This window comes from Tardiphaga sp. GW821-FHT12E02 (assembly GCF_058807155.1).
In genome coordinates, this window is the sequence record NZ_JBXAQK010000001.1 from 2412564 (window position 1) to 2526349 (window position 113786).

A 113786-nucleotide genomic window follows, 5' to 3' on the forward strand; every position below is an offset into this window, starting at 1 on the left:
TCATGGTTCGCGACGGCGCTGCGCGCCTCCTCACCATGAGGGGCGGAGTTGCTACTTCCCGATCTTCTCCCACATCCACCGCGCCACGCTCTCCGGCGAACTTGTCGCATCATTCCCCGCCGCGCGCAGATTGGCGGCGCGCATCAGCGGCAGGTCGATCTTCCCCAGCAGCGGCTGCAGTGCCGCGCGCAGCGTCTCGTCCCCCGCGCGCTTCGGCGCCAGCAACATGATCGCATCATAGGGCGGGATCGCGTGCCGCGGATCATCCAGCACCACCAGATCATATTTCGCGATCAGCCCATCGCTCGTATAGCCCGCGATCACATCGACCTCGCCGGACGCCACCGCCGCATACATGAAATCCGGTTGCATCACGCGCTGCGCCTTGAAGGAGAGGCCATAGGCCTTCTGCAGCCCCGCCCATTCCGGCCGTGAGAAGAATTCGTAATCGCCGGCAATCGTCATGTTACCGGCGCGCGCGGCGAGATCGGCCGCGGTCCTGATCCCGAGTGCCTCCGCCTTCGCCCGCGGCATCACCAGCGCATAGGCATTGGCGAAGCCGAGCTCGCCCAGCAGCGTGATATTCGCTTTCGCCAGCGTCGTCTTCAGCTCGGCAAGCAATTGCTCGCGTGGCAAGATCTCGCTGCGGTGGAACTGGTTGGCCCACAGCGTGCCGGAATAATCCACATAGACGTCGACATCGCCCGTGGCGAGCGCATCATAGATGACGCTGGAGCCGAGCCCCTGCCGCGTCGTGCTCGCCAGCCCGGCCGCCTGCAGGCGCTGCGACATCAGCGCCGCCAGCACATATTGCTCGGTGAAGGTTTTTGCACCGACGACAACGCGTGTGCCGGAGCGCGCAAAGGAGGGCACCAGCGTTGCGATCACCAGGATGGCGATGCCAAGCGTGCCTATCAGCATGCGCAGCCGGCTGCGCAGGCGAATGCCGCTTTCGATCAGGGACAGCAACTGATCGACAGCCAGCGCCAGCACGGCCGCGGCCACGCAACCGAAGATCACCAGCACCCAGTTCTGCGTCTGCAATCCCGCAAAAATGTAATTGCCGAGCGAGGTCTGCCCGATCGGCGTCGACAGCGTCGCCGTGCCGATCACCCATACCGCCGAGGTGCGGATGCCCGCCATGATCACCGGCAGCGCCAGCGGCAGCTCGACCGTGGTCAGTGTCTGTCGCGGCGTCATGCCGACGCCTTCGGCGGCCTCCGTCAGCGCGGGATCGACGCCGTTCAATCCGGTGATGGTGTTGCGCAGTACCGGCAGCATCGAATACAGCGCCAGCGCCAGCACCGCGGGCAGAAATCCGAAGGCCGAGAAACTCGCACCGAACCAGTTCAGCGACAGCGCCGCCAGCGCCAGCAGCAGCGGATAGAACAGCGCCAGCAGGGCCAGGCCCGGTACGGTCTGCACGATGCTGGCGACGCCGAGCAAAGCGCTGCGCAGAAACGGCCGATGGCGCGCAAGGATCGCGAGCGGCAGGCTGACGATCAGTCCGAGCGCGAGTGCCGCGATGCTGACGCGGACATGGCTGCCGAGATAATCGGGCAGGTGGCCGAGCGCCTCGCTCCAGCGGGGATCGCTGAGCATGCTCATGCGCCATCCCCCGCGATCAGATGCTTGAGCCGCTCGGCCTGACGACGCGGGGTGCCGAGCAGTTCGTTGACATAGGCATCCTTGCTGGCCGACAGCTCGGCCGGGGTGCCTTCGGCGATGAGGCGGCCGGATTTCATCACCGCGATGCGATCGGCGAGCAGGATGGCCTCGGTCATGTCATGGGTGATCATGATCGTGGTGAGTTTCAGCTTGCGATGCAGCGCCTGATATTCGTCGCCCAGCGCATCGCGCGTCAGCGGATCGAGCGCGCCGAAGGGCTCGTCCATCAGCACGATGGCGGGCCTTGCCGCCAGGGCGCGGGCGACGCCGACGCGCTGGCGCTGGCCGCCGGACAGTTCATGCGGATAGCGATCGCGATGCGCCTTGCGATCGAGCCGGACCAGATCGAGCAGCTCATCGACGCGTGCCGCAATCTCGCTGGCCGGCGTGCCGATCAGCTTCGGCGTGATGCCGATATTATCGGCGATGGTCATATGCGGGAACAGGCCGCCATTCTGCACGACATAGCCGATGCTCCGGCGCAGCGCGATCGGGTCCACATGGGAGATATTCTTGCCCGAGACGAGGACGTCGCCGCCATCCGGCACGATCAGGCGATTGGCGAGGCGGAGCAGCGTGGTCTTGCCGGAGCCGGAGCCGCCCACGATTGCGAGAAATTCGCCGGCGGGGATGTCGAGGGAGACGCCGTCGATGGCCGTGACGCGGCCGTGATCGAAGCGTTTGGTGACATGGGTGAAGCGGATAAGGGGAGAGATCATGCCCCGTTATCGTCCCCGCGAAGGCGGGGATCCATAGCCTCCGACGTCAAGAGTGAAGCTCGATCGTTCCCACAGCTCAAATCACATCTCCAGAGGCTATGGATCCCCGCTTTCGCGGGGATGACATGTGAGTGTTACGCTACCACGCTGCCTCACACCCTCGCCAGCCGTTGAATTCCACGCCCCGCAACGCTAAGCCAGATCGGCAATAACAAGTTCCGGGGAAATGCGCGTGCAGGCAATGGAAGCCGCGGCATCGATGGCGGTGGCGCTCGATGGTGCGACGGTGGCATTCGATGTCGCTGGCGGCAAAGTCTATACGGCAGTGGAGCAGGCGACGTTGCGCGTGGCGGATGGCGAATTCGTCGCCATTGTCGGCCCCACCGGTTGCGGCAAATCCACCTTGCTGAATGTCGCCGCCGGGCTGCTGCAGCCAGCCTCGGGCAGCGTGAACATTTTTGGCCAGCCACTCCGCGGCCTGAACAGGCAGGCCGGCTATCTCTTCCAGGCCGATGCCGTGTTCCCGTGGAAAACCGCGCGGGACAATGTCGCCATCGGCCTCGAAGTCGCCGGCACTCCGCGCGAAGAAGCCGCTGAGCGCGCGCAAGGCTGGCTCAACGCCGTCGGCCTCGGTGCTTTCGCCGGCCGCTATCCGCATATGCTGTCTGGCGGCCAGCGCAAGCGTGTGGCCCTGGCGCAGGTGCTGATCCGCAACCCGAAGATCCTGCTGATGGACGAGCCGTTCGGCCCGCTCGATGCCCAGACGCGGCAGGTGATGGGCAATCTGCTGCTCGATCTCTGGACGCGGGACCGCAAGGCGGTGCTGTTCGTCACCCACGATCTCGAGGAGGCCATCGCGCTTGCCGATCGCGTCGTCATCATGTCGGCAGGTCCCAGCGCGCGCATCATCGGCGACTGGCGCGTATCGCTGCCGCGGCCCCGCGACATCTTTGAAGTCCGCCTCGACAAGGAGTTTCACGCCTTGCATCGCGAGATCTGGAGCGTACTGAAGGCCGAGGTGATGAAGACCTATGCCCAGGCTTCAGGAGGCGTCGCATGAACCGGGCTGTCCTGCTTACCTGCCAGATACTTGTCGCCGTCGTCACCATCACGCTGTGGCATGTGCTCACCAGCGTGCCGATCCTCGGCCGCATCCTGCTGCCGCCCTTCTTCTTCTCCACGCCGGTGGATGTGTTCAACCAGGTCGTGGCCTGGTTCGCGTCGGGCATGATCTGGAAACATCTCGGCATCACGCTGCTGGAGTCGCTGCTCGCCTTCGTCATCGGTTCGACCCTCGGCGTCCTGATCGGCTTCTGGTTCGCGCGCCAGCCGCTGCTGGCGGCGATCTTCGATCCCTATGTGAAAATGGCCAATGCATTGCCGCGCGTCGTGCTGGCGCCGATCTTCGCGCTGTGGCTCGGGCTCGGCATCTGGTCGAAGGTCGCGCTCGGCGTCACGCTGGTGTTCTTCATCGTCTTCTTCAATGTCTATCAGGGCGTCAAGGAAGTCTCGCCGACGGTGCTGGCCAATGGCCGCATGCTCGGCATGAGCGAGCGGCAATTGATGCGCCATGTGTTCTGGCCGTCGGCGCTGTCCTGGATGTTCTCGTCGCTGCACACCTCGGTGGGGTTTGCGGTGGTGGGCGCGGTGGTCGGTGAATATCTCGGCTCGGCCGCTGGGCTCGGCTATGTGATCCAGCAGGCCGAGGGTACGTTCGACGTGGCCGGCGTGTTCGCCGGCATGTTCGTGCTGGCGGTGTTCGTCATCGCCATCGACATGCTGGTGACGGTGGTGGAAAAGCGGCTGCTGGTATGGAAGCCGGATGCGAATGATGGGCGGGGTTAGATAGCCTCACGCTGTCGTTCCGGGTTCGCGCAAGCGCGCCCCGGAACGACGAGTGTAGTCTGCTTACGGCAACTGCTTGGTATCGTCCGGCGCCTGCGGCGGCGTCTTGATGGCAATCGCGCGGAACGGCTTGCCGTCGGGCTTGGTGCCGCCATGCGGCGTGCCCTTCGGGATCACGATCATGTCGCCCGCCTTCACCTTCACTTCCTTGTCGCCGAGCCAGACCGTGCCGGTGCCTTCCAGGATGTACTGGATCTCATTGGTGTTGGGATGCAGATGCTTCGGCACATTGCCGTCCTGAACCGAGATGGTCACGCCATCGGCGGCGACGAACATTTTCGAGCGGAAGCCGGTGGGCGAGGCGGGGCCAAGCGCGTCGCCGGTCAGCTCTGGCACGCTGATGACCTGTGCGGTGATGTTCTCTGCGGCAAAGGCTTTTGGCACGACATGGCTGGCGATGCCGCCGGCCACGAACGTGGAGGCGAGCAGGAGGGCGGTTGTGATGCGAGACATGGATGTTTCCCCGAAATGAATCTTGTTAGTGCGTTGGATGCTAGGCGTGTCCGATAGTGTTGACCAGCGCCGCTTTCCAACCGGCCGGGCCTCATCTATCCTCCGCCGCAATGCAGCGGAGGAAACAATGACAACAAACATCAAAACCGGATCGCGCCGTTTATTCCTTGGCCGTTTTCTCGTGGCCGGTCTTTTATCGCTGTTCGCCATCGCTCCCGCTGCAGCGCAAAGCAAGGTCACCATCGCCATCGGTGGCGGCGCCTGCCTCTGCTATCTGCCCACCGTCCTCGCCAAGCAGCTCGGCGAATATGAGAAGGCCGGGCTCGCTGTCGAACTGGTCGATCTGAAAGGCGGGTCCGATGCGCTAAAAGCCGTGCTCGGCGGCAGCGCCGATGTGGTGTCCGGTTATTTCGATCACTGCGTCAATCTCGCCGCCAAGAAGCAGGAGCTGCAAAGCTTTGTGGTCTATGACCGCTATCCCGGCCTGGTGCTGGTGGTGTCGCCGAAACAGACCGGCCAGATCAATTCCATCAAGGATCTCGCCGGCAAGAAGGTCGGCGTCAGCGCGCCCGGCTCATCGACGGACTTCTTCCTCAAATATCAGCTGAAGAAGAACGGTCTTGATCCCACAGGCACAGCGGTGATCGGCATCGGCCTCGGCGCCACCGCGGTGGCCGCCATGCAGCAGGGCCAGATCGATGCGGCGGTGATGCTCGATCCTGCCGTCACCGTGCTGCAGGGCAGTCACAAAGACCTCAAGATTCTCAGCGATACCCGCACCCAGAAGGACACGCTGGATGTGTTCGGCGGCGAATATCCCGGCGGCGCGCTTTACACCACCACCGCATGGATCAAGGGCCACGACAAGGAAGTGCAGGCGCTGACCACGGCGATGATGAACACGCTGAAATGGATTCACACCCATTCGCCGGAAGAGATCATGGCGAAGATGCCGGAGAATATGGTCGGCAAGGACAAGGAGCTCTATCTCGCGGCACTCAAGAACACGATCCCGATGTATTCCGAAACCGGCCTGATGGACCCCAAGGGCGCGGCTGCCGTGCTTGCGGTGTTCAGCGAAAGCTCGCCCGAAGTTGCCAAAGCCAATATCGATGTCAGCAAGACCTATACGAACAGATATGTCGAGCAGTTCAACAAGACCACGGGGACGAATGCGAAATAGGAATCGTCGATGACGGCTACACCGGTTCTGCAGGCCGTCTCCCGTCTGGATCTTCATGTGCATGAGTGGCACTGGCCGTTCGCCCATGAGCGCCGCGATGCGATCGCCGCGCATTTTGCCGATGCGCGGCGTGCGAAGCCAGCGATGTTCAATGGCCGCATGCTGCTCGCCCGCAATCCGCGCTTTGTGGGCGACAGTTTTTGTGCCGACTATTTCCAGACCGATTTTGCCTGCTTCCTCGCCTTGCGGGACTGGGGCTTTCCCGATCGCAGCGTCTTCAACGGTTTTGGCATGGGCGCATTGCGCACCAGCGACGGCGCCTTCGTGCTGGGCGAGATGGGGGCGCACACCGCCAATGCCGGCAAGATCTATTTCCCCGCGGGCACGCCGGATCTGAACGACCTGCGCGGCGATGTCGTCGATATTCCCGGCAGCGTGGCCCGTGAGACGGCGGAGGAGGTGGGGCTGACGCCAGCGGATTATCGCGCCGCCGATGGCTGGGACGTCGTCACGGACGGGGCGCTGACGGCGATGATCCGCATCCTTGATGTCGATATGCCAGGCAGTGCGCTGCAGGCGCGGATCGAGGCCAATCTCGTTACCCAGGAAGATCAGGAACTGAGCGCGATCCATCTCGTGCGCAGCACCGCGGATTTCACCGAGACGATGCCGCGCTATATCCGCGCGTTTCTCGCCGCGAAACTGTGACTGCTGGCGCGGGCATTGCGCCCGCGCTACGGTTGCGCGTGTCGCTCCGGAGTGCCCAGATGTCTGCCAAATCCGCCAAGGCCACCCTCAAATCCTATATTGATCCCTATCGTATCGATGGATCGAAGCGTTTCCGGCTCAAGGATCATGCGACCGATGCCAGCGGCGGCCTGCACAAGGACACCGGCAAGCGCATGATCGAAGTCAATGCCCGCCGGTTGCAGGAGTTGCAGGAAAAACTCTATGCGCAGGACCGCTGGTCGCTGCTGCTGATCTTCCAGGGCATGGACGCCGCCGGCAAGGACAGCGCCATCGAGGCTGTGTTCGATGGCATCAATCCGCAGGGCTGCGAGGTGCATTCCTTCAAGCAGCCGTCGTCAAACGAACTCGATCACGATTTCATGTGGCGCCACACCATCGCGCTGCCGCAGCGCGGGCGCATCGGCATCTTCAATCGCTCCTATTACGAGGAATGCCTCGTGGTGCGCGTGCATCCCGAGATCCTGGCGAAGCAGAAGATCCCGCAGGAGCTGGTCGGCAAGCATATCTGGAAAGAGCGCTTCGAGGACATCACCGCGTTTGAAAAATATCTCGCGCGCAATGGCACCATCGTCCTCAAATTCTTCCTCAATGTCTCCAAGGAGGAGCAGCGCGAGCGCTTCCTCTCGCGCCTCGACGAGCCCGCCAAGAACTGGAAGTTCTCCATGGCGGATATTTCCGAGCGCGCGCTGTGGGATCAGTATCAGGACGCCTATCAGGATCTGATCGACAGCACGGCAACGGAGCACGCGCCGTGGCATGTGGTGCCGGCGGATCGCAAATGGTTTGCGCGCGTGGTGATCGGCTCGGCCATCGTGCACGCGCTGGAGCAGCTCGACCTGACATTCCCGGTGGTCGATGGCGATGACCTGAAGGAATTCAAGATGGTCCGCGAAGCGCTCGAGAAAGAGGGCGGTCCGGTGGTGAAGAAAGCCACGTCGCGGGTGCGGGCGAAGAAGGCGGGAAAGACGTAGGGTTGCGCTCGCCGCTGTCGTTGCCCGGCTTGACCGGGCAACCCCGTACACACAGACGTCTCAGATCGCGCCGCTTGGCCGGTGTGTACTGGATCCCCGCTTTCGCGGGGATGACAATTAGCGAATATTATGTTCCTATTTCGTTCTTGACAAAATTCCTATCATTGCCATTATCCCTCCCGTCTCGTTCGTGAGGGGCGCTTTCATGAGGCGTCTTTAAGCGGAACGTGGATGCGGCGCCTGCGGGCAGGGGAGGACGTACCTCCTGCACTCGGGTGGTCGAGGGTCACCGTCCGACCCCACTACGGGGGTCTGCCGCTAGCGCGGCTGGACGTGGTGCGGGCGAGGGCGGAGAAATCCGTCGGATGACTCCCAATGGGAGTGCCCAGTACCCGGAAGAACGGTCCTTCGGCCAATAGAACGTCGCGGTGGCGCGCCGTAAGGCGTTGCGCGGCTTGGACTTGCTGGCGATCCAGCTTGCACCAGGCAGCGTCAAGTCCACTCAAGTGCGCCTTGCGGCGTGCCACCTCCCCTCATGTTTGCGAGGGGAGAACTGCTCACACCTCGGACGCGCAAGCGCCGCGAGATTGCGAGAGCGTGGCTGTTTGACAGGTTGATCCGGAAGTAGCGCGCAGGAGCGCATGGTTTCCCTCCCTCAAGCCGCGGAGCGGCGCAGCGGGGAGGGTGGCGCGTAGCGCCGGGTGGGGTCTATCCCCACGATGAACCGAGCGTGGGGATAGACCCCACCCGTCTCAAAGCTCGCTGAACGCTCGCTTTGATCCACCCTCCCCGCGGCGCGTGGCTGCGCCACGCTTGGGGGAGGGAGAAGATCAGCTCAACTGCAATTCCTTCAGCACCTTCGCCACTCTGTCCTGCACGGCATCCGGCAACGGCAGCACCGGCTTCGGCGGCTTCGCATCGGTGATCCCCAGAATATCCGCCGCGGCATAGACCACGCGCAGGCTCGAATACTGCTTGAACAGATCCCACAGCGGCTGCAGCGCGCTATTCAGCCGCCGCGCCTCGGCCGCATCACCCGCCAAAGCCGCGCGGGTGAGAGCCAAACAACTGTTCGGAAACAACCCAGCCGCGACCGAGTACCAGGCTTCGCCGCCGGCCAGCAGCGCTTCGGTCACATTCCAGTCGCCGGCATAGCCGATGGGGAAACCGGCGGGGACCGCGGCGCGCCTCTGCTTCAGGTGATCGGCGATCGCGCTGGCATCCGGCGCCGTGCCCTTCAGCGTTGCGACGCCGGGAATGCGCGCGATGCGGCCCACCAGCTCCGGCGTGAAGGTGAAATGCGTGGTGGCAAAATTGTCGTAGATCACCAGCGGCAAGCCGCTCTCTCCGGCCACGGTCTTGAACAGCTCGAACACTTCATCAGCCGTCAGCGGCGTATAGGACACCGGCGCCAGCAGGCCGGCAGCCGCTCCCGCAGCCTTGGCATCGCGGGCGAGATGCAGCACCTCGTCGGTCCGCAGCGCGCCGATGCCGACCAGCACCGGGACGCGGCCATTCACTTCGGCGATGGCCGCATCGGTGGCGCGCCGGCGTTCGTCGCGGGTGAGGAACGGGTAGGAGCCGGTGGAGCCGAGCAGGCCGATCGAGTCCACCTTGGCGGCCGCCAGCGGCGCCACCAGGCGCTGCAAGGCCGGCGTATCCACCCGCCCATTGGCGTTCATGGGCGTGATCGGGAAGGCGGACAGGCCTTTGGTGAAGCTCATGGTCGAGTCCTCGCAGTTGCAGCAAATCGTAGGATGGGTTCAGCGTAGCGATACCCATCACCGCAAGCGCCTGTGGTGATGGGTATCGCTGCGCTCAACCCATCCTACATGATCACGATAGGTCAGTCTTCCTGACCCTCTTAGCCGTTGCGACGCGGCGGCTTTTGCGTTTAGAACAAGGCCGTCGCGTCCGGCAAGGAACCGTCAACGGTTTCCGCCGACACTCACAGACGTGACCTCGAAGGATGGCAATGCTGATTCGGAACGACAGTGCTGATAGGGACACGGGAGCGATCATCGCTGCCCCGCGCGTCCTTGCGCCTGCGCTCCCGAACCTCCTTCTCGGCGGTCTGCTTCTCCTTATCGGCCCCTGAGCGCCGGCTGGGCAGTCATGCCTGGGCACTTAGGGGATGCGAACCGAACCAGCAAACCTCCCGGCGCCTTCATGCAAACCGCGCCCCGATTTTTAAGGAAGATCCCATGACCACGACCCAGAAGTCCGAGAAGGACCGCGTTTTCATTTTTGATACCACCCTGCGCGACGGCGAGCAGTGCCCCGGCGCCACCATGACCTTCGAAGAGAAGCTGGAAATCGCCGAGATGCTCGACGATATGGGCGTCGACATCATCGAGGCCGGCTTCCCGATCTCGTCGGAAGGCGATTTCGAAGCCGTGCACGAGATCGCCAAGCGCTCGAAGAAGTCGGTGATCGCCGGCCTCGGTCGCGTCAATCCGAAGGACATCGATCGCTGCGCCGAAGCGGTGAAGCCCGCCGGTGATCGCGCCCGCGTCCACATGGTGATCGCGACGTCGCCGCTGCATATGCGCGTCAAGCTGAACATGACCCCGGAGCAGGTGATCGACGCCTCGGTCGCCGGCGTCACCCGCGCCCGCAACATGGTGAGCAATGTCGAATGGTCGGCGGAAGACGCCACCCGCAGCGACATCGATTTCCTGTGCCGCATCACCGAAGCCGTCATCAAAGCCGGCGCCACCACGGTGAACCTGCCGGACACCGTCGGCTACACCACGCCTGAAGAATACACCCGCATGTTCCGCACCATCCGCGAGCGCGTGCCGAATTCCGATCAGGCGATCTTCTCGGTGCATTGCCACAACGATCTCGGCATGGCGGTTGCCAACACTCTGGCCGGCCTCGATGGCGGTGCGCGCCAGATCGAATGCACCATCAACGGCATCGGCGAGCGCGCGGGCAATGCGGCGCTGGAAGAAGTCGTGATGGCCATCAATGTGCGCAACGACAAATTTCCGTACTGGAACAATATCGATCCGACCACGCTGACCCGCGCGTCGAAAGTGGTGTCGGCTGCGACCTCGTTCCCGGTGCAGTACAACAAGGCGATCGTCGGCCGTAACGCCTTCGCCCATGAGAGCGGCATCCATCAGGATGGCGTGCTGAAGGACGCCTCGACCTATGAGATCATGACGCCGGCCTCGGTGGGCCTGAAGCATTCGTCCATCGTGCTGGGCAAGCATTCCGGTCGCCATGCTTTCATCCATCGCCTGGAAGAGCTCGGCTACAAGCTGGGCAAGAACCAGATCGAGGATGCCTTCATCCGTATGAAGGCCCTGGCCGATCGCAAGAAGGATATCTATGACGAGGATATCGAGGCGCTGGTCGATCAGGAAATCATCCAGGCCCATGACCGCATCAAGCTGACCTCGCTGACGGTGATCGCCGGCACCCACGGTCCGCAGCGCGCCACCATGAAGCTGAACATTGAAGGCGTCACCAAGATCGAGGAAGCCGAAGGCAATGGCCCGGTGGATGCGGTGTTCAACTGCATCAAGGCGCTGGTCCCGCATGAGGCGACGCTGGAACTGTATCAGGTCCACGCCGTCACCGAAGGCACCGATGCGCAGGCCGAAGTGTCGGTCCGGCTGGGTCACGATGGCCGCTCGATGACCTCGCGCGCCGCTGATCCGGACACGCTGGTGGCGTCGGCCAAGGCCTATCTCGGCGCACTGAACAAGATCGTGATGAAGCGCGAGCGCGACAAGCCGGTGCCGGTGGCTGCGGCGAGCTAGTTGCCTTCTCCCCGCTTGCGGGGAGAAGGTGGCGTCGCGAAGCGACGACGGATGAGGGGGCTCTCCGCAAGCTCGGAGCATTTTGATAGTCCCCCTCACCCGACTTCCACGCGCTACGCGCGTTACAGTCGACCTCTCCCCGCAAGCGGGGAGAGGTTAGAAGGAATCGAAACGCGGCGTCGCAAGGCGCCGCGTTTTTGCATTGCAGGAAAGCTTTTCCAGCAACCCCTGACGAAGGGAGCAGTGGTCTTCGCCTTGTATTGGCGATACATCTGCTGTGGCATCCAAGCGCAGCGGCGATTTGAAACAGCCCGCGCGCCACCAGGGAGAAGACCATGCGCCACCTCACCACGCGCCAGTTCATCGCTGCCGCAGCATCGATCGCAGCGCTCGCTTTTGTCGGGCCGGCTCAGGCCCAGTCGCCGATCGTCATCAAGTTCAGTCACGTCGTCGCGCCCAATACGCCGAAGGGGCAGGGCGCCGAGAAGTTCAAGGAACTCGCCGAGAAATACACCAATGGCAAGGTGAAGGTCGAAGTCTATCCGAACTCGCAGCTCTACAAGGACAAGGAAGAGGTCGAGGCGCTGCAGCTCGGCGCCGTGCAGATGCTGGCGCCATCGCTCGCCAAATTCGGTCCGCTCGGTGTCAAGGAATTTGAGGTGTTCGACCTGCCTTACATCCTGCCCGACAAAGCCGCGCTGACCCGCATTACGACGGGACCGATCGGCAAGGGGCTGCTGGCCAAGCTCGAGCCCAAGGGCATCAAGGGCCTCGCTTACTGGGACAACGGCTTCAAGATCATGACCTCGAACAGGCCGATGCATAAGGTCGCCGACTTCCAGGGCCTGAAGCTGCGCATCCAGTCATCCAAGGTGCTGGAAGCCCAGATGCGCGCGCTGGGCGCGATCCCGCAGGTGCTGGCCTTCTCGGAAGTGTATCAGGCGATGCAGACCGGCGTGGTCGATGGCAATGAGAACACGCCGAGCAATGTCTATACGCAGAAGATGCATGAAGTGCAGAAGCACATGACGCTCTCGAACCACGGTTACATCGGCTATGCCGTGATCGTGAACAAGAAGTTCTGGGATGGCCTGCCGGCGGATGTGAAGCCGCAGGTGGAAAAGGCCATGGATGAAGCCACCGCTTATGCCAATGGCCTGTCGCAGAAGGAAAACGATGACGCCATCGTCGCCATGAAGAAGGCCGGCACCACGACCTTCTACGAGCTGACGCCAGAAGAGCGTGCCGAATGGATGAAGGCGCTGGAGCCGGTGACGGCCGACATGGCGTCGCGCGTCGGCAAGCAGCTGATTTCGGATTTCCAGAAAGAAGCGAACGCCAAGACCAATTGAGGTCGGGCCACAAACTGAGACCCTCACCCTGAGGAGCGGCCCGCTTGGGCCGCGTCTCGCAGGGGGAGTGTGTGGCGCTCATGGTTCGAGACGCGCCGAGTGGTGCGCTCCTCACCATGAGGGTGAGAGTGTGGGGAAGGGGAACGACCTTGAAATTCCTGTTACGCATCCTCGATCGTCTCGAGGAAACCCTGATCGCGACGCTGATCGGCGCTGCGACGGTGGTGATCTTCATCGCGGTGGCGCATCGCTACACCACGGATTTCGTGGTGTCGAACCGCACATTGCCGGGCGCGATGGCGGTCTACAAATTCCTCGCCGGTATCCATCTCTCCTGGGCGCAGGAATTGTGCATCTACATGTTCGTCTGGATGGCGAAGTTCGGCGCGGCCTATGGCGTGCGCACCGGCATCCATGTGGGCGTGGACGTGCTGGTGCTGAAACTGCCGCCGAACTGGCGCAAGGGCACCATCCTGTTCGGCCTGCTCTGCGGCGCGCTGTTCACCGGCATCATCGGCACCATGGGCGCGAATTTCGTGATCGGTCTGTCGCAGACCGACCAGACCTCGCCCGATCTCGAATTGCCCAGCTGGATCGTCTATCTCTGCATCCCGCTCGGCTCCTATCTGATGTGCTTCCGCTTCCTGCAGGTCGCCTACAGCTATTTCCGTTTCGATGACCTGCCGCACCACGATCACACCCATGTGGAAGGTATCGACGTCGATACGGCCGTTGGTCCGACGCCGGAGGGCGTGCGATGACCACGCTGTTCATTTTCGCGCTCCTCATTGCGCTGATGCTCACCGGCATGCCGATCTCGATCGCGCTCGGCCTGACGGTGCTCACCTTCCTGTTCTTCCTCACGCAAGTGCCAATCGAGGCGGTGGCGCTGAAGCTGTTCACCGGCATCGAGAATTTCGAGATCATGGCGATCCCGTTCTTCATCCTTGCCGGCAATTTCCTGACCCATGGCGGCGTCGCCAAGCGCATGATCAATTTCGCGACCTCCATGGTCGGGCATTGGTATGGCGGTCTCGGCCTCGCCGGCGTGATGGCTTGCGCATTGTTCGCGGCAATCTCCGGTTCATCGCCGGCGACGGTGATCGCGATCGGTTCGATCCTGTTGCCCGCCATGGTCGCGCAAGGCTTTCCAAAACGCTTCGGCGCAGGCGTCATCACCACATCGGGCGCGCTGGGCATCCTGATCCCGCCCTCGATCGTCATGGTGATCTATGCGGTGGCGACCGGCGGCAGCGTGGCCCTCGGTCCTGATGGCGCCCGCGTCACTTCGGCGTCCGTGGGGCAGTTGTTCATCGCCGGCGTCATTCCCGGCCTGATGCTGGCAACGCTGCTCGGCCTCACCACGGTCTATCGTGCGTGGAAATATGATTACCCGCGGCTGCCGCGTGCATCGTGGGGCGAGCGCTTCAAGGCGTTCCGTGAATGCATCTGGGGCCTGCTGCTGATCTTCCTGGTGCTGGGCGGCATCTATCGCGGCTGGTTCACGCCGACGGAAGCCGCAGCCGTCAGCGCCGTCTATGCCTTCATCATCGCGGTGTTCGTCTACAAGGACATGGGCCTCAAGGACGTGCCGCGCGTGCTGCTCGGCTCCGCCAGCATGAGCGCGATGATCCTCTACATCATCACCAATGCGGTGCTGTTCTCGTTCCTGATGACATCGGAGCAGATCCCGCAGCAGCTGACCGCCTGGATCGTCGATATGGGCGTCAACTGGTGGACATTCCTGATCTTCGTCAACATCCTGCTGCTGGTCGCGGGCAATGTGATGGAGGCATCATCCATCGTCCTCATCACCGCGCCGATCCTGTTCCCCATCGCGGTGAAACTCGGCGTGCATCCGGTGCATCTCGGCATCCTGATGGTGGTGAATATGGAAGTCGGCATGTGCCATCCGCCGGTCGGCCTCAATCTCTATGTGGCCTCGGGCATCGCCAAAATGGGCATTACGGAACTCACCATTGCCGTGTGGCCATGGTTGCTCACGATGCTGATGTTCCTGGTGGCGGTGACGTTCATTCCGGAGATATCGCTATGGCTGCCGCGCGTGCTCGGCATGCTTTAGGAGGATTTATGTGTCGCGACGCAACACGTCGCGGCGCCAGCAATATCGCGACATCAAATGGCCAAAGCGTAAGTTGAAGCTGGGCCCATCGGCGCGCATCTTCACGGCAAGCTCTTTCAAAGGAGGTTGCCATGAAGAAGCTGTTGCTCGCCGGTGCCGCTGTTGCGGTGATTGCAGGATCCAGTGCGGTCTATGCCCAGCACCGTCCATGGATGCATCACCAGATGCGCATCAATCCGGAGGACCGCGCCGCATTCGCCGATGCGCGCATCGCCGCGGTGAAAGCCGGGCTGAAGCTCACGCCCGATCAGGACAAGCTGTGGCCGGCTGTCGAGACGTCGGTGCGCGACTTCGCCAAGCTCCGCATCGACCGCGCCAATGCGCGCATGGAAGATCGCAAATCGCGCGACGACGATGCGACGAAGGCCGCGCCGCCCAATCCCGTCGAGCGCCTGCAGAAGCGCGCTGACGATATGGCGGCAACGGCCGCAGCCATGAAGAAGATCGCCGAGGCTGCCGACCCGCTCTACAAGACCCTCGACGACGGCCAGAAGCGTCGTCTGGCCGTGCTGACCCATATGGGTCCACGCGGCGGCGAGGGCGGCTGGCGCCATCGCGGCCCGCGTCCGCCAGGCTTCGGCCCGGGCGGCTTCGAGCGCGGCAGTTTTGAGGGACCGGGCTTTTCACCACCGGGCTTCGATCGTCCCGGCTTCGATGACGGCGATCACGGTCCGGGTGGTCCCGGATTCGGCCAGGACGATCCGCCGGACGCGGAACGGCTCTGAGCCGATCCAGTTTTCCACTGCCGCAACAACGAAAAAGCCGCTGAATCCCAGCGGCTTTTTAGCTTTTTCGCAAAAGCGAAATTCGATGCATTTTTTATGACGCCCGCGCTGGACATCCTGGGGGGGCTTTGGTACACGCAGCCGTCCCCGCGGGGATATCCGGATTGGATCCGGGCGCATAGCTCAGTTGGTAGAGCAGATGACTCTTAATCATCGGGTCCTAGGTTCGAGCCCTAGTGCGCCCACCATACCAAACCCTCTGTCTTTCAAGTCTGACATGAGCGTTTGGTCATAGGTGGTTCCGTTCCCCGCCTTCTGCGTTCCCCAGCGTCGCATCTCGTGCTTCACGCCGTTTCCGCGCTCCCTCACGCCGCTGTTGGAGTGATGCTTTGGCGTATACCAGGACCATGCTGGCCGTTCGATGCCCGCTCAAAGCGCGAAGCTGCGCGTCGGTCAGATCGGCATTCGCGCCTTCAGTATATCCGCCGTGCCGCAGCCCCATGAATTTGACCTGCGGGTCGATCCCCGCAGCCGCGCGAATCTCCGCGACCCGGTGCCGGAAATAGTCGGGCTGCCACGGCAAATGTGTCTTTCTCAACCGATCGGGATGATCGCGCGTCGCGATGAGCGCGCCATGGCGAAGGCTGTTGTCGAGGCGAGTGCTAAGCTCCGGCCAGAGATGAGATCCGTCATTGTCGAACAACGGGATATCCACGAGCTCGTGCGTCTTATGATGGAAGATCCGCGCAACCTCCGGCGCATCATGCGGCCGATAGTGATGCCAGCTCAGTCTTGCCAAAATATCTGTTTGGCGCTGCAGCCAGAAGAACGCGATCATCGCGGCAGTGCCGATCGAGCGGTCCCCCGCACGATCAGCTTCTGCGACAAATTGCAGAAGTTCTTGATAGGTGACCGGGCGCGTCGGTGCCGGTCGATAGACAATACCCATCTTCGCGAAGGGGTTATGAGGTGGCATGTCGGCCATGTGGCGCCGCTGGGTGATCGACCATGCGCGCTGTGCGACCCGCATCGACAGCATGGCCGATCGGGCTCGTTTGCTGCCGTCGCTGCGCGACTTGAGACGTGCATGCATCTGATCGGCGACAGCCGGTGTGATGGAGCTTAGGCAGATAGTGCCAAATCGTCTGCCGTCTTTGAGCGGATAATTTGCAACTCTCGCGAGTGCTTGGCGGTAGCTTCGCTGCGTCAGGTCTGGCAAGTCATCGAACTGCGGCGAGGCAACATAGACGGCGATCATCCAGTCGAAGCTGCCTTTGATAGTTGCAGTGTTCAAGGTCGAGGCGCTGAAAGGGGTCTTTGATTTCTGCATGCGGGCGTCTCCTTAGAGCAAATCGATCAAATCGGTGGCGATCGCCGGCGCGACCATTGCGTGATGCCGGTCGATCGCCGCATCCAATGCGGCGCGATGCCACTTGGCGGAGCCGCCGAATGAAGAGCCTGGTGCCGGATAGTGGCCGGCTGCAACAGCTCGTAAGAACGCGTCACTGTCAGCCTCGTCGCAATAGGCCGCTGCTGTCTCTGCCCGCATCTGCGGCGGCCACGCCGGCATCTGCCTCGCAATCATGGTTTGAACCTCCACTTCAATGAGCGCCATCCGGTCTGCCGTGGGCTTGGCTTCGTTCCGCCAACCGTGCGGCGCCTTAGTTCCGGATGTCACTTGCCGATTGGGTTCGTTCCGCCAAACGCGAAAACGCCCCCAACTGAGAGATTCAATTGAGGGCGCGAGATATTGCGGCTTTTTGAGAAGATTTTTGATCTGTTGCGTTGGGGCAACAGGCTCGAGGTCTCTATGCCGTGTCGAGTTCTAGGCGCAATGTTGCTGCCCAAGGCGACGCAGAGCCTTCTTCCGTGCTGAAAAAGCACGACGCTCATAGCGTGCCAACCGCTCGAGTTCGCGTGCAAACTCGGTGACGCTCAACGGCTTGGCGCCGTCAGGAAAGGCAATCTGAGCCTTGAAGACCTCGAAAATGGCTAACAGTCCAAGCGGATCATCAGCCCGCGATGGCATTGCGACCGGCTCGATCGCCGGCCTCATCATAAGCGGCACCGCGATGCCGTGGCACAACGCGAAATATGCCTCCTTGATGCGCTCATAGGCGACGATTGCCTGCGCCGCTTCGATCACGTCGCGATCGGATTGTGGGCGTCCGAAATGATCGGATAGCTCCTTTACGAACGCGGCCACCGCTGGCATTTCTGCCGAGATGGCCACGTTCAGTCCGTGCTGGAGCGCGTTGGCGGCGGCCGCACGCTTACCAGCCGGCGTGCGTGGCCCCGTGCTCTTGCGCGCGTTCCGCCGGTTGGCGGTGATGCGTGACGACGTCATCTTCAGACATCTGACTGATGATCGATGGCCGGCATATCGTCTACATCGGCATCGATGGTGCGGTCGTTAACATCTTGCTGCGCGCGGCGATCTTCGAACGCGGTCAGAGCCTGATTGCGGCGCACTTCCAGAGTGGCTGCGCGCTTGTCGAGCGAGTCAAATGCAGGTGCGAACGTAAGAGCGCTATAAGCGTCGATATCCTTTAGGGGGTATCCTTTGTTGGCGAGATCTCGGATGCCTGCCTCATAGTGCCCGGTCGGCAGTGCTGAGTCGATGAAGCGGTCGTCGGGGTGGCCGTTAAGCCTGCTGACGCTCCACGGACGAGCTGCCGAGAGTGCGGCCGCGGAAATGGCGCGGAGGCGACGCAACTCCAGTTCATTATGGATGAAATCGGAGGCAAAGATCTTCTCGATCACATTGCGCGGCTTCAGATGCGCGATCACCGCGTCACGCAATTGTTCGGCTTCCTCAACGCTCTCGCTGTCGAGCAAGCGCAAAGTTGCGTAACCCGGGTCAATCGGCGTGTGGTTCGATGTGCGGCAAGCACGCGCCTTTGCAGTCTCGGCCGCAGTGTTGTCCGGCATCGTCGCCGAACCGATAGTATCAGTCATCTCGTTACTCGCTAGATATTGTTGCACCGCATTCCCGTTTGACCTTCCAAAAGTCGAAAAGGGGAATGCAACAGAATCTATGAGCTTGTGTGGATTCGCCAAGCTGATTTTTGCACGCGGTGCTTTGCGCGAGCAGATCTGGGTCGTCGGCAGCGACAGCTGTTAAACACGTTATATTTGATCGCTCGCCTTATGGCTTAACTAAACACTTGCGCAACGCAACTTAGCCGGACACTTTTCTCAAGATTTAGCTCGCTAGTAAAAGTCAGTTTTCATAAATTGAAGCGGCTCGCCCTTCCGACACAAAAATGTGTCGATGCTGGATCGCCAATTATTTTCGCGAAACTTCAAAAAATAATTTGAAACCGGATGAAAATGCGGTCGCGAAACATATTGATATCGTGAGTGCGCGATCGCACTTGGCGCGATCATAAGATCGTTCGCCACACCCCCGATGAAGATCTCCAGGCGAAATCGCAAACCATAGCGGTATCTTCTCGGAGATTTACGTTGCCAATAGAGGTTACCCAACCGCAATGTCGCTTCGATTTGCTGTCTTTGAAGTCAAGGTATCGTACCTTATCTTCGACTACGTATCGCCGTTCGCAAAGGACGATAAGGAGTTCCAAGACGCTCTGCTTGAGATTAAGAAGAGCGGTCAACGTCGCAGAATTCCAATCTCTATCTTCGGCGAAATCGTCGGGGAACATCGCTACTTCTATGCGCTGGTGAAGGCGGGCATTAAAGTTGTCCACGTCATTCGCTTGAATGACGCGCCTCGCAGAGCGGAGATCAAAAAGGCGATTAAGGTGTCTGCAGAAGTCCCAATTCAGCCGCAGCCTGATTTCGGCGAGGTGAAGGACGCTCTGAAAATGCTAAAGCTTGGAATTGAGCCGCCTGCAGCGTCCTATGTCTATCTGAAGCCTTTACTCGAATATCTGCGTTACGCGACGTAGACCGCTACGGTCCTTTCGGAGATCCAACAAAAGTGGCGGCATAAGTGCCGCCATTTGCTTTTAATTTGTCAGTTCTCGCGCCCTGCGAGCTACATGTTCTGTGATCGAGCAGATGATGTTCATCGCTCACTTTTTACTATGCGATTATGCGCGATCGAAGCTGGTTTGGCTGGCATCGGACTTATCAATCGACAATAGACTAACTAGGTAGTGCTGCGACCGCGTCACGAATGACTTTCTCTTCATTCAATGTTGCCTAAGTTCAGCGCGACTTTTGACGTCATCGAGGTGACAGGAGCTGTCATCGCGCCAGTCATTCAAAGCAAGCCGAGAAATTGTGCGCTTACCCACTGATAGATATTTCGGGTGTAGCCGCTTATACCGTTGCGAGACTCTGGAGCAACATTGTAATCCGACCGACTGTTTTAGTTAAACAGAAGGTCAACTGAACCTTCGTCGTTGGCTTCATTTTCAGCTTTGTCCAAATCAGCATAATGAAGAAAGTTGGTCTCGCGTCGTTACATCGGGCGTGGTCGCGCCTCTCAACTGAAACGTAGCTTATGTGGGTAAATTCTGAGTGAGCGATTGCGAGACGTTTCTTCGCGTACGTCGCCGATGCTTGCGGCCATCTCATTATAACGACGTTGTGTCTATCAACAGCGTGCTGCAGCATGTCCGCGAGAACAAAATGATCTCGGCTGATGCCGATGCTGTTAACGTTGCTTTAAGTTGCATTGCACGATCTTTCCACCCAGCTTAAAATCCGCATAGCCTTGGGTCGCGATGCAGATTTCAAATAGAGCGCCGTCTTTCAGCTCGCCATCCAAACTTAGCGCAATTCTCCGTCTCCGTGATGCGATAGACGACGTCTCGCCATTCAAGGAAGTTCTTCGCGTCATCAACCTTCAGAGTCAAAAGCCGTCCTTGGTCCTTGCAGACATAATTGAAGATTTCTGCTTGAGCCGATGTAATGTTCATCACGAGCGCGAGGATGGCTGAGGCGTGTCGAAAGAGATTAAGGGGCTGTGTGCAAGCCATATCAATTCCTACTTTTCATTCGGGAGGATCTGGAATCCGCTGATGCGAGCGCAATCGGCGATGTCGGTTGGACGTTGATCTTTCACGGCGATCGGGCAGCGATCGTCTTCGGTCACGATATAGGACAGCCCCTTGAGCGCTGTGGACGCGCAGGTCGTAGTTTCGCCTGCATCGCAGCTCGCCGTGTTGGCGCCCAGAGCATTTGTGAGCGATTTACCGACCTCGTTGCCGAGGTTGTCGCGGACGCGATTGTCGGTCGATCGAAGTTGGGTGACGGTCTGGCCATCCTGTTCGAAATCGACGTCGAACTGTCCATCAGGTCCGGTGATCACGACGCAGACGAGGCACCCTTCGCCTGTGGCGTAGAGCAAAATGTAACCCGCAAAGCGTCGCTGCAGCCCCCGCTTAGAGATCTTCTCACCCATGCGGATAAAAAGCCCAGGTCGCGCTGAATGCCTGATTGAATTTGCATCGAAAACGAAGCCGGCCGGACCCTCGTCTCTAATCGGTCGCTTTTTAGAGGCGCCGATGGGCCATGGTTGATTGGCTGCGGCGAGATGCGTCGGCACAAGGTCGGAACTCAGCTTGAGATCTTGATGATGCGTGCTGCGCATCGCGTCATCTGCTTCCGCCAAACGCCAATCGTAGCTCGATACTCGATAAACCGATGAGCAATTGCCCCGACTAGGGTCCCGGCAAAACCCGGTGCTCAGTTTGCTCGCAGTATCGGCCGATGCAGCCAGGGTGGGATAGACGTGGCACATTGCGAGCAGAAGGCCAGCATTGAGTAGTTTGCGCAGCATGATAATTGAGCTCATTTCAGCAGGGTGACGTAATGCTCGCCAGATGCGAGCGGCTGCACGGCGTAATTGGTCAGATAGTCCTTGGTGAGCGGAAAGTTCCGTTTCGCTGCCTCCTGCTTGATGCGGACGATCTCGTCTTCGGTGGCTTGCTCGGTGAAGCGCATCATCTCAATAACGTCTGAGGTGATCACGACGGAGCAGCGATTGCTGTCGTTATCCTGCCCGGTTTTAACCGACGTTGCTGTCCTGTCCTGGACCTTGAAGACCTTTGGAGGGATCGGCATGAACTGACCAAACTCCTGCCGGTCGAATAGCTCTTTGACCTTTGCAAGTACGTTTGGATCGGCACAGGACGAGCTGTTGCCGCACGCTGAGAGGATGATGGATCCCAGTACCAAGATCGTCACGGACCAAGTTTTCTTCATGCAGATATGGCGGATGGACCGCCCTCCTGAGTTAGGTGAAGTGAAGGAAAAGCGCTGACTATGTTCGCGTGCGTCGCGCCACAACGATCGAGATGTTGTCGTGACCACCGCGGCGGAACGCGAGCGCAGCGAGATGGCGAGTTGCTAGAACAGGATCTTCCGATTGTGTGAGAACGCGGCTGATGACGTCGTCAGAGACCATATCGGTAACCCCGTCACTACACAGCAGAAGGGTCTCGCCGCGAGCGGGTAGTGGATCTGTGGCGACATGTGGGTCGACGGCGATGAACCTAAACGCTCCGCCGAGTGCCTGCGTGATCTCGTGAATCGCTCGTCTGCCTTGGCGGTCGATGTTCCTCTCGCGCACATCGTCCTGACTGAGCCGCACGAAATGAAGCGGCGTCTGAAGATAGAGGCGAGAGTCCCCGACGTTGAAGCTTACCATCTCCGACCGTTGTAGAACCGCGCCGACTATCGTGCTGCCCATTCCGGCCAGTTCCGGTTGCTGACGGCTGAGATCCGCGAGGTTCCGATTTGCTTCAGCGATGGCTTTGGCGCAGTCGTATTTTGTGGCGGTGCTACTGATCAGTTTGATCAACTGTTTCATGACAAACCGGCTAGCAAAGGCGCCGGCTTTGTGTCCGCCCAGTCCATCGGCGACCATCAGAGTGCAGCCGTGTTCGTTGATGTGGAATCCCAACGGGGACGTAAGGTCGCCCGCCAGTATTTGGTCGTTGATAACGACGGCATCTTCGTTGTGGCTGCGAACGCGCCCACGGTGTGTGAATGCACTTACATGCCAGATCGGCCCGTTACACATGCCGCCCGTCCAACCTGTTTGCGTTTGCTCAAATGCGACCGGATAAGCCGCCTCCTAGATTCAAATCAGGCGTCGAGAAATTGCGGGCTTTTTGGAAGAAAAACTGAGTGTTGCAATTGTGCAACGTTTGCCATCGTGCGGTGGCCCGGAGGGCTCCAGTCACTAAGGTCGGGGCGCCGACGGCGTAAATCGTTAGCGCAGGTTCGGAGGCGTGAGGTCCGGCGAGCATGACGCTCGAGCGCCGCTTCTGATCTGCGTCAGAGCCGAAGATGAGAAGCCGAGGATTTGTAGCGATCGTGAGCTTCGCACTTCCATTTGCGATCTCATGAATTGGAGATCGTATCTCGCGTGCAGTCGGTGCCGGATCAGCGTGGAGACGCGTGGGCATCTCATCGATTTGGAGATCGTCGGCCCAGCGAACGACAAGATGTGGACTAATGCGAAATGGGCCGAATTCATTCAATTTGCTGCCAGTCACCGCGATTGATCGTGTCGGGACATGGGTCCAACGCGCGAAGGTGGTTACGGTCTGCAAGATACCTAGAGTGACGGCACCTACTGCGACCGGCCGATCTGGCTCCGCCGAAGATGCGAAGCCCCAATGATCAATATGTTCGTGTGAAAGAACTGGACCGACAAGGCAGCTGGTACCCGCAAGGTCGTCAATAGGCGGATAGAATGAGCCATCGCGGGCATCGCCATCCAGCGGCAGACCCGGATCAAGCAAAAGTGGCCTTCGGCTCGTTTCAAGCTCGATACATCTGGCCCCGATTTTCTGCGCCCCTCGATGCATCCGCACGCGCGTGAAAGCGGAGGTGTAATGGCCGAGCGCGCCAAACGCGCAGGGATTTTTAATGCCTTTATGCATGCGATGAAGCGCCGTTGGTCCCAACATTGTGTGACCAGTAATTGATTCATGTGGCTATAGCCAGTGGTTTGATAGCCGTTGGAATGTTGTCCTCAAACGATGAGGGGTCGAGCGCTAATTGCATGGAATATACGCAGAGTGAGGGTCCTAAGAGGGGTCTCTCAGGAAAAGCTCGCGGCAGACGCCGAAGTGGATCGAGCGTATTTGGGCGGTTTAGAACGCCAAGAAGAGAATCCAACTGTCGATCTGCTGGACAGGATCGCGATGGCGTTATCAGTTTCTCTGGGGGAGTTTTTTGAGCGACCCAAGCCGGGCGAAAAACCTCCCGGTCCTTTGAAAAGTGGTCGCCGCGCCAGCAAATGAGCGAACTCTGCTCATCGGCCAACTAAGATCAACTGTTGCGTGCGATTGAGTCGTTCTCAGCACGTCGGACGCTCGCAACGTTCCTCACAATATGGCTTGACATAACGTTAGGTAGTCTTCGGAAGGCGACCTTTGATCAATCGCTCTTGCGCACCATCGATATCGGCTGCATCGGTTCCTGCGCCATCGTTCCGCAGCGGCTCCGCTGTTCAAGGCGATCAGCCTGCTGCCGATAGTCTTCCGATGCTTCCAGCAATCTTTCGACCGTCACCGCATCCAGCACATTGCGGGCCAGTCGTTCGGCGCGCTGCGCCTGTTCGCGAAGATGTTCGATCTGGGTCATCACCGTCCCCTCACAATCATCGAAACAAGTTGAGTCGAATGCGATCGTTCCCAGCGTCGCGCAGGGTGCTTAACGGATCGTAACTGGTCGCCAAGTTTAGCCTCTCGTCTCAACTTTGCCGTGAGCTCCGATCCGCTCACGTAACGCCGTATTCACGCTAAGGACGGACTTTTTTCGCGAGGTGGTAGACATGTAAATGCCCTTTACCCCTCGCGTCTCCGCGCTGGCTATCCCCGAATCCAAACGGGGATTTGGTAATGTCGGAGAATGCGACCGCAGGCAAAAAGCTGGAGAAATTCCCGGCTTTCGACGGGTTTCGCGGGATCGGCGTGGTGGTGGTGATTTTCAGTCACTGCCCGCAGGTGCTGGAGAGCAGCATCTACAACGCGATTTGGCATATAAACCAGCTATCGCGTGTCGGCTATATCGCGCTCGACATCTTCTTCGTGATGTCCGGCTTCTTCATCACCCGCCTGCTGCTGCGCGAGCGTGCCAAGACCGGGCGCATCTCGTTCAAGGATTTCTACATCCGCCGCGCGCTGCGCATCTTTCCGGTCTATTATCTAACCGTGATTGCTTGCCTGTTTCTGTTCAAGATCAGCACGGCCGATACGATCAGCCTGTTCAGCTACACCTTCAATTTCTATCACCCGCTGCATCCCGTTCCGAATCCGCTCGAGCACACATGGTCGCTGTCGGTGGAGGAGCAGTTTTATTTCTTCTGGCCGCTGCTGATCCTGCTGGTGCCGGCACGCTGGCTCGATCGTGTGACCGGCGTGATCGTGCCGCTGCTCGCTATCGCCAGCGGTCTCGTAATGGCGGTGATCTTCATCAATCATGATCCGCGTGAAGCCGGCGACGTCGTTTATATGTCGCTGTTCACTCGCATGCTTTCGCTGTCGCTTGGCGGTTGGCTGGCGCTGCGAGAGTTCGAGAACAAGCCGCTGCGCGGCTGGCGTTGCCTCGCGCTGTTTCTCGGCGCGATCGTCGTGCTCACACTGGATCGGATGGGGCGCAATCTCGGCATCATCACGTCGCAGCCAGTCTATTGGACCATTGCGCTCATCGCCTATGCCATGGTCAGCGTCTCCTTCGTTGCCACCATGGTGTTCGATCGCGGCATCCTGAAGCGCATCATGACGGCGATCCTGTCGATCCCATTGCTGCGCTGGCTCGGGCAGATGTCTTATGCGATGTATGTCTTCCACCTGCCGGTGCTGTTCTATCTCGGCATCAACGATGCCGCGCTGGATGGCGCCAAGGTGCCGATCATGATGGTGGCATTCGCTTTTGCTGTGACCATTGGCATGTCGATCCTGTCGCTCTATCTGCTGGAAACGCCGATGGCCAAGCTGAAAGAAAGCTTTGGCAAGGTCCGGCTGTCCGAAGCGACCGGCACCAATGCGGCGCCGCGGGGCGGAATACTGGCCAGTTTTGCGCAGGCCGCCTTCACGTCGCCGGAAGACAAGCGGGATGGGCCGCCTCCATCGTCTCGCCCAAAGGCCTGGACCGATCGGCCGCGCGATCAGGTCAAATAGTCGCGATGAGTCCCGCTTCGGCGGGACGTACGGTCATGCCGAGAGTCCGCCGCAACGCCTTCGGATGCGGTCTTGACGAAGCCGCATCGCTGCGTCTCAGTGCGCAGGCAATGGCAGCCAATGCCGCATGACGCTGGGAGGCCTAACCGCGATGATTACGCTCTATCACTGCGCCCGCGCGCGCTCGTTTCGCCCGCTGTGGACGCTGGAAGAGCTGGGGCTATCCTATGAGCTGAAGATGCTGCCATTCCCGCCACGCGTCCACGCTAAGGAATATGTCGGCATCAATCCGCTCGGCACCATTCCGCTGATGCTGGATGGCGAGACGCGGATGACCGAGTCGGCCGGGATCGCCCAATATCTCGTGACGAAATATGGTCCGACGCCGCTGGCTGTCGGGGTCGATGAGCCGGATTACGGCGCCTTTCTGAACTGGTTGCATTTCGGCGAGGCGACGCTGACATTCCCGCAAGCCATCGTGCTGCGCTATTCGCGGTTCGAGCCCGAGGAGCGCCGCAGCGCGCAGGTGGCCGAGGATTATTCGAAATGGTTCATCGCCCGCCTCCGTGTCCTCGAGGCGATGATGGGCACCCAGGACTATGTCTGCGGCGGCCGCTTCACGGCAGCCGATATTTCGGTCGGCTATGCGCTTTTGCTGGCGGAGCGCGTCGGTCTCGCTCCGCAGATCGGGCCGAATGTGACGGCCTATTGGCATCGGTTGCGTGTTCGTGATGGATACAAGCGCGCCGTGGAGTCGGAGAATAGCGCAGGCGATGCGCTGGGTTTGGAACGGCGCATCTGAGCCGCTATACGAGTCTCTTCCGATTCAACTGAGTGAGCATGTCCGATGGCCAATGACAGCGTGATCCTGGAGAAGAAGGGCGCCGCATTCTGGATCACCATCAATCGTCCGGAGAAGCGCAATGCGATGAATGCCGATGTCATCGCGGGTATCGCGCATGGCTATCGCCGGGCGCATGACGATGCGGATATACGTGCGATCGTGCTGACCGGCGCAGGCGAAAAGGCATTCTGCGCGGGCGCGGATCTGGCCAATTCAGGCTCGGCTTTCGCGCAGGATTTTGCCAAGCCGAATGGCGATCTCGCCGATCTGATGCGGCTGTCGCAGAACGCCACCAAGCCGGCGATCGCCCGCATCAACGGTGTCTGCATGGCCGGCGGCATGGGCCTGCTGTGCATGACCGACATGGCCGTGGCCGCCGACACTGCAATCTTCGGTCTGCCGGAGGTGAAGGTCGGCGTATTCCCGATGCAGGTGCTGGCGCTGCTGCAGTCGATCGCGCCGCACCGTCTGGTCAATGAATGGTGCATCACCGGCGAGCCGTTCGATGCACGCACAGCGCAGGATGCCGGGCTGCTCAATCATATCGTGCCGGCGGCCGAACTCGATGCGAAGGTCGATTGGCTGATCGCACGCATCAGCGACAAGTCGCCGACCGCGATCCGCCGCGGCAAATATGCCATGCGCGCCATCGCATCGATGTCGTTCGACGAGAGCATCGCCTATCTGGAAAGCCAGATTGCCATTCTCTCGATGACGGAAGATGCGAAGGAAGGCCTCAAGGCTTTTGCCGAAAAGCGCAAGCCGGTCTGGCCGGGCAAGTGAAGCCCGGCATCGTGGCCGTTATCGAAATGCCATGCCGGTGGAGAGTTGAACGGCTAGCAGGAAGACGCAGCCGGCGATCGGCAGGCTGATCAGACGTAAAAGCTGATTGAATGAAGCCATTTCAGCCATCCAATAAGTTTGCCACGAGGCTGACTATACTTGGTTATGCTTAACCGCTGGTAAATAAATGTGCATTTATGCCGACCGGCACGTCAAGATTGTGCGCGCGGGAGATTTTATGGTGTCGTGGGCTGGCCGAAGAGGTGTCGGCGCGCAGCGCGCTTTTCGCGGTCGTTACAGGGATGAGATCAGGTCCGTATGATCAACTAAAGCAGCGATGCAAATCCAATGTTGGACCTTCCTTTGCATCATGCGATTGACCGCGGCACCGGCAGAAAGAGCGCGACCGATCAACCACGCGAGGCTCTCGCACAGCGCTATCAACAAGCCAACCAATGCAATAACCAATGCGTTGTGACTGGGTCCGGAGAACGTCCGGCGCGGGGTTTTTTGAGTGCCCCAAACGGGCAGCGCTTCCCAACGCTGGCGTGAGATCAACTGCTCAGTACCGTCGATATCAACAACGACAAAGCCTCCGGGGGCGATCTTGGAGAATTCGACGGCAACCCCGTCGAGGTCGCAAGTCTTGAATCAAATTCACGGTTGGTTTCGCTCGCACGAAGCCCAGCCATCGGGCGGCAATACCCCAAATCGGTAGCTATCTGCGCGGATGCACGCAATCGGAAGACGATATGGAGGTTAATCAACGCTCCTGGCGAAGCGATGGAGGGTCACTTCCGGCGGACAATTCAACCGGACGGGCAGCAAGCTGGTACCGACGCCGACCGATGTGTAGCCCGCAAGTGTCCCGTAACGCCATGCGCCGTTGCCCATATGGCGCGGCAGCACGGCCTCCAGCTTGATGGCATAGCCACCGGGCAGGCAGAGCTGGCCACCATGGGTATGGCCGCTCAGCATCAGATCGAAATCGTGCTCCGCCGCTTCCTTGTAGGTTTCTGGCGTGTGCGACAACAGGATCGAGAAGGCGTCCTTCGGAATCTGCGCCGCGACTTTCGGGATGTCATCGGCGAGGTAGAAATGCGGATCATCGACGCCGGCTAGGTAGATGCTCGCATCGCCGCGCGTGATCGTCTCGACCTCGTTGAACATCATGCGGATGCCCATCGCTTCGAGCGCAGGTGTGAGGCGAATGGTGTCGTGATTGCCGAGCACCGCAAATACTGGATCGTGTAGTCGAGCGCGGAGTTCGCCGACACCATCGATGGCGCGTTGGAATGGACCGAAAGTCTTGCCGCGATAGTCCCCGGTCAGCACGCAGATGTCGTAATGGAGATCGCCGACGAAGGAGACGAGATGTTTCAGCGCTTTTTCGCTCAGATCGACATGGAGATCGCTGATATGCAGGATCGTAAAGCCGTCGAAGGCTGCGGGCAGGCGAGAAGACGTCACCACATTCTCGCGCACGGTCACGTGGTCGGCCTCGCGGCGCGCGCGCGCATAAAGGCCGGTGAGCTTCAATCCGGCGCGGACGATCGGCGGTGCCGTCAGCCAGTTCTCCAGATTGAAGAACAATCGGCCCTGGCCGAACAACTGATGATCGCGATGGGTCTCGATCTCCAGCCGCTTTTGTACGTGCGCCGCGCCGATGCGATCCATCAGCGGGCGCAATGCGCTGTCGTCTGGCGGGATATGCGGTGGCCGGGCCAACGCGCTCGCGTCCTAGCCCGTGCTCGCCTTGAGGCCGGCGGCCTCGATGCCTGCGACGGCCGCGATCTCGTCATTGTCCGACGTGTCGCCGGAGATGCCGACCGCGCCGAGCAGGCCGCCGGTTTGATCGTGGATCAGCACGCCGCCGGGCACGGGGATGAGTGCACCGCGCGCCATGGTGTTCACGGCATCGATGAAGAACGGCTGCTCTTCGGCACGCTTGAACAGTGCGCGCGAGCCGAGGCCCATCGCCAGCGCGCCATAGGCTTTGCCATGGGCGACTTCACCGCGCATCAGGCTAGTGCCGTCCTGTGCCAATGCGGCCTTCACGCAACCGCGCGCATCGAGCACCGTGATGACCATCGGCTTCAGCTTCATCTCGATGACCTTGGCGAGGGAGGCGTCGAGGATTCTTCGGGCGATGTCGAGCGAGAGATCGGGCATGTGGGTATGTCCTTAATGTGATGTGGAAGAGTGCGTGGTTGGTGTGGCATTGTCGAGGCTCATCGCCAGCACGCGCGCGACGTGCAGGGCCTCGCGTGGGGTGCCGTCGGCGATCTGATGGCGACACGAGGTGCCGTCGGCGACAATCAGTGTCGCGGCATCGGCCTTGCGCACGACAGGGAGCAATGATGCTTCGGCCATCTGGATCGAGGTCTGGTAGGTATCTGCCCCATAGCCGAATGCGCCGGCCATGCCGCAGCAACTGGACTCGATGGTCTCCACCGCGAGATCTGGGATCAGGCGCAGTGCCTTCTCGACCGGCTTGAAGGCACCGAATGATTTCTGGTGGCAATGGCCATGCACCATCGCCTTCGGTGCGATCGGCTTGAGCGGCAGTTGCAAATGGCCGGCCTCGGCTTCGCGGACCAGGAATTCCTCGAACAGCATCGCATGCGCGCTGATGCTTTTCGCGATGTCGTCCGAACGTAGCGACAAGAGCTCGTCGCGGAGCGTGAGAAGGCAGCTCGGCTCCAGGCCGACAATGGGCACGCCGCGCGTGGCGAAGGGCGCATAGGTTGCCACCAGGCGATCGAGTTCGGCGCGGGCCTGATCGACAAGACCGGCCGAGAAGAAGGTGCGGCCACAGCACAGCGCGCGCGAGCTGCCATCCACCGGCTTCGGCAGATGCACGCGATAGCCGCCGGCCACGAGCACGCGCAAGGCGTCGTCGAGATTTTCGCGCTCATAGGCGCGATTGAACGTGTCGGCGAACAGCACGACCTCGTGGCCATCGATGGGTCCGACAACATCGGTGTCGTGCTGGAACACATCACTGCGCCATGCGGGCAGGCTGCGTTTGGCGCTGATGCCCGTGACGCGTTCGACCAGATGGCGCAGCACCGGGTGGTCGTTGCGCAGATTCATCAGCGGCGCGAGCCTGGCGGCAAAGGGCGCATAGCGCGGCAGATAGCCGACAAGGCGATCGCGGAGCGACAGGCCGTGCTTCGCAGCACGGGCCGCCAGCACCTCGATCTTCATCTTCGCCATGTCGACGCCCGTCGGGCATTCATGGCGGCAGGCCTTGCAGGAGACGCAAAGCTTCATCGTGTCGGCCATTTCGTCGGATGTCAGCGCATCCGGGCCGAGCTGCCCGGAGATCGCGAGCCGCAGCGTGTTGGCGCGGCCGCGCGTCACGTCCTTCTCATTGCGCGTCGCGCGATAGGAGGGGCACATCACGCCGCCTTCAAGCTTCCGGCATGTGCCGTTGTTGTTGCACATCTCGATGGCGCCCTGAAAACCGCCGCCGGCGCCGGGATAAGCGGACCAGTCGAGCTCGGTCTTCAGGTCGCCGATGCGATAATCCGGCGTGTAGCGAAACAGCGAGCGGTCATCCATCTTCGGTGGATCGACGATCTTGCCGGGATTGAGGATGCGGCCGGGGTCGAAACGATCCTTCACTTCGGTGAAATCGGCGATGATGCGCTCGCCGAACATTTGTTTATGAAACTCGGAGCGCACCAGGCCATCGCCATGCTCGCCGGAATGCGAGCCCTTGTATTCGCGCACCATGTCGAACGCTTCTTCGGCGATCGCGCGCATCGCCTTGACGTCCTTGTCGAGTTTCAGGTTCAGCACCGGTCGCACATGCAGGCAGCCTTCGGAGGCATGCGCATACATGGTGCCGGAGGTGCCGTGTTTTGCGAACACGCCGAGCAGGCGCTCGGTGTAATCGGCGAGATGCGGCAGCGGCACGGCGCAATCCTCGATGAAGGAGACCGGCTTGCCCTCCTGCTTCATCGACATCATCACGTTGAGGCCGGCCGCGCGAAACTCCGCGATGCCCGCTTGCAGCGATGGCTCGGTGACATCGACCACGCCGCCCCATTTGCGCTGCGGGTTGTCCCAGCCGAAGCCGAGATCGCCCAACAGCGCGCCGAGTTCCTTCAGCTTGGCGGCATTGGCGGCCTGGTCCGCTTCGGCGAATTCCACGATCAGCAGCGCATCGGGATCGCCGCGGACGGCGCTCTTGATGATCGGCTGGAACATGGCGATTTCGCGACCAAGCGCGATCATGGTGCGATCGACCAGTTCGACGGCGATCGGCTTCAGCTTCACCAGATGCTGGGTGGCATCCATCGCCTCATAGAAGCTGCCGAAATGGCAGACGCCAAGCGCCTTGTTGCCGATCAGCGGCCACAGCTTGAGTTCGACCTGCGTGGTGAAAGCGAGGGTGCCCTCGGAGCCGACGAGCAGATGCGCGAGATTGTTCGGCGTGTTGCGCGGCACCAGCGCATCGAGATTGTAGCCGCCGACGCGGCGCTGCACTTGCGGGAAGCGGGCTGCAATCTCCTGCGCCTCGCGTTCGCCAAGCGCCAGCATCTCGCGAAAGAGCGCGGGCGCGTCGTCGTTCGGATCGATCTCGCCGAAATGAAGCTGCGTGCCATCGACTAATGCCGCATCCATCGCAATCGTGTTGTCGCGCATGGTGCCATAGCGCAGCGAGCGGCCGCCGCAGCTGTTGTTGCCGGCCATGCCGCCGATGGTGGCGCGCGAGGCGGTGGAGACATCGACGGGAAACCACAGCCCGTGCTTCTTGAGCTGCCGGTTGAGATCGTCGAGCACGATGCCGGGCTCGACGATGCAGGTGCGGTTTTCGACATCGACCGAGATCAGTTTGTTGAGATGCTTCGACAGGTCGATGACGATGCCTTCATTCACCGTCTGCCCGCATTGCGAGGTGCCGCCGCCGCGCGGCGTAACCACGCGGCCGTCGTCGCGGCAGATCGCCATGGCGCGAAGCGCTTCGTCGATCGTGCGGGGCACGACCACGCCGAACGGGACGATCTGATAGAACGAGGCATCGGTGGCGTAACGGCCGCGATTGAAGGCGTCGAAGAACACGTCGCCGGTGGTTGCAGCAGCAAGCCGCGCGGCCAAAGCACTGTCGGCCGCCGAACTACGAGTCATCGCGGCCTGCTTTGTCGCCATCGTCTGAGTCTCATGTTACGAAAGTTTGTCTTTGCATCGAGGTCCAGCCTTGGCAAGGGAGGGACGGTCCGGCAAGTCGGAGCGACGCAGCCTTCAACGCGACCATGTTTGGTGCGCTGCGGAATCGGAATCCGGCATTCGCCGCTGAAACGGACTCGAACAAACGTCTGGCATAATGTATACCAATCCCCGGGACGAAGTCCTTCACAGGTGAATTCACGGGCATTGCATCAGGAAAAATCTCGGGGAGAGCGTCACTATGACCGTACATACCGGAAGGCATTTTCTGCAGATTCCAGGCCCCACCAATGTGCCCGACCGGGTGCTGCGGGCCATGGACATGCCGACGCTGGACCATCGCGGTCCGGAATTCGCTGAGCTCGGTTTGCATGTCCTCGCTGCAATGCAGCGAGTGTTTCGTACCAAGCAGCCGGTGATGATCTATCCGTCGTCGGGGACGGGTGCCTGGGAGGCGGCGATCGTCAACACGCTGTCGCCGGGCGACAAGGTGCTGATGGCCGAGACCGGCCAGTTCGCCACCCTGTGGCGCAATCTGGCCGAGCGCTTCAAGCTCGACATCGACTTCGTACCGGGCGACTGGCGCCATGGCGCTGACCTGACGGAGATCGAGAAGCGACTCGTGGCCGACAAGAGCCACGCCATCAAGGCGGTCATGATCGTCCATAACGAGACTTCGACCGGCTGCGTCACCTATCCGCTCGACGTGCGAAAGATCCTCGACCGCGTCAGCCATCCGGCGCTGCTGATGGTGGATACGGTCTCCGGCCTTGGTTCGCTGGAATATGAACATGACGCCTGGGGCATCGACGTGTCCGTGGCGGGCTCGCAGAAGGGCCTGATGCTGCCGCCGGGGCTCGGCTTCAATGCGGTCTCCGAAAAGGCCCTGGCGGCCTCCCAGGCCGCCCAGTCGTTCCGCTCCTATTGGGACTGGCAGGAGATCATCACCGCCAACAAGCTCGGCTCCTGGCCTTACACGCCGGCCACCAATCTGCTCTACGCGCTGAAGGAAGCCGTGGCGATGCTGGAGGAGGAGGGACTCGACAACGTGTTCGCCCGCCACAAGCGCCACGGCGCTGCCGCCCGCGCCGCCGCGAAGGCCTGGGGCCTCGAGACGGTCCCCGTCCGCCAGCAGGACCACTCGCCGGCGCTCACCGCTGTCCTGATGCCCGAAGGCCATGACGCCGATGCATTCCGCAAGGTGGTGCTCGAGAATTTCGACATGTCGCTCGGCACCGGCCTCAACAAGTGGAAGGGCAAGATCTTCCGCATCGGCCATATCGGTCATTTCAACGACCTGATGCTGATGGGCACGCTGGCCGGTGTCGAAATGGGCCTGGAACTCGCCAAGGTGCCACATCGCGCCGGCGGCGTGATGGCGGCCATGGATGTGCTTACCGGCAAGGGCGTTGTGCCCATGACGAAAGCTGCGAGCGCCTGACCCTCTCTTGTTCACCTCTCCCCACCAGCGAGAGGTCGCCGCGTAGCGGCGGGTGAGGGGGCTTCCACAAGCGACGTCGCCTGCGGCGCCCCCCTCTCCCTGCCCACCGGTGGGGGAGGGGACATGACGGCCTGTGCCAATCTCATCGCATGCCGCCCACCCGATGGCGGCCTAACAATCTGACCGGGGCTGGAGCATAGTCGCTTCAGCCCTTTTCCATTCCGCCTTGCGAAAGATGTCTCATGACCGCGCCTGCCAGCGAAGACCTGCTCTATTCCGTCGAGAACGGCATCGCCAAGATCACCTTCAACCGCCCGCAGGCGCGCAACGCCATGCTGTTCTCCATGTACGAACGCATGGCGGAGATCTGCACGGCCGCCAATGACGACCGCTCCATCAAGGCGATCATTCTCACGGGCACCGGCGACAAGGCATTTGCGTCCGGTACCGACATCTCCCAGTTCCGCGAATTCAAGACGGCGCAGGATGCGCTGGACTATGAAGCGCGGATCGACCGGGTGCTCACCGCGCTGGAAACCTGCCGCGTCCCGACCATCGCCGCCATTGCTGGCGCCTGCACCGGCGGCGGTGCCGGCATCGCCGCCTGCTGCGACCTGCGCATTGGCACAGCGGTGACACGGATGGGTTTTCCGATCGCCCGCACCCTCGGCAATTGCCTCTCGATGTCCAATATCAGCCGGGTGATGTCGCTGGTGGGCCCTGCGCGCACCAAGGACATGATTTTCACGGCACGCCTGATCGAGGCCGATGAGGCGCTGGCACTCGGCCTGATCAACGAGATCGTGCCCGATGTGGAGACGCTGCAGCGCCGCGCGCTGGAACTGGCGCAGCTGGTGGCAAGCCATGCGCCGATCACCCTCGAAGTCACCAAGGAGGCCGTCCGTCGCCTTCGCAAGACGCTGACGCGGGACGAGGGGCAGGATCTCGTCCTCAAGGCCTATATGAGCGAGGATTTTCGCGAGGGCATGGATGCCTTCCTCAACAAGCGCAAGCCAAACTGGCAGGGGAAGTAAGCGAGCTTCTGTTTTAACCTCTCCCCGCTTGCGGAGAGAGGTCGACTGGAGCGCGCATAGCGCGCGGAAGTCGGGTGAGGGGGCTCTCCATTTGCTCGGAGCTTGCGGATAGCCCCTCATCCGTCGTCGCTTCGCGACGCCACCTTCTCCCCGCAAGCGGGGAGAAGGAAGTAACCCCTGACCAAAGTCGCCCCGACCATGCGTCCGGCGCGCTTGATGTCACCGAAAATACCCCTCAGAATAGAACCAACCAAAAGTGGCGGGCGCCAAAAGCCCGCTTGGGGTCATAGGGAAGAAACAATGTCCAAGTTGATCGGCGCCACAGCCGCGCTTGCCGCCGTGCTGGCTGCTACCCCCATTCTCTCGCCCGCGCATGCGTGGGAGCCCACAAAACCCATCGAGATCGTGGTCGCGGCCGGCGCCGGTGGTGCCTCCGACCAGATGGCGCGCATGATGCAAGCTGCGATCCAGAAGAACAACCTGGCCAAGGTCCCCGTAGTGGTGTCGCTGAAAGGCGCTGCCTCTGGCGGCGAGGCGCTGATCTACATGAAGTCGAGCGATGGCGATGCCAGCAAGGTGCTGATCGCCTACTCGCTGATCTACATGCTGCCGCTCTCCGCAAAAATCCCGTTCAACTGGCGCGATCTCACGCCGGTGTCTGTGGTGGCGATGGACCAATTCGTGTTGTGGGACAATGCCAAGGGTCCGAAGACGGTGAAGGACTTCGTCGAGGCCGCGAAGGCCGCGTCATCGCCCTTCAAGATGGGCGGCACCGGCTCGAAGCGTGAAGACCATGTGCTCACGGTGTTCATGGAAAAGAAGACCAGCGCCAAGTTCTCCTATCTACCCTACAAGTCCGGCGGCGAGGCCGCGACGCAGCTGGTCGGCGAGCACACCGAAGCCAACGTCAACAACCCATCCGAAAATCTCGAAGTCTGGCGCGCCGGCCAGGTGCGGGCGCTCTGCGTGTTCGACAAGGAGCGCATCTCGTACAAGACCAAGGTCACCGAGACGCAGTCGTGGAACGACATTCCGACCTGCAAGGAAGAAGGCCTCGACGTGCAGTATCTGATGCTGCGTGCGCTCTTCCTGCCGGGCAAGGTGACCAAGGAGCAGCAGGCCTATTATGTTGATCTGGCGGAAAAGGTGACCAAGACGCCGGAATACAAGGACTACATGGAGAAGCAGGCACTGAAGCCGGTGTTTCTCAAGGGCGAGGACATGACCAGGTTCCTCGAAGAGGACGACGCGCTGAACAAGTCGCTGATGACCGAAGCGGGATTCGTCGCGAAGTAACGCTGCCTGTCGTCCCCCGCGAAAGCGGGGGACCCAGTAGACACAGGCGCTGATGGACTCCACTGGCAGCTGCGTTTACTGGATCACCCGCTTTCGCGGGTGATGACATGCTCATGATGCGCAGCGCGCGCTGCTTCCTCTATCTACAGAAGCTTGTCCATGTCCAACACCGATCTCGAAATCGTCGTCGAAGACCCTACCGCGCCCGACGACGCGTCGCCGTCCGTCGTCAGCCGCCGCACCATCGAGATTGTCGTCTCACTGCTGCTGCTCGCGCTCGCCGCCGTCCTCGCTTACGATAACTGGCAAACCGGCATCGAATGGGATTCCACCGGTCCGCAGCCCGGCTATTTCCCGTTCTATCTCTCGGTGATCCTCGGTGGCGCCAGCCTTTACGGTCTGATTGCGGCGCTGTTCGCGAAAGATGCCAAGACCGAAACCTTCGTGACCCGCGCGCAATTGCGTCGCGTCATGCTCGTCTTCGTGCCGACGGCCCTGTTCTGCCTCGCGACCCAGTTGCTCGGCATCTATGTGGCGAGCTTCGTGCTGATTTCCGGCTTCATGCGCCTGGTCGGCAAGATCGCCTGGTGGAAATCACTGGTCACCGCCGTCGTCTTCACCGCCATCATGTTCGTGACCTTCGATGTCGCCTTCGACGTGATCATGCCGAAAGGTCCGCTCGAGCGGGCCCTCGGGCGATAGGAGGCTGACATGGAAGCTCTTGGTCTCCTGATGCACGGCTTTGCCGTGCTGCTCACCTGGAAAATCCTGGCGCTGATGATGTTCGGCCTCGTGCTCGGCATCTTTGTCGGCGTGCTGCCGGGCCTCGGCGGGCCCAATGGTGTCGCCATCCTGTTGCCGCTGACCTTCTCGATGGATCCGACCTCGGCCATCGTGATGCTGTCCTGCATCTATTGGGGCGCGCTGTTCGGCGGCGCCATCACCTCGATCCTGTTCAATATCCCGGGCGAAGCGTGGTCGGTGGCCACCACCTTCGACGGCTATCCCATGGCCCAGCAGGGCAGGGCCGCGGAAGCGCTGACGGCGGCCTTCACGTCGTCCTTCATCGGCTCGCTGGTCGCCGTGATGCTGATCACGTTCCTGGCGCCGATGATCTCGACCTTCGCGCTGAAATTCGGGCCGCCGGAATTCTTCGCCGTTTATCTCCTGACCTTCTGCTCCTTTGTCGGTCTCGGCCGCGAAGCCAAGCACAAGACGGTCATCTCCATGGCGCTCGGGCTTTTGATCGCCGGCATCGGCATGGACACGGTCTCCGGCAATCTGCGCATGACCTTCGGCTCGCCGGACCTTTTGCGTGGCATCAATTTCCTCGTCGCCGTGATCGGCCTGTTCGGCATCAGCGAAATCCTGCTGACCATGGAAGAGCGCCTGGCGCTGCGCGGCCATGCGGCCAAGATCAGCCTGCGCGTGATCTGGCAGGTCTGGACTGATCTTCCGCGCTACTGGGCGACCTTGCTGCGCTCCTCGGTGATCGGTTGCTGGCTCGGCATCACCCCCGGCGGCGCGATTGCGGCGTCTTTCATGGGCTACAATCTCGCCAAGCGCTTCTCGAAGGATTCCGAGAGTTTTGGCAAAGGCCGCATCGAAGGCGTGTTCGCGCCGGAAACGGCCGCGCATGCGTCGGGCACCGCAGCCCTGCTGCCAATGCTGGCACTCGGCATCCCAGGTTCCGGCACCGCCGCGATCCTGCTCGGCGGCCTAATGGTGTGGGGCCTCAATCCCGGCCCGCTGCTGTTCGTCGAGCACAAGGATTTCGTCTGGGGCCTCATCGCCTCGATGTATCTCGGCAATGTCGTCGGTCTGGTGCTCGTGCTCTCCACCGTACCGATCTTCGCGTCGATCCTGCGCGTGCCGTTTGCCGCCGTGGCGCCGATGATCGTGGTGTCCTGCGCCATCGGCGCCTATGCGATCCAGAACGCCATGTTCGACATCTGGCTGATGCTGGGCTTTGGCGTGGTCGGCTATGTCTTCAAGAAGATCGGCATCCCGCTGGCGCCCTTCACGCTGGCGCTGGTCCTCGGCAGCAGGGCAGAGGACGCGTTTCGGCTGGCGATGATCGGCTCCGGCGGAAGCCTCGGCGTGTTCTGGTCCAACGGGCTGGTGGGGACGATCACCACCTTGGCCATCACGCTGCTGTTCTGGCCGGTGATCGATCGGGTGTTCAGCAGCGTCGGTCGCCGGCTGCGACCGGCGAACGCGACGGGGTAGACGGCATCAGACCACCTTGGCTTCTCGCAATGTGGCGATTTCATCCGCGCTGAAACCGAATTCGGCGAGCACTTCCTCGGTGTTCTCGCCGAATTCCGGCGGCCGCGCGGCCATTGTGCTCGGGGTGCGCGACAGGGTGAAGGGCTGGCTGACCAGTGTAATCTTGCGATTCTGGTCGTTGGGCACGTCCTGCGCCAGGCCGAGATGCTTGACCTGCGCATCGTCGAACATCTGGTCGATGCTGTAGATCGGCCCGCAGGGCACGCCGGCTTCGTTTAGCGTCTCGACCCAGTAAGTGGTCGTGTTCTGCGCGGTGTGACGCTCGATCTCGGCATTCAGTGCGTCCCGGTTTTTGGAACGGGCAGGGCCTGTCGCATAGTCGGGATTCGTGATCAGTTCCGGTGCGCCGACCGCCTGTGCACAGCGCTCCCAGATCTTGCCGCCGGTGGTGGCGATGTTGATATGGCCGTCCGAGGTTTTGAACACGCCGGTGGGAATGCTGGTGGGATGGTTATTGCCGGCCTGCTGCGGTACCTCGCCCTCCATCAGCCAGCGTGAAGCCTGGAAATCCAGCATGAACACCTGGGCCTGCAGGAGCGAAGTCTGCACCCACTGGCCTTGGCCGGACACATCGCGCTCCAGCAGTGCAGTGAGGATGCCGGTGGCGCAAAAGAGGCCGGCAGTGAGATCGGCAACAGGAATCCCGACCCGCATCGGCCCTTTGCCGGGCGCACCGGTGATCGACATCAGCCCGCCCATGCCCTGGGCGATCTGATCGAAGCCTGGGCGCTTGTGATACGGTCCGTCCTGCCCGAAGCCGGAAATGCTGCCATAGACGATGCCGGGATTGATCGCCTTGAGGCTGTCATAGTCGATGCCAAGGCGGGCTTTTACGTCCGGGCGAAAATTCTCGACCACAACGTCTGCCTTCTCGACGAGGCGCTTGAACACAGCGAGGCCGCGAGGGTCCTTCAGGTTCAGCGTCATCGCCCGCTTGTTGCGATGCAGGTTCTGGAAATCCGAGCCCTGTCGCGGGCCGCCGGGCTGCTCGGAACCGGCGTCATCGCTCAGCGCATCGATCTTGACGACATTGGCGCCCCAATCGGACAGCTGGCGGACGCAGGTCGGGCCGGAGCGGATGCGGGTGAGATCGAGGACAGTGAAGCGGGAGAGGGCTTGCGAGGCGCGCAGGAATGGCATTCAGAACGCTCCGGGATGACGCTAAGTCGGGCTAGCACAAATAACCTTTCGCGCAATACAGTCGCGCTGTCATGCCCCGAGGACCGCTGACCTTGTGCAAGTTCTGGGCAAAAATGCATGTAACCGGTGGGGGGCAATCGGTTGCATCAGGCGCCGAACTGACGTTACCACTCGATCACTGACCTAACCGCTGAAAAATAGAGAACTATTTCAGATTTTTGTGTATCCGCTACGGGTTTTGTGTTTTCGTTTTCGGGTACACGCCGGCGATGCGGCTGATGGCCGGCACGGCCGCTCTTCTGCATAATGTTCATTGGATCGGATGATCGCGCTGCGATGGCCATCGCTGATCGTCGTTGTAAGCCACCTGCCGAAGACGGCTGTCCGTTAAGTGCCGGTTGGCAACAACTTTAACCGTTCCGCATCATCGAAAAAAGGCGACGTTATAACTTGAAAAGATCAGGCCGCCTGATCTGCAGCGCTTGCACAAGCGCCAGCAATTTCATATCGATAGCCGGCGCTATCCGGATGTGATCGGCCAGTTCCGTGAGCGGAATTTCGTGGATGTCGATTTCCTCGTTCTCGTCAGCGAGGCCGCCACCGGACCCAACCCGATCGGCTACGCGATACGGCGCGAGATATAGAACGAGCTGCTCGGTTGAAACGGCGAGCATCGACCAGCAATTTGCCACCATCTCCAGTGTTTCGAGGCGGACGCCGGCCTCTTCCATTGCTTCGCGGCGGGCACACGCTTCGGCGTCGTCGTCGTCGTTTACACCGGCGATCGGCTCGATGATGTCTTTGGTTCCTGGCGATACGTGTTCGACGGGCGTCCGGAACTGGCTGATGACGAGAGCGACCCGACGTTCTTCATCATAGGGCAAGACGGCGACTGCATTGCCGTGATGTTCGACGTGCCGTGTGAACAACTGGCCCTTTGCGGATTTCACGTTCGCCAGGAACACCTGCATCCATCCATCTACGACGATCCGGACATCCACTATGCTGTTCTTCACCGTTTAATCCTTCAGGGATTTATCCAAGCCGTTGGCGTCCAGCCCAGTGGCCTCCGGGCATCTGCGCTGCCTCATTGCTTCAGACGATGCAACGCCAGCTCCATGTGGAGCATTTTCCGATTTGGTGCTAGTCACATATGGCAGCGGGCACGCATTCATAGAGCCATGGCTTGCCTTTGCTTCGCTCAAAGGCAGTCGGCACCTGTTTCTGCTTTGTGAGGCACATCACGCAGGTTGGACCGGATTTCTGGAATGCAAAGTATTGTATTGGGCGGTTCCGGTATCGTCGGCAGCCACATCGTCTCGAAGCTGGTGGCGGCCGGCGAACACCCCATCGCTCTCTCGCGATCACCGCGTGACGACCAGCGGGGCGTTCGGTGGATGCAGGGCGACTTGGCACATCCCGAGAGCCTTCAACTGCCGCGCATCACAACGGTTTACTGTACGGCCCATTCTCTCCTGCTGGCCAAGGCGCTGCCCAACCTGTTCAGCGATGAATTGCGGCGTGTTGTGTTGTTCACGTCGACCAGCATCGTTACCAAGCTCAATTCCGACATCCCGGCCGAACGCGAGGGTTTGCAGAAGCTCGCCGAAGGTGAGCAACAGGTCATCGATATTTGTACGCGAATGGGTGTCGGCTGGACGGTGTTGCGGCCGACGATGATCTATGACGAGGGACGGGACGCCAATGTTTCCCGATTGGCGAAGTTGATAGAGAAAGTCGGTGTGATGCCGCTCGCAGGGCGAGGTGCGGGACTGCGTCAGCCCGTGCACGCTGAAGATCTGGCGCTCGGCGCGCTGAACGCTGCATCCAGCGATGCCGCCAGGAACAATATCTACGCGTTGCCGGGCCCGGAGGCCATCTCCTATCGAGAGATGGTCGGGCGGATATTCGATGGACTGGGCAAGTCCCGGCGCATCGTGCCGGTGCCGCCGGTACTGTGGAAGATTGCGTTCACGCTGGCCGCGCCACTCTTGCCAAATGCCAATGTGGCGATGGGCAGTCGCATGGCGAAAGACATGGTGTTCGATCCGGCCCCCGCCGTCAGGGATTTCGGCTGGGCGCCGCGCAACTTTCACCCGCAGTTCAAGACCATGTTCGAGCCGCGATAGCGGCCGCCCAGCTCAGTTTATGGGGATCGTTGAATCGGCCAGGATGGATGTCTTCGTCACTCGAACCGTATCCAGGCGAGCCTTGAGATTGGACATCAGCCGAATGCGGGCGTCCGCCAGTGCCGGAATATCGACCAGTCTTCTCTGGACAAGCACGCCGTCCTGATCCCGGAATGACAATACATAATTCGCGAGCACGGATGGATCGAAGAGCTCGGTGGTCACGGATATGCTGTCGATATATCGGCTGCCCGCTTCGCCGGTGATATGGGCGATGGAGAAAATGAAACTCCGTTCGCTATCAAGCAGTTGATAGTCGAGCGCGTCGACGTCTTCGCTCGCACCAACAAGCTGGGATGGCTTGGTATAGAGTCGAACGGAGCGCTTGTGTTTCGCTGAGAGATACGCGGTCCAGTAATCGGGGGCGACGACCGTGAACCACGATCCGCTGCCGAATCTCGGTGCGAAAATGATTGGCGCTGTCTGCTTTGCGGCGTCGATGGTCTTAAGCGCCAGTGCAAGCACGTGCCATCGGCCCGCTTCCGGACGCATGTCAGCCGCGATTGCATCGTTCATTCTGCTGCCAACGGCGGAGAAGGCGCCCAGCACGATTGCCAGCGCAAGGGCTATGACGGGCCCAACAACGCGGATCGAAGCAAATGGCATCAAAATTCCGGCGATCATCAGGCTGACGCCGAAATGGGATACGATCGTCATGACGTATGAATTGATGCCGTATTCAAGACACCAGGTCTGATACTTGGCAGTCATGGCAACGGGCAGTATCGGCAAGAAGGTGATGATGCCGCCAATCAGGATCAGCGGGATGAAGCGCCAGACGGTGACGCCTTGTCCGGGCATTCGCCGCAACGTGACAAAGGCCGCATATGCAGTCATCGCGCCAATCAGGATATTGCCTGGATAGGAGGGCAGTTCGCGCACATAGCTATAGATCGTATAGTAGATGGCGCTGCCGGTGTTCGTCAGAACGTCCGCATATGAAACCTTGTAAGGAATCATCATGTCGTAGAGGACCGAGCCGCTGAGCGAAAAATTCAGCAGCGTGGACGTGATGTTGGCTGTATTGAAAGGCGCTAGCGAATGGCCTGTATATTTGGACGGATGTGCGATCATCCATCCGATCGCCAGCAAAGCATATAAAGTCGGAACAGCGAGGCTGACGAGGACAAGGTTGCGCGTGCGGCCGCGGGTGAAGTCGCTGACCCGAAACGTCAGAACCGGTTTTTCGAGGGCGACGTTGCCCAGAACGCTGCAGACAAACAGCGCGCAAAAGACGAGGACCACGCCCTCATTGTTAAACAGTGACGCAAACAGGAACAGAATGCTTGAGACGAGAGCGACTTTTGCGCCTGAAAGAAAATAGTGGCGCGCCGCCAAAATCGCGAATGCGCAGAGAGTTGCCGATGGCCAGACCAGCAGTGGGTAGGCCGTGAATATGGAGCCTTCCCAGCGCAGGGCGAACAGGCCCAGAAACAGGCATGCCGTGAAGCCGGCCGTTCGACGGCCCCAATAGCACGACACGACCGCGTAAAAACTGACAAAGAAGACGGCAAAGCTGCCCAGTTTGACCAGACTATCGAACCAGCTACCTTCCCAGGACTCGGCGCGCAGCATCAGGTTTCCAATCGGGAAGGCCCATATGCGCCCCTGAGTTCGAGCCCAGTCCCCGACCGGGTCGACGTTCGGCAGATGTGACAGCAACGCCCAGACGGCGTCGTCCGTATGCATGGGACCCATGTCCCATACCCGCAAGCACAAGCACGCCAGCAAAAGTGCGATGATCAGGCCATCGATCGCGATGAAGTCCGAGACCTGAGACAGACGCGCGCGAGCAGCCAGGATCTTTTTAATACTGATCTGCATCGATGCTGGGATCAATTTCTTGTCGCGGGGTGAGGCATCGGAACCGACGTCCTGTAAGACCATGGGCAGTTGCTGCGCAAATCTCGGACTATTCAAAATTGACGCGTTCGCGTTCGATCACCATCGGGCGGCGCCTGACCTGATTGAATATCGCAACGATATATTCGCCGAGCAGCCCCAAGAACAACATCTGAACGCCGCCGAAGAAGAAGATGGCGATTACGATCGTCGGCGTGCCCTGAGGACCGAGGTCGAAACCGAGCAGCTTCAGGACAAGCAATGTGAACGCGTACATGAAGCTCAGGAGCGCGATTCCGAAGCCGGCAAAAAATGCAATGCGCAGCGGCGCGCTGCTGAAGCTGATGATCCCGTTCAGGCCCTGGTCGACAAGCTGCCAGAGGCGATTCCGTGAAATGCCGTGTTTGCGCGGTTGCCACTTGTAGGGCACGCCGACCGACCGGAAGCCGGCATCGAACGGCATCATGCGCATGAAAGGCTGGACGTCCTCGAAGCGCTTCATCGCATCCAGGACCTTGCGATCCACGAGCTGATAGTCGCCGACATCCGCCGGGTAAGTCACATAGGACATGCGGCTGATGAACTGGTAATAGAAGTGTCTTGCGGTGCGCAGCAAGATGGGCTCGTCGCGCTCGGCCCTGATGCCGAACACGACTTCGTTGCCGGCTTCCCAGTGCTTGACGAACGTCGTGATCAATTCTGGAGGGTCCTGCAGGTCGGCCGGTACGAACAGGACGATGGCGTCGCCAGTGGTGCTGAGAACTCCATTATAGGTATTGCGCAGAATGCCGAAGTTCCGTGAGTTGACGATAATCTTGACCGACGGATCTTCTGCCGCAATGGCTTTCAGGATCTCGACCGTGCGGTCAGTTGATGCGTTATCGCAGAAGATGTGCTCGCGGTCGTAGCCAGGCAGCTCCCGCGCGAACAGGTCTTTGATTGCCTGATAGCACTCGGTGATCCCGTCTTCTTCGTTGAAGCATGGTGTCACGAGGCTGATAGTTTTACGCACTTGGCGAACTCCGGAACACGAATAGTTTCAGGACCAAAAATGTACCAATCACGACAGGGGGCAGAACGAGGGCCTGAGCGACGAGCGGATGGATACCCCAGGCGAGCACAGTGCGCAGCAGGAGAACGTTAAATCCATAGATGACGAGGTAGGCGAGCGCAAATCGGAGGAAGTTTCTTGCGCCCCTGTTGCCGCGAAAGACGAGGCGGCCCGTCGTCATATAATTGAACCCCACCGCAATGACGACGGTAACAAATAACGCCAGTTCCGGCGCCAGACCTGCGAATATGCCAACGGCATAGACCGCATAGCCAAAGGCAGTGTTCAGGAGGCCAACAATCAGGAAGCGGGCAAATTGACCTGCCGTACGCCTACGGTCGGCAGGAATCATGGGATATCGCCAGTAGTCAACACGTGGTTGTTTCGCCGTCATTCGACGGGAAGCATACCTTCCCACCTGAGCCGCCATATCTAAACTCGGTTTCACTCTGTATTGGAGGGACTGGCCAAATTCAAGCGGCATTCAGTGGCCTCGTCGGCGAGGCTAAGGTTGACAAAAACGCTTGGAAACGTGCAGTTACCCGTACCTAAAAGCCCGATTTATTTAACATTTTCGAAAGTGGTCTGATGAAAGTTGTCATCCTTGCAGGGGGCCTTGGCACGCGTCTGGCTGAGGAAACGAGCGTCCGGCCAAAGCCGATGGTGGATGTCGGGGCACGGCCGATTCTCTGGCACATCATGAAGATCTACAGCCACTACGGGTTCAACGACTTCATCATCTGCCTTGGCTACAAGGGCTATGTCATCAAGGAGTATTTTGCCAACTACTTCCTGCATATGACGGATGTGACGTTTCACCTGGCGGAGAACCGGATGGAGGTTCATCGCGAGACTGCCGAGCCCTGGCGGGTGACGCTGGTTGATACTGGCGACGAAACAATGACCGGTGGGCGTCTCAAGCGAGTGTTGCCCTACGTCGCGGACGAAGAAGTATTTGCCATGACATATGGCGATGGTGTCGCGAATATTGATCTGGCGGCCGAGTTGGCTTTTCACAAATCTCACGGCAAGCAGGCGACGGTGGCTGCTGTGCGCCCAGCCAAGCGGTTTGGCGCGATTTCGATCGAGGGCGATCACGTCAAGAGTTTCCAGGAAAAGCCGGCTGACGACGGCGGCTGGATCAATGGCGGCTTCTTCCTGCTTTCACCGAGCGTCGGCAAGCTGATCGCGGATGATAGCACGGTGTGGGAGGGCGAGCCGATGGAGACGTTGGCGCGGACCGACGAATTGCGCGCCTATGTTCATCACGGTTTCTGGCATCCAATGGACACCATTCGCGATCGGACTTTCCTTGAAACGCAGTGGACCAGCGGGAAAGCCGAGTGGAGAGTTTGGTGATCGATCCGGATTTCTGGCGCAACCGCCGCGTTTTTCTGACAGGGCATACAGGCTTCAAGGGCGCCTGGATGTCTCTGTTGCTGCGTTCGCTCGGCGCTGAGGTTTCCGGTTTCGCATTGCCGCCGGAGAGCGAAAAAGACCTGTTCAATATCGCTGGCGTCGAAAACGATGTGAAACATCAGATTGGCGATGTCCGTGACCTTTCGTCCCTGAGTGATTCGCTTCGGGAGGCGCAGCCGGATGTCGTGATCCACATGGCTGCGCAGTCGCTGGTACGCCTGTCCTACGATCAACCAGTGGAAACCTACGCGACCAATGTGATGGGCACGGTGCATCTTCTGGAGGCCGCGCGTTCGGTGCCAGTGATCCGTGCGATCGTGGTTGTGACCAGTGATAAATGTTACGAAAACACCGGTGTGCTGCGTGGATACAACGAGACGGACCCCATGGGTGGATACGATCCCTACAGCAGCAGCAAAGGGTGCGCTGAGATCGTAACGGCGGCCTATCAGCGCAGCTTTTTCCATGACGGATCGTCGGCCCTAGTGGCCAGTGCGCGTGCCGGTAACGTCATCGGTGGCGGGGACTGGGCTCGCGATCGGCTGGTTCCGGACATGATGCGGTCATTCATTGCCGGAGATGTGGTTCGAATTCGCAACCCGGACGCCGTCCGCCCCTGGCAGCATGTCATGGATCCGGTTATTGGTTACCTGACGTTAGCTCAACGTCTGGTTCAAGGCGGGCGTCAGTTTGCCGAGGGGTGGAACTTCGGGCCGCACGAAGACAGCGAAGTTCCGGTCTCCACACTTGTACGGCAACTTGCCTCGCATTGGGGTGCTGATGCCCGATGGGAACTGGACAAGGGTGACAATCCGCATGAAGCCGCGTATCTGAAGCTGGATTGCAGCAAGGCGCGTACGCGCCTCGAATGGCGCCCGGTGATCGAATTCGATCGCGCCCTGCAGTTGTCGTCGGAATGGTATCGTGCGTGTCATGAACGCGCAGATATGCGCGCTGTAACCCTTCGCCAAATTAACGAGATCATCGGCGGCTGACCGATTTGAAGGCTGCTTGAAACCAAAATGCAGGAGACTAAGGGTGCTCGGTTCCATCGTAGAGATTAAGTCATGTGAAGTGTGCGGTGGTTCGGATCTGAGCCCTGCCATCGATCTCGGTCTTCACCCGATGTGCGACGATCTTGTTCCCTTGGGAAATGACTACGTCTGCAAGGAATATCCGATCGATATTCTCTATTGCAGCTCATGCCGAACGGCACATCAGCGCTTCCAGATTCCCAAGCGGGAGCTGTTTCCGACCACCTATCACTATCGCTCGCGCCATACGATGGACGTGCTGAATGGGATGAAGGATCTGGTTTCGGCTTGTGAAGCGACGCTGGGAAATCTGTCGGGCAAGAAAGTACTCGATATTGGCTGCAACGACGGAAGTCTGCTGTCTTTCTTCGCGGAAAAAGGTGCCAAGACATTCGGCATCGAGCCGACCGGCGCCGCCGCCGATGCCGCGGAGCGGGGACATACCGTTATCAATGACTTTTTCTCCGAAGAAGTCGCAGATCAATTCGTGCGCAAGAATGGCAAGCCGGACGTGATCACGTTCACCAACGTCTTTGCCCATATCGAAGACCTGAAGGGTGTCGTCCGCGCGCTGAAGATCACTGCTCATGAAGGGACATTGATCGTTATCGAGAACCACTATCTCGGTGCAATCCTCGAACGAAACCAGTTCGACACTTTTTATCACGAGCACCCTCGCACCTATAGCCTGACGTCCTTCGTTCACATCGCGAAGTCGCTCGGTATGGAAATCGTGCTGGCCGAATTCCCGAAGCGCTACGGTGGCAATGTTCGCGTGTTTCTCCGAGCAGCGTCGAGTGATGCGGCCGTGCGTGAAAAGCTCGCGGAAATCGACAGCCTGGAAGGCGGCTTCGGCGACGGCTTGATCAAACTCGCCGCTCAGGTTGCCATCTGGAAGGATAACAAGCTCGCGCAGATCGAGGCCGAAGTTGCCAAGCATGGGCCGCTTGCGGTCAAGGCCTTTCCGGGACGTGCTGCAATTCCCGTGAAGATGCTCAATCTCTCGACGGCCCATATTTCGGCAGCCTATGAAAAGCCATCGTCGGCGAAGATCGGCAACTACATTCCAGGTACGCGCATTCCCATTCGCTCCGATGATGAGTTCACGCCGGCGCTCGTCGGTGATGCTCCGGTGCTAAACCTGGCTTGGCACATCGCCGACGAGATCAATGGATATCTGCGCCAGCGCGGCTTTAATGGCCCAATTATCGATATCATCGCACCGGAAGATTTTTTGGAGCGGCGGTGACGTTCGCGATCTTCGGATCGGGCTTCGGGCTCTACGGTTACATGCCGGCGCTGATCGGTCGCGGTCAGCGGGTCGTTTTTCCGGCGCGATATCGCGAGCGCTTTCAGTCGCGCAAAGAACTGGCGCGCTTTGCCGGCGATATCGTGTGGGCGGATGACGAGGAGGCGGCTCTGGCAGGCGCGAGCGGTGTCGTCGTCGCGTTGCGCCCCGGCGATCAGGCCGCCTGGATTACGCGTTGCTTGGTTCAGCCTCAGCTCACCAACCTGATGCTTGAAAAACCCCTGGCTCCGACGCCCGACGAGGCGCTGCGCTTGCATCGCCTGCTGAGTGCCAGCGGAAAATCGTTTCGCATCGGTTACACGTTTTGCGCAACGCCCTGGGCGGCGGCCGTTCGTGAGTTCGCTGCCCAAAGCCCGGATGGCGTGTTGTCGATCGACTGGCAGTTCATAGCGCATCACTATCGGCACGATCTGCCGAACTGGAAGCGGTCCCATGCGGAAGGCGGCGGCGCGATCCGCTTCTACGGCATTCAGCTGATCGCCGTGCTCGCCGAGCTCGGCTATCGGGATGTCGTTGAAAGCCGCTCGTTCGGGCCCAGGGAGCAGGAAATAGCACGATGGACCGCCACGGCCGTCGGTGAAGGCCTGCCGGATTGTCGGATCGTCGTTGATTGCAGATCGGACGTCACCGGGTTCGTGATTCAGGCACAGCCGCCGCGCGGTCAGCAGAAGCGCTTGTTCGACAATCGCGATCCATTCGGGGACGATGCGCGCATGGCAACGCCGGACGCGCTCGATAGCCGCGTCAGCCTGCTACAAGAGCTGGTCGATCCGCTGCTTCAGCCCGGCAGCGTTCCACCGATCTGGTACGACGAAGTCCTGCTGCTCTGGCAGAAGATTGAGGCTCGCTCGGTATTCTCGCCGTCCTGAACTATTGGCTCGTATGGGCCTCGTATTGATCAAGGATGTCGTCGATCGGGCCGATCGCGCGCACCTGTCCGGCTTCCATCCAGATGCCGCGATTACAAAAGCGACGACAGATCGCCTGACTGTGCGAGGCAAGCACCATGATGCTCGCTTTTTCAACGAAGCGCTGGATGCGTTGCTCTGCCTTGGAGATGAAGCCGGCATCACCCGCCATGATCCACTCATCCATCAGCAGGATTTCCGGCGCGAAGCAGGTTGCGACGGCGAAGGTGAGGCGGGTCATCATGCCTGATGAATAGGTGCGCACGGGGATATCGAGGTAGTCACCAAGTTCGGTGAAATCGATAATGTCCTGCATCCGCTCCTCGATTTCGTCCGGACGCAACCCGAGGATAAGCCCACGCAGCCGGATATTTTCGTAGCCGCTGATTTCCTGGTCGATGCCGAGGCCGATGTCGAACATCGGCGAGATACGACCGCGGCACGTGACGCTACCGGAGACTGGCTCATAGATGCCCGCCATCACCCGCAACAGGGTGGTCTTGCCGGCGCCATTGGAGCCGATCAACGCGACCCGGTCGCCGGCCTGAATGTTCATCGAGACGTTGCGCAGCGCTTCAACGGTGATGCGCTGGTTGGCATCGGTCGCGAGATGGCCTCCGGAACCGCGAAACATCAGGCTCTTTTTCAGGGAGCGCGAGCCGCCGTGATAGATCGGGAATGAGACACTGACGTCCTGCAGGACGAGTTCGGTGACGGTCGATTGATCGGTCATGAATCAGACCCAGTACGAAATACGGGAACGGAAGCGGGCGAAGAACAAGCCGGCAACGACAAGGTTCAGCAGGGTGATGAGGAGAGCGGCCAGATAATGTTTCGGATCGGGTACGCTGCCAAGCAGCGGTCCGCGGATGATTTCAACCAGATGAAAGAACGGATTGGCATCCGCGATGTATGTCCGGTTTCGAAGCAGCTCCGGCTTCCACATGATCGGCGTGACAAAGAAGACGATCTGCACGACGGAGTTGACGAGTTGCGGTATGTCCCGGAAGCGCGCCGAAATCATGCCGAGGGTGAGACTCACCATGGCGCCATTGAGAAGCAGAACGGCAAGGCCGGGAATGGCGAGCAGCGCGGTCGCGCCGGGCCAGATGTCGAAATACCAGATGACGCCAAAATAGATCAGGAAGTTATGGAGAAAGATGATCAGCTTGCTCCAGCATGATCTGAAAACATAGACGGTGTAAGGCAGCCGAACTTGCTTGATGTAGGATTCCGAGCCCGTGAACAGCGTGCCGCCTTCCATCAGGAAGTTGGACATCAGATTCCAGATCAGAAGTCCGACGCACAGGAACGGCAGGAAGTCGTTGATCGGCGTCTTGAATAGTTCCGCATAGAGAACGCCGAGTGACACCACCATGATGGCCATACTGGCGGTCAGCCATAGTGGGCCGAGCATCGAGCGGCGATAGCGCTGCAGGATATCATTCCAGCCGAGGCGGCCCCATAGCGGCCAGAGCGAAAGGCCAGTCCTGACATCAAGCCAGGCGCGGTCCCAAGATTTGTTGTGCCCACGACCGACAGACTGTTTCTGCATCGTGGCCAACTCGGCGTTATCTGTCACTGGCATCCGGTCGCATCCTGCATGCTGTTGCGCGGCTTCTGGCGAAGGACGTCCTGATAGACGTCTTCCATCCGCGCAACATATCTTTCTTGGCTGTATTCCGACTGCGCGCGCACCTTGCCGGCATCGCCGAGCCTCTTGGCGAGAGCTGGATCATCCAGAATACGGCTGATGGCCTCTGCAAGCCCTCGTGAATCGTGCGGCTTCACCGTCAGCGCTTCCTGATCGTGCCGTGCGATATGCGGAACGGCGGTGGTGAGCGATGTATTCACGATCGGCAAGCCAGCGGCCATCGCTTCGAGCTGAACGATGCCGAAGGCTTCGGCGCGGGTCACCGACGGAAAGGCAAAGACCTTTGCCGCGTGAAGATAGGATTTGATATCGCTTGCACTCACGCGCCCGGCGAATGTCACACGGTCGGGGACGCCGGCTTCATTGGCGATCCCTTGCAGATCCTCGCGCAGCGGCCCTTCACCGATGAACACGACGTGCCCGTCGATATCGCGCATTGCTTCCAAAAGGACGTCGAAACCCTTGTAAGGCACCAGACGGCCGGTCGCGATGATCATGCGTGGGTGTTTCTGCCGGAGGCGCTCCGCTTCGGCCTCTTCCTCCGCCGTGCAGGTCGCCCAGTAGCCGATGTCGATTCCATAGGGAACGATCGCGCATTTCTCCGCAAACGGCGGCAGGAAGGGAGAACCGTCGATTGTGGATTGGTCGGCGACGACGATCTTGTCGGCGCGGGCGAGAGTCCGCACGATCGAAGGCGACAACAGCTTCTTCAAAAGCGCACGGCCCAAGATATCCGCATGCCAGAAAACGATCAGCGGCTTTTCACGTGAGAGATATGGAACCGTGACGTCGACGATTGGGAAGGGCGCATGATGGACCAGAATGTCATTCGATCTGATGCGGTCCATCAAGGCGAAGGGAAAGCCAGGGGCCATCGGTGTCGAGAACAGATTGCCCAGCGACGATACGGCGCGGACTGGAACGCCATCAAGGTTGAATTCCCGCGCCATGCCGCGCAGTCTCGCGACGAGAATTTCATTCAGCGTGCCCGCTGGCGACGGTCGGCTCAGGGTCGCCATCGCGAACGGTATCCCGCCGTCCACGTCGGGCCGGTAGACCTTGTAGCTGTGCAGGACTTTCAGTGCGGCGCTCATGGCGCGGAGTAACCTCGGAAAATCGAATGACAAGACCGGTGGCCATCGAATACCGACATCCGTGCGCGATCTACCTGTCCCTGAACCGGGGGTATTGGGCCGACGTCGGTATTAAGTAAAGTCATTTATTGTCGCTGGATATGACCGTTTCGGACCAAAGGAAAGCGTCCCGACGATACGCCTAAGATGCGGATTCTATGGAATATTTATACGCGTCTGCAATGATCCGGGCGCTGCTGTCCCAGCTGAAAGCCTCCGCCAGTGCGACCCGTTGTTGCGAATGCTGGCTATCCTCGACCGACTCCTCGATCAGCCGCCGCATCGGGGCAAGCCAGGCATCGACATCGGTGGCCGCGACGGTGATGGCGTGTCCACGGGTAATCTCATCCATGCAAGTGTTTTCGCCGTGGACCACCTGGGTGCCGCAGGCCAGGGCCTCGACGACCGGCATGCCGAATCCCTCATAAATCGAGGGAAACAACAGGGCGACGGCGCCTTCATAGAGCGCACGCAGATCGGCGTCGGATACCGATCCGAGGAAACGCAGACTGCCTTCGCCCACCAGGTTGGCGGTTTCCCGTGGCAATTCGAGCTGTCCCCAGCCGCTGTTCCCAACGATTGCCAGCGGCATCTGGCGGCGCTCAGCGGGGGATAGCTGGGCGTAGGCGGTGATCAGGGTCCTGAGGTTTTTGCGGGGCTCCAGGGTGCCGACGGCCAGGAAGTAGCCCTTGTAGACTATGTCGAACTTGACGATGGCCTGCTCGGTCGCTGGCCGTCCCAGCGGTCGGAAGATGTCGCTGGCGGCGGGTGGAGCCACAACGATCTTGTCTGGCGCGCATCCGTAGACATCGACGATCTCGGCTTTGCTGAATTCGGAAATGGTGTGCACGACCGAGGCGCGTTCGACCACCCTGGGGAGTTTTTCCAGCTGGCGAAGGCGATCCTTGGGGTGCGCCTCCGGATAGCGAACGAAAGAGAGGTCGTAAACGACAGGCAGCACGGGGACGTTCAGGTCGGCGAACGGCACGTAGCGAAATGCATGGAAAACATCCAGGGACACGTTCTGGGGAATTCTCTGAAACCGGATCGCCTGGAACTCGCGATAGAGGCGGCGCGCGGTCGGCGCCTGCGCAAGCCTTGCACGCAAGGCGAGCGATGCTTTACGGGTCAGCGATGCACGCAGCGACAGCTTTTGGCTGTCCGCATGTTTGCCCTGCATCTGCTCGATACGGGCCAGGTCTTCCGCGCCGAACGGGCGGCATGCCATGTGCGAGAATTCATAGAATTCCAGAGCGGCCTTCTGCTCCAGCAATGCTTTCATCAGATGAAAACAGTAATTGCCGATGCCGGTCATCGAGCCGCGCAGAATGTCTGTTTCGAAGCCGACGGATATCGAGGTCACTTTTTCCAGTACCAGTTGTTCTTCACCACGACGCTGATCAGAGCCTCCGTGCTTTGCTCCCAGGTCAGGCGCTTCATGCCGCTTGAACAAGGCGACGTCTTGGCAGCGGATGCTGCGAGCCACTGTTCGATATCTCGTGCAAGCTCGTTCGGATCTTCGGTCTTGACGAATGTGGCATGCCCATCCGCGATCTCGCGAAATACCGCAATGTCGGAACAGATGATAGGCGTGCCGTAGCTGGCGCTCTCAACGAGCGGCAGGCCGAACCCTTCGCCCTTGCTCAAAAACAAAACGGTCGATGCTCCGCGATAGAGCTCGGCGATCTGGACGTCATCGAAGTCCTCGAAAAGAAACAGCGTCTTGCCGAGGGCCGAATGCTGACGCAGTCGCTCCATGAAGCCTTCAAGCAACCACCCCTTGCGCCCGGCAATAGCGAGCGAAAGGTTTGAGCCTTGCTGCCAGAGACGTTCAAACGCGTCGAGGGCAAATTCATGGTTCTTGCGCGGTTCGATCGTCCCGACCATCAGGGCGTAAGGAAGCGCGACGTCCAGCGTTGCCCCGGATTTCGCCCGATCGGGAGAGACCGGCGGCAATGAACCAAGATGCCAATAGCCAACCTGCAGACCCGGAGCTCCGAGATCGTGCTGCGCCATGTAGGCAATCAGTTCATCCGCAACCGTGCGTGATATACAAATGAGGTTGTCGCTCGAAGCGATCGCACTACGCACCCAGCCCTCGAACCAGACTTTTCCGCCACTGACCACGTCCGTTGGTGGCAGCGTAATTGGCAGCAGGTCGTAGATCGCCGTTGTAATGGGAACGTGCGCGTTTCGGGCACGCTGGAAGATGTTCTTGAACTGATCATATTCGGCCCAGGACGAATCCAGCATCAGCAGGCGGTCTCCGGACCTGAATGTGATGGGGGTTCGTATGGCCGGCGAACTTTCGAAGGGCAGCGTCAATCCCTGCTGTTCGAGCCATCCCGTTGCCGGAAGGATGTCGTCGCCTTCGCGTTGAAAAGCAACCACATCGAAGTCGACACGTCCGCGCAGATAGGCAGCGCGAATTGTCTCCCTGACAACGCGTGGAATACCGGTGCCATGATCGCCTCTGGCGATGTGACTGACGTCGATCAGCAGGCGCGGGCGAAGGAAAGCCGGTGCCCTGAATCCGCTGACGAATTTTGCGATTGAGTCTGTCGCCTGCGCCGATTGATGGGTTGCCGCGAGATGCGGACCGATTTCGGTGGCCAGTGTTTCGATCCTGGTCGCAGCGTGACGGCTGGCAAATTCTTGGATTGCCGCTGCGTATTCCCGCGCGCATTGGCGCGGATTGTGATGAGTGCGGACGTAGTCCAGAGCTCTATTTGCGAGATCCCTGCGTCGCTCTGGCAACTGACTCAATGCCAGAAGACTCTGTGCGATCTCGGTCGCGTCTGGATCTGCAGTTAGTTTGACAACGACATCGTCCGGATAATCCCGGTAACTCGCTTCTTCATTGACGATCACAGGCACGCCATAGGCGACGCAGTCGAGCACGCCTTTCGGAGTGCCGCCACGGCTCTTGGTCCGGAGCTGTACTGCGATATCGACGATGCGCATATAGGCTGCGTAGTCGTCGTCGGAGAGGAAACCGGTGACCTTGATCCGCTCGCCAAGTCCGGACTTCTTGATCCGCTCGCCGAGATCGAAGCCGAAATGATCCTTGGCCAATTCTCCCACGAACACCAGGTGGCATCTGGAATCCGCAGCGAGTTCCGAATCCAGAATGGCATCCAGAAGACGGTCGCCGCATTTTGTCCAGGCGACGTGACCGAATGTGGCGATAACGACGTCGGTCGGACCATAGCCGAGCTTGGTGCGTTCTTCGTCGCGGCGCGCGGAGCTCCAGGCCTCCGGAATGATCACCATCTGCGGAATGGTGCGATAGGGTGCCCGATAGCCCTCCGGATAGAACTGGCGCGCAATTTCCAGATTGAAGGGGGAATGCGAGATGACCCCGATTGCCTGGTTCAAGACACTCTTCGTGCAGGGCAGATCGACCACGGTCTCGCCGACGGGATCGGGGTTCTTCATGATCGGCGCAAACGACTTCCGCGCGACGCCACCATGGGCTTCGAGCATCTCGTATGCGTAGCGGTTCGTTTCACCCATATGGAAGTCGAGATAGGCAAACAGGCCGCTGAGATAGGCATCATGCAAGCCGACGATGCCTGGAAATTCTTTCAGCAGCGGCAGCATATGCGCATGGAATTCCGAATTCCCGAACTCGTAGAGAATTGCATCATAGGCCTTGGCATTGGCCGTGAAGCCGGCAGCGTCGAAGATCCGAAATGCAGCGTTGAGTTCCGATCCGGTCACGCCATCGCCGATGATGTAGACGTCGATCTCAAAGTGCTCGGCCAGGAATGGAAGGAACTGCGCATTGTAGTCAGCAATGCCGGAGCGGGCCGGGGGCAGCGGCGTCAGGACGGCAAGACGACCACGCTTCATCCAGCCGGCAGCAGCGGATGAAACGCCGGCGTGTCGCTTGCGGCGAACGGCCTCGTCGAAGGCCTCGATAGCCTGCCCGGCAGCGGCCGGCCAATTGAACCGGGCTGCACGCTCGACGCCATATTGGCGCAAATCCGCAGCGAGGCCAGGCGTGTTGAGGACGCGATGCATTGCTTCGGCTGTGGCCGCCGGTTTGCGGGAATCGAACAGCGCATCGGAACGATCGATGAGTTCCTTGATGCTGGAATTGTTGCCGCCGATAACCGGAGCACCACATGCCATGGCTTCCAGAACAGGTAAGCCTAGGCCTTCGTAAAGCGACGGGAAGACGAAGAGGTCGCAGGTTGAATAGAGACCGAGCAGATCGTCCTCGGGAAGATATCCCAAGAACAGGATGTCGTTGTCGGCAAGGCCTGCCTGTTTTGCGGCGGCCTGGAGGGCCAGCTTGCGGTCCGGCTCCAGCGCGCAGACGATCACGAGTTGCGTGTCACCTCGCGTTTCGGGCGGCAATTCGGCATAGCCGTTGATCGCGCCCTGCAGATTCTTACGATGATCGTCACCGCCGGTGTAGAGAATGAAACGCGGTCGGACGATCTGGTATCGCGCCATGAGTTGCGCGCGGATGGTCGTTGCATCGGCAACCGGACGGAAATGGTCGGAGATGCCGCCGTAGATGGTGACAATCCGGGACGGATCGAGGCCCAGCAATTCGATCGCGTCCTGGCGGCTCGATTCCGAGATCGACAGAAGCAGGTCCGCATTCCGCAGCAACTGCACGCGCTGCATGTACCAGGCTTTGAACCGCTTATCGCGAAAGTAGTAATCGCTGAATCGCATCGGTATGAGATCGTAAAGTGTCGCCGAGAACACCTGACCGGTCGGACGATTCTTGAGAAAAGGGATCGCGACCCTATCGCTATATCCTTCGAACAGATGAGAAACGTGGACGACGTCCGGAAGGGTCGAAGCGACGACGCTTGCATACAAGGCAGCGTCCAGCGCGTCCTGTTCTCCGCCTTCAAAACTCCGCCGCCCCGGCAGTTCGGGCAGGACCGGCGGGCGGATCATGCGTTCTTCGGGGAATTCCGGCCAAGAGATCCCGAACGGGAGGCGCGGAGCGGCAAGTCCCAGGAACTCCCGATGCCCGGCCTGACGGACCATTTCGAGGAACAGGGAGCGGGAATACCGACCGACACCTCGGTGGGCGGAACCGGCCGTCTGGCAAGCCTGCAAGTCCAACGCAATGCGGATTGATCGAATATCGATTTCACGCATCGATCCGCTTTCCCGGGTTCCAGACAGCCGCTTCTCGCTTCAGGCAAATCATGATGGCTTTGTATTCTTCGGTCGTCTCATCGATGACGGGGGCAGGCGGAGGATTGGTTTTCCCGGCATAGGTACTTGAATAGTACAGGCTGGGATGTGCCAGACGACGATAAATCCCGCGAAGAATTCGGTTCGACGCGATGCGTCCGAATAATCCGGGTGCACGCGATCTGGCCGCTTGCGCGCACCGACGCAGAACACCTCCTAAATTCAGTCGCTGGGTCAAAGGCGTAGTGCTCCAATTCAACCAAGGGCGTTGATGATTGCCAGTGACGGCGACAGTTTGAGAACGCAAGCTCGATGTCGTTTCTGGATCATCATCGAACTGTTCTTATTATGCTGGTTTCGGATCGCGCGTGGCAACCGCTATGTACTTACGGCTTGCTGTCGGAAGTCCCGGCGACAGCCTCGCGCGCGTAAGCCAGAATTTGCCTCAGAGTTTCATCAAACTCATAGCGTGGTCGCCAGTCCAGAACATCGCGGGCACGGGTCGCGTCACCGACAAAGCGTGGTGTATCGACGGCCCGTAGCCGTGTGGCGTCCTGTTCGATAGCGATTCTTGTCCCGCTGATCTGAATGAGGCGGTCAAGGATATCGCCGACCCGGCGCGGAACGCCCGATGCGACGTTCAGGATCGTTCCCCGGGACAAGGAAGCCGAGCGTGCGACGACGCAGGCATAGGCCGCGGTAACGTCACGCACATCGAGAAAATCACGTTCGGCGTCCAGATTTCCGACGTGGATCACGGGGGGCTGTTGCTTGGCTTCGATCCGCGCGATCTGCATGGCAAAGCTCGGAATGACAAATTCTTCGCTTTGGCCGGGGCCGGTATGATTGAATGGCCGCATCCGGATACATCGCAAGCCGCCCTCGGCCATGGCACCGAGTGCCAGATCCGCAGCAGCCTTGGTGACCGCATATTCATTGGTAGGGGCGAGTTGGGCCTGCTCGGTCAGCGGCAGCCCAAGCCTTGCCGTGGAACCGTAGACCTGGCCGGAGCCGATGAACACGAGCGTGCATTCGGGCGCGTGACGCAGGATCGCGTTGGCGAGATTCAGCGTTCCGAACACATGAACCTGCCAGGCAACATTCGCTTGCGCGCTCGCCGCGGGGACCGCGGCAAGGCCTGCCAGATGAATGATGTGATCAGGCCGGACATCGGCGATCGCCGACATCACAGCCGACTCGTCGGTGACATCAAGTGGCACGACGGTCATGCCCGAGGATGACGTTTCGCCGGACTTTGAGGTCAGGCAGATTTCAACATCGGCCCCAAATTCCTGCTTGAGCGAGCCAATCAGATGCCCGCCGACAAACCCGGTTCCACCCGTAACGAGAACTTTCATGTCAAATCTTCACGAGTCGGAGCGAGGTGTTCGTCGGTCGGATAATCAGAGATGTTCCCGCTTCTTCAGGCGAACGATATCCGCATCCACCATCTCGGCGACCAGCTGTTCGAGTTGGGTCTCGCACGACCAGCCGAGCTTGGTTTTCGCCTTGTCTGCATTGCCGTGGAGAATGTCGACTTCGGCGGGGCGCATGAAGCGCGGGTCGACGACAATATGATCCTGCGCCACAAGACCGACGTGGTTGAAAGCCAGGTCGCAGAATTCCTTCACGGAGGCCGTGCGCCCGGTCGCGATTACGTAGTCGTCGGCGACGTCCTGCTGCAGCATCATCCACATCGCCCTGACATAGTCACGGGCATGGCCCCAGTCACGCATCGCGCTGAGATTGCCGAGCGAAATGGAGCTTTGCATGCCGAGCTTGATGCGCGCCACGCCGTCAGTGATCTTGCGGGTCACGAATTCGATGCCGCGCAGTGGTGACTCATGGTTGAACAGAATGCCGCTCGAAGCGTGCATTCCGAAGCTCTCGCGATAATTGACCGTCATCCAGTGGGCGTAAAGTTTAGCCGCTGCGTAGGGCGAGCGAGGATAGAACGGTGTCGTCTCGGACTGGATACGCTCCTGGATCAGGCCGTACATTTCGGACGACGATGCCTGATAGAAGCGGGCCTCAGGGCAGACGATCCGGGCGGCTTCCAGCATATTCGTGGCGCCGAGCCCGGTGACCAGACCAGTGAGATACGGCTGCTGCCACGACGATTTGACGAAGGACTGAGCGCCTAGATTGTAGATTTCGTCCGGCTTCACTTCCTGGGCAATTCGAATCAGGCTTGCAAGGTCCGTCAGGTTGCCGTCGTGGATATGGACCTTGTCCGCTACGCCCACCCAGACGAGCCGCGAATTGATGACGTCCGCCGACGCGCTGCGCCGAACGATACCATGGACCTCGTAGCCCTTCGACAGCAGGAATTGAGACAGATACGCACCGTCCTGCCCAGTGATACCAGTGATAAGTGCGCGCTTCATGTTTGTACTCAATTCGAGAGTGCTGGTGGTTTCTGTGAATGAGGGAGGCAGCCGGGAGTGGCTGCCTAGATGATCTCAATCTCAGGCAGGGGAATAATCAGCTTGCCACCCTTGTCGAGGTAGTCCTTCTCGCGCTGAAGAATCCCTTCCTTGAAGTGCCACGGAAGCACCAGCATGTAATCGGGATTCATGGCCTTGGCGTCGGCTTCCGACACGATCGGAATCTTTGTTCCGGGCGTGAATGATCCATACTTGTCCGGGTTGACCTCCGCGATCGCCATCAGATGCTTCTCTGTAATTCCGCAGAATTGCAGGATGACATTTCCTTTGGTCGAAGCGCCGTAGCCGACGATCTTCTTGCCGTCTGCAACGAGTCCTTCGAGGAGGCGCATGAGGTCATCGCGATGGCGATAGACCCTCTCTTCAAAATCGCGGAACGGCTTCGGCGTCTTGAGGCCCATACGGTCCTCTTGCTGAAGCATCCAGTCGATCACCGCACGATTGACGGCAACCTTGCTGTCCTGCTTGGCAGCGGTGACTGCGAAACTGCCGCCATTGACGGCATTCATCTGAACGTCGACGACCTTCATGCCTGCGGCCTTGACGATGGTTTCGACGGCCGTCAGCGAGTAGTATTCAATGTGTTCATGGCAGATCGTGTCGTACGAGCACATCCGCAGCATCGACGGCATGTAGCTCTGTTCGAAATGCCATAGACCGTCTGGCGCCAGGATCTGCTCGATTTGCCGCGCGAACGAGACGGGATCTTCGAGATCGTAGAACATCGCGATGGATGTCACGATCTGAGCCGGCTTGTCGGTCGACTTGCGGTAATTCTCGGCAGTAAAGAAATCCGGCACCAGGGTCACGTCGTCCGGATAGTATTGCTTGAATTTGGCACCCGTCGGGTCGATGCCGATGCGGGTCAAATTCGCGGTTTCATAGGCGCGCAGCGACGTGCTGTCGTTTGAGCCGATGTCGAGGACGGCCATGCCTGGCTTCAGATCGGCGCGCCGTTCCAGCGCACGAATCTTGCGCGTCAGATGCGCAACCATCGATTGATTGAGACCGGACCTGTAGCCGTAATTGTCGCCATACATTTCGTTGGCGTCGTAGGAGTGAGCGAGCTGCAGCAGCCCGCTGTCCGGGCACCACAAAAGCTCGAGCGGGCCATTGGTGATCTCGGTGTCACGATTCTTCGGGAATACGCCGGTCAGCTGTTGCGATCCGAGGTTCAGGACCGAAACGAGATTCGTGCTGCCACTCAAGCGGCAGCGATCGATTCGTCGATATCCAACGTTATTCATTTGAATCCTTGTCGAGATAACAGGGGCATCTAACCCGGAGTTACTACGGTTTTATGTGTCCTTGTTTCCAAGGTCTACTCCGCTGGAAGGCTTTTAAGCAATGCCTGCGTGCCGGGGAAGGGGGGCGTTCTCGGCTGACTTTGGGGCGACCGGCCACAGTAGTTGGTTGTCCACTGACCGCAGAACTATTGTTTCAGCAGAGCAAACGGGGGCGGTTCCGCGTCATTGCGAAACGGGCTTGTATCCTGCGGCATATGACAATCTGAAGACTGCCTGGTTTGCACCATGCTATTGCCATATTATTGCCGCGACCGGTATATGGTCGCGCGCTTCAGGCGTTTTTGGATGGATTTCACCTGAGGGGGTTCATTCCAGGGTTGTTCTACTCCCCTCAGACGTTAGCCGAATAGGTAAAAATGCTTAGAGTAAGTGTTGTTGTTCCCGCGTACAACGAATCCGCGACCATCACCACGTTGCTCGGTGAAGTCCGGAAGCAGAAAGTCGATGGTGTTTCGTTCGAGGTGATCGTTGTCGACGACGGCTCAAAGGATAATACCGTCGAACTTCTCAGGCAGCAGCCCGACCTTTACGACCAGCTGATCGTGCAGCCCCGGAACGGTGGCAAGGGCGCCGCGGTTCTTGCGGGATTAAAAGCCGCCACGGGCGACTATATCCTGTTCCAGGACGCAGACCTCGAATACTCGCCTTCCGAATACGCGGCCCTGATTTTCCCGATTACCGCATTCGGGGCGGAAATCGTCATGGGCAGCCGCTTCGCGGCGCCGAGATACACGCGTGTTCAGTATTTCTCGCATAAGGTTGGCAACAGACTCATCACCTTGGTGTTTAACCTGCTGTTCAACGCGACATTTACGGACATCTACAGTTGCTACTTGCTCTATAAGAAGGATCTCGTGCCGCCGGACGAATTGATTTCGTTCGGTTGGGAACAGCAGGCTGAAATCTTGTGCCGCGCGATTCGGCGGGCAAAAATCATGTATGAGATTCCGATCAGCTATCATGGGCGTAGCTACGAAGAGGGCAAGAAGATCCGGGCGCGTCACGTCATTCCGGTTTTCGGCATGTTGTTTCGGCGCTGGATTTCCAGATAAGGAGAAAAGAGATGGTCTTTATTAAACCGGTGACGGACGAAGAGCGCGCGAGCTGGCCGAAGACTGTGAAGGTCGAACTGGCGAAGGCTTTCGAGGATGAGCGAGGCGCTATCCAGCCGCTCGTCGACGTGACGATGGAAAGTTGCGTTCTGATCACATCGAAGCCGGGCTCGGTTCGCGCCAACCATTTTCACAAGACTGACTGGCACTACTGTTACGTGCTGTCTGGTGAGATCGAGTACTATCATCGCCCGACCGGCACCGAGGACAAGCCCGAGAAGGTCATCATCCGGGCCGGCGAATTGTTCTGGACCCCCCCGATGGTGGATCATGCCATGGTGTTCCCGGTGGAGACGTCATTCCTGACATTTGGCCGGAACTCGCGGGAGCAGGCCGTCTACGAGGCCGATGTCGTTCGCATCCCGCCGATCAATCCGTAACGGGTGCGATGATGTCGAGCGTGAGGCGCAGGAGTGACTGTCGACTGTGTGGAAGCAAGCATGTCGAGCTTGCTTTCTCCCTCGTGCCGACACCGCCGGCCAATTCTTTCGTGTCTGTCGAGCAACTGACGGAGGCACAGGAGTGCTTTCCGTTGGATGTGTTTTTCTGCGCCGACTGTACGCATGTGCAGCTGCTCGATGTCGTCGATCCCAAGGTGCTGTTTGAGCACTATGTCTACGTGTCGGGCACATCTCCCAGCTTCGTTCGGCATTTCGAAGACTATTCCGATGTTGTTGCGAAGCTCACCGGGCCTTTGACGCAGAAGCTGGTGGTCGATATCGGGTCGAATGACGGCACGCTGTTGCGTGCGTTCCGCGATCGGCATTCTGCGACTGTGTTGGGTATCGATCCGGCACGGAATCTGGCGCAAGCGGCGAGCGAGGCCGGAATCGAAACCATCGCTGACTTCTTCTCGCCGGCGCTCGCTGAGAAGATCGCATCGGAGCGGGGGCAGGCGGCGGTCGTCACGGCAAACAATGTGTTCGCCCATATCGACGATCTCTCCGGTATCGCCGACGGCGTATCGACCATGCTGGCGCCCGACGGCGTTTTTGTCTTCGAAGTGTCCTATCTGCTGGATGTCGTCGAGAAGACGCTGTTCGACACGATCTATCACGAGCACCTGGCCTATCATGCGGTTCGGCCGTTGCTTCCTTTCCTGCAGCGCCACGGTCTCGAGTTGATCGAAGCGCTGCGGATACCGAGCCATGGCGGCAGCCTTCGCGGCGTCGCGCAGCGCATCGGCGGACCGCGTCCGCGGGGTGCTTCTGTGGACGAGGCCCTGGCTCTGGAAACGCGGGCCGGACTTGAAAACCTGTCGACCTATGTCGGGATGGCCGGGCGGATCCGCGAGCTTGGAGATGAACTGCGCGCGCTGCTCGTGAAGTTGAAATCGCAAGGCAAGACGATTGCGGGTTTCGGCGCGCCGGCCAAGGCCACGACACTGATGTATCACTTCGGTATCGACGCCGACCTGATCGACTTCATTGTCGATGACAATCCCCTGAAGCAGGGGACGTTCACGCCTGGGATGCATGTCCCGGTCTTGGCGTCGGAAGCTATTGAGGAGCGGCGCCCGGATTACATGCTGCTTCTGGCTTGGAATTTTGCCGAGCCCATCATGACCAAGACGTCAGCCTTTCGCGAGAAGGGCGGACGTTACATCTTACCACTTCCTACGGTGAAAGTTCTCTGATCATGCAGTACCGCCTCGATTCCGATATCGCCGAAATCGCTCAGCATCTCGGAGAAGCTGCCCAGGATTTTTCGGGCAAGACGATTATCATGACAGGAGCGCGCGGATTTCTCGGGCGTTACTTCACCGATGTCTTTGCCTATCTCAACGAACACGTGCTGGAGAAGCCGTGCACATTCGTGGGCTATGACAATCTACTGACGGCTGGTGAAGCCGGCGGCCAGATCACCGAACGTCCGAACATGAAGTTCATCAAGCACGACGTGACCCAGCCGATCGATTGGGACGGCGACGTCGATTACATCATTCATGCTGCGGGCATTGCCAGCCCGTTCTACTATCGTGCCTATCCGCTGCAGACTCTCGAAGTCGCAATCACCGGCACCCGCAATATGCTCGAGCTGGCGACGAAGCACCGCGCGCGCATGGCATTCTTCAGCTCGTCGGAAATCTATGGCGATCCCGACCAGCGCCACGTGCCTACGCCGGAGAGCTATCGCGGCAGCGTCTCCTGTCGCGGCCCTCGCGCCTGCTATGATGAGAGCAAGCGCGTCGGCGAAACGCTCTGCCACATCTATCACGAGACCTTCGGCACGCACTCGACCACGATCCGTCCGTTCAATGTATACGGACCCGGCATGCAGGAAGCTGACTATCGCGTGCTTCCGAACTTTGCGAGCCGGATCAAGGCGGGGCAGCCGCTGAACGTCTACGGAATCGGAACCCAGACGCGAACTTTCTGCTACATCACCGATGCGGTGGTCGGCTTCCTGCTGACCTTGACGCGCGGCGTGTCGGGCGAGGCCTATAATATCGGAAATCCGACACCGGAAATCGGCATGATCGATCTCGTCAAGAAGATCGAGAGTGTCATCGGACGTCCTGTCGCTCACAATGTCATCGAGTATCCGGATAGCTATCCTGCAGACGAGCCGCTGCGCCGTTGCCCGGATATCCGTAAGGCGCGCCTGCAGCTGAAGTACGAGCCTCGCGTCAGCCTCGATGACGGGCTGCAGCGCTTCTTTGCCTGGACCGACAAAACCTATGTCGGCGTAAACTAGCGAATGCCCGGGCCGGTCCGTCTTGGTCTCGTTGGGGTCGGGCGGTGGGGGCGCAATTATGTGCGCACCATTGCAGAACTCGACGATGCGAGGCTGACCGCCGTCGCGAGTTCGAATCCGGATACGCGCGAGATCGTGCCACCGGATTGCGACATTGTCCCGGATTGGCGTGATCTGTTGAGTGACGACGTCGATGCGGTGATCATCGCGTCGCCGCCCTCGACGCATGCCGAAATACTTCTCGCGTCGGTCGCGGCCGGAAAGCCTGTTCTGGTCGAAAAGCCGCTGGTGACGACGGCGGCGGATCTCGCGGCGATCGCCCAGGCCGTCACGACTTCGCTGGTGATGGTCGAGCACACGCACCTGTTTCATCCTGCTTTCCGCGCCCTCAAGACGATGGTGGCCGACAGGGGGCGGCCGGTGGCGATTCGTGCCTCTGCAGGCAATACCGGGCCCTATCGGACAGACACATCGGTGCTTTGGGACTGGGCGCCACATGACATGGCGATGGCGCTCGATCTGGTGCCGGGTCCGGTCGACGTGCGCCGCGCCGAAATCGTCGAACGCAGCTATGTCGGGGCTGTCGCCGCCGAGCGGATAGCGCTTGATCTGCAACTGGACGGTGAGGTTCCTTGCAGTTTGATGCTGAGCACGCTCGATGCGCGGCACCGCTGGTTCGCAGTCGACTACGCTGAATGCACGCTGATTTATTCGGACCGGGCTGAAGAGCCGCTACGTATGGTCGATCATTCGGCAGCGGCGCCGGATGCCGATGGACGCGTGCTGCCGGTCGCTGGTGACCGACCGCTTACCGTTGCAGTGCAGGAGTTCGTCGCGGCCGTGCGTGGGGATCAAAAGGTCGCGGCAAACGCCACGGTCGCGCTGCAGGTCGTCGATGTCCTGCTGCGATGTGAAGCCGCTTTGTCGGAATGATAAGCTGCGACCGAATGAACGTCCTGCTCACAAAGCAAGCTTTATGCATGGCGACTCCGTTGACCTCTCCGTGCATTCTGAAATTTTTCGATTTTAGGCATTGTTCAATATGAAAAATGATGTGTCCGGATTGTCGACAGAGAGCGTTGCTTCTTCCGCATGCGAATTACCGATGGGTCAGCAGGGTGGGGGACTGCGTTCCCTGGTGATCTTCTGCGTTCTTTTCGTTCTCATTGCAGCGCCAGCATTCTTCGGTGGTTACGCGATGAACTCCGAGGAAAACCCCTCGATCTTCAGTGCGGCCTATGATCTTCGGCTGTTTTATCCCGGACAGAATCGCATCATGGCGGTGCTGCCATTTCTGACGTCGTGGCTGGAGACGCCGTCGCGCATTGCGATGGGACATTTCTTCCTGGCTTGCGGCATCGTCAGTGCCGGCCTGGCCTTCTTTGCGTCGTCGCTGCCGCGCGCAATGTTCTATCCGTTCTGCGCTCTTCTCTTCGCTCTGATTATTATCGTGTTCGGCGGCGGCAGATACCCGTTCCATCTGAGCTCTGCCAATCCGTATGTCGTGCCATTCTCGCTTTGCCTTATCAGCTACGTCTTGCTGTTTAAAATTCCGGCGGCACGAGTCTGGTTCCGTCTGTTACCCGCCGTTGCGGTATTTCTCATTGCGTTTGCTGCGGGAGGCATGAATCCGTCCGCGACGCTGCTATTGGCAATCTTCCTCTCGTTCTGTATCGGGGCGCTGTTTCTCGATCAGGTCGATCTGCGGCGCACGAATATCAAAGACGTGTTCGGGGTCACCATGCGGTTTGTCCTCAGACATTGGATACTGTCGCTGGGAATAGTCCTCAACCTGGCGGCAACCGCTGGCGGTTTCTTGCTGAGCGAGCAGTACAAGCTCAATTTTCCGCAATATGTAAGGTCCAATTACTCTGTCACGAGCTACACGAATTCGGGGCTCTCTTCCGCGTCAATGCGGGACGCGTTTGTCTATCTGAACGAGTTTCATGCACCCGGGAGTCTATTCGGCGTTACCGGACTTCCATACCTGATGACCGTGCTTTGTCTCTCGGGGCTCCTGAGTGGATGGCTTTGGATCTCCCGCAGGAAAGCTGGCTCTGCCGTTTCCCGATACTATCTTGGCGCCTTCCTCTTGTGGGCCAGCGCGATCGTGATGATCCTGGTGCTGTCCCAGAATTCGCATATTCAGCTTGTGAGAAATCTGGTTCAGGGGAGATATTATTCCATTCCCTTGTACGGGCTTGTTCTGTCGCTTTGCGTCACGGGCGCAGCCGCGGTCGTTGATTTCGCGCCAAAACTCAGCCCGGGATCGTCGAGATATGCCGGAGTGCCCTGGGTCGCAGCATGCCTGCTGTTGACGATGGCGACACTGTGGGGGCCACTGAAGGACAGGTCGTTCAGCATGGATATCCTCCAGCGCAATCCGACCAACGAACCTGCTGCGGAGAGGCTTGCGGCGCTGGATATCCAGGCGCTTGTCGGAAATTACTATCTGGTCTGGGACATTCAATATGAGGTCAATCGCTACAGCCCCGGTGTCCCGCTAATTACGCCCGTGACAACGAGATCCGAGGCGTTTGGGCTGAATGGCTTCAGGCCGTTGCTTGCGAAACTGGGACACGCAAAGAGCTTCCGTTTCGCGTGTGTTGAATTGCTTGAGCCGGTACCCGGCCTGGACGAGCCTTGCGCACCGCAGATCGCCATGTATCGGAGCCAGGGCGGTTTTCCCCTGGGCGATATTCGCGAGGTCGAGAAGATCAATGTCAGTCGATACAGGCTTACTGTGTCCGAGGTGACCCTCGCAGGGCCTTCCGATCCGGCCGATTGTGCGCCTTCACAGATCACCTTCCGGGCGACCCCAGTTAGCTCTGCCGCGCAAGGGCACGATGTCTACACGCTGGATGAGGACAGCTTTGTCGACGTGCAGCGCCCGGCGGATCGCACCGACTGGGTCATCAAATTTGCCAATGATGTTGGAGAGCAGACCGTGACTGTTCCTTCGCAAAGTCGCACGGAGCTTCACTTGCTCAAAAATCGCGTGCTGATCGTCGGTCAAGGCTGCCGTCTGCTCGTTGCACGGTTGGGCGGTGACCGGTTGCTTCCGAAGGTGATGCAGTTGGACGTCAAATAGGGCCGTATCTGTCGGCGTCCGGCGTTTTCGCCGAGCGACCATACGGCGTGGCAAGGCCAATCAGGCCTCTTTCGGCAATTCGTGCATCTCGCTCGGTCGAGCGATTTTCTCCGCGCTGAACAGCCAAACGAGACCTCCGAATGCGCCTAGCACGAAATAGACGGCACCATAGAGCAGTGAAACATTGACGCCGTCGCCGGCCGCCATGCCCGCATATCCGAACGCCAGCCCCATCGTCGTTTCCCGCAGGCCCCAGCCGGCAATCGAAACGGGGACCATTGTGATCAGAATGACGGGCGGAAGCAGCAGGAAGATCTCGCCGAACGATACGGAGGCAAGGATTGATTGCACGACACACCAGGCGCTGAGCACCGAGAGCAGGTGCGTGAGAAGGGAGAGTGCAACGACCTGAGGTCCGTCCGTCCGATCGAACAGTGCCCGGGTCGCAATATCGGAGCAGGACCGGATATGGTGGAGGATACGCCAGTCGCGTATCCATGGGATGAATCCCAAAATAAGGAACCCGCCGCAGCTCGCGAGGGCGATCAGGTCAACGAGCAGCAGGGCAGAGCGACCGATCGGGCTCGTGATGAGGCGAAGGCTCCATGGCAGGCTGGCTACGATGATGATCGCAAGCGCTATGAGGCCGACAGCCCGGTCGACAAAAATGGAATATGCAGAATTGCGCCACCCGGTGCCGGTACGGCCGACCAGCCACAATCGCACCGCATCGCCGCCAATCGACGAGGGCAATGTCTGATTGAAGAAAGATGCAATCATGTTGAAACGAAATGCCTGCATCGGAGCAAGTGGTGCGCCGCAATAGGCGCTGATCCGGCGCCAGCGCCACGCCCCGATCACCACCTGAAAAAAAGCGGTGAAGATCGCGGCACCCAGCCAGCACAGGCTTCTGGCATCAATCTTCGATGCCAGAACCGAAAAATCCGTCTTGCGCATCGCCGCGTAAAGTAATGCCAGTGTTATGGCAATTTTGGCTGTAGAAAGCGCAATTCGGCGCATCGTTCGCGCTTCGCATGTTCGAGTGCATCACCAGCGATGCAGGACATATTGTATCCAGCAGTGCTTCGTATTGCTTTATGGCCTGCGATGCAACCGCTGCAACCTGTCCGGTCGGGCGCGGGAGACTGACAGCGTCAGCCCCGGACCGGTAAAAGCTCCTCGAACCATCGATTCTGCTGCGAGGCGATGAATGCGTCCGAAGACAGGATGATGTCCTGGCTGATCTGGTCGAGGGCCGTGCGATTTTCGACAGTCTGCGAGACGATGGCTGCGGCGCGTTGCGCATCGCCAAAGGCGAAGGTCGGAACGCCCTTGATGTAAGGAAGGCATTGGAGAGCTTCCTCGCTCGAGATCATCGGCGTGCCATAAGCGACGGCTTCCGCCATCTTGAACTTCAGGCCGTAGGTGTTCTTGATCGGCGATATCATCGCGTCACAGGTCTTGAAGAGATCTTCGACGGTCTGCATGTCCGAGAAGCCAAGATATTCGATTTGCGGATGATGCCATTCCGCGGGAACGTCAGCCGGAGAGGCGCCGACAATTCGAATTCTGATCGAAGGCGATGTCTCGGCAAGCAGCGGAGCCAATTTCGTGGCAATGAATTCGATGGCTTCGTGATTTGGATAATGTGCAATATTGCCCACAAAGAACAGCGTATTGCTTGCGGAGTAGGACCAGCGCGGCCGGGGATCCAAGTAGGGCGTGATGACGCCCTTACGGTCGCCGGGAATGTGATTGGGCAGGTCGTTTTTGTTGAGCGCAATGACCTTGTCGGCTAGCCGATAGGCTTCGCGTTCAAACTTCCCGAGCCGCGAGGCGCTTATCCGCGCGGAGAAGCGATCGTGTTTGATCAGGCCGAGTTCGATCATGTCGCGATAGAATTCTTCTTCGCGATTGAACGTAACGATCGCCGTCTTGATCGGTCCGCGCAGCGTCTGCGGACAGAACAATGCGGTGAAAACATAATCTATGACGATCATGTCCGCGCCCCAATGGCGCATCGCCCAATCCAGGGCTTCGTCATACTGTGGCTGATAGCGAGCTTCGAGCTCCCAGGGAAAATATACGGCGACGAGCGCGGCGAAACGCAGGGTGCTGGCCAAGGTATTTTCGCTCTGGTGAAAAGTTCCTTCGCGGCGCGGAATGATGATGTGCTCGACACCCTCCGTTTCCAAGAATTCCTTCGTTGCGGCCAGATCCAGCAGCGTGGGCGCTGCAAGCACACGCAGGTTGATATTGGGGTCGCGGTTCAATCGGATTACATGGTTCCGGCTGGCAATATTGCCGCCATTGGTCGCCGACGAAAGAGGAGTGACGGTGAAGTAGATGACCGTGAGTTTAGTATCGCTCATTGCAAATATGCTTCTCGTTGTTCGTCAGTACGCCGTATTCGTCCTGTCGAGGCGACATTCAGCGAAATGCGATCCTGGTCTATGGATCCAATGGTCGTCAAAAATGTCCGGGAGCCGGTCTCGGCAGACGCGCGATGACTGCAGTCGAGTTAGCGTCCGCGCGATATAACACGTTCGAAGAAGGTCGATGGTTTTTTGGCGACGCCGCTTTCGAGCTCGGCAATTTTGCGGCGCAGGTCGCGGATCGTTGTCTGGGCGAGCTCAAGTTCTTTGACGCCACCGGTTCGTTCCACGATACGCCGCAGCTCTCCAAACGAGGCCCCGTCACGAGGGACCAGCAGAACGTCATCGACGCATTGCTTATGCACCATTGTGCTGCCGATGAAGGACAATGCATCTTCGGCTGGAGCCAGGTTACCGCCGTGTTCGATGTTGAACGGCTCGAAATTGTCCCAAAGGAAATGAGTGAAATCAAGCGGGTCAAACCGCTGCAGTAACGCGAGAGCGTAGGCGTTTATCTCAAGATAGATGGCTGGCCGAAATTTGGCGATCAGAGCCTCTGCGCCTAGCAACGCAGACGGCTCGTAACCCTCGACATCCAATTTGATGAAGTCGACGTTCGGGTGTTTGAAATCCTGTGCGACGAAATCGTCCAGGGCAATTGTGTCAAGTTCGATGACTTCGCCTTTCTGGGGGCGATCGCCTGTTACAATGTGGCTTCCCGCGCCGAAGACTGATTCATGAAAACGCACCTCCTCGGCGCAATGGCTGATCGGCCGCGCGATAACGGTAACGTTCTTGACGTCATTCAATTCAAGGTTGCGGCGAAGATATTCGGCGTTCACGGGCGAGGCTTCAAACGCATAGATATGCCCACCGGGGCATCGCGTGGCCATCATCAGGGCCGTCGCGCCGATATTTGCCCCACAGTCGAACGACACCGAATGCTCGGTCAGGTGATTGCCGACATAGTGCCAAAGGCTCGGGCTGCCGTTGAGAAAATTCTCAAGATTGGCAAAATAGTGATCATTGGGATTTCCGGTTATCCAAACCTGCGCCCAGCCGAAATTTATCTGTTTTGCGTCTCGATTACTCTTCATTTCGGCTTACCAGTCAGTGCTCCGGTTGTAATCGTCAGTTGTGACGATGAAAACTTAGTGCGAATAGAAGTCAATGATAGTCTTGGCCGATTGTCCAAGATCAAAAGACTTTTATAGCCGCGTGTTTTCGCTGTAGAACACAATCGGGAAACTTTGCTTTGCAGAGTTGCGTAATATTTCATTTTATGACGAGGGATAGAGGGGGTACCGGTCCCCGATCTCTTGACAGCCACCTTATAACCACATCACGATGAATGATCACAACGAGTTGTTCAGTCGATGGGGACAACGGGTCGATGGCTGGGACGCCTGCGTCCGTTGGGTTTGTTCGGGCAGGGGGCCTCGGCTATGGATTGCCGGGAATACTGATCCGGCGGCTGTGCGGGCTTGCTTCTGAACCTTCCGGATCGCAAACCGCCGATGACAATTGACCAAGTCGATAGACCGAGAAAGTGACATGCAGCGCCTGCACGGGGCGAGCATTGAAGTATTGATAAAGGCATCTTGCATGGCAGAAGCGGGACACCACCGTGCCTATATCGACGCCCTTCGAGGCTATGCAATCCTGATCGTTCTTGTGGTCCACACGCTCGTGTTGAACAGCGATGTCTGGCCGGTACTGACGAAGCAGCTCCTGCGCGGCGGCTTTGGCGTGCAGCTGTTTTTCGTTGTCAGCGCTCTGACGTTGACGCAGTCCTGGCGGGAGCGCGGCGATGGTACGTTGGCGTTTTACATTCGGCGGCTGTTTCGCATCGCCCCGATGTTCTGGGCGGCGATTATCGTTTTCTACTATCTCCCATGGCCATGGGGGCCTTTCTGGAACCACGAGAATATCACGCTGGCCGACATGCTGCTGACTGCGGCGCTCGCCCATGGCATCCACCCCATCACCTTCAATGCCGTGGTGCCGGGAGGATGGAGTATTGCGGTCGAAGCGGGCTTTTACCTCATTTTTCCCTTGCTCATGATGCTGGCGACGTCGTTACGCAACGCGCTGATCATCCTTGCCCTCGCATTGTCATCCACCTGGGCATGGACGCGCCTGGCCTTGTTTCTGTTTGCTGACTCCGGGGCTACCGGCCCTGCGCAGGAATACTACGCCACGCGCTGGCTCCCATCTCAGCTGCCGGTCTTCATGTGTGGTGTTGTGACCTATTACCTTATCGGTGCCAGTCAGTTGCGCCGGGAAGGCTTGCGCGCAAAAGCTATTTTACTGTCGGGCCTGGCCGTTTTCCTCGTTCTTCCGTATCTGCCAATTCCGGCCACGGCGATCTGTTCGGTTTACGCGATCGTATTCTCGGTCATCGCCTACGGCCTCGCGGTTGGTGGCGGCGGCCAATGGATGGTCAATCCGGCCATCTGCTGGCTCGGCAAGATAAGCTTCAGCGCCTATTTCTGGCATTTCGCCGTCCTCAGTATTCAGTCGCCGACGATCTTCTCGTTTCACGGAACGTTTTCATTCTTCGCCTGCGTCCTGGCGGTGCTGCTACTCACCATCGCCGGCTCATCGGTGACATATCTTTTGATCGAGGAACCCATGATCCGGCTGGGGTCGCGATTGGCGCGCAAACTGAAGAACTCCCAGGTTGTGGCAGCCCCGGCTGCGCCCGCTGAGACGTTCGCCATTGCCGGCGCGAATGTCGCCAAGAAGAATTAGTGGCAGGGGCGCTTTGCGGATGTTGAGAATGGGTCATTTGATCACCAGCGACGTCGCGCGCCGGTGTTTTGCGGTGCTGTTGTTCGCTCTGGTTCTTGGGCTGCTCGTTTTCCGTATCACGAACAGCCTGGAGCTGGGGGACGAGGTCTATAACGCCGCTTTTGTGGACGACTGGTTGAAGGGCGGAATCGCCACCAGTACATTCCTGGTGCTGCACCAGACCGCCGCGCTGATCAGTTACCCATTCGTCATCGCCTTCTATCACGCGACCGGCTCGACGGACGGATTGCTGCTCTTTTTGCGCGTGCTGTTCCTTGGGGGGAATCTCATAGCGGCGGTTGCGCTTTATGTTTTCCTGCGCCGGAGCGTCGGCACCGCCTGCGCTTTTGTGGCGATGCTGGCGATGCTGTCATTCATTCCGTCGGGCGCGCCTACAGCCTGTTATGCAGCGTGGGGAAGCCAGTTTCTTGCAGCCGCGCTGGGCATGCTGGGGCGGGCGCTCAGCGCGCCGTCTCCGCGTCAGGCGACGGTCTGGTACTGGATGTCGGCGCTCGCCTGGTCGTTGATGGCGGTCGCTTACCCGCCGATGTTGGCGGCCGCGTTCGCGTGCCTGGTCATCTTTGGCTATTCGGCAGGCTATCGCGCGGCGTGGCGTTACGGCCTGATGATCGTGACGTGTCTTGTGGTTGCGGCGCTCGTCGTGGGTTGGGTTCTCACCTGGGATCGGTTGATCGAGAGTTTTAAATTTCTCGCAGCGTTCAACGGGTCGGAGGATCTCGGCAAGAAGATCAAGTTCACGACCGATGTCTTCTCGGCCAATCCATATTTTTGCGTCATGCTGTTGCTGGCCATCGGCATCGGCATTCTGCGTCGCTACATCGATGATCGTCTGTCCGCCATATTGGCCGCCATTCTGCTTGGCAGCTTGCTGTATTGGCCGGTATTTCCCGCGGCGATGCTCACGCAATCGGGCGACGTAGTGATGCTGGCCGCCGCCACCGGCCTCGGACTGCTCCCTGATCTCAGGCCGGGAGTCGAGGTTGAGCCGCGCCGCAGGATCCTGGCCGTGCTCTATGCGACGAGCTTGTGCGCCGCGCTTGTGACATCGGTGACCGCAACGGTCAGCATCTGGTGCTTCATGATCGGCGGACTTCCGGGGGCGATTCTGGCGGTGGCGAGTTTCGGAATCGCTGCGGAGGCACGGCGATATGCGGTCGTGGCGCTGGCCGCGCTCACGGGCGTCATTCTCATGACGAGTTTGACGCTGTATTCGGGCGAGTGGCCGCCGGTGCGCGAGCGCGTTCGCATCAGCTGGGGGCCGGCCAAGGGGCTGGCCGTGCCGCACTGGGAAGCGGCGCTCATCGACATGATGCGGGATGACATCAACCCACTGATCAAGGACGGCGGCACGATTTTGGTCGAAGGGCGCTATAGCGGTCTGGGGGTGCTTTCACCCGCACGCACCAAGGCGTTGTCGATCTACATGTTGCATGTCGAGAACACGACCGATCGTGCGATGAAACGGGTCGCCGAATTCTACAGCCAGAACGCCAATCGCCCCGACGTCGTCGTTATCTACAAGGACGGCTTGGTGCCTTATCTCGATCCATTCGGTGACAAATTCACAGAGTGGTACGAGCAGCTTTCGACAAAGCAGTTTGGAGTGGGAGTCGTGACTGTCTTTCGAAAGAAAGCGGGGCAGGGCTAGAACGGGGCAGGTCGGAGCTCTCCTTCCGGGAGAGCAGCCAGGTGCGTTGATCAGCCCTCGCCGGCGCGCTCTCCAATCCCTATCTGATCGGTTGTTTGACAATGGAATATCGACGTTTTTCCTCACTGGTACTGATCGCCAGCGTCTGGTTCTGCATCCTGTTTTTAAGTGCGCGGGCGACGCCGTCCGCTTTTGTGTTCGGCGACGAGGCCGGCTACTTCCTGCCCATCGTTTTTGGTGCTGCGCCCGCGAATTACCAGAAGTGGGGCGCGGTGATGGAGTACCCGGCCTATCTTTACTTCTGGCTCTACGCATTTCTGCCGCGCGACAATCTCCATCTCTGGATCAAGGCGCTGAACGCCATATTTATCGCGGGGGCCGGGCTGCCGGCCTATCTGATCGCAAGGCGGTTCGTCTCCGGGATGCCGGCAATCTTGTTCGCCTGTTTCGTCATCGCGACGCCGATTGCGTCGTTCGTGCGCTATGTGATGCCGGAACCAATGTATTTCTTCGGTTTCTGGTGCGCGCTGTGGATCATCTGGCGCGCGCTTGACCAGTCCGAATTCGCCGCCGCGGTTGCCGGTGGCTTGGTGCTTGGGCTGCTGGCGCTGGTCAAGCCGCATGCGGTTGCGCTGGCGATCGCGCTGTCATTGTTTCTCGTGGCGAGACAATTGAAGGTTCGCAGCCTGTTGGCAGCTATCATTCAGTTCGGTCTATTTATCCTGGTGCATGCGGGCGTTGGCTATCTGCTGACGGGACATCCTGTCTGGTCGCTTTCGAGCGGATCCTACGCAGGGACGATGCAAACGCGCATCGACATTTCTGCGGTGCTCATCACTGTGACAGGCCACGGAGCGGCGCTCGTGACGCTGCTCGGACCGCTGTTGATCGTTCCCGTCGTCATCTGGTGGCGCGATCGATCAAGCGCGGCGGGGCAGTTCAGCCTGCTCGCCGCATGCCTTCTTTTGGCGATGCTCGCGATGACCGTCTATTTCTCGCAGGGCGTCTATCAGATTGCGCCGGCGACCGAGCGGATTACACGTCTGCACGGGCGCTACTATCTCTATGCATTCCCGCTTTTGCTTCTGCTCGGAATGGTGGCTTTGGATCGCGCTCCGTCGGTGCCGATATCATCGAAGCTGTGGCCATTGACAGCCCTGGTCGCTGCTCCGCTGTGCGGCGCGGCGATCCTGTTGTTCTACGAGGTTGGCCCGGTGGATTTCCCCGATCTTGCATTATGGGGCGGACGTTATCTGTTGCCGGTGTCCATCGCGCTCGTCGTATTGCATGCAGGCGTCGGAATCTATGGCCGGTATCGCGCAAGCGCGCGGCAGATTTTCGCGATCGCGTGCGGTGTATTCGTTCTGTGCGAGTTGGCGACCACCGGCGCTTTCCTCCTTGCTGCGCCGCTGACGCTGAGCACGAAACCGTTTAACGCGGCTTTCTTGAATGGCTCTTCGAACAGTCAAGTGATGCAGTTGATCGGTCGATCCGATGGCCTGGTGATCGGCCGGGCGGCGAAAGCGGATGACCTCGCCCGCGCCTTGTTCTATCTGAAGTCGCTCAGCCTCGGCCGATTTGCGCCTTCGAACGATCAGGTTGATGACACCAATATGCCGGACGGTATCAAGTGGGCGCTGGTGTTGCCGGGCGTTACATATCTCGGCGCGCAAAGGGTGGTGATGGACGGCGAGTTTGCCGTGGTGTGGCGGGACGCCAAATAGCTTCCCGCGTCCGCGATATCTTCTCGGGGTGTGGTTCCCGGGTATTCGGTCTCAGCCGGACACGCGCGAGACGCTTATGGGCAGATCGCATTCCACCTCGATACGTCCGCGGGAGATGCAGCGCGCCTGAATGCCGAATTCGAGGTCTTTGAGAGAGAAGGCGAGGCTGACCTGGCCTCCTGCGGCCTGAACATCCCGGCCTGAATAGTCTTGGGCCACGACGACGCGTCCCTGGTCTCCCAGGATGTCGCATCGAACAACGCTACCCGGTTCGGCCGGATCGGATACCCGGAGTCGGAACGATGCCGTATAGTCGCCGCTCTCCAGAGGCATGTAGGGGCCATAAACCATTATGCCGTTGGTGCCGGCGGGGCACCGTATGGCCTCATGGTCGCCAACTTTGATACGGTCTCCCGCGAGCGACAGATATCTGCGTTGACGCTCCGGCCATGCAGCAGCAAAAATTCGGTCCATCTCGGTCTTGAGTTCTGCCGGGCGCGGCTCCGAAGCCTTGCGTGCTTCAAGCCACCAGATGAACGAATTGTCCGGATCATGTTCGGCCGTCAGCAGACGCTCGGCATAGGTGAAATCCGGATCCACGATCGTGGGATCAAGCGGCAGCATCCGGCCAGTTCGAGGATCCCGACAAAGCCATATGCCCTTGACCGTGATCACTTCGAAACCGGATAACTCGGCAAGTTTGCGGGCTTCCGCCGGTGTCACTTCGACAGTGTGCTCCGGATGACTCCAGATCAGCGGCTCGGTGATGAGGCGGTTGGGACTGTCGACAATCAACAGTCCTCCCTGTTTCAGGACGCGATGACTCTCAAGAAAGAATCCGATCACGTCCTGTGGCCAGAGATGTTCCAGATTTTGTCCCGAGAACACAGCGTCGCAGGTTGCATCCGCAACGGCATTCATATCGCCGGCGGTGTTCGCAATCCACTCGACATTGTCCGGCAGATCCGCCGGCTTCGGGCTGTAGAATTCGATGCCGATATGCCGGCCCTGATGCCCGGTTCGCGCTGCAATCCAGTCGAAATACCATCGCCCGGCGCAGCCGGCACTGAGCAGTGTCCCTGAGAATCGCGGTAACTGCCGAAGTCGCGCGGAGCGTGAGTCGTGTAGCGTGTGATTGATGTCGGGCAGTTTGGTGTTGACCGGCGCCCGTCCCGAACCACTGCTTCTTGCCAGCACAAAGGCGTCGATATGATCGCGGAGCGCGATGAGCTTGGCCTTCGCCAGGCGTAATATTTTGAGACGGATGGTTCCTGCGACGGCCTGGAGACGAAAGATCAAACTCATGAGGTCATCTCCACGAGGAGCTAAGTGAGAGGATCGGTTTCTTAAAGGTGTCTTTTATCCCGGGAACGGAGCTGATAGTTTGCGCGAAGCCATCACGTTGACACGAAATGGATGCATGAGGTCAATGGCCCGTTCGCTCTGAACGCGTTTATTGGATTTCATCTGGAAAGGCCTGGGATCGATATGGCTGATGCTGGCAGCACCGTGGGAGAAACGAACGCGCCCTTGCACGGTATCGTTGAAACGTTGAAGTCCCAGATAGTTACTCATGCTCTGCCGCTATGGTCGTCCGAGGGATGGGATTCCCGGGCCAGTGGGTTCATCGAAAAATTCGACGCCCATGGCAAGGCCGATGCCTCGGCCCCCCGCCGGGTCCGCGTGCAGGCGCGCCAGATCTATTGCTTCGCCAAGGCTGCACAACTCGGCTGGTATCCGCAGGGTGCCGAGATTGCGCGGAAGGGTCTGGACTACATGCTGGCCAAGGCGAAAGCGCCGGATGGCAAGCCGGGCTTCGTGCATATTCTTGCGCCCGACGGCTCGGTGCTGAATTCGCTGCGCGACACCTATGACCACGCTTTCGTGCTGCTGGCGTTGGCGGAGGTCTACAAGCTCGACAAGGACGCGCAGGTGCGCGCCGAGATCGATTCACTGATGCACTTCTTCGATACCGCGTTGAAGTCGCCCGACGGCGGCTATCTGGAGGGGGTGCCAGCGTCGCTGCCGCGGCGGCAGAATCCGCAGATGCATGCGTTCGAGGCGCTGATCGCGACATTCGATGCGACGCATGACCAGAGTTTCCAGGCGCGGGCAGGCGATCTGTTCGGATTGTTTGTCGGCAATCTCTTCGACGGGCAGACGAACGCGCTCGGCGAATATTTCGAGCAGGACTGGTCCCGGATCGCGCCTGTCAGTGTCGAGCCCGGCCATCAGGCCGAGTGGGTCTGGCTGCTCAAGCAGTTCGAGCGCATTACCGGGTGCCCAACTGGGAAATATCGCGCGGTGCTGCTCGAATCGGCACTGCGCTATCGCGATGCCACTGGTTGCTTGACCGACGAGGGGGACGTCCAGGGCAATATCGTAAAATCGACGCGGCGGCTTTGGCCACAGACCGAGATCATCAAGGCCTGGCTGGCACAAGCCGAGTCGGGTGTCGACGGCGCGGCCGATGAGGCGCGTGCGGCGCTGGCCAGGTTGGACAAGCACTATCTGCAGCACCCGGTCAAAGGTGGGTGGTATGATCAGTTCGATGCCGAAGGGCGGTCACTGGTAGACACGATCCCGGCGTCGTCGTTCTATCATATCCTGTGTGCTGTCGCCGAAGCCGAGCGCGTGTTGGGATCCGGCGCTCAATAGCTCTTGCCGAATAGTGCAAAGGGCTGCGCATCGCGGACACGCTGACTGACGAAATCCATGTCCCGCACGAACATCTCGTCGTGCTCGCCGCCAGGTTTCAGCGATCGCGTCGCCGGATCATAGGCCACCGGCGCGAAGCCGTGGCTGCGCAGATGCGCGCGAATGCCGTCCACGGTTTCGCCGTAGCGTTCGATCAGGCCATTGATCTCCACCATGACCACCTTGAAGGCGGGATTGGCGAGGATGCGTGTGGCGCCGCGCAGCACATGCATCTCATACCCCTCGACATCGAGCTTGAGCGCACGAGCCTCGCGGTCGCCCACGATGTCATCGAGGCGGCGTTGCGGCACCACCGTGCCGCCGCCATCCACCACATGATTAAGCCCGTGCTGGCCGACCGAGATGGTCAGCGAGCCGTCGGCATCGCCGACGGCTGCGTTATGCAGTTCGATGCGATCGTCGAGCCGGTTGAGGCGCGTATTGTCAGACAGCGTGCGAAACGTATCCGGCGCCGGTTCGCAGGCGATCACGTTGCATCCCGTGCTCTTGCCGGCGAGCAGGCCATAGACGCCGACATTGGCGCCAACATCGAGCAAAAGATCTTCCGCGCGCAGGAAGTGGCAAAAGAAACCCATATTGCTGAAATCATAGAGCTGATGGAGATACAGGCCGGTGGCGAAATTGCTCTGGTTGGGCACCATGATCTGCAGGTCGTTCGGCAGCGGCAGCACCACTTTGTGGTTCATCGCCTTGCGCGCCAGATTCCAGCTTACATAGTCGAACAGCGTTTTGGCTTTGCGATCAGCGCTCAGCGGATGCGCGAGGATTTCGCGCACGACGCCGTAACGCTCCATGCCAAGTTTGAGATAACGGGAAAGTCCTGAGGTCATTGCGCGGAATCCAGACGGAGTGGCGTAACTCGGTGAGTGATGGCCGCCCCCGATCGTCGCGAGACCGACTTCCGTAATGTTCAGACACATTGCGCAGGTATCGGCGTGCCTGTCAGCTTAAACCGGGCGATAGCGTTAAGAGCAGTGATCGCGTCATCGAATGGACCAGATGCAGCGCCTGTGGCCGCCGGATGATGCAATGCTGTGATGAAGATGTACCGACTGCGTTGCTTTTGAAGCAAATGCGACTTGTCTGGATCGCGCGGATCAGTTGCGCGGCTTCGCTCGAAACACAACGAAATGCGACATGGCAAAGTTCACGACAAAAGCCGTGAAGATGGCGCAAATTTTGGCGGCATAGACCGGCATGACATTGGAGAGCACCAGCAACGTCGCCGTATTGGCGACCATGCCCAGCAATCCCGACGCTGCAAAGACGAGATAGTCCTTCCAGCGCAGCACGCGGCCGGATTCCGCCCGGAACGTGATCATGGTGTTCATGACATAGGAACACGACACCGCGACCATCCAGGCCATCACATTGGCCGGCACGATCGGGATATTCAGCACGAGATAGGTGATGCTGAAGACCCCGAAATCGATGACCGCATTGGCAATGCCGATGACGCCAAAGCTGATCATCTTGGTCACGGTCGGGTGACGCAGCCAGGTTTCGGCCGTTTGAAGCAGTTTCAGCATCCAGTTTGGTCGCAATCTTCGGAAATCGGTCGCTGCATAGCAGGATCGGATTGCGAAGTCCGGGCTTTTTGCGGATGCGGAGCAGCTCCGCGCTAGTTGCCGCGGTCGTCGGCGATCACCTTGCCGTCATTGGGGAGGGAGCCGGGTGGCACCAGTTCCACGGTCCCGCCAAGCTTGCTCACCGCCCGCAAAGTGGCGGTAACGGCTTCCAACAGGCTGGCATCGCTATTTGCTTCGGCTTTCAGCACCATCACGTCGCTCTCGCCGGCCCGCGAGACCACCAGCCGGAGGCGGCCGAGCTCCGGATGCCGCTTGCCGATCTCCGCGATCTGTTCGGGGCGGACGAACATGCCTTTGACTTTTGTCGCCTGGTCGGCGCGGCCCATCCAGCCCTTGATCCGCATATTCGTCCGTCCGCAGCCGCTGGGGCCGGGCAGGGCAGCAGTCAGGTCTCCCAGAGCAAGTCGGATCCAGGGATGATGCGGGTCTAGCGAGGTCACGACGATCTCGCCGACATCGCCGGCGGCCACGGGATCGCCGGTGCCGGGGGCGACGATTTCCAGGATCAGGTCTTCGTTGACGATCAGTCCGTCCCGGGCCGAACTCTCATAGGCGATGACGCCGAGATCGGCGGTGGCATAGGCCTGATAGGCGTCGATGCCCCTGGCCTTGATGTCGGCCTGCAGGGAGGGCGGGAAGGCGGCGCCGGACACCAGTGCCCGCTTGATGGAGGAAACGTCGCGCTGGGCCTTCCCTGCGGCGTCCAGGAGGATCTTGAGGAAGTCCGGGGTGCCGGTATAGGCGGCCGGGCGATAGGTCTCGATCAGCTCCAGCTGCTGGTCGGTATTGCCGGGCCCGGCGGGAATGACGGCGCAGCCGAGTGCACGGGCGGCGCCGTCGAAGACGAAGCCGCCGGGGACGAGATGGTAGCTGAACGTGTTCAGCACGATGTCGCCCGGCTGGAACCCGGCAGCATGCAGCGCGCGGGCACCATGCCAGGGGTCGGCCTGTTTCGATTCCGGCTCGAAGATCGGGCCAGGGGAGGTGAACAGCCGACCAAACGAGCCCGGTTGAGCCGCGACGAAGCCACCGAAAGGCGGTTTGGCCTTGTGCAGGGCCGGCAGGTCCGATTTCCGCAGCACCGGCAGCTGCGCCAATGTCGCGGCGCTGACGATGGCCGCCGGATTGATGCCCTTCAGATGTTGCGCATAGGCCGGCGCCTGCATGGCATGGCGCAGCACATCCGGCAGCCGCGAGAACAGATTGGCATCGCGGTGCGACGGATCGCAGTTCTCTAGGCTGTCGAAATGGCGCATCTGCTTGTTCCTGGTGGTTGCGACGTTGCGGTCGTTCCTAACGCCTGGTCTGTCGTGCTACGGGACAATTATGTCGTCAGAACGTATCGTCCATTGGCTCGAAAGCTGGGGCCATCTTGATCTTCCAGCAGCGTGCGTCCTGGCGGCTTTGGTCGTTGCGTCCTCGTTCCTGCCATTTCCCCGGACCTTCGTTTTCATCGGCGCGGGTGCCGCATTTGGCATGCGCTCCCTGCTGGTCATCCTTCCGGTTGCTGCCGTCGCATCGGTTCTGGCTGCGTTGCTGGCGCGCTACGTGCTGCGCGACTGGGTCGAGCGTCAGATCGAGAAGCGCGCGACCTGGCGTCTGATCGCGCAGGCTGTGAATGACGAGGGGTGGCGCATCATGGCCTTGATGCGCTTCTTCGGCCCGATGCCGAATTCCGCGCAAAACTACCTGTTTGGCCTCACCAAGATCGGTTTGCTGCCCTATTTCCTGATCACCTCGATCTGCACGATGCCACAGCTTGTTTTCTTTAATTATCTTGGCGCGTCCGGCCGCGCTTTGCTGCTGGAAGATGGGTCGTCCCTCAAGCGCGGATTGATCGCCGCCGCTGCGCTCAGCATGGCGGCCATCGTTTTCATCGTCTCCCGCCGCGTGCGTGCGATCCTGGCGCGAAAGACCGGTGTGATCTGCGCTGGCTCCGTCTGCGGCGAGCAGGTCGTGCAAAACTAGAGCCACCGTTTCCGCCGCTTGAAGCTCTTGAGGTTCTTGAAACTCTTGCGCTGGTCGCCGGCGCCGCCGAGATAGAACTCCTTCACGTCCTCATTGTCGCGCAGCTCGTCGGCGGTGCCGTCGAGCACCACCTTGCCCTGTTCCATGATGTAGCCATGGCTTGCGACGGATAGCGCAGCGCGGGCGTTCTGCTCGACCAGCAGAATGGTCACGCCGAGATCGCGATTGATCTTCTTGATGATGGCGAAGACTTCCTTCACTAGCAGCGGTGACAGGCCCATGGATGGCTCATCCATCAGGATGATCTTGGGCCGTGCCATCAGCGCGCGGCCGATCGCGAGCATCTGCTGCTCGCCGCCGGAAAGATAGCCGGCGAAGCCGGTGCGCTCCTTCAGCCGCGGGAAGTACTCATAGACCATGTCGATATCGCTGGAGACCTCGTTGTCGCGCCGCGTGAAGGCACCGAGGCGGAGATTTTCCAGCGACGTCATGTCGGAGACGATGCGGCGGCCTTCCATCACCTGAAAAATACCGCGGCGGACGATCTTGTCGGGATCGGTGCCGTCGATGCGCTCGCCGTCGAACACGATCTCGCCGCGCGTAACCTCGCCGTCCTCGGTCTTGAGCAGGCCGGAGATCGCCTTCAGCGTGGTCGACTTGCCGGCGCCATTGGCGCCGAGCAGCGCGACGATGGCGCCCTTCGGCACCTCCATGCTGAGGCCGCGCAGCACCAGGATGACGTCGTCATAGACGACCTCGATGTTGCGGACATCGAGGAGGGGGGCGGGGGCTGCTGGTGAAGATGTTCGGCTCAGCTCAGCGGTTTCAGTCATGTGGCTTTATCCAACAGATCGAACGCGGCACATTGCTTCTCCCTTTGTCATCACCCGCGAAAGCGGGTGATCCAGTAACCGGCGGCGGCAGGGTTCAACCGCGATGCCGGTGTCTACTGGGTCCCCCGCTTTCGCGGGGGACGACAGTCAGGCGTTCAAACTACCACCCATGCCATTCCGGCTTGCGCGGCAGATCCACTGTCTTCACCTTCTCGAGCTTGATCGTGCCCTTCGCCATCAGGTCGTTGAGATCGCCATCGGTCGATCCCGAAACCTTAGAGCGGTAGAGATCGACCTTGGTCGTTGGGCGATGATCTTTGTCAGTCCAGGTCGAGGGATTGCAGACGCCTTCCATGCCGCCGGGCACCCAATCCTTCTTCTGATAGAAGCCCTTGGCGACGTTCTCGCCACCGGTGCCGCCATTTTTCGCGGCCCATTCGATCGCTTCCTTCATGTAGAGCGAGGTGCAGATGCCGGCGATGTAATGCGCCGGACGATAGATCTTGCCCGAGGGGTCGGAGATCTTTGAGATCTCCTGCACCGTCTTCATGCCCGGCGCATTGCCGCCCCAGCCGACCGCCGTGCGCAGCGGGAAGATTACGCCATCGGCTGCATCCCCGGCAGCTTTCGCGGCATTCTCGTCCATGCCCCACACATTGCTCATGAACTGGACATCGACGCCGGCCGCCTTGCAGGCCTTCATCACCGAGATGTTCGAAGCAGCCGTATTGCCGAGATACGCGTAGTTCGCGCCGGCGCTCTTCAGGCTGAGGCACTGCGCGCTGTAGTCACCCGGCGAGAGTGCAAAGACGAGTGGCGGCAATACTTCAAAGCCGAGTTCGGCGGCGAGCGCTTCACCCGCAGCCTTCGGCGCGTTCGGATAGGGATGATTGGCGCCCATATGGACATATTTGGGCTTGCCGGTCTTGCCCTTGGCCTTCCAGTCTTCCGCCGCCCAGGTGAGTTCGGCGCGCAGCGCGTCCGAATAGCTCGGGCCATAGAAGAAATTATACGGCGCAGGCTTTGCCTTGCCGCCGGCGCCGGTCGGGTCGGTCAGCGCCGCGGAGTAGGAGCCGGAGATGTCCGGGATCTTGTCCTGCGCGAGGAAACCCGTCAGCGCTTCGGTGTCGGCCGTGCCCCAGCCCATGATGGCCGAGACCTTCTCGCCGCCCGACCACTTCTTGTACAGCGCGATCGCGCGCGGCACCTGATAGCCGTAGTCGTTGCTGTCGAGATTGACCTGCTTGCCGCCGATGCCGCCATTCTTGTTGATCCAGGCGAAGGTATCGACCACGCCCTGGCCATAGGGCGTGCCGACGTCCGACGTGCCGCCGGAATAGTCGGCGAGATGACCGACGGCGATCTGCGCCTGCGCCGATGCGGAGGCGCCTGCAACGAGAAGAGCGAGTGATGCAGAAGTCAGAAATGATTTCATCGTCATGAGCATTCTCCCGGTGTTTTATGGTCTTGAGCAGTCCGCCGTCCTCAATGCGAGAACGGGTAGAGTTTCCAGTAGGCCTTGATCTGTCGCCAGCGATGCGCGAGCCCGTCCGGCTCGAACACGAGGAAGGCGATGATGATGACGCCGATGGCGATCTCGCGCAGAAATGTGAGGTTGTTGTTGAGGGCCAGCGCCTTGTCGATGACGCCGCCCTTCAGCTCCATGCTGATCCATTCCATCGCTTCCGGCACCAGCACCACGAAAGCGGTGCCCATCAGCGTGCCCATGATCGAGCCGGTGCCGCCGATGATAACCATGGCCAGGAACAGGATCGATCGTTCGATGCCAAAGCCCTCGTTGGAGACGACGAGCTGGTAATGCGCATAGAGCGCGCCGGCGATTCCAGCGAAGAAGGCGGCGAGGCCGAAGGACAGCGTGCGATATTTGGTGAGATTGATGCCCATGATCTCGGCAGAGAGATAATGGTCGCGCACCGCCACCAGCGCGCGGCCATCGCGCGAGCGCATCAGATTGGTGACCAGCAGATAGCTGACGACGACGTAGGCCAGCACTACGTAAAAATACTGCCGGTCGCCGCGGAGCACATAGCCGAAGATCGAGAACGGTTCGGCCATCGCCGGTACCGAGCCGCCGGAGAACCATTCTGCACGGGAGAAGAAGTCGATCAGGATATATTGGGCGGCCAGCGTGGCGATGACGAGATACAGCCCCTTCAGCCGCGCCGCCGGCAGGCCGAAGATCAGGCCGACAATGGCGGTGACGATGCCGGCCAGCGGGATCGCGAAGAACACCGGGATCGACGTCTTGTTGGAAATATAGGCCGAGGTGAAGGCGCCGAGCAGGAAGAAGGCAGCATGGCCGATGGAGATCTGGCCGGTGAAGCCGACCAGAATGTTCAGTCCGAGCGCGGCGATGCCATAGATGCCGATCTGGATCAGGATGCTCAGCCAGTAATCGCTGAACACCAGAGGCGCGAGGCAGGTGAGCGCGATGCCGAGGATCGCAAAATTGCGGCTCGTTTTGGTCGGAAAGATCGTGGTGTCGACCGCGTAGGAAGAGCGGAAGTCACCGGCGGGGAGGAGTGTGGAATTGGCCATGGCTTACACCCGCTCGATGTCTTTGGTGCCGAACAGGCCGTAAGGCTTGATCATGAGAATGATGATGAGCACGTAGAACGGCGCGATCTCGTAGAGATTGCCCCAGTGCAGATATTCGCTGTCGATGAACTGCGCGAAGTTTTCCAAGAGCCCGATGATGATGCCGCCGACCACGGCGCCCGCGATGGAATCGAGGCCACCGAGAATGACAGCCGGGAACACCTTGATGCCGTAAATCGACAAGCCCGACGAGACGCCGTTCACGACAGCGACGACGACACCGGCGACGGCAGAGACCATGGCCGAGATCGCCCAGGCCATGGCGAACACGGTCTTGACGGAAATGCCGAGCGATTGCGCGACCTGCTGGTTGAACGCCGTTGCGCGCATCGCGAGGCCCCATTTCGAGACCTTGAAGAACCATGCCATGCCGAACATCATCAGCACGGAGACCACGAGGCTCATCACATAGACGGTCTGGATCTGCAGGCTGCCGATCGACACCGCCTGGCTGGTGAAGACGCGCGGGAACGGCTGCGGGCTGACGCCATAGATCCATTTCAGCGCCGCCTGGAACACCGCCGAGAGCGCGATGGTCACCATGATCACCGAGATGATGGGCTCGCCGATCAGTGGCCGCAGGATCACGACCTGGATGAGGATGCCGAAGGCGAACATGAAGACCAGCGTCATCGGCATGCCGAGCCAGAACGGCACCTGATATTTGGTCAGCAGCGTCCAGCACACCCAGGCGCCGATCAGCAGCAATTCGCCTTGGGCGAAATTGACGACCTGCGTCGCCTTGTAGATCAGCACGAACGACATCGCGACCACGCCATACAGCGTGCCGACCACGAGGCCGTTGACGAGGAGCTGGAGGAGGAATTGCGTATTCATGGCTGAGGCCGCAGTGCTAACCTTTCCCCGCTTGCGGGGAGAGGTCGACCGGCGAAGCCGGGCGGGTGAGGGGGAGCTTCCACATGCGCGGGGCTGATGAAGTTCGCACGGCGCGGTCGCGACGCCTGCGGCACGCATCCACTGATGCGGAAACCAAGCTCTGGAACAAGCTGCGCTCGCGCCAGATCGATGGCTATAAATTCGTCCGACAGCAGCCTATCGGGCCCTACACGGTGGACTTTGTCTGCCGTGAGCAACGGTTGATCATCGAGGTTGATGGCGGCCAGCACGCCGACAGCGCTTCGGATGTCGTGCGAGATCGATGGCTCGTCGATCATCGCTACCGTGTGCTGCGCTTCTGGAACAACGATGTCCTTAGCAATATCGACGGGGTGCTCGAAGTCATTGCGATGGCGCTTGGGGAGGCTCCCCCTCACCCGGATCGCAAGGGCGATCCGACCTCTCCCCGCAAGCGGGGAGAGGTTAGCTAGAGCCGGGGCGGCGGCGCGCGTTAACCCCTCCCCGCTTGCGGGGAGAGGTCGACCGGCGAAGCCGGGCGGGTGAGGGGGGCTCTCAATGACGCTCCATCCCATCATTCCGCTGCCTCCATCCGTGCAGCGGTCCCCATATCCACCACTTTCAGCTTCGTCCGGATCCGCTGTGACGTCCCGTCCTGAAACCGGATCGTCGTATCCACGGGAATCTCGCTCTTGCCGCCATAGATGCCGTCGATGATGTCGGCATATTTTTCGTTGATGACGTTCCGCCTGACTTTTCGCGTCCGCGTCAGCTCGCCGTCGTCGGCATCCAGCTCCTTGTACAACAGCAGGAAGCGCGAGATGCGCTGCGCCGGTGGCAGCGTCGCATTGACGGTCTCGACCTCCTTCTGCAGCAGCGCATAGACCTCGGGCCGCGAGGAGAGATCCGTATAGGTCGTGAACGACAGCCGGTTCTTTTCCGCCCATTTCGAGATGATCGAGTAGCGGATGCAGATCATCGCGGCCAGGGCGTCGCGCCCTGCGCCGAGCACGACGGTCTCAGCCACATAGGGCGAGAATTTCAGCTTGTTCTCGATATATTGCGGCGAGAAGCGTTCACCGCGCGCGGTTTCGGCGAGGTCCTTGATGCGGTCGATGACGACAAGCTGCTTGGCGTCGTTGAAATAGCCGGCATCGCCCGAATACATCCAGCCGTCGCGCATGTCGGCCGCCGAGGCTTCCTCGTTCTTGTAATAGCCAAGGAACATGTTCGGGTGCTTCACCACGATCTCGCCGACGCCCTGCACGTCGGGATCGCGGACCTCGATGGCAATCTCGTTGCCCATGGCGATCCCTGTGGTGTCGGGATCGACGGCATCCGGCGCATGCAGCGTGAAGGCGCCGAGCGTTTCGGTCTGGCCGTAGAGCGTGCGCAGCGGCACGCCCATGGCGCGGAAGAACTTGAACGTATCCGGACCCAGCGCTGCGCCGCCCGTGGCGGCCGAACGCAGGCGGGTGAAGCCGAGCCGATCGCGCAAGGCGCGGAACAGCAGGGCATCGGCGACGACCGAGCGCCTGTTATCGGCCAGCGCATTCAGCCCGGTCTTCATGCCCAGCTCATAGAGGCTTTGCTTCAGCGGCGAGGCGTCCATCACCCGCGCGCGGACATCCGCCGCAATGCCTTCCCAGACGCGGGGCGCGAACAGCACGAAGGTCGGCGCGATCTCGCGAAAATCATTCATCAAGGTGTCGGCCTGTTCGACGAAGTTGACCTTCATTCGCGACAGCAGGCCTTTGCCCAGTGCATAGACCTGTTCCATGATCCAGGGCAGCGGCAGCACCGAGACATATTCGTCACCCGGTCCCTTGGGATCGAATGAGAGATAGACCGCGCAATGGCCGAGCACGCGGCCGGCGGCCAGCATCGCGAGCTTCGGGTTCGACGTCGTCCCCGATGTCGTGCAGAGGATCGCGACATCCTCGCCACGGGTGGCATCCACCATCTGGTCGTACAGGCTCGGTTCTTTTGTTGCGCGATCACGGCCCATCTGGGCGAGCTTGTCGGCCTCCAGCAGACGCGGATCGTCATATTTCCGCATGCCGCGCGGATCGCTGTAGACGATATGCTTCAGCGCAGGCACGCGGTCTGCGAGGGTGAGCAGCTTGTCGACCTGCTCCTCGTCCTCCGCGAAGACAATCTTCGCCTCGCCGTAGTTCAGGAGATAGGCGGCTTCCTCATCCAGCACGTCGCGATAGAGGCCGAGGCTCATGCCGCCGATGGCGTGAGCTGCGATTTCCGCCGACACCCAGTCCGGCCGATTGTCGCCGATGATGCCGACAACGTCGCCCTTGCCGATACCTAGCGCGACCATGCCGAGTGAAAAGTTCTTCACCCGGTTGTGGTAGTCATCCCAGGTGAACTCGCGCCACAACCCAAAATCCTTTTCGCGGAGCGCGACGTCCTGGCCGTGCTCTTTGGCATTGAGACGCAGCAATTTTGGATAGGTGTCGGCCTGTTTGACGCGGCCTGCATAGTCCATCATGCGGCGCTCTCCGCGGTCACCGGCGCGTCGTCGGGATCGACCAGCAGTTCGTCTTCCTCGCCGAGATAGGCGCGCTTCACATGCGGATCGTCGAGCACGGCGGCGGGATCGCCCTCGGCGATCTTGCGGCCGAAATCTAGCACCATCACGCGATGGGAGATGTCCATCACGACGCCCATGTCGTGCTCGATCATCATCACGGTCATGCCGAACTCTTCATTGAGGTCGACGATGTAGCGGGCCATGTCCTCCTTCTCCTCGAAATTCATGCCGGCCATCGGCTCGTCGAGGAGAATGAGGTTCGGTTCCAGCGCCATGGCGCGCGCCAGCTCGACGCGCTTGCGCAGGCCATAGGGCAGGGTGCCGGCGGTGGCCTTGCGCACGCTCTGCAGGTCGAGGAAATCGATGATCTCCTCAACCTTGCGGCGGTGCTCGAGTTCTTCCTTGCGGGCGCCGGTGAGCCAGTACAGCGAGCCGGTGAAAAAGTTGTTCTTCAGGAGGTGATGGCGGCCGACCATGATGTTGTCGAGCACGCTCATGTGGTGGAACAGCGCGAGGTTCTGGAAGGTACGGCCGATGCCGATGCGCGGCCGCGCATTGGTGTTGAGATTGGTGATCTCCTTGCCGCCGTAGAACAGCTGGCCTTCGGTCGGCTTGTAGCGGCCGGAGATGCAATTGACGATGGAGGTCTTGCCGGCGCCGTTGGGGCCGATGATGGAGAACAGCTCGCCCTGATTGACGGCGAAGCTCACATCGGTGAGCGCGCGCACGCCGCCAAAGCGCAATGATACGCCGCGTACTTCCAAAGCAACCGTCACGCATGCCCTCCCAGATACGGCGCTTGGCGCGCTCTTTATCCCGTCCACGGTAACCACCGGAGCTTATCGCGCCCGGTCGATCTCGGCCATTCGACTAATGAACCTTCCGTGATCATTCTCCCTACGTTAAACCGGCTCCGGGAAATGTCTCGCGCCCGACAATCTGTCAGGCATTTTGTCGCGTGGCATGGTTTGTTGCGTCGCAACAAGTGGATAAGCGGCGGTGGCATGATTGCTGCGGATCATCTGAAGACCATCGCGGCGTGGGCGCGCGATCTTACCGAGCGCGAGATCGAGGTCGCGCGTGCCGGCGTCAATGAGCGATCCTTCAATGCGAACGAGTTCGTCTCCATGCGCGGCGACGTGTTCGATTACTGGACCGGCGTGGTGTCGGGTCTGGTCAAGATCGGGACCATCTCACGCAGCGGCAAGGAGGTCAGCATCACCGGGCTCACGGCGGGGGCGTGGTTCGGCGAGGGCAGCGTGCTGAAGAACGAGCCGCGCCGCTACGACATCGTGGCGATGCGCGATTCACGCGTGGCGCTGATGGACCGGACGACCTTCTTCTGGCTGTTCGAGAACAGCGTCGGCTTCAACCGGTTTCTGGTGTCGTTGCTGAACGAACGGCTCGGTCAGTTCATCGCGCTGACCGAATATGGCCGCATGCTGGATGCGACCGGACGATTGGCGCGGTGTATTGCGTCGCTGTTCAACCCGATCCTGTATCGCGACGCCAACCGGCATCTGGACATCACGCAGGAAGAGATCGGCGCGATCTCCGGCATCTCGCGGCAGAAGGCCAATCAGTGCCTGCAGACGCTGGAGAAAGAGGGCCTGCTGCGGTTGGAATATGGTGGCGTGACGGTGATCGATCTGGAGCGGTTGAGCACGTATGGGGAGTGAAGCGGCGTCTCTGATTGCCGCAAGCAGTTTGCGGCCATCCTTCGAGACGCGGCTTAAGAAGGCCGCTCCTCAGGATAAGGGAAGAGTGTAGCGCTATAAAAGACCCTCATGGTGAGGAGCCCGCGAAGCGGGCGTCTCGAACCATGCAGGCCGAGCACTATCCTCATCCATTGCCGCAAGCGGGGAGAGGTTAAACCTCCAGCCATTCTTTCCGCACGCCGTCATTCGCCTTCAGCTCCGCGGGTGTGCCCTCGAACACGATGCGGCCGTGGCCCATTACATAGACCCGGTGCGAAATGCGCAGCGCGATCGACAGCTTCTGCTCCACCAGCAAAATCGCCACGCCGCGCCGTGCGATCTCGGCAATGAGGTCGCCGACCTGCTGCACGATCAGCGGCGCCAGACCTTCCGTCGGCTCGTCGATCATCACCAGTTCCGGATCGCCCATCAGCGTGCGGCAGATCGTGAGCATCTGCTTCTCGCCGCCGGACAGCACGCCAGCGGCCGTATCGGCACGCCTTGCGAGGTTCGGGAACATCTCCAGCATGTCGTCGAGCCGCCACTTGCCGGGCTTGCGCGTGTCCTTGATGCCCAGCATCAGGTTCTGCCGCACCGTCAGGCCCGGAAAGATGTCACGATGCTCCGGCACATAGCCGAGGCCGAGATGCGCGATCTTGAAGCTCGGCAGGCCCGCAATGTCCTGGCCCTTGAACTTGATGCTGCCGTGTGGCGGCACCTCGCCCATGATCGCCTTCACGGTGGTGGAACGGCCAACACCGTTGCGGCCGAGCAGGCTCACTACTTCGCTGGCATCGATATGCAGGTCCACGCCCTGGAGGATGTGGCTCTTGCCGTAATAAGCGTGCAGATCCTTGACCTCGAGCATCAGGCAGCCTCCTCGCCGAGATAGGCTTCCTTGACCTTCTTGTTGCCGCGGATCTCGTCGGGCGTGCCGGTGGCGATCACCTCGCCATAGACCAGCACCGAGATGCGGTCGGCGAGGCCGAACACGACGCTCATATCGTGCTCGACGATCAGCAGCGTTCGCCCTTCGGTGAGACGCCGGATCTGCTCCACCGCGCGCTCCGTCTCGGCATGGCTCATGCCGGCGGTCGGCTCGTCGAGCAGGATCACATCGGCGCCGCCGGCAATGGTGATGCCGATCTCCAGCGCGCGCTGCTCCGCATAGGTCAAGAGCCCCGCCGGGACGTCGCGGCGCGACACCAGGCTGATGTCCTGCAGGATCTGCGCGGTGCGCTCGCGCACCTCGGGCAGCGAATCCACATTCTTCCAGAATGCGTAGCGATGTCCTGTGGCCCACAGTACCGCGCAGCGCAGGTTCTCCCACACGGTCATCTTGGCGAACACATTCGTCACCTGGAACGAGCGCGACAGTCCGCGGCGATTGATCTGGAACGGCGGCAGGCCGGAAATGTCCTGGCCGTTCAGGAGAATGGTGCCGGTGGTCGGCTTCATATAGCCGGAGATCAGGTTGAAGGTCGTGGACTTGCCGGCACCGTTCGGGCCGATCAGCGCATGGCGTTCGCCCTTGGCGACCTTCAGATCGATGTTCTGGATCACCTTTGTGATGCCAAACGTCTTTTCGACGCCGTGCAACTCGATGGCGTTGCTCATGCGGCCACTCCCTTCGCACGGGCTTCAGTGAGGGCGTCGTCCCAGCGTGCAGCGATCATCTTCCAGGTCTTGCGTGCAACCAAGGCGCCCGCGAACAGCAGCACGGCCGCAATGGCCCAGACCGCCCGGTTCTCGGCGTCAAACGGGATGCCGAACGCCTTGATATGCGAATCCCCGCCCGCATGGACCATGTGAAACACGATGACTTCAACCGACAGGATAAAGCCGACCAGCATCGCCAGCGTCGGGATGAAGGCGATGAGATAGCCCGGGAGCACCCGGCCGATTGTGCCCGCCTTGATCAATGGCCAATGCATCATCAGCAGGCCCGTGAGGCCGCCCGGCGCGAACATCACCACGGCAATGAAGATCAGGCCGAAATAGAGCTGCCACACCTGCGTGAGGTCGGAGAGCCCGAGTGATAGCAACGTCACGAAAATGGCGCCGACGATCGGGCCGATGAAGAAGCCGACGCCGCCGATATAGGTGGCGAACAGCACGGTGCCGGACTGCACCGCGCCGAGATAGGCGGAATTGGCGATCTCGAAATTGATCGCCGCCAGGGCGCCGGCGATGCCGGCGAAGAAGCCGGAAAAGCAGAAGGCGATGTAGCGGATCACATGAGGATCATAGCCGACGAATTGCACGCGTTCGGGGTTGTCGCGCACAGCGTTGCACATCCGCCCGAGCGGCGTGCGAGTGAGCGCATACATTGCAATCACCGCGATCAGCGTCCATCCCGCGACCAGATAATAGATCTGGATCTGCGGGCCAAAGCTCCAGTCGAACAGGCGGAATACCTTTGTTCGATTGGCGGACACGCCGGCTTCGCCGCCGAAGAATGTGCGCAGGATCAGCGCGGATGACGCGACCAGTTCGGCGAGGCCAAGGGAGATCATCGCGAAGGCCGTCCCGGAGCGTTTGGTCGAGACCCAGCCGAGCAGCATCGCAAAGATGAGCCCGGCGGCGCCGCCGATCAGCGGCACCAGCGGCAGCGGGATCGCGAATTTGTTCTTGGCGATGATGTTGATGGCATGGATCGCGAGGAAGCCGCCGAGCCCGTAATAGACCGCGTGGCCGAACGACAGCATGCCGGTCTGGCCGAGCAGGATATTGTAGGACAGCGAGAAGATGATCGAGATGCCGATCAGGCTGAACGTCGTCAGCGATCCGCCGGAGGAAAAGATCTTCGGCAGGATCAGGAGCACGGCCGCAGCCACGATCCACAGGCCGTAGAACTTCAGGCGATCGGAGGCCGAGGGCGCGGGCGGCGCGATATTCATAGTGGCGTCGCTCATGTTTCACGCGTCCCGAGCAGGCCCATCGGGCGGAACATCAGGATCAGCACCAGCAGTAAATAGGGCATGATCGGTGCGATCTGGGCGATGGTGACGTTCCAGATATCGGACAGCCAGGTAGCGGCGAGGTCAGGGCCCAACGGTCCGAAGGCGCCGGCGAGCGAACCGTTCATCGAGACCGCAAATGTCTGCACGAGCCCGATGAGCAGCGACGCGATGAAAGCGCCCGGCAGTGAGCCGAGGCCGCCGACGACCACGACAACGAACAGGATCGGGCCGAGCAGCCCGGCCATGTTGGATTGCGTCACCAGCGCGGGGCCAGCAATCACACCGGCCACTGCCGCCAGCGCGGTGCCGACGCCGAACACCAGCATGAAGATGCGTCCGACATTGTGGCCGAGATGGCCGACCATATGCGGATGGGTGAGGGCGGCCTGCACGATCAGGCCGACACGCGTCTTCTTCAGCGTGATCAGGAGGCCTGCGAAGATCACGATGGAGATCACCAGCATGAAGATCTTGAAGGCGGGATAGTTGGTCGAGAACAGCGTGAAGGCGGGAAAGTCGAGCAGCGCGGGGACGCGGAAATCCACCGGGCTCTTGCCCCAGACGATCTGCACGATTTCCTCGATGGCGAAAGCGAGGCCGAAGGTGAACAGCAGTTCGGGCACATGGCCGTATTTGTGCACCTGGCGCAGGCCGTAGCGCTCGACCATGGCGCCGAGTGCGCCGGCGAGCAGGGGCGCGATAATCAGCGCCGGCCAGAAGCCGAACCATTTGCTGATCTGGAAGCCGAAAAAGGCGCCGAGCATGTAGAAGCTGGCATGGGCGAAATTGAGCACGCCGAGCATGCTGAAAATGACCGTCAGGCCCGAGGCCATCAGGAACAGCAGCATGCCGAACAGGATGCCGTTCAGCGTGGATATGACGATGAGTTCGAGCATCAGAGGGAAGCCTGTGGCTGGTGCTTCTTAACCTCGCCCCGCTCGCGGGGAGAGGTCGACCCGGCGAAGCGCAGCGAAGCCGGGGCGGGTGAGGGGGCTCTCCACGCGCTCCGAGCTCGCGGAGGCTCCCCTCATCCGTCGTCGCTTCGCGACGCCACCTTCTCCCCGCCTAGCGAAGCTTCGCTTCGCCTGGCGGGGAGAAGGCAGGGCCTTACGGCCGTTCCATCTTGCAGGTGGTTGGCAGCATGGTGTCCTTGGTGTCGACCTTCGCGGCCAGCTTCCAGCCCCAACCGGTGTTTTCCTCGTCGAATGGCTCCTTGTCGGTGCGTTCGCCGAAGGACGAGATATAGATCGGCTGGAAGAACTGGTGGTCGTCCTTGCGCATGATGCCTTCGCCGCCATTGAAGACTTCGAACTTCATGTCTTCCAGCGCCGCCGCAACCTTCACCGGCTCGAGCGATTTCGCCTTCTCGGCGGCGGCTGCAAACATCCGCATTTCGTTCACGGCGCGCGGATACCACAGGCCGAGATTGACCTTGGCGCGGAAGGCCTTTTCGAAGTCCACCGACGCCTTGTGGTCGATATTGGCAAACCCTTCGGTGATCTGGAACACCTGATGGTTCAGACCGGTCTGCTTGATGGCGGTCGGGCCACCGGCGCCGCCGGCATAGTAAGTGTACCAGCCCACCTTGAGGCCGGCATCGGCGGCCGCTTTCAGCAGCAGCGCAATGTCCTGGCCCCAATTGCCGGTGATCACGCTGTCGGCACCCGATGCCTTGATCTTGGCGATATAGGGCGCGAAGTCGGTGATCTTGAGCAGCGGATGCAGCTCGTCACCGACGATCTCGACATCGGCGCGCTTGGCCTTGAGCATGGCGCGGGCCTGGGTGCGCACCGACTGGCCGAACGAGTAGTCCTGATTGATCAGGTACACTTTCTTGATGCTCGGCGCGGTCTTCATGTAGTTGGTCAGCGCTTCCATCTTGATGTCGGAATTCGCGTCCCAGCGGAAATGCGCGAAGCTGCATTTGTCGTTGGTGAGGATCGGATCGACGGCGGCATAGTTGAAATACAGGACTTCCTTGCCGGGATTGCGATCGTTGTATTTGGTGACGAAGTCCGAGAGCGCGCCGCCGACGGACGAGCCGTTGCCCTGGGTGATGTAGCGCACGCCGCTATCGATGGCCTTCTGCGCCTGGATCAGGCTTTCCTGCGGATTGGTCTTGTTGTCGAGCCCGATGACCTCGACCTTCTTGCCGAGAATGCCGCCCTTGGCGTTCAATTCCTCGGCAAGGTACTGGAAGGTCTTCAACCCGCCTTCGCCGACACTGGCGCCGCCGCCGGAGAGCGGATCGATATAGCCGATCTTGACGGTTTCCTGGGCCATTGCTGCGATGCCGAAGAACGGCAGTGCAAGGCTCGCGCCGATGGCCAATTTGATGAGATGCCGTTTATGCATGTGTTTTCTCCCTGATTTATGGATTGGGTTGACCGTGGGTCCGGCGCCGAATCTTTGCTGATCCGTTCACCGGCGGTTCTTGGCGGCGAGTGTGAGCGAATGCAGCAGAGGCCGCAAGCATCCCTTCGTCGTAGGCACATTACTTCGCGGTAACGGTGGCCTTGGCCTTTTTAGATATCGCCGTATCGCCGATGATTTCCGCACCGCGCAATTCGGCGATCTCGCTCGCATCAAGCCCGAGCACCTCGCGCAGCACCTCCTCATTGTGCTGGCCAAGTGTCGGCGCCAGTTGGGTGATGGCATAGGGCGCACGGGAACTGCCTTCGCGATAGGCAACCGAGGGCAGCAGATGCGGGCCCATGAAACGGCGCGTCTTCGGCTGCCAGTGGCCCGTGGAGAGCAGATGCGGATCGCCGGCCATATCCATCGGTAGCCGTGCGGTGCCCGCGGGCACGCCGGCATCCTGCAGCGCATTCATGGCAAGCTCCGGCCGCACCGTCATGGTCCAGTGCCGGATCGCCACCTCGATGCGGTCCTCGTCGGCACGCCGGCCGTCGGCGGTGGCGAGGGCGGCGTCCTCGGCGAGGTCTGGCCGGTGGATGACCTTGCAGAGCGCCTGCCATTCGTCGTCATCGCGCACGGCGATGGTGAGCCACTGGTCTTCGCCGATACAGGGGAAGCAGCCATGCGGCACGAAGCGCGGATGGCGATTGCCGAGCCGCGGACCTGTCGTGCCGTTGATAGATTGCTCGATCACCGATGGCGCGACCATGGGCAGCAGCGCTTCGGTGGCACTGAGATCGATATGCTGGCCTTCGCCCGTTTGCTTCTGATGCATGAAGCCGATCAGCAGCGCCGCCGCCGCGCTGACGCCACCATAGGGATCACCGAGCGCCGTATGCACCATGGTCGGTGGATCACCTTCGCGGCCGGTGATCGACGGCAAGCCTGAGGCCTGCTCCAGCGTCGATCCATAGGCGCGCACGCCACTCCAGGCGCCCGTCATGCCGAAGGCCGGCATGGTGACCACGATGAGTTTTGGATTGAGCTTTCGCATCGAGTCCGGATCGAGCCCGAGCCGCGGCATCACGTCCGCCGCATAGTTATCGATCACGGCATCCGCATCGGCGATCAGGCGCTTCAGCAGTGCCAGGCCCTTCGGCTGCGTGAGATCCAGCGTGATGCCGCGTTTGTTGCGGTTCATCTGCTGAAACCAGTAGACCTTCTCGTAGGTGCGCTCGGGATGATACGGCCCGCGCGGATCGGTGCCGCGAAACCAGTCGGGATACTGGCACGACTCCACCTTGATGACGTCGGCGCCGAGATCGCCCATCTGTCGTGTCGCGGTCGGGCCGGCCCAGCCCATGGTGAGATCGACGATGCGCAGGCCCTTCAAGGGCAGCGGATCATCGGGCGTCGCTTGTCGTGTCGCAATGCGATCGCGGGGCTTGAAGTTCGCAATTTCATCGCTGCCCGCGAGCGGCGCTTTGCCATTGGCGATCGGGGGCGAGCCGGTGAGGTGCTGCGGCAGCACCGGCGCCTCGAACGAGCCGCTGCCGATGGTGACTGTCGCGAAAGCGCCGCGCGTGCGGTAATAGGGCTGGCGCAGCAACTCTTCCATGCTCGGCACCACCGCCAGCGGGATGCGCAGCTCGATGCCTTTTTCGAACCAGTAGTCGGCGCTCCGCTGCAGCAGGATCGGCTGGAAGATGGCGGCAAGCTCGGCGGAGTTGTTGGCGCGCGCGAGGCCGTCCGTGAATTTGGTTTCCTTCTCCAGCTCTGGCAGACCCAGCATCACGCAGAATGCCGCCCATTGCGCCGGCGTCACCACCGTGACGCCGAGCCAGCCGTCCTTGGTCGGGAAATTGCCGACAGGATAGCCCCGACCAAAACGATTGAGCGCCGTGCGCGGGCGCGTAAAACCGACTTCCAAGGCCAGCCCGGTGTCGAATTCGCTGATATGCAGCATCGCGGCATGGGCGCTGACCGCAAATCGCCGCGCGCCGCGCTTGCGATCATAGAGCCCGGCCAGTGTGGGGATGAAAGCGGTCAGCGCCGTCATCACCGAGATCTGGCCGTCGCGCGGCAGCACCGGCGGGCCCTCCTTGCTGCCGACGAGTTTCACATTGCCGGACAGCGCACGGCAGATGGCATCGGTGGCGCGGAAATCCGAATAGAGCCCGTTCTCGCCGAACCACGAGATCGCCGTGATGGCGAGGCCGGGATTGTCGCGGCGCAGATCGTCGTGATTGAGCAATGATGTTGGAATGCTCGCAGGGGCTCGCGCATCCAGCAGCAGATCGCAGCTTTGCAGCAGCTCCTTGATGGCGGCGACATCCGCGGCATCGTCGAGATCGGCAACCACGCTGTGCTTGTTGGTGTTCAGCCAGGCGAACACGCCACCTTCGCGCGTGCCATTGCCGGCATCGACAACAGGCGCATGCTGCCGCATCGGATCGCCGCCATCAGGTTCGATCTTGATGACCTCAGCGCCGAAATCGGAAAACAGCTTGCCGCAATAACCCAGCTGGTCGCCGGATCCAATTTCCACCACACGCAAATCGGCCAGTGGCAATTTCGACATTCCATTCCCGCCCGTTCATTCTTGTTGGGCGGGCATCATGTCGGGATGTGTGCGTGGGTCAAGTCACGCAGTCGCGTTTCGCGTTGCAGATTGGCCAAGCGCCACGGACATGGCGGAAATCAGCGGGCGCATGAAGAACGCATCCTCGGCCGGCGTGATCGATGCGCGAAAACCGTAAGCCTGCAACTCGTCTGAGACGACAGGGCCAACGGACGCAATCGGAGTCTTTGCAAGTGCGCTGCGCAATTGCTTTTCACGCCCATGCGCACGCGCGGCATCGACCAGCCGCCGCACCTGACCCGAGCTGGTCAATGCGATGGAATCGATGCGGCCACTCTCCATCTCGTCGATGGCAGCAAGGATGTTGGTGTCGGCGGCCTTGGAGTCGTAGATGTAGGGCAGGACGGTATCGATGCTGGCGCCCAGCGCCGCGATAGCGCCAATCAGCACCGTGTGGTCCTTCTCCGGATAGAGCTGCAGTCCCACGCGGCGGCCCTTGAGGTCATATGTCGCCAGCATTTCGACGATGCCGTCCGAAGTCGGCTTCTCGGTCGTGACATCCGGGGCGAGGCCGATCTCGCGCAGCGCCTTGCCGGGCTTCGGCCCGCGCGTGAATTTTCGCGATTTGCTGACGGCCGCGACAAATGCCGTTTCGCCATCGTGCTGCCGCACCACTTTGAGGATGCGCCGCAAACCTTCGCCGGTCATCAGGACCAGGTCGTCGAAGGGATCAGCGACAAAGCGGGCAACCCAGTCCAGCACCGGTTTCGGGTCCGGTGGGTCCTCGATGGTGAACATCGGGCATTGCAGCACATCCGCGCCTTTCTCCTTGAGAAGTCTGGAGAATTGCGCCTCTTCGCGGGTTTCCAGGATCAGGATGCGGGTGCCGTCCAGTCGCTCAGCCATGGTGGCATCTTTCATTTACTGCAGTGCGCAATCGGATTGGCGCAAACCTATGCCAGATGATAGAGCAGGGCAAAATTTCTCCCTGAATCTCAAGCCAGTAGCCCCAGATGTCGCACCACTTCGTCCTCACTCTGTCCTGCCCGGATCGCCCCGGCATCGTCTCCGCCGTCTCGACCTTTCTCGCTCATAACGGCCAGAACATCGTCGATGCCCAGCAGTTCAACGAAAACGAGACCGGCGTGTTCTTCATGCGCGTGGTGTTCAATGCGGCCGATGTGAATGTCGATCTTGCCTCGCTGCAGACCGGCTTCGGCGCCATCGCCGAGCGCTTCAAGATGGCCTGGCAGATGCGCGATCAGGCGACCAGGCGCCGCGTCATGATCCTGGCCTCGAAGTCGGATCACTGCCTCGTCGATCTGCTCTATCGCTGGCGCACTGGCGAACTCGAAATGATCCCGACGGCAATCGTTTCGAACCATCCGCGCGAGACCTATAGCGGTATCGATTTCGGCGATATCCCGTTCCATCATCTGCCGATCACCAAGGAGACCAAGAGCGAGCAGGAAGCCGCGATCTGGGCTCTGGTGAACGAGACGAAGTCTGAACTCGTCGTGCTCGCGCGCTACATGCAGATCCTGTCGGACGACATGTCGGCAAAGCTGTCCGGCATGTGCATCAACATCCATCACTCGTTCCTGCCGGGCTTCAAGGGCGCGCGGCCCTATCACCAGGCCCATGCGCGCGGCGTCAAGCTGATCGGCGCGACCGCGCATTACGTCACCAGCGATCTCGACGAAGGTCCGATCATCGAGCAGGACGTCGAACGCATCAGCCATCGCGACTCGCCGGACGATCTCGTGCGCAAGGGCCGCGATATCGAGCGTCGGGTGCTCGCCCGCGCCGTGCGTCATCATCTTGAAGATCGCGTGATCCTCAATGGCAAGAAGACGGTGGTGTTCACCAATTGATATGGGAGGTCGGCGCCATCAGTGGATGGCGCTGGCCGACGGCGATGTGGCCGGATCGGGACCATGGGCAGCATCGCCTTGCGGCTGCTGGCTCTTCTTCAGATAAGCGTCATATTCCGGCGTCCCCGGCCGCGGCGGTGCATCGGCCGGCAGGCCGCCCGCCCAAGCGGGAATGAGATCTGCCATTCCCCCGGCCACGAACGAACTGATCGATCCGCAGCCAGACAGGCTGCAGGACAGCAGGACCAGGCTGACGGCGGTGACGAAGCGGCGATTGATGGGCATTGCGGCAACACGGCGAGGTTGGGTGGGTGAACACTCACCAATATGGCGCAGTTTCCGGAAAATTGAAGGTAGCGGGGGGAGAAAATTAAATTTGCTTGCCCGTCGCTCTTGAGAGGCTCGCTTCCCACGTGACATCCAGCCGACAACGTCGCCTTCCGGTTGCGTATATATCTACCTCTCGATGTTTGTGAGTACGCTTTCCGACACCTAGCGTCCCGGTATGGCCGCACCGATTCGGTGCGGCCTGTTTTGGACGCAGGCATTTTGACCAAATCATTGTTTCGACCCTCGCGCTTTCTCGCGGGTACCTCGTTGGCATGCATCATGCTGTCCGCACCGGCCGCGGCGCAGGACGCCACCTGGCTGGCAACGCCGGGCTCCAACAGCCTCGTGACCGGCGCGAACTGGAGCACCGGCACGGTGCCGACCGGTATCGGCTATTTCGGTGCATCGAGCATAACGGCGCTGACGGTGGCAGGAGCGGCGTTCAATATCGGCGCCTGGACCTTCAATGCAGATGCCGCCGCCTACACGTTCACCACCAGTGAATCGCTCAATTTCAGCGGTGCGGGCATCACCGTGAATGGGGGCAGCGTCGGCATCACCAATAATTTCATGCTCGTGTTTCAAAACAGCGCCAGCGCTGGCGCCGCCACGATCAACAACCGCAACACGCTCTTCTTCTACGGTGCCAGCACTGCCGGCAGCGCGGTCATCACCAATGTCGGCACTTACAACCAGTTTTTCTTCTTCGGGACCAGCAGTGCGGGCAATGCCAGCATCACCAGTTCGAACCAGATCAACTTCGAGGGCAATAGCACGGCCGGCAATGCCTCGATCGTCAACAATTCTTATATCTACTTCAGCGGTAATACCACGGCCGGAAATTCCACGATCACCAACAACCGCAATGTGGTCTTCTCCAGTTTCGGTGACGGGGGCACGGCGCAGCTCATCAACAACGCGGCCAACAGTGTCATCGATTTCACCTACAGCACCGGCGCGCTCGGCGACAACAAATACACGATCGGGTCGCTTGCCGGCATGGGTGTGGTCTATGTCGGCAGCGGCCGGCTCGGAATTGGCGGCAACAATCTGAGCTCTAGCTTCACGGGCGTAATCAGTGATTGCGGCCCCTCCGGCCAGTCTTGCAGCAATCAGGGTGTCTCGGGCGGCGCATTGTTGAAGACCGGTACCGGCACGCTGACGCTGGCGGGCACCAATCTCTACACCGGCGCAACCGTGATCGAGGGCGGCACGCTCGCGGTGAACGGATCGATCGCGACCTCGTCGCTTACCACGGTGACTGCAGGCGGTACGCTCGGCGGCATCGGCACGGTGGGCAATACGCTGATCGATGGCGGTCGGCTGGCTCCCGGCAATTCGATTGGGACGCTCAACGTCGCCGGCAATCTCGCTTTCACGTCGGCGTCGATCTATGCGGTCGAGGTATCGCCGTCGAATGCGGACCGTGTGAATGTCTCGGGCACTGCAGCGCTCGGTCGTGCGACGGTGAATGCGAGCTTTGCCAATGGCAGCTATATCAATAAACAATACACCATCCTGAACGCCGCCGGCGGCGTCAACGGCACGTTCGGATCGCAGGTGAACACCAATCTGCCGACGAACTTCACATCGAATCTAAGCTACGACACCAACAACGCCTATCTCAATCTCACGCTCAATTTCGTGCCGACGCCAACACCGGCGCCACCGACACCATCCTTCGGCAATGGCCTGTCGTCGAACCAGAATGCCGTCGGCAATGCGCTGATCAACTCCTTCAACAGCAATGGCGGCATCCCGCTGGCCTTCGGCGCGTTGACGCCGACAGGGCTGACGCAGGTCTCCGGCGAGACGAATGTCGGCACGCAGCAGCCGGGCTTCACCGCGGCGACGCAATTCGTCGGTGCGCTGTCGGATCCCACCATGGCCGGCCGCGGTGCCAACGCGCCGTCGGCGATGGGCTTTGCGGAAGAGGGCGATCCGATGAACGCCTATGCCCATGCTACCAACGGGCGCAAGCGTTCGAGCAGCGAGCGCGATGCCTATGCGGCCATCACCAAGGCCGTGCCGCGTGCGCAGAATTTCGTGCCGCATTGGAGCTTGTGGGTGTCCGGCTTCGGCGGGACGCAGACCACCGATGGCAATTCAGCCGGTGGCACCAGCACATCGACCAGCCGTATCGCGGGTGCTGCAGTCGGCGCAGACTACTGGCTGTCGCCGCAGACGGTGGCGGGCTTCGCGCTCGCCGGTGGCGCAACCAATTACAGTGTTGCGGGCAGCGGCAGTGGCCACAGCGATCTGTTCCAGCTCGGCGGCTTCGTCCGTCACGAGATCGGGGCAACCTACATCACGGCGAGCGCAGCCTATGGCTGGCAGAGCGTCAGCACGGATCGCGCAGTTGGTGCCGAGCAGCTCCGCGCCAAATTCGATACCAACAGCTATACGGCGCGGCTGGAAGGCGGCCATCGCTTTGCGATGCCATGGCTCGGTGGTGTCGGCCTGACGCCTTATGCGGCGGCCCAGCTAACCTATCTCGATCTGCCCGCTTATGCGGAAAGCGCCGCCTCCGGTGGCGGCACGTTTGCGCTTGCCTACGCCGCCAAGGGCATCGCTGCACCGCGGACCGAACTCGGCCTGCGCAGCGACAAGTCGTTCGCGATCAACGATGCAGTGCTGATCCTGCGCGGCCGCGCCGCATGGGCGCACGACTACAACACCGAGCGCTCCGCCTCGGCCACGTTCCAGTCGTTGCCCGGCGCGAGCTTTGTGGTCAACGGTGCACGTCCCGCTGCGAATGCCGCGCTCACCACGGCTGAAGCCGAATGGCGTTTCGCCAGCGGCATCAGCGTCGGCGCGACATTCGAGGGCGAGTTCTCCGAGGTGACGCGCAGCTATGCCGGCAAGGGCGTGGTGCGCTACGCGTGGTGATCGTAGGGCGGATTAGCCGAAGGCGTAATCCGCCGGCCGAGTCCATGTGGCGAAGAACGGCGGATGACGCTTCGCTAATCCGCCCTACGGCCTTTGTTTTTCCGCACCTGCACCGCATTCACCGCCGGCGTTTGTGCCAATAGCCGCCGCAGCAGGTCGATCAGCACTTCCACCTCGTCCGGCTTCAGGCAATCCAGCAGCACGCCTTCGCGGTCCAGTGCCAGTTCGATGATCCGGTCATGCAGGGCGCGGCCGGCCTTGGTCATCACGATGATGCGCTTGCCATCGCCCTGATCGACCACTGTGACACTGCCGGCATCGGCCAGCGATTTCAGCGTCCGGCTGACCAATCCCTTGTCGAGATCGAAATACTGGCAGATCTGCTGTGCGGTGCACGCGTCCTCGCTGGCGAGTTTGGACAGGATCCGCCATTCGGTGACGCCGACGCCGAATTCCCGGCGATAGGCGCTCGACGCCCCGCCGGCCAGCTTGTTGGCCAGGAAGTTGATCAAGGCAGGGACGTAGCGGGTGTGGTTGATGACCGGTTTTGTCATGCGAAATGAATTGCTCTGAAACGTCCCAAAACAGGCGCGTCATGGTCTCCTGCTAGACTTTAGCAGTATGTCACGATGCTGCGGAATGACGCAGTTCACGCCTCCGCGGCGCATTGTCAAGGCAACCGTTGACACGTCAACATGGCTTCGATATCGCGGACCGACGCGTATGGGGACTTCGATCTTTTCGGCCTTCAAGAGCCGACATCACGCACAGAGGAGGAAACGATGCTGAGGACGTTTATTTCCGGAGCGGTGGCTGCCGCCGGCGTGTTCGCGCTGGGTGCCGTGGCGCAGGCGCAGGAAACCGTGAAGATCGGCCTGATCGTGCCGATGACGGGTGGCCAGGCCTCCACCGGCCAGCAGATTAACAACGCGATCAAGCTGTATCAGCAGAAGAACGGCGACACCGTCGCCGGCAAGAAGGTCGAGGTCATCCTCAAGGATGACGCCGCATTGCCGGACAACACCAAGCGCCTGGCGCAGGAATTGATCGTCAACGACAAGGTCAACATCATCGCCGGCTTTGGCGTGACGCCGGCTGCGCTCGCCGCAGCACCGCTCGCGACGCAGGCCAAAGTGCCGCTGATCGTGATGGCTGCCGGCACCTCGATCATCACCGAGCGTTCGCCCTATATCGCGCGCACCTCGTTCACGCTGGCGCAGTCCTCCACCATTATCGGCGACTGGGCCGCCAAGAACGGCATCAAGAAGGTGGTGACCCTGACCTCCGACTACGCGCCGGGCAATGACGCGCTCGCCGCCTTCAAGGAGCATTTTACGGCCGGTGGCGGTGCCATCGTCGAGGAAGTCAAAGTCCCGCTCGCCAATCCGGATTTCGCGCCGTTCCTGCAGCGCATGAAGGATGCCAAGCCCGATGCGGTGTTCGTGTTCGTGCCGGCCGGGCAGGGCGGCAATTTCATGAAGCAATATGCGGAGCGGGGCCTCGACAAGTCCGGCATCAAGGTGATCGGACCCGGCGACGTCATGGATGACGACCTGCTCAACAATATGGGCGACTCGGCGCTTGGCGCCGTGACCGCGCATCTCTATTCGGCGGCGCATCCGTCGGCGATGAACAAGGCTTTCGTGGCCGACTACAAGAAGGCCTACAACACCCGTCCGGGCTTCATGGCGGTCGGCGGCTGGGATGGCATCCATCTCATCTACGAGGCGCTGAAGAAGACCGGCGGCAAGGCCGATGGCGACAGCCTGATTGCGGCGATGAAGGGCATGGCCTGGGAAAGCCCGCGCGGCCCGATCTCCATCGATCCCGAGACCCGTGACATCGTGCAGAACATCTATATCCGCGAAGTGAAGAAGGTGGATGGTGAACTGTACAACATAGAGTTCGCGACCTTCGAGGCGGTGAAGGATCCGGGCAAGACGAAAAAGTAAACTCGGCCCTCATCCTGAGGAGCCCGCGTCAGCGGGCGTCTCGAAGGATGGTATAGCGATCGATGCCCTCGTGCTTCGAGACGGCCCTGCGGGCCTCCTCAGCATGAGGGCATTCCATGTCCAGCGAAGCAGATGTCCTCATGACCCTCCTCACCATCCTGTTCGACGGCGTCGCCTACGGCATGTTGCTGTTCGTGCTCGCATGCGGATTGGCCGTGACGCTGGGCCTGATGAATTTCGTCAATCTCGCCCATGGCGCCTTTGCCATGGCCGGCGGCTATATCTGCGCCATTCTCGTCAATCGCATCGGCTGGCCGTTCTTCGCCGCACTTCCGATGGCCTTTGTCGCCAGCGCGCTGATTGGTGCTGTGCTCGAGCGCTCGCTGTATCGCCATCTCTACAATCGCAGCCATCTCGACCAGGTGCTGTTCTCCATCGGCCTCGTCTTCATGGCCGTGACGGCGACCGACTATGTCATGGGCTCGTCCCAGACCTTCATCAAGCTGCCGGATTATCTGCAGGGGCAGATCGAGCTGTTCGGCCTGCATGTCGGCCGCTACCGGCTGATGATCATCGTCATTTGCGGCCTGCTGACCATCGCGCTGCAGATGATCCTGTCGAAGACCCGCTTCGGCAGCCGGCTGCGCGCTGCGGTGGATGATCCGCGTGCCGCCTCCGGCCTCGGCATCAATGTGCCGCAGGTTTTCGCCTTCACCTTTGCCTTTGGTTGCGGTCTCGCCGGCATGGGCGGCGCCCTCGGCGCAGAGATCCTCGGCCTCGATCCGCATTTCCCGCTGAAGTTCATGATCTACTTTCTGATCGTCGTCACCGTCGGCGGCTCCTCCAGCATCACGGGCCCGTTTCTGGCCTCGCTGCTGCTCGGGGTCGGCGATGTCGCCGGCAAATATTACGTGCCGACGCTCGGCGCCTTCGTCATCTACACGCTGATGATCGTGATCCTGCTCTGGCGTCCCCATGGCCTGTTCGGCCGCACGGCGGCGAGGTGAGGGCATGAGCGCGGATTCCACCACCCATCCCGAAGTCGGCACCATCCCCATGGCGCGCGCGCAGTGGCGCTGGCCCGAGGTTGTTTTCTGGCTGTGTGCCGCAGGCTGCATCCTGCTGTTCCCGAACCGCTACCTGATCCTCACCGAAATCGCCTGGCTCGCACTGTTCGCGCTCTCGCTCGATCTCATTCTCGGCTATGCCGGCATCGTCTCGCTCGGCCATGCCGCCTTCTTCGGCTTCGGCGGTTATTGCGCGGGCCTTCTCGCGCTGCACGGCCTCGTGAAGGAGCCCGTGCTGGCGCTCATCGTCTCAGGTCTCGCCGCGATGCTGCTTGGCTTCGTCACCAGCTTCCTTGTGATGCGCGGGTCCGATCTCACGCGCCTGATGGTGACGCTCGGCATCGCGCTGCTGCTGCGTGAACTCGCCAACAAGTTTTCCAACATCACCGGCGGTTCCGACGGCCTGCAGGGCATCGAGATGCAGCCGATCCTCGGCCTGTTCGCTTTCGACATTTTTGGCAAGGTCGGCTTCATCTATTGCCTGGTCGTGCTGTTCATTCTGTTCGTGGTGGCACGCCGGATCGTGAATTCGCCCTTCGGCCTGTCGGTGCGGGCGATCCGCAACAACCCGCTGCGCGCCTCCGCCATCGGCATTCCCGTCAACCGCCGCCTGATCGCGATCTACACGCTCGCTGCTTTCTATGCCGGCGTCGCTGGCGCGCTCTCGACACAGACCACGGCCTTGGCCTCGCTCGATGGCTTCGCCTTCGATCGCTCCGCCGATCTGCTGCTTGTGCTGATCATCGGCGGCACCGGCTATCTCTATGGCGGCCTGATCGGTGCCGTCGTCTTCAAGCTGATGCAGGAATTCTTCTCCACCATCACACCGCAATTCTGGATGTTCTGGATCGGCGCCGTGCTGGTGGTGATCGTGCTGATCGGGCGCGATCGGCTGCATCGCTGGGCGATGTTTGTGCCGCTGCTGATCGCCAGCAAATTCACGCGGAGCAGGGCGCAATGACCATCGCGCTAGAAACCGTCAACCTCGAAAAGTCCTTTGGTGGCCTCCGCGTCACCCGCGATCTCTCGCTGAAGGTCGCCGCCGGCGCGCGTCATGCGCTGATCGGCCCCAACGGCGCCGGCAAGACCACGGTGATCAATCTGCTCACCGGCGTGCTGAAGCCGAATAGCGGCCGCATTATCCTTGAAGGCACCGACATCACCGATTTGCCCGTGCACAAGCGCGTGCTGCGCGGCCTGTCGCGCACCTTCCAGATCAACCAGCTCTATCCCGACCTGACCCCGCGCGAGACCGTGGGCCTTGCGGTCTCGGAGCGTCTCGGCCATGGCGGCGACTGGTGGCGCCTGATGGGCACCCGCCGCGACGTCAATGACGAGATCGCGGAAAACCTCGCGCGCTTCCGTCTGCTCGACGTGATGAACGAACGCACGGCGACGCTCCCATATGGCAAGCAGCGCTTGCTCGAAATCGCGGTTGCCATTGCCGCGAAGCCGCGCGTGCTGCTGCTCGACGAACCCGCGGCCGGCGTGCCGGAAAGCGAGCGGCACGACATCCTCGCCGCGGTGGCCAGCCTGCCGCGCGATGTCACGGTGCTGCTGATCGAGCATGACATGGATCTGGTGTTCTCCTTTGCCGATCGCATCTCGGTGCTGGTCAACGGCGCCATGCTGGTGGAAGGCGCGCCCGATGACGTCGCGCGCGATCCGCAGGTGAAGGCGGTCTATCTGGGCGAGGGCGCCGATGTCTGAGCTCCTTGCCATTCAAGAGTTGCGCGCCGGCTACGGCGAAGCCGTCGTCATTCCGAAAATGACCTTGTCGCTCGACGAAGGACAGGTGCTGGCGCTGCTCGGCCGCAACGGCACGGGCAAGACCACGCTGATCAATTCGATTGTCGGCGTCACCCGCCGCTTCAGTGGCACGATCAAGCTTGGAGCAAATGACGTCACCACGCTCCGCGCCGATCAACGTGCGCGCGCCGGTATCGGCTGGGTACCGCAGGAACGTAATATTTTCCGCTCGCTCACGGTGGAAGAGAACATGACCGCCGTGGCGCAGCCGGGGCCATGGACCGTGAAAAAGGTCTACGAGATGTTTCCGCGCCTCGAAGAGCGCAAGAACAACTTTGGCAACCAGCTCTCGGGCGGCGAGCAGCAGATGCTGGCGGTCGGCCGCGCATTGGTGCTGAATCCGAAAGTGCTGCTGCTGGACGAGCCGACCGAGGGCCTCGCGCCCATCATCGTTGAGGAACTGCTGGCGGCGATCGGCAAGATCTCGCGCACCGGCGGCATCTGTTCCATCATCGTGGAACAGAATGCGCGAAAGATCTTGGGCCTTGCCGACCGCGTCGTGATATTGGAACGCGGCACGATCGTTCATGATGCGGCAAGCGCAGCGTTGAAATCCGATCCCGCCGTGCTGGATCACTTCCTCGGCGTTGCCGGCGCCGGCCATAACAACAAGACATCATCTGCCAACTGATCATTCGGGAGTATCGACCATGCAGAGAACCAAAGCCCCGTTCCGCGCCGATGAAGTCGGCAGCCTGTTGCGTCCGGCGTCCATCAAGGAAGCGCGCGCCAAACTGGAGAAGGGCGAAATCACCGCCGCCGATCTGCGCAAGGTCGAGGATCTCGAGATCGAGAAGGTGGTGCATCGCCAGGCCTCGCTCGGCCTCAAGCTCGCCACCGACGGCGAATTCCGCCGCTCCTGGTGGCATTTCGATTTCCTCGCCCAGCTGACCGGCGCCGAGCTCTATCATCCCGACACCGGTATCCAGTTCACCGGCGTCGAGACGCGCCATGACTCCGTACGCGTGATCGGCAAGCTGGATTTCCCCGACGATCATCCGATGCTCGACCACTTCCGCTTCCTCAAGCGCCACGCGGATATCGCGGGCGTCGCAGCGAAGATGACCATCCCGTCGCCCGCCGTGCTGCATTTCCGCGGCGGCCGCAAGGCGATCTCGAAGGAGGTCTATCCGGATATCGAGGTGTTCTTCGAGGATCTGGCCAAGACCTATCGCAAGGCCGTGAAGGCGTTCTACGATGCCGGCTGCCGCTATCTGCAGTTCGACGACACCGTCTGGGCCTATCTCTGCTCGGAAGACGAACTCGCCAAGGTCCGCGCCCGCGGCGAGGATGCGGACAACCTGCAGCAGATCTATTCGCGCATCATCAATTACGCGATCGCCGAGCGCCCCGCCGACATGGTGATCACCACCCATGTGTGTCGTGGCAATTTCCGCTCCACCTGGATCTCCTCGGGCGGCTATGAGCCGGTGGCGGAGACGCTGCTCGCCGGCACCAATTACGACGGCTATTTCCTCGAATACGACTCGGACCGCGCCGGTGGTTTCGAGCCGCTGCGCTTCCTGCCGAAAGGCAACAAGGTCGTGGTGGTCGGCGTCATCACCTCGAAGTTCGGCGAGCTGGAAAAGAAGGAAGACGTCCTCGCGCGCCTGCACGAAGCCGCGAAATTCGCGCCGCTCGAGCAGCTGGCGGTCTCGCCTCAGTGTGGCTTCGCGTCGACCGAAGAAGGCAACATCCTCAGCGAGGACGAGCAGTGGGCCAAACTGAAGCTCGCGGTGGATGTCGCGAATGAGGTTTGGGGGAAGTGATCTGATGTGGGCGGGTCCAGTGCGCGTGCTGGCCCGCCTGCTTGTCGTTTTCGTTGCGCTGCTTGCTGTCCCTGTGAGCCGCGCACATGCGCAGTCCGCCGATTTGGCGGGCGAGTGGCAGCAGCTTACGTCCAGCGCGGGCCAGTGCCCGCAATGTCGTATCGCTTTTGCGGGTCAAGGTCAGCGCCTGAAGGTGACAGCCAACAATGGCTGGTCGGCCGATGTTCATATCACGCCAGCCAGCAATCCCGTGAGGGCGACAGGCGAGGGACAGTGGCCCCTGCGCATTGAGGGGAAGTCCGTATCGACGCCACTCTATGTCGGCTTTGCCCTGCGCGGCGACCATCTTCACATGACGATGGTTGCCGAACTCCGGCCTGGTCGTAAACAGGTCGTCAAAGCTGTGTTCGGCCGCGTTTGGAGTGGCGTCTAGGGGAAACGCGCTACGACTGCGTTAGGAGCCGTAGGGTGGGTTGAGCGCAGCGAAAACCCATCACCACCAGCGGCCTGCATCGATGGGGATCGCTACGCCCGCCCCGTCCCGCCCGCCACGCTCTGGCCCGGATGAACCGAACGATATGCTGGGGGAAGGAGGATGGCGCGAAGCGTCGTCTCTGTTTCACCGGCTTACGGCGGATCAGCTCGAAAACTACAACAGTTGCGTATCCCGGATACGCGCCATACACTGACGAACCGGAGGGAATCCATGTCCGTTCGCCAGCGTATTGAAAAATATCGATCCTCGGGCGGCGCCGCCGATCTGGTCAGGGTCGAGGTTCTCGTGCCGTCGTCAGCACGGGACGCAGTCATCCGGATGGCGGCAGGTCTTCGCGCCAAGCATCGCGGCGAAAAGGATTTGCAGGCGATGTGCGACGAAGCCTTGGCGCGTTATGGCGTCCGCATTCGCGACAATGTCGATCTCGAACGTCTTTCTGTTCTCCGCGATCGTGCTGAAGTCATCGCGAAAGCGATCATGGAAAGGGGAGACGCACAGGCGTTTGCGCTCGGGCGCCGGATACTCGCGCATATGGAGACGGTGTGATGGCGCTCTCCGATCTTCAGAAACGCATCATGCTACGCCTTGCTGCCAATCGATCCGAAAGCAGCTACCTGGCCGGTGGTCTTGTCTCAATCGCGATTGGCCGCGGCGATCTGACGATATCGATATCTTTCACGATACCGATGAAGAAGTTTCCGATGTGGCGCGAAAGGACATCGCTGATCTTGAAGCGGATGGGCTCCATGTTCATGTCGATGTGAACGCGTTTGGGACTTATGAAGCAACCGTCTCCGACAATGCGTCTTCGACCGTCATCCAGTGGATGAGTGACACCCGGATCCGGTTTTTTCCTTTGGTCCATGATGAGCAGTGGGGGCTTCGACTGCATCAGGCCGACCTCGCGGTGAACAAGATCCTTGCGGCAGCGAGTCGACGGAAGGCGCGCGACTTTGCGGATTTAATCGCAATTGCTACGCAGATGTGTTCGTTAGGTCCGGTGATCATGGCCGCATCCGGCAAACCACCGAACTACTCTCCACAAAAAATTGTCGATCAAATCCGCTGGCATGCCCAAAGCATATCCGATGCGGAATACGCGTCGGTGAAGGGAATTCCATCCGACTGGACAGCTGAATTCATGCGGGCAGAAACAACCAGGCTGGCGGATTTGGCAGAGGCTTATATTTTGAGTGCGCCGATGGAGGTGATCGGCGTACTCGCTGTCGATGCAAGTGAAACTCCGGTCGAAGTCACCAATGAAACGATAGCTGCCGCCATCTTGCGCAAGGCGACTGAAGAACCTGATGTTATGCCCGCGCTGGAGCGATGAGGTGTATTCGCACGACTGCCATTACTAATTCTTCCCGCGTCCCACGCTCTCATACGTGAATCCGGCCTTCTCCATTTCCTCCGGCCGATACACGTTGCGCAGATCGACCAGCACCGGCTGCTTCATCTTCGCCTTGATCTGCGCGAGATCGAGCGCACGGAATTGCTCCCACTCCGTCACGATCACCAGCGCATCGGCACCCGTGGCGCAGGCATAGGCGTCCTCGCTATAGATCACGGAGGAGGGCAGCTCGCTCTTGGCCTGCTCCATGCCGACGGGGTCATAGGCCTGCACGGTCGCGCCGAGGTCCTGCAGCGCCGTGATCAGCGGGATGGATGGGGCTTCGCGCATGTCGTCGGTGTTCGGCTTGAAGGTGAGACCGAGCACGCCGACCGTCTTGCCGCGCAGGCTGCCGCCCAGCGCATGCTGCACCTTGCGCGCCATCGCGCGCTTGCGATTGTCGTTGACGGTGAGCACGGCTTCGACGATGCGCAGTGGCGCTTCATAATCCTGGCCGGTCTTGACCAGCGCGCGGGTATCCTTGGGGAAGCAGGAGCCGCCGAAGCCGGGACCGGCATGCAAGAACTTTGCGCCGATGCGGTTGTCGAGACCGATGCCGCGGGCGACGTCCTGCACGTCGGCGCCGGTGCGCTCGGCGAGATCGGCGATCTCGTTGATGAAGGTGATTTTGGTCGCGAGGAATGCGTTGGCGGCGTATTTGATCAGTTCGGCGGTGCGGCGGCCCGTATACATGATCGGCGCCTGGTTCAGGTAGAGCGGCCGATAGATCTCGGCCACCACCTTCTGCGCGCGCTCGTCCTCGGTCCCGACCACGATGCGGTCGGGATGCTTGAAGTCG

The 113786-nt window shown here is 60.4% G+C and carries 102 protein-coding genes and 1 tRNA gene (1 of these 103 only partly in view); 51 read left to right on the top strand and 52 right to left on the bottom strand.

From position 1 onward, the window contains the following. Nucleotides 1-51 precede the first annotated feature (51 nt). Both AC1RQ5_RS11405 and AC1RQ5_RS11410 read right to left on the bottom strand, forming a co-directional pair. Nucleotides 52-1608: an ABC transporter permease/substrate-binding protein gene (locus AC1RQ5_RS11405; protein WP_493199000.1), complete on the bottom strand. Its 1557-nt coding sequence runs from the start codon at nt 1606-1608 to the stop codon at nt 52-54. Next, nucleotides 1605-2387 (bottom strand): ATP-binding cassette domain-containing protein, encoded by a 783-nt coding sequence (locus AC1RQ5_RS11410; protein WP_493199002.1) that lies wholly within the window; start codon nt 2385-2387, stop codon nt 1605-1607. The genes AC1RQ5_RS11405 and AC1RQ5_RS11410 overlap by 4 nt, the downstream gene beginning before the upstream one ends. A 241-nt stretch (nt 2388-2628) precedes the next feature. On the opposite strand from AC1RQ5_RS11410, the gene AC1RQ5_RS11415 reads away from it, so the two are divergent. Then, on the top strand, nt 2629-3447 hold the full coding sequence (locus AC1RQ5_RS11415) for an ABC transporter ATP-binding protein (RefSeq protein WP_493203388.1): 819 nt from the start codon (nt 2629-2631) through the stop codon (nt 3445-3447). Beyond that, entirely contained in the window at nt 3444-4232 is a 789-nt protein-coding gene (locus tag AC1RQ5_RS11420; RefSeq protein WP_493199003.1) for an ABC transporter permease, read from the top strand. The genes AC1RQ5_RS11415 and AC1RQ5_RS11420 overlap by 4 nt, the downstream gene beginning before the upstream one ends. A 63-nt stretch (nt 4233-4295) precedes the next feature. Here AC1RQ5_RS11420 and AC1RQ5_RS11425 read toward each other — a convergent pair whose 3' ends face one another. Beyond that, nucleotides 4296-4745, bottom strand: a complete 450-nt coding sequence (locus AC1RQ5_RS11425; RefSeq protein WP_398478534.1) for a cupin domain-containing protein — start codon at nt 4743-4745, stop codon at nt 4296-4298. A 127-nt stretch (nt 4746-4872) separates the two neighbouring features. On the opposite strand from AC1RQ5_RS11425, the gene AC1RQ5_RS11430 reads away from it, so the two are divergent. From AC1RQ5_RS11430 to AC1RQ5_RS11440, 3 genes are read left to right on the top strand one after another with little or no spacing between them, the layout of a single operon-like run. Beyond that, a complete protein-coding gene (locus tag AC1RQ5_RS11430; protein ID WP_493199005.1) occupies nt 4873-5928 on the top strand; it encodes an ABC transporter substrate-binding protein in 1056 nt (351 codons plus the stop codon). Between the two features lie 9 nt (nt 5929-5937). Next, nucleotides 5938-6636: an NUDIX hydrolase gene (locus tag AC1RQ5_RS11435; protein ID WP_493199007.1), complete on the top strand. Its 699-nt coding sequence runs from the start codon at nt 5938-5940 to the stop codon at nt 6634-6636. A 59-nt stretch (nt 6637-6695) separates the two neighbouring features. Next, a complete protein-coding gene (locus tag AC1RQ5_RS11440; protein WP_493199009.1) occupies nt 6696-7649 on the top strand; it encodes a polyphosphate kinase 2 family protein in 954 nt (317 codons plus the stop codon). Nucleotides 7650-8479: 830 nt separating this feature from the next. On the opposite strand, the gene AC1RQ5_RS11445 is transcribed toward AC1RQ5_RS11440, so the two are convergent. After that, nucleotides 8480-9373 carry a dihydrodipicolinate synthase family protein gene (locus tag AC1RQ5_RS11445; protein WP_493199010.1) on the bottom strand — a complete coding sequence of 298 codons (894 nt, stop codon included), beginning with the start codon at nt 9371-9373 and terminating at the stop codon, nt 8480-8482. A 480-nt stretch (nt 9374-9853) separates the two neighbouring features. Here AC1RQ5_RS11445 and AC1RQ5_RS11450 point away from each other — a divergent pair, with 480 nt between their 5' ends. The 6 genes from AC1RQ5_RS11450 (at nt 9854) to AC1RQ5_RS11475 (ending at nt 15890) form a co-directional block, all read left to right on the top strand. After that, complete coding sequence (locus AC1RQ5_RS11450) at nt 9854-11422, top strand: 2-isopropylmalate synthase (protein ID WP_398478524.1); 1569 nt, start codon at nt 9854-9856, stop codon at nt 11420-11422. 335 nt (nt 11423-11757) lie between these two features. Then, nucleotides 11758-12774 (top strand): TRAP transporter substrate-binding protein, encoded by a 1017-nt coding sequence (locus AC1RQ5_RS11455; protein WP_493199011.1) that lies wholly within the window; start codon nt 11758-11760, stop codon nt 12772-12774. Between the two features lie 116 nt (nt 12775-12890). Next, nucleotides 12891-13535, top strand: coding sequence for a TRAP transporter small permease (locus tag AC1RQ5_RS11460; RefSeq protein WP_493199013.1), 645 nt, complete (start codon nt 12891-12893; stop codon nt 13533-13535). Beyond that, complete coding sequence (locus AC1RQ5_RS11465; protein WP_493199015.1) at nt 13532-14857, top strand: TRAP transporter large permease; 1326 nt, start codon at nt 13532-13534, stop codon at nt 14855-14857. Before AC1RQ5_RS11460 ends, AC1RQ5_RS11465 begins: the two co-directional genes overlap by 4 nt. A 131-nt stretch (nt 14858-14988) precedes the next feature. Further along, nucleotides 14989-15642, top strand: a complete 654-nt coding sequence (locus AC1RQ5_RS11470; RefSeq protein WP_493199016.1) for a Spy/CpxP family protein refolding chaperone — start codon at nt 14989-14991, stop codon at nt 15640-15642. Nucleotides 15643-15814: 172 nt separating this feature from the next. Continuing rightward, a tRNA-Lys gene (locus tag AC1RQ5_RS11475) sits at nt 15815-15890 on the top strand. A gap of 41 nt (nt 15891-15931) precedes the next feature. Here the strand turns inward: AC1RQ5_RS11475 and AC1RQ5_RS11480 are convergent. The 4 genes from AC1RQ5_RS11480 to AC1RQ5_RS11495 form a co-directional block, all read right to left on the bottom strand. Then, on the bottom strand, nt 15932-16972 hold the full coding sequence (locus AC1RQ5_RS11480; RefSeq protein WP_493199017.1) for a site-specific integrase: 1041 nt from the start codon (nt 16970-16972) through the stop codon (nt 15932-15934). A 12-nt stretch (nt 16973-16984) separates the two neighbouring features. Beyond that, the gene (locus AC1RQ5_RS11485) at nt 16985-17227 is read right to left on the bottom strand and encodes a hypothetical protein (RefSeq protein ID WP_493199019.1); all 243 of its coding nucleotides are present in this window, start codon (nt 17225-17227) and stop codon (nt 16985-16987) included. A 240-nt stretch (nt 17228-17467) separates the two neighbouring features. Further along, nucleotides 17468-17989, bottom strand: coding sequence for a hypothetical protein (locus AC1RQ5_RS11490; protein WP_493199021.1), 522 nt, complete (start codon nt 17987-17989; stop codon nt 17468-17470). A 2-nt stretch (nt 17990-17991) separates the two neighbouring features. Further along, a complete protein-coding gene (locus AC1RQ5_RS11495) occupies nt 17992-18702 on the bottom strand; it encodes a hypothetical protein (RefSeq protein ID WP_493199023.1) in 711 nt (236 codons plus the stop codon). A 434-nt stretch (nt 18703-19136) separates the two neighbouring features. On the opposite strand from AC1RQ5_RS11495, the gene AC1RQ5_RS11500 reads away from it, so the two are divergent. Continuing rightward, nucleotides 19137-19556: a hypothetical protein gene (locus tag AC1RQ5_RS11500; protein ID WP_493199024.1), complete on the top strand. Its 420-nt coding sequence runs from the start codon at nt 19137-19139 to the stop codon at nt 19554-19556. 1046 nt (nt 19557-20602) lie between these two features. Here AC1RQ5_RS11500 and AC1RQ5_RS11505 read toward each other — a convergent pair. The 4 genes from AC1RQ5_RS11505 to AC1RQ5_RS11520 are packed head-to-tail and all read right to left on the bottom strand — an operon-like array spanning nt 20603 to nt 23510. Further along, nucleotides 20603-21397, bottom strand: coding sequence for a hypothetical protein (locus AC1RQ5_RS11505; protein ID WP_493199026.1), 795 nt, complete (start codon nt 21395-21397; stop codon nt 20603-20605). A gap of 11 nt (nt 21398-21408) precedes the next feature. Beyond that, nucleotides 21409-21822, bottom strand: coding sequence for a hypothetical protein (locus AC1RQ5_RS11510; RefSeq protein ID WP_493199028.1), 414 nt, complete (start codon nt 21820-21822; stop codon nt 21409-21411). A gap of 58 nt (nt 21823-21880) precedes the next feature. After that, nucleotides 21881-22642 (bottom strand): PP2C family protein-serine/threonine phosphatase, encoded by a 762-nt coding sequence (locus tag AC1RQ5_RS11515; protein ID WP_493199029.1) that lies wholly within the window; start codon nt 22640-22642, stop codon nt 21881-21883. Nucleotides 22643-22670: 28 nt separating this feature from the next. Then, nucleotides 22671-23510 (bottom strand): MBL fold metallo-hydrolase, encoded by an 840-nt coding sequence (locus AC1RQ5_RS11520; protein WP_493199031.1) that lies wholly within the window; start codon nt 23508-23510, stop codon nt 22671-22673. A 99-nt stretch (nt 23511-23609) separates the two neighbouring features. Here AC1RQ5_RS11520 and AC1RQ5_RS11525 point away from each other — a divergent pair, with 99 nt between their 5' ends. After that, a complete protein-coding gene (locus AC1RQ5_RS11525; protein WP_493203390.1) occupies nt 23610-23873 on the top strand; it encodes a helix-turn-helix domain-containing protein in 264 nt (87 codons plus the stop codon). 136 nt (nt 23874-24009) lie between these two features. On the opposite strand, the gene AC1RQ5_RS11530 is transcribed toward AC1RQ5_RS11525, so the two are convergent. Then, the gene (locus AC1RQ5_RS11530) at nt 24010-24216 is read right to left on the bottom strand and encodes a hypothetical protein (RefSeq protein WP_493199032.1); all 207 of its coding nucleotides are present in this window, start codon (nt 24214-24216) and stop codon (nt 24010-24012) included. Between the two features lie 257 nt (nt 24217-24473). On the opposite strand from AC1RQ5_RS11530, the gene AC1RQ5_RS11535 reads away from it, so the two are divergent. The 3 genes from AC1RQ5_RS11535 (at nt 24474) to AC1RQ5_RS11545 (ending at nt 27381) form a co-directional block, all read left to right on the top strand. Next, the gene (locus AC1RQ5_RS11535) at nt 24474-25754 is read left to right on the top strand and encodes an acyltransferase family protein (protein ID WP_493199033.1); all 1281 of its coding nucleotides are present in this window, start codon (nt 24474-24476) and stop codon (nt 25752-25754) included. 151 nt (nt 25755-25905) lie between these two features. Continuing rightward, entirely contained in the window at nt 25906-26556 is a 651-nt protein-coding gene (locus AC1RQ5_RS11540; protein ID WP_493199035.1) for a glutathione S-transferase family protein, read from the top strand. Nucleotides 26557-26601: 45 nt separating this feature from the next. Next, nucleotides 26602-27381: an enoyl-CoA hydratase/isomerase family protein gene (locus tag AC1RQ5_RS11545; RefSeq protein ID WP_493199037.1), complete on the top strand. Its 780-nt coding sequence runs from the start codon at nt 26602-26604 to the stop codon at nt 27379-27381. Between the two features lie 759 nt (nt 27382-28140). On the opposite strand, the gene AC1RQ5_RS11550 is transcribed toward AC1RQ5_RS11545, so the two are convergent. Genes AC1RQ5_RS11550 through AC1RQ5_RS11560 form a run of 3 tightly spaced genes read right to left on the bottom strand, consistent with a single transcriptional unit; the run spans nt 28141 to nt 32520 of the window. Further along, the gene (locus AC1RQ5_RS11550; RefSeq protein ID WP_493199038.1) at nt 28141-29109 is read right to left on the bottom strand and encodes a metallophosphoesterase; all 969 of its coding nucleotides are present in this window, start codon (nt 29107-29109) and stop codon (nt 28141-28143) included. Nucleotides 29110-29121: 12 nt separating this feature from the next. Continuing rightward, on the bottom strand, nt 29122-29553 hold the full coding sequence (locus AC1RQ5_RS11555; protein WP_493199040.1) for a GlcG/HbpS family heme-binding protein: 432 nt from the start codon (nt 29551-29553) through the stop codon (nt 29122-29124). A 12-nt stretch (nt 29554-29565) separates the two neighbouring features. Then, on the bottom strand, nt 29566-32520 hold the full coding sequence (locus tag AC1RQ5_RS11560) for an FAD-binding and (Fe-S)-binding domain-containing protein (protein WP_493199041.1): 2955 nt from the start codon (nt 32518-32520) through the stop codon (nt 29566-29568). 280 nt (nt 32521-32800) lie between these two features. Between AC1RQ5_RS11560 and AC1RQ5_RS11565 the strand changes: the two genes are divergently transcribed. The 5 genes from AC1RQ5_RS11565 (at nt 32801) to AC1RQ5_RS11585 (ending at nt 38559) form a co-directional block, all read left to right on the top strand. Further along, entirely contained in the window at nt 32801-34000 is a 1200-nt protein-coding gene (locus tag AC1RQ5_RS11565) for a pyridoxal-phosphate-dependent aminotransferase family protein (RefSeq protein WP_493199043.1), read from the top strand. Nucleotides 34001-34242: 242 nt separating this feature from the next. Then, nucleotides 34243-35034, top strand: a complete 792-nt coding sequence (locus AC1RQ5_RS11570; RefSeq protein WP_493199045.1) for an enoyl-CoA hydratase/isomerase family protein — start codon at nt 34243-34245, stop codon at nt 35032-35034. 300 nt (nt 35035-35334) lie between these two features. Continuing rightward, nucleotides 35335-36330 carry a tripartite tricarboxylate transporter substrate binding protein gene (locus tag AC1RQ5_RS11575; protein ID WP_398478494.1) on the top strand — a complete coding sequence of 332 codons (996 nt, stop codon included), beginning with the start codon at nt 35335-35337 and terminating at the stop codon, nt 36328-36330. A gap of 159 nt (nt 36331-36489) precedes the next feature. Beyond that, on the top strand, nt 36490-37032 hold the full coding sequence (locus AC1RQ5_RS11580) for a tripartite tricarboxylate transporter TctB family protein (RefSeq protein WP_493199047.1): 543 nt from the start codon (nt 36490-36492) through the stop codon (nt 37030-37032). Between the two features lie 9 nt (nt 37033-37041). Continuing rightward, nucleotides 37042-38559 (top strand): tripartite tricarboxylate transporter permease, encoded by a 1518-nt coding sequence (locus tag AC1RQ5_RS11585; RefSeq protein ID WP_493199049.1) that lies wholly within the window; start codon nt 37042-37044, stop codon nt 38557-38559. A gap of 6 nt (nt 38560-38565) precedes the next feature. Here AC1RQ5_RS11585 and AC1RQ5_RS11590 read toward each other — a convergent pair whose 3' ends face one another. Both AC1RQ5_RS11590 and AC1RQ5_RS11595 read right to left on the bottom strand, forming a co-directional pair. Next, complete coding sequence (locus tag AC1RQ5_RS11590) at nt 38566-39759, bottom strand: CaiB/BaiF CoA transferase family protein (RefSeq protein WP_493199051.1); 1194 nt, start codon at nt 39757-39759, stop codon at nt 38566-38568. A gap of 443 nt (nt 39760-40202) precedes the next feature. Then, nucleotides 40203-40775, bottom strand: a complete 573-nt coding sequence (locus AC1RQ5_RS11595; RefSeq protein WP_493199053.1) for an NUDIX domain-containing protein — start codon at nt 40773-40775, stop codon at nt 40203-40205. A 252-nt stretch (nt 40776-41027) separates the two neighbouring features. Between AC1RQ5_RS11595 and AC1RQ5_RS11600 the strand changes: the two genes are divergently transcribed. Then, nucleotides 41028-41888, top strand: a complete 861-nt coding sequence (locus AC1RQ5_RS11600; protein ID WP_493199055.1) for an NAD-dependent epimerase/dehydratase family protein — start codon at nt 41028-41030, stop codon at nt 41886-41888. A gap of 12 nt (nt 41889-41900) precedes the next feature. Here the strand turns inward: AC1RQ5_RS11600 and AC1RQ5_RS11605 are convergent, their stop codons facing one another. The 3 genes from AC1RQ5_RS11605 to AC1RQ5_RS11615 are packed head-to-tail and all read right to left on the bottom strand — an operon-like array spanning nt 41901 to nt 45193. Further along, nucleotides 41901-43835: a hypothetical protein gene (locus tag AC1RQ5_RS11605; protein ID WP_493199057.1), complete on the bottom strand. Its 1935-nt coding sequence runs from the start codon at nt 43833-43835 to the stop codon at nt 41901-41903. A gap of 25 nt (nt 43836-43860) precedes the next feature. Beyond that, the gene (locus AC1RQ5_RS11610) at nt 43861-44802 is read right to left on the bottom strand and encodes a glycosyltransferase family 2 protein (protein WP_493199059.1); all 942 of its coding nucleotides are present in this window, start codon (nt 44800-44802) and stop codon (nt 43861-43863) included. After that, complete coding sequence (locus AC1RQ5_RS11615) at nt 44795-45193, bottom strand: GtrA family protein (RefSeq protein ID WP_493199060.1); 399 nt, start codon at nt 45191-45193, stop codon at nt 44795-44797. The genes AC1RQ5_RS11610 and AC1RQ5_RS11615 overlap by 8 nt, the downstream gene beginning before the upstream one ends. 236 nt (nt 45194-45429) lie before the next feature. On the opposite strand from AC1RQ5_RS11615, the gene rfbF reads away from it, so the two are divergent. From rfbF to AC1RQ5_RS11635, 4 genes are read left to right on the top strand one after another with little or no spacing between them, the layout of a single operon-like run. Continuing rightward, the gene (rfbF, locus tag AC1RQ5_RS11620; RefSeq protein WP_493199062.1) at nt 45430-46200 is read left to right on the top strand and encodes a glucose-1-phosphate cytidylyltransferase; all 771 of its coding nucleotides are present in this window, start codon (nt 45430-45432) and stop codon (nt 46198-46200) included. Then, a complete protein-coding gene (rfbG, locus tag AC1RQ5_RS11625; protein WP_493199064.1) occupies nt 46197-47255 on the top strand; it encodes a CDP-glucose 4,6-dehydratase in 1059 nt (352 codons plus the stop codon). Before rfbF ends, rfbG begins: the two co-directional genes overlap by 4 nt. Nucleotides 47256-47298: 43 nt before the next feature. Then, complete coding sequence (locus tag AC1RQ5_RS11630) at nt 47299-48543, top strand: class I SAM-dependent methyltransferase (RefSeq protein WP_493199066.1); 1245 nt, start codon at nt 47299-47301, stop codon at nt 48541-48543. After that, a complete protein-coding gene (locus AC1RQ5_RS11635; protein ID WP_493199068.1) occupies nt 48540-49472 on the top strand; it encodes a Gfo/Idh/MocA family oxidoreductase in 933 nt (310 codons plus the stop codon). Before AC1RQ5_RS11630 ends, AC1RQ5_RS11635 begins: the two co-directional genes overlap by 4 nt. A 1-nt stretch (nt 49473) precedes the next feature. Here AC1RQ5_RS11635 and AC1RQ5_RS11640 read toward each other — a convergent pair whose 3' ends face one another. From AC1RQ5_RS11640 to AC1RQ5_RS11675, 8 genes are all read right to left on the bottom strand, one after another. After that, a complete protein-coding gene (locus tag AC1RQ5_RS11640; RefSeq protein WP_493199070.1) occupies nt 49474-50244 on the bottom strand; it encodes an ABC transporter ATP-binding protein in 771 nt (256 codons plus the stop codon). A gap of 3 nt (nt 50245-50247) precedes the next feature. Further along, nucleotides 50248-51066, bottom strand: a complete 819-nt coding sequence (locus AC1RQ5_RS11645) for an ABC transporter permease (protein WP_493203391.1) — start codon at nt 51064-51066, stop codon at nt 50248-50250. Between the two features lie 23 nt (nt 51067-51089). Next, entirely contained in the window at nt 51090-52259 is a 1170-nt protein-coding gene (locus AC1RQ5_RS11650) for a glycosyltransferase (protein WP_493199072.1), read from the bottom strand. 181 nt (nt 52260-52440) lie between these two features. After that, nucleotides 52441-53751 (bottom strand): glycosyltransferase family 4 protein, encoded by a 1311-nt coding sequence (locus AC1RQ5_RS11655; RefSeq protein ID WP_493199074.1) that lies wholly within the window; start codon nt 53749-53751, stop codon nt 52441-52443. Further along, nucleotides 53658-57428, bottom strand: coding sequence for a glycosyltransferase (locus AC1RQ5_RS11660; protein WP_493199076.1), 3771 nt, complete (start codon nt 57426-57428; stop codon nt 53658-53660). Before AC1RQ5_RS11660 ends, AC1RQ5_RS11655 begins: the two co-directional genes overlap by 94 nt. Before the next feature lie 425 nt (nt 57429-57853). Then, nucleotides 57854-58825 carry a GDP-mannose 4,6-dehydratase gene (locus AC1RQ5_RS11665; protein ID WP_493199078.1) on the bottom strand — a complete coding sequence of 324 codons (972 nt, stop codon included), beginning with the start codon at nt 58823-58825 and terminating at the stop codon, nt 57854-57856. Nucleotides 58826-58870: 45 nt separating this feature from the next. Then, nucleotides 58871-59854, bottom strand: coding sequence for a GDP-mannose 4,6-dehydratase (gene gmd / locus AC1RQ5_RS11670; RefSeq protein ID WP_493199080.1), 984 nt, complete (start codon nt 59852-59854; stop codon nt 58871-58873). A 65-nt stretch (nt 59855-59919) separates the two neighbouring features. Further along, nucleotides 59920-61122 carry a class I SAM-dependent methyltransferase gene (locus AC1RQ5_RS11675; RefSeq protein WP_493199082.1) on the bottom strand — a complete coding sequence of 401 codons (1203 nt, stop codon included), beginning with the start codon at nt 61120-61122 and terminating at the stop codon, nt 59920-59922. 455 nt (nt 61123-61577) lie between these two features. On the opposite strand from AC1RQ5_RS11675, the gene AC1RQ5_RS11680 reads away from it, so the two are divergent. From AC1RQ5_RS11680 to AC1RQ5_RS11705, 6 genes are all read left to right on the top strand, one after another. Beyond that, the gene (locus tag AC1RQ5_RS11680; RefSeq protein WP_493199083.1) at nt 61578-62273 is read left to right on the top strand and encodes a glycosyltransferase family 2 protein; all 696 of its coding nucleotides are present in this window, start codon (nt 61578-61580) and stop codon (nt 62271-62273) included. A gap of 11 nt (nt 62274-62284) precedes the next feature. Continuing rightward, a complete protein-coding gene (locus tag AC1RQ5_RS11685; protein WP_493199085.1) occupies nt 62285-62713 on the top strand; it encodes a cupin domain-containing protein in 429 nt (142 codons plus the stop codon). Nucleotides 62714-62724: 11 nt separating this feature from the next. Then, nucleotides 62725-63969: a class I SAM-dependent methyltransferase gene (locus AC1RQ5_RS11690; RefSeq protein WP_493199087.1), complete on the top strand. Its 1245-nt coding sequence runs from the start codon at nt 62725-62727 to the stop codon at nt 63967-63969. A 2-nt stretch (nt 63970-63971) separates the two neighbouring features. Continuing rightward, on the top strand, nt 63972-65030 hold the full coding sequence (locus AC1RQ5_RS11695) for an NAD-dependent epimerase/dehydratase family protein (RefSeq protein ID WP_493199088.1): 1059 nt from the start codon (nt 63972-63974) through the stop codon (nt 65028-65030). 3 nt (nt 65031-65033) lie between these two features. Continuing rightward, nucleotides 65034-65963 carry a Gfo/Idh/MocA family protein gene (locus AC1RQ5_RS11700; RefSeq protein WP_493199089.1) on the top strand — a complete coding sequence of 310 codons (930 nt, stop codon included), beginning with the start codon at nt 65034-65036 and terminating at the stop codon, nt 65961-65963. 109 nt (nt 65964-66072) lie between these two features. After that, nucleotides 66073-68121, top strand: a complete 2049-nt coding sequence (locus AC1RQ5_RS11705; RefSeq protein ID WP_493199091.1) for a hypothetical protein — start codon at nt 66073-66075, stop codon at nt 68119-68121. 60 nt (nt 68122-68181) lie between these two features. On the opposite strand, the gene AC1RQ5_RS11710 is transcribed toward AC1RQ5_RS11705, so the two are convergent. The 3 genes from AC1RQ5_RS11710 to AC1RQ5_RS11720 form a co-directional block, all read right to left on the bottom strand. Continuing rightward, nucleotides 68182-69141: a lysylphosphatidylglycerol synthase transmembrane domain-containing protein gene (locus tag AC1RQ5_RS11710; RefSeq protein WP_493199093.1), complete on the bottom strand. Its 960-nt coding sequence runs from the start codon at nt 69139-69141 to the stop codon at nt 68182-68184. Between the two features lie 134 nt (nt 69142-69275). After that, nucleotides 69276-70493 carry a glycosyltransferase gene (locus AC1RQ5_RS11715; protein WP_493199094.1) on the bottom strand — a complete coding sequence of 406 codons (1218 nt, stop codon included), beginning with the start codon at nt 70491-70493 and terminating at the stop codon, nt 69276-69278. A 149-nt stretch (nt 70494-70642) separates the two neighbouring features. After that, entirely contained in the window at nt 70643-71593 is a 951-nt protein-coding gene (locus AC1RQ5_RS11720; protein WP_493199096.1) for an FkbM family methyltransferase, read from the bottom strand. A gap of 457 nt (nt 71594-72050) precedes the next feature. Between AC1RQ5_RS11720 and AC1RQ5_RS11725 the strand changes: the two genes are divergently transcribed. From AC1RQ5_RS11725 to AC1RQ5_RS11735, 3 genes are all read left to right on the top strand, one after another. Then, nucleotides 72051-73250 (top strand): acyltransferase family protein, encoded by a 1200-nt coding sequence (locus AC1RQ5_RS11725; RefSeq protein WP_493199098.1) that lies wholly within the window; start codon nt 72051-72053, stop codon nt 73248-73250. 28 nt (nt 73251-73278) lie between these two features. Next, nucleotides 73279-74958, top strand: a complete 1680-nt coding sequence (locus AC1RQ5_RS11730) for a hypothetical protein (RefSeq protein ID WP_493199099.1) — start codon at nt 73279-73281, stop codon at nt 74956-74958. A 101-nt stretch (nt 74959-75059) separates the two neighbouring features. Further along, entirely contained in the window at nt 75060-76682 is a 1623-nt protein-coding gene (locus AC1RQ5_RS11735) for a hypothetical protein (RefSeq protein ID WP_493199101.1), read from the top strand. Nucleotides 76683-76733: 51 nt separating this feature from the next. On the opposite strand, the gene AC1RQ5_RS11740 is transcribed toward AC1RQ5_RS11735, so the two are convergent. Then, nucleotides 76734-77987, bottom strand: a complete 1254-nt coding sequence (locus AC1RQ5_RS11740; RefSeq protein ID WP_493199103.1) for a methyltransferase domain-containing protein — start codon at nt 77985-77987, stop codon at nt 76734-76736. A 183-nt stretch (nt 77988-78170) separates the two neighbouring features. Here AC1RQ5_RS11740 and AC1RQ5_RS11745 point away from each other — a divergent pair, with 183 nt between their 5' ends. Further along, on the top strand, nt 78171-79340 hold the full coding sequence (locus AC1RQ5_RS11745) for an AGE family epimerase/isomerase (RefSeq protein ID WP_493203393.1): 1170 nt from the start codon (nt 78171-78173) through the stop codon (nt 79338-79340). On the opposite strand, the gene AC1RQ5_RS11750 is transcribed toward AC1RQ5_RS11745, so the two are convergent. The 3 genes from AC1RQ5_RS11750 to AC1RQ5_RS11760 form a co-directional block, all read right to left on the bottom strand. Then, nucleotides 79334-80230: an FkbM family methyltransferase gene (locus tag AC1RQ5_RS11750; protein ID WP_493199105.1), complete on the bottom strand. Its 897-nt coding sequence runs from the start codon at nt 80228-80230 to the stop codon at nt 79334-79336. The genes AC1RQ5_RS11745 and AC1RQ5_RS11750 overlap by 7 nt on opposite strands. A 267-nt stretch (nt 80231-80497) precedes the next feature. Further along, complete coding sequence (locus AC1RQ5_RS11755) at nt 80498-80929, bottom strand: GtrA family protein (RefSeq protein WP_493199106.1); 432 nt, start codon at nt 80927-80929, stop codon at nt 80498-80500. 92 nt (nt 80930-81021) lie between these two features. Then, entirely contained in the window at nt 81022-82245 is a 1224-nt protein-coding gene (locus AC1RQ5_RS11760) for a phenylacetate--CoA ligase family protein (RefSeq protein WP_493199108.1), read from the bottom strand. 70 nt (nt 82246-82315) lie between these two features. Between AC1RQ5_RS11760 and AC1RQ5_RS11765 the strand changes: the two genes are divergently transcribed. Then, nucleotides 82316-82957 carry a TVP38/TMEM64 family protein gene (locus tag AC1RQ5_RS11765; RefSeq protein ID WP_493199110.1) on the top strand — a complete coding sequence of 214 codons (642 nt, stop codon included), beginning with the start codon at nt 82316-82318 and terminating at the stop codon, nt 82955-82957. Here the strand turns inward: AC1RQ5_RS11765 and AC1RQ5_RS11770 are convergent. The 4 genes from AC1RQ5_RS11770 to AC1RQ5_RS11785 all read right to left on the bottom strand — a co-directional run bounded on the left by AC1RQ5_RS11770 (nt 82954) and on the right by AC1RQ5_RS11785 (nt 87246). Next, complete coding sequence (locus AC1RQ5_RS11770) at nt 82954-83790, bottom strand: ABC transporter ATP-binding protein (RefSeq protein WP_493199112.1); 837 nt, start codon at nt 83788-83790, stop codon at nt 82954-82956. The two genes, AC1RQ5_RS11765 and AC1RQ5_RS11770, sit on opposite strands and share 4 nt — an antisense overlap. A gap of 160 nt (nt 83791-83950) precedes the next feature. Beyond that, a complete protein-coding gene (locus AC1RQ5_RS11775; RefSeq protein WP_493199114.1) occupies nt 83951-85231 on the bottom strand; it encodes an ABC transporter substrate-binding protein in 1281 nt (426 codons plus the stop codon). 44 nt (nt 85232-85275) lie between these two features. Next, nucleotides 85276-86349 (bottom strand): branched-chain amino acid ABC transporter permease, encoded by a 1074-nt coding sequence (locus AC1RQ5_RS11780; RefSeq protein ID WP_493199116.1) that lies wholly within the window; start codon nt 86347-86349, stop codon nt 85276-85278. A 3-nt stretch (nt 86350-86352) separates the two neighbouring features. Then, nucleotides 86353-87246 (bottom strand): branched-chain amino acid ABC transporter permease, encoded by an 894-nt coding sequence (locus tag AC1RQ5_RS11785; RefSeq protein ID WP_398480831.1) that lies wholly within the window; start codon nt 87244-87246, stop codon nt 86353-86355. An 83-nt stretch (nt 87247-87329) separates the two neighbouring features. Here AC1RQ5_RS11785 and AC1RQ5_RS11790 point away from each other — a divergent pair, with 83 nt between their 5' ends. Beyond that, nucleotides 87330-87737: an endonuclease domain-containing protein gene (locus AC1RQ5_RS11790; RefSeq protein ID WP_493199118.1), complete on the top strand. Its 408-nt coding sequence runs from the start codon at nt 87330-87332 to the stop codon at nt 87735-87737. A gap of 101 nt (nt 87738-87838) precedes the next feature. Here the strand turns inward: AC1RQ5_RS11790 and AC1RQ5_RS11795 are convergent, their stop codons facing one another. Beyond that, nucleotides 87839-89767 carry a long-chain fatty acid--CoA ligase gene (locus tag AC1RQ5_RS11795; RefSeq protein ID WP_493199119.1) on the bottom strand — a complete coding sequence of 643 codons (1929 nt, stop codon included), beginning with the start codon at nt 89765-89767 and terminating at the stop codon, nt 87839-87841. Further along, nucleotides 89764-90585, bottom strand: coding sequence for an ABC transporter ATP-binding protein (locus tag AC1RQ5_RS11800; protein ID WP_493199120.1), 822 nt, complete (start codon nt 90583-90585; stop codon nt 89764-89766). The genes AC1RQ5_RS11795 and AC1RQ5_RS11800 overlap by 4 nt, the downstream gene beginning before the upstream one ends. Before the next feature lie 228 nt (nt 90586-90813). Between AC1RQ5_RS11800 and AC1RQ5_RS11805 the strand changes: the two genes are divergently transcribed. Then, nucleotides 90814-91488 (top strand): Crp/Fnr family transcriptional regulator, encoded by a 675-nt coding sequence (locus tag AC1RQ5_RS11805; protein ID WP_493199122.1) that lies wholly within the window; start codon nt 90814-90816, stop codon nt 91486-91488. 190 nt (nt 91489-91678) lie between these two features. Here the strand turns inward: AC1RQ5_RS11805 and AC1RQ5_RS11810 are convergent, their stop codons facing one another. The 7 genes from AC1RQ5_RS11810 to AC1RQ5_RS11840 form a co-directional block, all read right to left on the bottom strand. Continuing rightward, on the bottom strand, nt 91679-92374 hold the full coding sequence (locus tag AC1RQ5_RS11810) for an ABC transporter ATP-binding protein (protein ID WP_398480842.1): 696 nt from the start codon (nt 92372-92374) through the stop codon (nt 91679-91681). Further along, nucleotides 92374-93123 carry an ABC transporter ATP-binding protein gene (locus AC1RQ5_RS11815; protein WP_398480844.1) on the bottom strand — a complete coding sequence of 250 codons (750 nt, stop codon included), beginning with the start codon at nt 93121-93123 and terminating at the stop codon, nt 92374-92376. Before AC1RQ5_RS11815 ends, AC1RQ5_RS11810 begins: the two co-directional genes overlap by 1 nt. Further along, a complete protein-coding gene (locus tag AC1RQ5_RS11820) occupies nt 93120-94421 on the bottom strand; it encodes a branched-chain amino acid ABC transporter permease (protein WP_493199123.1) in 1302 nt (433 codons plus the stop codon). Before AC1RQ5_RS11820 ends, AC1RQ5_RS11815 begins: the two co-directional genes overlap by 4 nt. Next, nucleotides 94418-95365: a branched-chain amino acid ABC transporter permease gene (locus AC1RQ5_RS11825; protein ID WP_398480848.1), complete on the bottom strand. Its 948-nt coding sequence runs from the start codon at nt 95363-95365 to the stop codon at nt 94418-94420. The genes AC1RQ5_RS11820 and AC1RQ5_RS11825 overlap by 4 nt, the downstream gene beginning before the upstream one ends. A gap of 211 nt (nt 95366-95576) precedes the next feature. Further along, nucleotides 95577-96824: a branched-chain amino acid ABC transporter substrate-binding protein gene (locus AC1RQ5_RS11830; protein ID WP_493199125.1), complete on the bottom strand. Its 1248-nt coding sequence runs from the start codon at nt 96822-96824 to the stop codon at nt 95577-95579. 139 nt (nt 96825-96963) lie between these two features. Beyond that, a complete protein-coding gene (locus AC1RQ5_RS11835) occupies nt 96964-99408 on the bottom strand; it encodes a CaiB/BaiF CoA-transferase family protein (protein ID WP_493199127.1) in 2445 nt (814 codons plus the stop codon). A gap of 63 nt (nt 99409-99471) precedes the next feature. Next, nucleotides 99472-100314, bottom strand: a complete 843-nt coding sequence (locus AC1RQ5_RS11840) for a uroporphyrinogen-III synthase (RefSeq protein ID WP_493199128.1) — start codon at nt 100312-100314, stop codon at nt 99472-99474. A gap of 107 nt (nt 100315-100421) precedes the next feature. Between AC1RQ5_RS11840 and purU the strand changes: the two genes are divergently transcribed. Next, the gene (purU, locus tag AC1RQ5_RS11845; protein ID WP_493199130.1) at nt 100422-101282 is read left to right on the top strand and encodes a formyltetrahydrofolate deformylase; all 861 of its coding nucleotides are present in this window, start codon (nt 100422-100424) and stop codon (nt 101280-101282) included. A gap of 18 nt (nt 101283-101300) precedes the next feature. Here the strand turns inward: purU and AC1RQ5_RS11850 are convergent, their stop codons facing one another. Continuing rightward, entirely contained in the window at nt 101301-101567 is a 267-nt protein-coding gene (locus tag AC1RQ5_RS11850; protein WP_398480861.1) for a hypothetical protein, read from the bottom strand. A 324-nt stretch (nt 101568-101891) separates the two neighbouring features. Here AC1RQ5_RS11850 and AC1RQ5_RS11855 point away from each other — a divergent pair, with 324 nt between their 5' ends. After that, nucleotides 101892-104501, top strand: a complete 2610-nt coding sequence (locus tag AC1RQ5_RS11855; RefSeq protein WP_493199132.1) for an autotransporter outer membrane beta-barrel domain-containing protein — start codon at nt 101892-101894, stop codon at nt 104499-104501. A 74-nt stretch (nt 104502-104575) separates the two neighbouring features. Here AC1RQ5_RS11855 and AC1RQ5_RS11860 read toward each other — a convergent pair whose 3' ends face one another. Beyond that, entirely contained in the window at nt 104576-105055 is a 480-nt protein-coding gene (locus AC1RQ5_RS11860; protein WP_398480867.1) for a MarR family winged helix-turn-helix transcriptional regulator, read from the bottom strand. A gap of 228 nt (nt 105056-105283) precedes the next feature. Between AC1RQ5_RS11860 and AC1RQ5_RS11865 the strand changes: the two genes are divergently transcribed. The 10 genes from AC1RQ5_RS11865 to AC1RQ5_RS11910 all read left to right on the top strand — a co-directional run bounded on the left by AC1RQ5_RS11865 (nt 105284) and on the right by AC1RQ5_RS11910 (nt 112927). Continuing rightward, nucleotides 105284-106453 carry an ABC transporter substrate-binding protein gene (locus tag AC1RQ5_RS11865; RefSeq protein ID WP_398480869.1) on the top strand — a complete coding sequence of 390 codons (1170 nt, stop codon included), beginning with the start codon at nt 105284-105286 and terminating at the stop codon, nt 106451-106453. 140 nt (nt 106454-106593) lie between these two features. Beyond that, entirely contained in the window at nt 106594-107460 is an 867-nt protein-coding gene (locus AC1RQ5_RS11870) for a branched-chain amino acid ABC transporter permease (RefSeq protein WP_493203395.1), read from the top strand. Nucleotides 107461-107464: 4 nt separating this feature from the next. Continuing rightward, entirely contained in the window at nt 107465-108481 is a 1017-nt protein-coding gene (locus AC1RQ5_RS11875) for a branched-chain amino acid ABC transporter permease (RefSeq protein WP_493199135.1), read from the top strand. Beyond that, on the top strand, nt 108478-109230 hold the full coding sequence (locus tag AC1RQ5_RS11880) for an ABC transporter ATP-binding protein (RefSeq protein ID WP_493199137.1): 753 nt from the start codon (nt 108478-108480) through the stop codon (nt 109228-109230). The genes AC1RQ5_RS11875 and AC1RQ5_RS11880 overlap by 4 nt, the downstream gene beginning before the upstream one ends. Next, on the top strand, nt 109223-109960 hold the full coding sequence (locus AC1RQ5_RS11885; protein ID WP_493199139.1) for an ABC transporter ATP-binding protein: 738 nt from the start codon (nt 109223-109225) through the stop codon (nt 109958-109960). Before AC1RQ5_RS11880 ends, AC1RQ5_RS11885 begins: the two co-directional genes overlap by 8 nt. Before the next feature lie 19 nt (nt 109961-109979). Then, the gene (locus AC1RQ5_RS11890; protein WP_493199141.1) at nt 109980-111098 is read left to right on the top strand and encodes a cobalamin-independent methionine synthase II family protein; all 1119 of its coding nucleotides are present in this window, start codon (nt 109980-109982) and stop codon (nt 111096-111098) included. A 19-nt stretch (nt 111099-111117) separates the two neighbouring features. After that, nucleotides 111118-111531 (top strand): hypothetical protein, encoded by a 414-nt coding sequence (locus AC1RQ5_RS11895; protein WP_493199143.1) that lies wholly within the window; start codon nt 111118-111120, stop codon nt 111529-111531. 162 nt (nt 111532-111693) lie between these two features. After that, the gene (locus AC1RQ5_RS11900; protein ID WP_493199144.1) at nt 111694-112140 is read left to right on the top strand and encodes a hypothetical protein; all 447 of its coding nucleotides are present in this window, start codon (nt 111694-111696) and stop codon (nt 112138-112140) included. Further along, nucleotides 112140-112358 (top strand): hypothetical protein, encoded by a 219-nt coding sequence (locus tag AC1RQ5_RS11905; RefSeq protein ID WP_493199145.1) that lies wholly within the window; start codon nt 112140-112142, stop codon nt 112356-112358. The genes AC1RQ5_RS11900 and AC1RQ5_RS11905 overlap by 1 nt, the downstream gene beginning before the upstream one ends. Then, on the top strand, nt 112298-112927 hold the full coding sequence (locus tag AC1RQ5_RS11910; RefSeq protein WP_493199146.1) for a hypothetical protein: 630 nt from the start codon (nt 112298-112300) through the stop codon (nt 112925-112927). Before AC1RQ5_RS11905 ends, AC1RQ5_RS11910 begins: the two co-directional genes overlap by 61 nt. A gap of 24 nt (nt 112928-112951) precedes the next feature. On the opposite strand, the gene AC1RQ5_RS11915 is transcribed toward AC1RQ5_RS11910, so the two are convergent. Next, on the bottom strand, nt 112952-113786 hold the 3' portion of the coding sequence (locus tag AC1RQ5_RS11915) for a UDP-glucose dehydrogenase family protein (protein WP_493199148.1). 479 nt of this gene lie beyond the right edge of the window; 835 of the gene's 1314 nt are visible here — the last part of the coding sequence; the start codon falls outside the window, past its right edge; it ends in the stop codon at nt 112952-112954.

Excerpts from the sequence above, each read along its gene's own strand:
- AC1RQ5_RS11405 (WP_493199000.1), bottom strand. The coding sequence starts at position 1,608 with ATGAGCATGCTCAGCGATCCCCGCTGGAGCGAGGCGCTCGGCCACCTG.
- AC1RQ5_RS11410 (WP_493199002.1), bottom strand. The coding sequence starts at position 2,387 with ATGATCTCTCCCCTTATCCGCTTCACCCATGTCACCAAACGCTTCGAT.
- AC1RQ5_RS11415 (WP_493203388.1), top strand. The coding sequence starts at position 2,629 with ATGGAAGCCGCGGCATCGATGGCGGTGGCGCTCGATGGTGCGACGGTG.
- AC1RQ5_RS11420 (WP_493199003.1), top strand. The coding sequence starts at position 3,444 with ATGAACCGGGCTGTCCTGCTTACCTGCCAGATACTTGTCGCCGTCGTC.
- AC1RQ5_RS11425 (WP_398478534.1), bottom strand. The coding sequence starts at position 4,745 with ATGTCTCGCATCACAACCGCCCTCCTGCTCGCCTCCACGTTCGTGGCC.
- AC1RQ5_RS11430 (WP_493199005.1), top strand. The coding sequence starts at position 4,873 with ATGACAACAAACATCAAAACCGGATCGCGCCGTTTATTCCTTGGCCGT.
- AC1RQ5_RS11435 (WP_493199007.1), top strand. The coding sequence starts at position 5,938 with ATGACGGCTACACCGGTTCTGCAGGCCGTCTCCCGTCTGGATCTTCAT.
- AC1RQ5_RS11440 (WP_493199009.1), top strand. The coding sequence starts at position 6,696 with ATGTCTGCCAAATCCGCCAAGGCCACCCTCAAATCCTATATTGATCCC.
- AC1RQ5_RS11445 (WP_493199010.1), bottom strand. The coding sequence starts at position 9,373 with ATGAGCTTCACCAAAGGCCTGTCCGCCTTCCCGATCACGCCCATGAAC.
- AC1RQ5_RS11450 (WP_398478524.1), top strand. The coding sequence starts at position 9,854 with ATGACCACGACCCAGAAGTCCGAGAAGGACCGCGTTTTCATTTTTGAT.
- AC1RQ5_RS11455 (WP_493199011.1), top strand. The coding sequence starts at position 11,758 with ATGCGCCACCTCACCACGCGCCAGTTCATCGCTGCCGCAGCATCGATC.
- AC1RQ5_RS11460 (WP_493199013.1), top strand. The coding sequence starts at position 12,891 with ATGAGGGTGAGAGTGTGGGGAAGGGGAACGACCTTGAAATTCCTGTTA.
- AC1RQ5_RS11465 (WP_493199015.1), top strand. The coding sequence starts at position 13,532 with ATGACCACGCTGTTCATTTTCGCGCTCCTCATTGCGCTGATGCTCACC.
- AC1RQ5_RS11470 (WP_493199016.1), top strand. The coding sequence starts at position 14,989 with ATGAAGAAGCTGTTGCTCGCCGGTGCCGCTGTTGCGGTGATTGCAGGA.
- AC1RQ5_RS11480 (WP_493199017.1), bottom strand. The coding sequence starts at position 16,972 with ATGCAGAAATCAAAGACCCCTTTCAGCGCCTCGACCTTGAACACTGCA.
- AC1RQ5_RS11485 (WP_493199019.1), bottom strand. The coding sequence starts at position 17,227 with ATGATTGCGAGGCAGATGCCGGCGTGGCCGCCGCAGATGCGGGCAGAG.
- AC1RQ5_RS11490 (WP_493199021.1), bottom strand. The coding sequence starts at position 17,989 with ATGACGTCGTCACGCATCACCGCCAACCGGCGGAACGCGCGCAAGAGC.
- AC1RQ5_RS11500 (WP_493199024.1), top strand. The coding sequence starts at position 19,137 with ATGTCGCTTCGATTTGCTGTCTTTGAAGTCAAGGTATCGTACCTTATC.
- AC1RQ5_RS11505 (WP_493199026.1), bottom strand. The coding sequence starts at position 21,397 with ATGCTGCGCAAACTACTCAATGCTGGCCTTCTGCTCGCAATGTGCCAC.
- AC1RQ5_RS11510 (WP_493199028.1), bottom strand. The coding sequence starts at position 21,822 with ATGAAGAAAACTTGGTCCGTGACGATCTTGGTACTGGGATCCATCATC.
- AC1RQ5_RS11515 (WP_493199029.1), bottom strand. The coding sequence starts at position 22,642 with ATGTGTAACGGGCCGATCTGGCATGTAAGTGCATTCACACACCGTGGG.
- AC1RQ5_RS11520 (WP_493199031.1), bottom strand. The coding sequence starts at position 23,510 with ATGCATAAAGGCATTAAAAATCCCTGCGCGTTTGGCGCGCTCGGCCAT.
- AC1RQ5_RS11525 (WP_493203390.1), top strand. The coding sequence starts at position 23,610 with ATGAGGGGTCGAGCGCTAATTGCATGGAATATACGCAGAGTGAGGGTC.
- AC1RQ5_RS11530 (WP_493199032.1), bottom strand. The coding sequence starts at position 24,216 with ATGACCCAGATCGAACATCTTCGCGAACAGGCGCAGCGCGCCGAACGA.
- AC1RQ5_RS11535 (WP_493199033.1), top strand. The coding sequence starts at position 24,474 with ATGTCGGAGAATGCGACCGCAGGCAAAAAGCTGGAGAAATTCCCGGCT.
- AC1RQ5_RS11540 (WP_493199035.1), top strand. The coding sequence starts at position 25,906 with ATGATTACGCTCTATCACTGCGCCCGCGCGCGCTCGTTTCGCCCGCTG.
- AC1RQ5_RS11545 (WP_493199037.1), top strand. The coding sequence starts at position 26,602 with ATGGCCAATGACAGCGTGATCCTGGAGAAGAAGGGCGCCGCATTCTGG.
- AC1RQ5_RS11555 (WP_493199040.1), bottom strand. The coding sequence starts at position 29,553 with ATGCCCGATCTCTCGCTCGACATCGCCCGAAGAATCCTCGACGCCTCC.
- AC1RQ5_RS11560 (WP_493199041.1), bottom strand. The coding sequence starts at position 32,520 with ATGACTCGTAGTTCGGCGGCCGACAGTGCTTTGGCCGCGCGGCTTGCT.
- AC1RQ5_RS11565 (WP_493199043.1), top strand. The coding sequence starts at position 32,801 with ATGACCGTACATACCGGAAGGCATTTTCTGCAGATTCCAGGCCCCACC.
- AC1RQ5_RS11570 (WP_493199045.1), top strand. The coding sequence starts at position 34,243 with ATGACCGCGCCTGCCAGCGAAGACCTGCTCTATTCCGTCGAGAACGGC.
- AC1RQ5_RS11575 (WP_398478494.1), top strand. The coding sequence starts at position 35,335 with ATGTCCAAGTTGATCGGCGCCACAGCCGCGCTTGCCGCCGTGCTGGCT.
- AC1RQ5_RS11580 (WP_493199047.1), top strand. The coding sequence starts at position 36,490 with ATGTCCAACACCGATCTCGAAATCGTCGTCGAAGACCCTACCGCGCCC.
- AC1RQ5_RS11585 (WP_493199049.1), top strand. The coding sequence starts at position 37,042 with ATGGAAGCTCTTGGTCTCCTGATGCACGGCTTTGCCGTGCTGCTCACC.
- AC1RQ5_RS11590 (WP_493199051.1), bottom strand. The coding sequence starts at position 39,759 with ATGCCATTCCTGCGCGCCTCGCAAGCCCTCTCCCGCTTCACTGTCCTC.
- AC1RQ5_RS11600 (WP_493199055.1), top strand. The coding sequence starts at position 41,028 with ATGCAAAGTATTGTATTGGGCGGTTCCGGTATCGTCGGCAGCCACATC.
- AC1RQ5_RS11605 (WP_493199057.1), bottom strand. The coding sequence starts at position 43,835 with ATGGTCTTACAGGACGTCGGTTCCGATGCCTCACCCCGCGACAAGAAA.
- AC1RQ5_RS11615 (WP_493199060.1), bottom strand. The coding sequence starts at position 45,193 with ATGATTCCTGCCGACCGTAGGCGTACGGCAGGTCAATTTGCCCGCTTC.
- rfbF (WP_493199062.1), top strand. The coding sequence starts at position 45,430 with ATGAAAGTTGTCATCCTTGCAGGGGGCCTTGGCACGCGTCTGGCTGAG.
- AC1RQ5_RS11640 (WP_493199070.1), bottom strand. The coding sequence starts at position 50,244 with ATGACCGATCAATCGACCGTCACCGAACTCGTCCTGCAGGACGTCAGT.
- AC1RQ5_RS11645 (WP_493203391.1), bottom strand. The coding sequence starts at position 51,066 with ATGCAGAAACAGTCTGTCGGTCGTGGGCACAACAAATCTTGGGACCGC.
- AC1RQ5_RS11650 (WP_493199072.1), bottom strand. The coding sequence starts at position 52,259 with ATGAGCGCCGCACTGAAAGTCCTGCACAGCTACAAGGTCTACCGGCCC.
- AC1RQ5_RS11660 (WP_493199076.1), bottom strand. The coding sequence starts at position 57,428 with ATGCGTGAAATCGATATTCGATCAATCCGCATTGCGTTGGACTTGCAG.
- AC1RQ5_RS11665 (WP_493199078.1), bottom strand. The coding sequence starts at position 58,825 with ATGAAAGTTCTCGTTACGGGTGGAACCGGGTTTGTCGGCGGGCATCTG.
- gmd (WP_493199080.1), bottom strand. The coding sequence starts at position 59,854 with ATGAAGCGCGCACTTATCACTGGTATCACTGGGCAGGACGGTGCGTAT.
- AC1RQ5_RS11680 (WP_493199083.1), top strand. The coding sequence starts at position 61,578 with ATGCTTAGAGTAAGTGTTGTTGTTCCCGCGTACAACGAATCCGCGACC.
- AC1RQ5_RS11685 (WP_493199085.1), top strand. The coding sequence starts at position 62,285 with ATGGTCTTTATTAAACCGGTGACGGACGAAGAGCGCGCGAGCTGGCCG.
- AC1RQ5_RS11690 (WP_493199087.1), top strand. The coding sequence starts at position 62,725 with ATGTCGAGCGTGAGGCGCAGGAGTGACTGTCGACTGTGTGGAAGCAAG.
- AC1RQ5_RS11695 (WP_493199088.1), top strand. The coding sequence starts at position 63,972 with ATGCAGTACCGCCTCGATTCCGATATCGCCGAAATCGCTCAGCATCTC.
- AC1RQ5_RS11700 (WP_493199089.1), top strand. The coding sequence starts at position 65,034 with ATGCCCGGGCCGGTCCGTCTTGGTCTCGTTGGGGTCGGGCGGTGGGGG.
- AC1RQ5_RS11705 (WP_493199091.1), top strand. The coding sequence starts at position 66,073 with ATGAAAAATGATGTGTCCGGATTGTCGACAGAGAGCGTTGCTTCTTCC.
- AC1RQ5_RS11710 (WP_493199093.1), bottom strand. The coding sequence starts at position 69,141 with ATGCGCCGAATTGCGCTTTCTACAGCCAAAATTGCCATAACACTGGCA.
- AC1RQ5_RS11715 (WP_493199094.1), bottom strand. The coding sequence starts at position 70,493 with ATGAGCGATACTAAACTCACGGTCATCTACTTCACCGTCACTCCTCTT.
- AC1RQ5_RS11720 (WP_493199096.1), bottom strand. The coding sequence starts at position 71,593 with ATGAAGAGTAATCGAGACGCAAAACAGATAAATTTCGGCTGGGCGCAG.
- AC1RQ5_RS11725 (WP_493199098.1), top strand. The coding sequence starts at position 72,051 with ATGCAGCGCCTGCACGGGGCGAGCATTGAAGTATTGATAAAGGCATCT.
- AC1RQ5_RS11730 (WP_493199099.1), top strand. The coding sequence starts at position 73,279 with ATGGGTCATTTGATCACCAGCGACGTCGCGCGCCGGTGTTTTGCGGTG.
- AC1RQ5_RS11735 (WP_493199101.1), top strand. The coding sequence starts at position 75,060 with ATGGAATATCGACGTTTTTCCTCACTGGTACTGATCGCCAGCGTCTGG.
- AC1RQ5_RS11740 (WP_493199103.1), bottom strand. The coding sequence starts at position 77,987 with ATGAGTTTGATCTTTCGTCTCCAGGCCGTCGCAGGAACCATCCGTCTC.
- AC1RQ5_RS11745 (WP_493203393.1), top strand. The coding sequence starts at position 78,171 with ATGGCTGATGCTGGCAGCACCGTGGGAGAAACGAACGCGCCCTTGCAC.
- AC1RQ5_RS11750 (WP_493199105.1), bottom strand. The coding sequence starts at position 80,230 with ATGACCTCAGGACTTTCCCGTTATCTCAAACTTGGCATGGAGCGTTAC.
- AC1RQ5_RS11755 (WP_493199106.1), bottom strand. The coding sequence starts at position 80,929 with ATGCTGAAACTGCTTCAAACGGCCGAAACCTGGCTGCGTCACCCGACC.
- AC1RQ5_RS11760 (WP_493199108.1), bottom strand. The coding sequence starts at position 82,245 with ATGCGCCATTTCGACAGCCTAGAGAACTGCGATCCGTCGCACCGCGAT.
- AC1RQ5_RS11765 (WP_493199110.1), top strand. The coding sequence starts at position 82,316 with ATGTCGTCAGAACGTATCGTCCATTGGCTCGAAAGCTGGGGCCATCTT.
- AC1RQ5_RS11770 (WP_493199112.1), bottom strand. The coding sequence starts at position 83,790 with ATGACTGAAACCGCTGAGCTGAGCCGAACATCTTCACCAGCAGCCCCC.
- AC1RQ5_RS11775 (WP_493199114.1), bottom strand. The coding sequence starts at position 85,231 with ATGACGATGAAATCATTTCTGACTTCTGCATCACTCGCTCTTCTCGTT.
- AC1RQ5_RS11780 (WP_493199116.1), bottom strand. The coding sequence starts at position 86,349 with ATGGCCAATTCCACACTCCTCCCCGCCGGTGACTTCCGCTCTTCCTAC.
- AC1RQ5_RS11785 (WP_398480831.1), bottom strand. The coding sequence starts at position 87,246 with ATGAATACGCAATTCCTCCTCCAGCTCCTCGTCAACGGCCTCGTGGTC.
- AC1RQ5_RS11790 (WP_493199118.1), top strand. The coding sequence starts at position 87,330 with ATGCGCGGGGCTGATGAAGTTCGCACGGCGCGGTCGCGACGCCTGCGG.
- AC1RQ5_RS11795 (WP_493199119.1), bottom strand. The coding sequence starts at position 89,767 with ATGATGGACTATGCAGGCCGCGTCAAACAGGCCGACACCTATCCAAAA.
- AC1RQ5_RS11805 (WP_493199122.1), top strand. The coding sequence starts at position 90,814 with ATGATTGCTGCGGATCATCTGAAGACCATCGCGGCGTGGGCGCGCGAT.
- AC1RQ5_RS11810 (WP_398480842.1), bottom strand. The coding sequence starts at position 92,374 with ATGCTCGAGGTCAAGGATCTGCACGCTTATTACGGCAAGAGCCACATC.
- AC1RQ5_RS11815 (WP_398480844.1), bottom strand. The coding sequence starts at position 93,123 with ATGAGCAACGCCATCGAGTTGCACGGCGTCGAAAAGACGTTTGGCATC.
- AC1RQ5_RS11820 (WP_493199123.1), bottom strand. The coding sequence starts at position 94,421 with ATGAGCGACGCCACTATGAATATCGCGCCGCCCGCGCCCTCGGCCTCC.
- AC1RQ5_RS11825 (WP_398480848.1), bottom strand. The coding sequence starts at position 95,365 with ATGCTCGAACTCATCGTCATATCCACGCTGAACGGCATCCTGTTCGGC.
- AC1RQ5_RS11830 (WP_493199125.1), bottom strand. The coding sequence starts at position 96,824 with ATGCATAAACGGCATCTCATCAAATTGGCCATCGGCGCGAGCCTTGCA.
- AC1RQ5_RS11835 (WP_493199127.1), bottom strand. The coding sequence starts at position 99,408 with ATGTCGAAATTGCCACTGGCCGATTTGCGTGTGGTGGAAATTGGATCC.
- AC1RQ5_RS11840 (WP_493199128.1), bottom strand. The coding sequence starts at position 100,314 with ATGGCTGAGCGACTGGACGGCACCCGCATCCTGATCCTGGAAACCCGC.
- purU (WP_493199130.1), top strand. The coding sequence starts at position 100,422 with ATGTCGCACCACTTCGTCCTCACTCTGTCCTGCCCGGATCGCCCCGGC.
- AC1RQ5_RS11850 (WP_398480861.1), bottom strand. The coding sequence starts at position 101,567 with ATGCCCATCAATCGCCGCTTCGTCACCGCCGTCAGCCTGGTCCTGCTG.
- AC1RQ5_RS11855 (WP_493199132.1), top strand. The coding sequence starts at position 101,892 with ATGCTGTCCGCACCGGCCGCGGCGCAGGACGCCACCTGGCTGGCAACG.
- AC1RQ5_RS11860 (WP_398480867.1), bottom strand. The coding sequence starts at position 105,055 with ATGACAAAACCGGTCATCAACCACACCCGCTACGTCCCTGCCTTGATC.
- AC1RQ5_RS11865 (WP_398480869.1), top strand. The coding sequence starts at position 105,284 with ATGCTGAGGACGTTTATTTCCGGAGCGGTGGCTGCCGCCGGCGTGTTC.
- AC1RQ5_RS11870 (WP_493203395.1), top strand. The coding sequence starts at position 106,594 with ATGACCCTCCTCACCATCCTGTTCGACGGCGTCGCCTACGGCATGTTG.
- AC1RQ5_RS11875 (WP_493199135.1), top strand. The coding sequence starts at position 107,465 with ATGAGCGCGGATTCCACCACCCATCCCGAAGTCGGCACCATCCCCATG.
- AC1RQ5_RS11880 (WP_493199137.1), top strand. The coding sequence starts at position 108,478 with ATGACCATCGCGCTAGAAACCGTCAACCTCGAAAAGTCCTTTGGTGGC.
- AC1RQ5_RS11885 (WP_493199139.1), top strand. The coding sequence starts at position 109,223 with ATGTCTGAGCTCCTTGCCATTCAAGAGTTGCGCGCCGGCTACGGCGAA.
- AC1RQ5_RS11890 (WP_493199141.1), top strand. The coding sequence starts at position 109,980 with ATGCAGAGAACCAAAGCCCCGTTCCGCGCCGATGAAGTCGGCAGCCTG.
- AC1RQ5_RS11900 (WP_493199144.1), top strand. The coding sequence starts at position 111,694 with ATGGCGCGAAGCGTCGTCTCTGTTTCACCGGCTTACGGCGGATCAGCT.
- AC1RQ5_RS11905 (WP_493199145.1), top strand. The coding sequence starts at position 112,140 with ATGGCGCTCTCCGATCTTCAGAAACGCATCATGCTACGCCTTGCTGCC.